102 protein-coding genes, 1 tRNA gene, 2 rRNA genes and 1 pseudogene (2 of these 106 only partly in view) are annotated in these 115,343 nt (G+C 59.8%); 36 read left to right on the top strand and 70 right to left on the bottom strand.

Going from position 1 to position 115,343, the window contains the following annotated elements; genetic code table 11:
• The 6 genes and pseudogenes from AAA989_RS10100 to AAA989_RS10075 all read right to left on the bottom strand — a co-directional run.
• Positions 1-686: the 5' portion of a hypothetical protein gene (locus tag AAA989_RS10100; RefSeq protein WP_338243184.1), read on the bottom strand. The gene continues 193 nt to the left of window position 1, outside the view; 686 of the gene's 879 nt are visible here — the first part of the coding sequence; the start codon lies at positions 684-686; its stop codon lies off the left edge, out of view.
• A gap of 163 nt (positions 687-849) precedes the next feature.
• On the bottom strand, positions 850-1,113 hold the full coding sequence (locus tag AAA989_RS10095; RefSeq protein ID WP_338243183.1) for a conjugal transfer protein TraD: 264 nt from the start codon (positions 1,111-1,113) through the stop codon (positions 850-852).
• Positions 1,091-1,396: pseudogene (locus AAA989_RS10090) on the bottom strand (conjugal transfer protein TraD). Before AAA989_RS10090 ends, AAA989_RS10095 begins: the two are co-directional and overlap by 23 nt.
• A gap of 296 nt (positions 1,397-1,692) precedes the next feature.
• Positions 1,693-2,808 (bottom strand): tyrosine-type recombinase/integrase, encoded by a 1,116-nt coding sequence (locus AAA989_RS10085; RefSeq protein ID WP_338243182.1) that lies wholly within the window; start codon positions 2,806-2,808, stop codon positions 1,693-1,695.
• Between the two features lie 190 nt (positions 2,809-2,998).
• On the bottom strand, positions 2,999-4,117 hold the full coding sequence (locus AAA989_RS10080) for a hypothetical protein (protein WP_338243180.1): 1,119 nt from the start codon (positions 4,115-4,117) through the stop codon (positions 2,999-3,001).
• On the bottom strand, positions 4,114-4,782 hold the full coding sequence (locus tag AAA989_RS10075; protein ID WP_338243178.1) for a tyrosine-type recombinase/integrase: 669 nt from the start codon (positions 4,780-4,782) through the stop codon (positions 4,114-4,116). Before AAA989_RS10075 ends, AAA989_RS10080 begins: the two co-directional genes overlap by 4 nt.
• Positions 4,783-5,566: 784 nt before the next feature.
• Between AAA989_RS10075 and AAA989_RS10070 the strand changes: the two genes are divergently transcribed.
• Positions 5,567-6,055 carry a hypothetical protein gene (locus tag AAA989_RS10070; protein ID WP_338243176.1) on the top strand — a complete coding sequence of 163 codons (489 nt, stop codon included), beginning with the start codon at positions 5,567-5,569 and terminating at the stop codon, positions 6,053-6,055.
• A gap of 1,231 nt (positions 6,056-7,286) precedes the next feature.
• Here AAA989_RS10070 and AAA989_RS10065 read toward each other — a convergent pair.
• The 7 genes from AAA989_RS10065 to AAA989_RS10035 form a co-directional block, all read right to left on the bottom strand.
• Entirely contained in the window at positions 7,287-7,778 is a 492-nt protein-coding gene (locus AAA989_RS10065; RefSeq protein ID WP_338243174.1) for a hypothetical protein, read from the bottom strand.
• 62 nt (positions 7,779-7,840) lie between these two features.
• Positions 7,841-8,335, bottom strand: coding sequence for a JAB domain-containing protein (locus tag AAA989_RS10060; protein ID WP_338243171.1), 495 nt, complete (start codon positions 8,333-8,335; stop codon positions 7,841-7,843).
• 62 nt (positions 8,336-8,397) lie between these two features.
• The gene (locus tag AAA989_RS10055) at positions 8,398-8,880 is read right to left on the bottom strand and encodes a hypothetical protein (protein ID WP_338243169.1); all 483 of its coding nucleotides are present in this window, start codon (positions 8,878-8,880) and stop codon (positions 8,398-8,400) included.
• A 42-nt stretch (positions 8,881-8,922) separates the two neighbouring features.
• Positions 8,923-9,249: a hypothetical protein gene (locus tag AAA989_RS10050; protein WP_338243168.1), complete on the bottom strand. Its 327-nt coding sequence runs from the start codon at positions 9,247-9,249 to the stop codon at positions 8,923-8,925.
• A 64-nt stretch (positions 9,250-9,313) separates the two neighbouring features.
• The gene (locus AAA989_RS10045) at positions 9,314-9,829 is read right to left on the bottom strand and encodes a helix-turn-helix transcriptional regulator (RefSeq protein WP_338243167.1); all 516 of its coding nucleotides are present in this window, start codon (positions 9,827-9,829) and stop codon (positions 9,314-9,316) included.
• Between the two features lie 409 nt (positions 9,830-10,238).
• Positions 10,239-11,138 (bottom strand): IS1595 family transposase, encoded by a 900-nt coding sequence (locus AAA989_RS10040; RefSeq protein WP_338243165.1) that lies wholly within the window; start codon positions 11,136-11,138, stop codon positions 10,239-10,241.
• Complete coding sequence (locus AAA989_RS10035) at positions 11,135-12,121, bottom strand: transposase (RefSeq protein ID WP_338243164.1); 987 nt, start codon at positions 12,119-12,121, stop codon at positions 11,135-11,137. The genes AAA989_RS10040 and AAA989_RS10035 overlap by 4 nt, the downstream gene beginning before the upstream one ends.
• 662 nt (positions 12,122-12,783) lie before the next feature.
• Between AAA989_RS10035 and AAA989_RS10030 the strand changes: the two genes are divergently transcribed.
• The 3 genes from AAA989_RS10030 to rfbB all read left to right on the top strand — a co-directional run bounded on the left by AAA989_RS10030 (position 12,784) and on the right by rfbB (position 15,811).
• Positions 12,784-13,602, top strand: a complete 819-nt coding sequence (locus tag AAA989_RS10030) for a class I mannose-6-phosphate isomerase (RefSeq protein ID WP_338243162.1) — start codon at positions 12,784-12,786, stop codon at positions 13,600-13,602.
• Positions 13,599-14,627, top strand: coding sequence for a mannose-1-phosphate guanylyltransferase (locus tag AAA989_RS10025; protein WP_338243160.1), 1,029 nt, complete (start codon positions 13,599-13,601; stop codon positions 14,625-14,627). Before AAA989_RS10030 ends, AAA989_RS10025 begins: the two co-directional genes overlap by 4 nt.
• Before the next feature lie 125 nt (positions 14,628-14,752).
• Positions 14,753-15,811 (top strand): dTDP-glucose 4,6-dehydratase, encoded by a 1,059-nt coding sequence (gene rfbB, locus AAA989_RS10020; protein WP_338245495.1) that lies wholly within the window; start codon positions 14,753-14,755, stop codon positions 15,809-15,811.
• A gap of 36 nt (positions 15,812-15,847) precedes the next feature.
• On the opposite strand, the gene AAA989_RS10015 is transcribed toward rfbB, so the two are convergent.
• Positions 15,848-16,279, bottom strand: coding sequence for a Ros/MucR family transcriptional regulator (locus tag AAA989_RS10015; protein ID WP_338243159.1), 432 nt, complete (start codon positions 16,277-16,279; stop codon positions 15,848-15,850).
• Positions 16,280-16,712: 433 nt separating this feature from the next.
• The gene (locus tag AAA989_RS16445) at positions 16,713-16,901 is read right to left on the bottom strand and encodes a DUF6961 family protein (RefSeq protein WP_434781453.1); all 189 of its coding nucleotides are present in this window, start codon (positions 16,899-16,901) and stop codon (positions 16,713-16,715) included.
• Between AAA989_RS16445 and AAA989_RS10010 the strand changes: the two genes are divergently transcribed.
• A complete protein-coding gene (locus AAA989_RS10010) occupies positions 16,821-17,132 on the top strand; it encodes a hypothetical protein (protein ID WP_338243157.1) in 312 nt (103 codons plus the stop codon). The genes AAA989_RS16445 and AAA989_RS10010 overlap by 81 nt on opposite strands.
• 280 nt (positions 17,133-17,412) lie before the next feature.
• On the opposite strand, the gene AAA989_RS10005 is transcribed toward AAA989_RS10010, so the two are convergent.
• Positions 17,413-17,802, bottom strand: coding sequence for a hypothetical protein (locus AAA989_RS10005; RefSeq protein WP_338243155.1), 390 nt, complete (start codon positions 17,800-17,802; stop codon positions 17,413-17,415).
• Between the two features lie 273 nt (positions 17,803-18,075).
• Between AAA989_RS10005 and AAA989_RS10000 the strand changes: the two genes are divergently transcribed.
• Complete coding sequence (locus tag AAA989_RS10000) at positions 18,076-18,486, top strand: hypothetical protein (protein WP_338243153.1); 411 nt, start codon at positions 18,076-18,078, stop codon at positions 18,484-18,486.
• On the opposite strand, the gene AAA989_RS09995 is transcribed toward AAA989_RS10000, so the two are convergent.
• From AAA989_RS09995 to AAA989_RS09975, 5 genes are all read right to left on the bottom strand, one after another.
• Entirely contained in the window at positions 18,487-19,353 is an 867-nt protein-coding gene (locus AAA989_RS09995) for a hypothetical protein (RefSeq protein WP_338243151.1), read from the bottom strand.
• Between the two features lie 10 nt (positions 19,354-19,363).
• Positions 19,364-21,799, bottom strand: a complete 2,436-nt coding sequence (locus AAA989_RS09990; protein WP_338243149.1) for a fimbria/pilus outer membrane usher protein — start codon at positions 21,797-21,799, stop codon at positions 19,364-19,366.
• A 21-nt stretch (positions 21,800-21,820) separates the two neighbouring features.
• Positions 21,821-22,522: a fimbrial biogenesis chaperone gene (locus AAA989_RS09985; RefSeq protein WP_338243147.1), complete on the bottom strand. Its 702-nt coding sequence runs from the start codon at positions 22,520-22,522 to the stop codon at positions 21,821-21,823.
• A 126-nt stretch (positions 22,523-22,648) separates the two neighbouring features.
• Entirely contained in the window at positions 22,649-23,209 is a 561-nt protein-coding gene (locus AAA989_RS09980) for a hypothetical protein (protein WP_338243145.1), read from the bottom strand.
• Between the two features lie 447 nt (positions 23,210-23,656).
• Positions 23,657-23,908: a hypothetical protein gene (locus tag AAA989_RS09975; RefSeq protein ID WP_338243143.1), complete on the bottom strand. Its 252-nt coding sequence runs from the start codon at positions 23,906-23,908 to the stop codon at positions 23,657-23,659.
• 617 nt (positions 23,909-24,525) lie between these two features.
• On the opposite strand from AAA989_RS09975, the gene AAA989_RS09970 reads away from it, so the two are divergent.
• The 3 genes from AAA989_RS09970 (at position 24,526) to AAA989_RS09960 (ending at position 27,153) form a co-directional block, all read left to right on the top strand.
• Entirely contained in the window at positions 24,526-24,990 is a 465-nt protein-coding gene (locus AAA989_RS09970) for a DUF5681 domain-containing protein (protein WP_338243141.1), read from the top strand.
• A gap of 89 nt (positions 24,991-25,079) precedes the next feature.
• A complete protein-coding gene (locus AAA989_RS09965) occupies positions 25,080-25,478 on the top strand; it encodes a hypothetical protein (RefSeq protein WP_338243139.1) in 399 nt (132 codons plus the stop codon).
• Between the two features lie 370 nt (positions 25,479-25,848).
• A complete protein-coding gene (locus AAA989_RS09960) occupies positions 25,849-27,153 on the top strand; it encodes a UDP-glucose dehydrogenase family protein (protein ID WP_338243137.1) in 1,305 nt (434 codons plus the stop codon).
• Positions 27,154-27,210: 57 nt separating this feature from the next.
• Here the strand turns inward: AAA989_RS09960 and AAA989_RS09955 are convergent, their stop codons facing one another.
• Positions 27,211-28,197, bottom strand: a complete 987-nt coding sequence (locus AAA989_RS09955) for a UDP-glucuronic acid decarboxylase family protein (RefSeq protein WP_338243135.1) — start codon at positions 28,195-28,197, stop codon at positions 27,211-27,213.
• A gap of 811 nt (positions 28,198-29,008) precedes the next feature.
• Between AAA989_RS09955 and AAA989_RS09950 the strand changes: the two genes are divergently transcribed.
• Entirely contained in the window at positions 29,009-29,944 is a 936-nt protein-coding gene (locus tag AAA989_RS09950; protein WP_338243133.1) for a tyrosine-type recombinase/integrase, read from the top strand.
• 11 nt (positions 29,945-29,955) lie between these two features.
• Here the strand turns inward: AAA989_RS09950 and AAA989_RS09945 are convergent, their stop codons facing one another.
• From AAA989_RS09945 to AAA989_RS09855, 19 genes are all read right to left on the bottom strand, one after another.
• Entirely contained in the window at positions 29,956-30,807 is an 852-nt protein-coding gene (locus tag AAA989_RS09945; protein WP_338243132.1) for a glycosyltransferase family 2 protein, read from the bottom strand.
• Positions 30,807-31,364, bottom strand: coding sequence for an LbetaH domain-containing protein (locus AAA989_RS09940; RefSeq protein WP_338243130.1), 558 nt, complete (start codon positions 31,362-31,364; stop codon positions 30,807-30,809). The genes AAA989_RS09945 and AAA989_RS09940 overlap by 1 nt, the downstream gene beginning before the upstream one ends.
• A gap of 13 nt (positions 31,365-31,377) precedes the next feature.
• Positions 31,378-32,511, bottom strand: coding sequence for a glycosyltransferase (locus AAA989_RS09935; RefSeq protein ID WP_338243129.1), 1,134 nt, complete (start codon positions 32,509-32,511; stop codon positions 31,378-31,380).
• Between the two features lie 11 nt (positions 32,512-32,522).
• Positions 32,523-33,458, bottom strand: a complete 936-nt coding sequence (locus AAA989_RS09930) for a hypothetical protein (protein ID WP_338243127.1) — start codon at positions 33,456-33,458, stop codon at positions 32,523-32,525.
• Between the two features lie 533 nt (positions 33,459-33,991).
• Entirely contained in the window at positions 33,992-35,194 is a 1,203-nt protein-coding gene (locus tag AAA989_RS09925; RefSeq protein ID WP_338243125.1) for a glycosyltransferase family 4 protein, read from the bottom strand.
• On the bottom strand, positions 35,191-36,363 hold the full coding sequence (locus AAA989_RS09920) for a glycosyltransferase family 4 protein (protein WP_338243123.1): 1,173 nt from the start codon (positions 36,361-36,363) through the stop codon (positions 35,191-35,193). The genes AAA989_RS09925 and AAA989_RS09920 overlap by 4 nt, the downstream gene beginning before the upstream one ends.
• Positions 36,360-37,673: a glycosyltransferase gene (locus AAA989_RS09915; RefSeq protein WP_338243121.1), complete on the bottom strand. Its 1,314-nt coding sequence runs from the start codon at positions 37,671-37,673 to the stop codon at positions 36,360-36,362. Before AAA989_RS09915 ends, AAA989_RS09920 begins: the two co-directional genes overlap by 4 nt.
• A 75-nt stretch (positions 37,674-37,748) precedes the next feature.
• Positions 37,749-38,492 (bottom strand): FkbM family methyltransferase, encoded by a 744-nt coding sequence (locus AAA989_RS09910; protein WP_338243119.1) that lies wholly within the window; start codon positions 38,490-38,492, stop codon positions 37,749-37,751.
• Entirely contained in the window at positions 38,492-39,742 is a 1,251-nt protein-coding gene (locus AAA989_RS09905; RefSeq protein WP_338243118.1) for a glycosyltransferase, read from the bottom strand. Before AAA989_RS09905 ends, AAA989_RS09910 begins: the two co-directional genes overlap by 1 nt.
• Positions 39,739-40,722, bottom strand: coding sequence for a glycosyltransferase (locus tag AAA989_RS09900; RefSeq protein WP_338245493.1), 984 nt, complete (start codon positions 40,720-40,722; stop codon positions 39,739-39,741). The genes AAA989_RS09905 and AAA989_RS09900 overlap by 4 nt, the downstream gene beginning before the upstream one ends.
• A 75-nt stretch (positions 40,723-40,797) precedes the next feature.
• The gene (locus AAA989_RS09895) at positions 40,798-41,769 is read right to left on the bottom strand and encodes a glycosyltransferase family 2 protein (RefSeq protein WP_338243116.1); all 972 of its coding nucleotides are present in this window, start codon (positions 41,767-41,769) and stop codon (positions 40,798-40,800) included.
• A complete protein-coding gene (locus tag AAA989_RS09890) occupies positions 41,766-42,707 on the bottom strand; it encodes a glycosyltransferase family 2 protein (protein WP_338243114.1) in 942 nt (313 codons plus the stop codon). Before AAA989_RS09890 ends, AAA989_RS09895 begins: the two co-directional genes overlap by 4 nt.
• 16 nt (positions 42,708-42,723) lie before the next feature.
• Entirely contained in the window at positions 42,724-43,467 is a 744-nt protein-coding gene (locus AAA989_RS09885; RefSeq protein ID WP_338243112.1) for an FkbM family methyltransferase, read from the bottom strand.
• Complete coding sequence (locus AAA989_RS09880; RefSeq protein ID WP_338243110.1) at positions 43,464-44,819, bottom strand: glycosyltransferase family 4 protein; 1,356 nt, start codon at positions 44,817-44,819, stop codon at positions 43,464-43,466. The genes AAA989_RS09885 and AAA989_RS09880 overlap by 4 nt, the downstream gene beginning before the upstream one ends.
• A 14-nt stretch (positions 44,820-44,833) precedes the next feature.
• Positions 44,834-46,303, bottom strand: coding sequence for an oligosaccharide flippase family protein (locus AAA989_RS09875; RefSeq protein ID WP_338243108.1), 1,470 nt, complete (start codon positions 46,301-46,303; stop codon positions 44,834-44,836).
• A 178-nt stretch (positions 46,304-46,481) separates the two neighbouring features.
• The gene (locus AAA989_RS09870) at positions 46,482-47,570 is read right to left on the bottom strand and encodes a glycosyltransferase family 4 protein (protein WP_338243106.1); all 1,089 of its coding nucleotides are present in this window, start codon (positions 47,568-47,570) and stop codon (positions 46,482-46,484) included.
• Between the two features lie 84 nt (positions 47,571-47,654).
• Complete coding sequence (locus AAA989_RS09865) at positions 47,655-47,879, bottom strand: hypothetical protein (RefSeq protein ID WP_338243104.1); 225 nt, start codon at positions 47,877-47,879, stop codon at positions 47,655-47,657.
• Between the two features lie 89 nt (positions 47,880-47,968).
• On the bottom strand, positions 47,969-48,583 hold the full coding sequence (locus tag AAA989_RS09860; RefSeq protein ID WP_338243102.1) for a class I SAM-dependent methyltransferase: 615 nt from the start codon (positions 48,581-48,583) through the stop codon (positions 47,969-47,971).
• Positions 48,584-48,762: 179 nt separating this feature from the next.
• The gene (locus tag AAA989_RS09855) at positions 48,763-49,650 is read right to left on the bottom strand and encodes an SGNH/GDSL hydrolase family protein (protein ID WP_338243100.1); all 888 of its coding nucleotides are present in this window, start codon (positions 49,648-49,650) and stop codon (positions 48,763-48,765) included.
• A gap of 1,249 nt (positions 49,651-50,899) precedes the next feature.
• On the opposite strand from AAA989_RS09855, the gene AAA989_RS09850 reads away from it, so the two are divergent.
• The 4 genes from AAA989_RS09850 to AAA989_RS09835 all read left to right on the top strand — a co-directional run bounded on the left by AAA989_RS09850 (position 50,900) and on the right by AAA989_RS09835 (position 55,458).
• Complete coding sequence (locus AAA989_RS09850; RefSeq protein ID WP_338243098.1) at positions 50,900-52,057, top strand: nucleotidyltransferase family protein; 1,158 nt, start codon at positions 50,900-50,902, stop codon at positions 52,055-52,057.
• 61 nt (positions 52,058-52,118) lie between these two features.
• Positions 52,119-53,993 (top strand): asparagine synthase-related protein, encoded by a 1,875-nt coding sequence (locus tag AAA989_RS09845; RefSeq protein WP_338243096.1) that lies wholly within the window; start codon positions 52,119-52,121, stop codon positions 53,991-53,993.
• A 351-nt stretch (positions 53,994-54,344) separates the two neighbouring features.
• Complete coding sequence (locus AAA989_RS09840) at positions 54,345-55,172, top strand: hypothetical protein (protein ID WP_338243094.1); 828 nt, start codon at positions 54,345-54,347, stop codon at positions 55,170-55,172.
• Positions 55,162-55,458 carry a PqqD family protein gene (locus AAA989_RS09835; RefSeq protein ID WP_338243092.1) on the top strand — a complete coding sequence of 99 codons (297 nt, stop codon included), beginning with the start codon at positions 55,162-55,164 and terminating at the stop codon, positions 55,456-55,458. The genes AAA989_RS09840 and AAA989_RS09835 overlap by 11 nt, the downstream gene beginning before the upstream one ends.
• 711 nt (positions 55,459-56,169) lie before the next feature.
• Here AAA989_RS09835 and AAA989_RS09830 read toward each other — a convergent pair.
• Positions 56,170-56,772 carry a response regulator transcription factor gene (locus AAA989_RS09830; RefSeq protein WP_338243090.1) on the bottom strand — a complete coding sequence of 201 codons (603 nt, stop codon included), beginning with the start codon at positions 56,770-56,772 and terminating at the stop codon, positions 56,170-56,172.
• A 324-nt stretch (positions 56,773-57,096) separates the two neighbouring features.
• Here AAA989_RS09830 and AAA989_RS09825 point away from each other — a divergent pair, with 324 nt between their 5' ends.
• The 4 genes from AAA989_RS09825 to AAA989_RS09810 all read left to right on the top strand — a co-directional run bounded on the left by AAA989_RS09825 (position 57,097) and on the right by AAA989_RS09810 (position 62,062).
• The gene (locus tag AAA989_RS09825) at positions 57,097-57,408 is read left to right on the top strand and encodes a hypothetical protein (protein ID WP_338243088.1); all 312 of its coding nucleotides are present in this window, start codon (positions 57,097-57,099) and stop codon (positions 57,406-57,408) included.
• A 392-nt stretch (positions 57,409-57,800) separates the two neighbouring features.
• Positions 57,801-59,054 (top strand): glycosyltransferase family 2 protein, encoded by a 1,254-nt coding sequence (locus tag AAA989_RS09820; protein ID WP_338243085.1) that lies wholly within the window; start codon positions 57,801-57,803, stop codon positions 59,052-59,054.
• The gene (locus AAA989_RS09815) at positions 59,045-59,974 is read left to right on the top strand and encodes a hypothetical protein (protein ID WP_338243083.1); all 930 of its coding nucleotides are present in this window, start codon (positions 59,045-59,047) and stop codon (positions 59,972-59,974) included. Before AAA989_RS09820 ends, AAA989_RS09815 begins: the two co-directional genes overlap by 10 nt.
• Positions 59,975-60,364: 390 nt before the next feature.
• Positions 60,365-62,062 (top strand): ABC transporter ATP-binding protein, encoded by a 1,698-nt coding sequence (locus AAA989_RS09810; RefSeq protein WP_338243081.1) that lies wholly within the window; start codon positions 60,365-60,367, stop codon positions 62,060-62,062.
• Between the two features lie 22 nt (positions 62,063-62,084).
• Here the strand turns inward: AAA989_RS09810 and nusG are convergent, their stop codons facing one another.
• Positions 62,085-62,798, bottom strand: coding sequence for a transcription termination/antitermination protein NusG (gene nusG, locus AAA989_RS09805; protein ID WP_338243079.1), 714 nt, complete (start codon positions 62,796-62,798; stop codon positions 62,085-62,087).
• On the opposite strand from nusG, the gene AAA989_RS09800 reads away from it, so the two are divergent.
• Entirely contained in the window at positions 62,788-64,047 is a 1,260-nt protein-coding gene (locus tag AAA989_RS09800) for a glycosyltransferase family 4 protein (protein WP_338243077.1), read from the top strand. The two genes, nusG and AAA989_RS09800, sit on opposite strands and share 11 nt — an antisense overlap.
• Here AAA989_RS09800 and AAA989_RS09795 read toward each other — a convergent pair whose 3' ends face one another.
• The 11 genes from AAA989_RS09795 to AAA989_RS09750 form a co-directional block, all read right to left on the bottom strand.
• Positions 64,048-65,331, bottom strand: a complete 1,284-nt coding sequence (locus AAA989_RS09795; RefSeq protein WP_338243075.1) for a sugar transferase — start codon at positions 65,329-65,331, stop codon at positions 64,048-64,050.
• Positions 65,328-66,281, bottom strand: coding sequence for a GDP-L-fucose synthase family protein (locus tag AAA989_RS09790; RefSeq protein WP_338243074.1), 954 nt, complete (start codon positions 66,279-66,281; stop codon positions 65,328-65,330). Before AAA989_RS09790 ends, AAA989_RS09795 begins: the two co-directional genes overlap by 4 nt.
• Before the next feature lie 17 nt (positions 66,282-66,298).
• Entirely contained in the window at positions 66,299-67,447 is a 1,149-nt protein-coding gene (gene gmd / locus AAA989_RS09785; RefSeq protein ID WP_338243072.1) for a GDP-mannose 4,6-dehydratase, read from the bottom strand.
• Positions 67,448-67,619: 172 nt separating this feature from the next.
• Positions 67,620-68,084 carry a lasso peptide biosynthesis B2 protein gene (locus AAA989_RS16415; protein WP_353527004.1) on the bottom strand — a complete coding sequence of 155 codons (465 nt, stop codon included), beginning with the start codon at positions 68,082-68,084 and terminating at the stop codon, positions 67,620-67,622.
• A gap of 6 nt (positions 68,085-68,090) precedes the next feature.
• Positions 68,091-69,446, bottom strand: a complete 1,356-nt coding sequence (locus tag AAA989_RS09780; protein WP_338243071.1) for an O-antigen ligase family protein — start codon at positions 69,444-69,446, stop codon at positions 68,091-68,093.
• Positions 69,446-70,015, bottom strand: a complete 570-nt coding sequence (locus AAA989_RS09775) for a hypothetical protein (RefSeq protein WP_338243069.1) — start codon at positions 70,013-70,015, stop codon at positions 69,446-69,448. Before AAA989_RS09775 ends, AAA989_RS09780 begins: the two co-directional genes overlap by 1 nt.
• A 563-nt stretch (positions 70,016-70,578) precedes the next feature.
• Positions 70,579-72,807 (bottom strand): GumC family protein, encoded by a 2,229-nt coding sequence (locus AAA989_RS09770; RefSeq protein WP_338243068.1) that lies wholly within the window; start codon positions 72,805-72,807, stop codon positions 70,579-70,581.
• An 11-nt stretch (positions 72,808-72,818) separates the two neighbouring features.
• Complete coding sequence (locus AAA989_RS09765) at positions 72,819-73,532, bottom strand: polysaccharide biosynthesis/export family protein (RefSeq protein ID WP_338243066.1); 714 nt, start codon at positions 73,530-73,532, stop codon at positions 72,819-72,821.
• Positions 73,533-73,779: 247 nt separating this feature from the next.
• Positions 73,780-74,250, bottom strand: a complete 471-nt coding sequence (locus tag AAA989_RS09760) for a hypothetical protein (protein WP_338243064.1) — start codon at positions 74,248-74,250, stop codon at positions 73,780-73,782.
• Positions 74,251-75,620: 1,370 nt separating this feature from the next.
• Positions 75,621-76,214, bottom strand: a complete 594-nt coding sequence (locus AAA989_RS09755) for a transposase (protein WP_338243062.1) — start codon at positions 76,212-76,214, stop codon at positions 75,621-75,623.
• Positions 76,215-77,909: 1,695 nt separating this feature from the next.
• Entirely contained in the window at positions 77,910-81,230 is a 3,321-nt protein-coding gene (locus AAA989_RS09750; RefSeq protein ID WP_338243060.1) for a sensor domain-containing protein, read from the bottom strand.
• Between the two features lie 512 nt (positions 81,231-81,742).
• Here AAA989_RS09750 and AAA989_RS09745 point away from each other — a divergent pair.
• From AAA989_RS09745 to AAA989_RS09725, 5 genes are all read left to right on the top strand, one after another.
• Complete coding sequence (locus AAA989_RS09745) at positions 81,743-82,630, top strand: class II fructose-bisphosphate aldolase (protein WP_338243058.1); 888 nt, start codon at positions 81,743-81,745, stop codon at positions 82,628-82,630.
• Positions 82,630-83,361, top strand: a complete 732-nt coding sequence (locus AAA989_RS09740; protein ID WP_338243056.1) for an HAD-IA family hydrolase — start codon at positions 82,630-82,632, stop codon at positions 83,359-83,361. The genes AAA989_RS09745 and AAA989_RS09740 overlap by 1 nt, the downstream gene beginning before the upstream one ends.
• A 19-nt stretch (positions 83,362-83,380) precedes the next feature.
• The gene (gene dhaL, locus AAA989_RS09735; RefSeq protein ID WP_338243054.1) at positions 83,381-84,061 is read left to right on the top strand and encodes a dihydroxyacetone kinase subunit DhaL; all 681 of its coding nucleotides are present in this window, start codon (positions 83,381-83,383) and stop codon (positions 84,059-84,061) included.
• Positions 84,062-84,095: 34 nt separating this feature from the next.
• Positions 84,096-85,091: a dihydroxyacetone kinase subunit DhaK gene (gene dhaK / locus AAA989_RS09730; RefSeq protein WP_338243053.1), complete on the top strand. Its 996-nt coding sequence runs from the start codon at positions 84,096-84,098 to the stop codon at positions 85,089-85,091.
• Between the two features lie 124 nt (positions 85,092-85,215).
• The gene (locus AAA989_RS09725) at positions 85,216-85,794 is read left to right on the top strand and encodes a septal ring lytic transglycosylase RlpA family protein (RefSeq protein ID WP_338243051.1); all 579 of its coding nucleotides are present in this window, start codon (positions 85,216-85,218) and stop codon (positions 85,792-85,794) included.
• Positions 85,795-85,815: 21 nt separating this feature from the next.
• Here AAA989_RS09725 and AAA989_RS09720 read toward each other — a convergent pair whose 3' ends face one another.
• From AAA989_RS09720 to AAA989_RS09710, 3 genes are all read right to left on the bottom strand, one after another.
• Positions 85,816-88,860, bottom strand: a complete 3,045-nt coding sequence (locus AAA989_RS09720; protein ID WP_338243049.1) for a DUF3857 domain-containing protein — start codon at positions 88,858-88,860, stop codon at positions 85,816-85,818.
• 86 nt (positions 88,861-88,946) lie between these two features.
• Positions 88,947-89,906 (bottom strand): TauD/TfdA dioxygenase family protein, encoded by a 960-nt coding sequence (locus tag AAA989_RS09715; RefSeq protein ID WP_338243047.1) that lies wholly within the window; start codon positions 89,904-89,906, stop codon positions 88,947-88,949.
• 21 nt (positions 89,907-89,927) lie between these two features.
• Complete coding sequence (locus AAA989_RS09710) at positions 89,928-90,404, bottom strand: MaoC family dehydratase (protein WP_338243045.1); 477 nt, start codon at positions 90,402-90,404, stop codon at positions 89,928-89,930.
• Between the two features lie 41 nt (positions 90,405-90,445).
• Between AAA989_RS09710 and AAA989_RS09705 the strand changes: the two genes are divergently transcribed.
• From AAA989_RS09705 to AAA989_RS09685, 5 genes are all read left to right on the top strand, one after another.
• The gene (locus tag AAA989_RS09705) at positions 90,446-90,757 is read left to right on the top strand and encodes an I78 family peptidase inhibitor (RefSeq protein ID WP_338243043.1); all 312 of its coding nucleotides are present in this window, start codon (positions 90,446-90,448) and stop codon (positions 90,755-90,757) included.
• Positions 90,750-91,154, top strand: a complete 405-nt coding sequence (locus AAA989_RS09700; RefSeq protein ID WP_338243041.1) for a Rid family hydrolase — start codon at positions 90,750-90,752, stop codon at positions 91,152-91,154. The genes AAA989_RS09705 and AAA989_RS09700 overlap by 8 nt, the downstream gene beginning before the upstream one ends.
• The gene (locus AAA989_RS09695) at positions 91,151-91,492 is read left to right on the top strand and encodes a hypothetical protein (RefSeq protein WP_338243039.1); all 342 of its coding nucleotides are present in this window, start codon (positions 91,151-91,153) and stop codon (positions 91,490-91,492) included. The genes AAA989_RS09700 and AAA989_RS09695 overlap by 4 nt, the downstream gene beginning before the upstream one ends.
• A 128-nt stretch (positions 91,493-91,620) precedes the next feature.
• Positions 91,621-92,766, top strand: coding sequence for an acyl-CoA dehydrogenase family protein (locus tag AAA989_RS09690; RefSeq protein ID WP_338243037.1), 1,146 nt, complete (start codon positions 91,621-91,623; stop codon positions 92,764-92,766).
• Between the two features lie 7 nt (positions 92,767-92,773).
• On the top strand, positions 92,774-93,832 hold the full coding sequence (locus AAA989_RS09685; protein ID WP_338243035.1) for an enoyl-CoA hydratase/isomerase family protein: 1,059 nt from the start codon (positions 92,774-92,776) through the stop codon (positions 93,830-93,832).
• Positions 93,833-93,836: 4 nt separating this feature from the next.
• Here AAA989_RS09685 and AAA989_RS09680 read toward each other — a convergent pair whose 3' ends face one another.
• The 9 genes from AAA989_RS09680 to AAA989_RS09640 form a co-directional block, all read right to left on the bottom strand.
• A complete protein-coding gene (locus tag AAA989_RS09680) occupies positions 93,837-94,631 on the bottom strand; it encodes a fructosamine kinase family protein (RefSeq protein WP_338243033.1) in 795 nt (264 codons plus the stop codon).
• Positions 94,628-95,092 (bottom strand): low molecular weight protein-tyrosine-phosphatase, encoded by a 465-nt coding sequence (locus AAA989_RS09675; protein ID WP_338243031.1) that lies wholly within the window; start codon positions 95,090-95,092, stop codon positions 94,628-94,630. Before AAA989_RS09675 ends, AAA989_RS09680 begins: the two co-directional genes overlap by 4 nt.
• Positions 95,089-96,420 carry an alkaline phosphatase PhoX gene (locus tag AAA989_RS09670; protein ID WP_338243029.1) on the bottom strand — a complete coding sequence of 444 codons (1,332 nt, stop codon included), beginning with the start codon at positions 96,418-96,420 and terminating at the stop codon, positions 95,089-95,091. Before AAA989_RS09670 ends, AAA989_RS09675 begins: the two co-directional genes overlap by 4 nt.
• A 145-nt stretch (positions 96,421-96,565) precedes the next feature.
• Positions 96,566-96,925, bottom strand: a complete 360-nt coding sequence (locus AAA989_RS09665) for a c-type cytochrome (protein ID WP_338243027.1) — start codon at positions 96,923-96,925, stop codon at positions 96,566-96,568.
• Positions 96,922-98,544, bottom strand: a complete 1,623-nt coding sequence (locus tag AAA989_RS09660) for an FAD-binding oxidoreductase (RefSeq protein WP_338243025.1) — start codon at positions 98,542-98,544, stop codon at positions 96,922-96,924. The genes AAA989_RS09665 and AAA989_RS09660 overlap by 4 nt, the downstream gene beginning before the upstream one ends.
• Positions 98,541-98,942 carry a hypothetical protein gene (locus tag AAA989_RS09655; RefSeq protein WP_338243023.1) on the bottom strand — a complete coding sequence of 134 codons (402 nt, stop codon included), beginning with the start codon at positions 98,940-98,942 and terminating at the stop codon, positions 98,541-98,543. The genes AAA989_RS09660 and AAA989_RS09655 overlap by 4 nt, the downstream gene beginning before the upstream one ends.
• A 78-nt stretch (positions 98,943-99,020) precedes the next feature.
• On the bottom strand, positions 99,021-100,025 hold the full coding sequence (locus tag AAA989_RS09650; RefSeq protein ID WP_338243021.1) for a phytase: 1,005 nt from the start codon (positions 100,023-100,025) through the stop codon (positions 99,021-99,023).
• Positions 100,025-102,922, bottom strand: a complete 2,898-nt coding sequence (locus AAA989_RS09645; protein WP_338243019.1) for a TonB-dependent receptor — start codon at positions 102,920-102,922, stop codon at positions 100,025-100,027. The genes AAA989_RS09650 and AAA989_RS09645 overlap by 1 nt, the downstream gene beginning before the upstream one ends.
• 142 nt (positions 102,923-103,064) lie before the next feature.
• Positions 103,065-103,994 carry a LysR family transcriptional regulator gene (locus AAA989_RS09640; RefSeq protein ID WP_338243017.1) on the bottom strand — a complete coding sequence of 310 codons (930 nt, stop codon included), beginning with the start codon at positions 103,992-103,994 and terminating at the stop codon, positions 103,065-103,067.
• 96 nt (positions 103,995-104,090) lie between these two features.
• Here AAA989_RS09640 and AAA989_RS09635 point away from each other — a divergent pair, with 96 nt between their 5' ends.
• From AAA989_RS09635 to AAA989_RS09610, 6 genes are all read left to right on the top strand, one after another.
• The gene (locus AAA989_RS09635; RefSeq protein WP_338243015.1) at positions 104,091-104,795 is read left to right on the top strand and encodes a pirin family protein; all 705 of its coding nucleotides are present in this window, start codon (positions 104,091-104,093) and stop codon (positions 104,793-104,795) included.
• 18 nt (positions 104,796-104,813) lie between these two features.
• Positions 104,814-105,407 (top strand): FMN-dependent NADH-azoreductase, encoded by a 594-nt coding sequence (locus AAA989_RS09630; RefSeq protein WP_338243013.1) that lies wholly within the window; start codon positions 104,814-104,816, stop codon positions 105,405-105,407.
• A 443-nt stretch (positions 105,408-105,850) separates the two neighbouring features.
• A complete protein-coding gene (locus AAA989_RS09625; protein ID WP_338243011.1) occupies positions 105,851-108,682 on the top strand; it encodes a TonB-dependent receptor plug domain-containing protein in 2,832 nt (943 codons plus the stop codon).
• Between the two features lie 79 nt (positions 108,683-108,761).
• Positions 108,762-110,234 (top strand): putative basic amino acid antiporter YfcC, encoded by a 1,473-nt coding sequence (gene yfcC / locus AAA989_RS09620; RefSeq protein WP_338243009.1) that lies wholly within the window; start codon positions 108,762-108,764, stop codon positions 110,232-110,234.
• The gene (locus AAA989_RS09615) at positions 110,234-111,472 is read left to right on the top strand and encodes a cyanophycinase (RefSeq protein ID WP_338243007.1); all 1,239 of its coding nucleotides are present in this window, start codon (positions 110,234-110,236) and stop codon (positions 111,470-111,472) included. The genes yfcC and AAA989_RS09615 overlap by 1 nt, the downstream gene beginning before the upstream one ends.
• Complete coding sequence (locus tag AAA989_RS09610) at positions 111,472-112,356, top strand: isoaspartyl peptidase/L-asparaginase family protein (protein ID WP_338243005.1); 885 nt, start codon at positions 111,472-111,474, stop codon at positions 112,354-112,356. The genes AAA989_RS09615 and AAA989_RS09610 overlap by 1 nt, the downstream gene beginning before the upstream one ends.
• Positions 112,357-112,429: 73 nt before the next feature.
• Here AAA989_RS09610 and AAA989_RS09605 read toward each other — a convergent pair whose 3' ends face one another.
• The gene (locus AAA989_RS09605) at positions 112,430-113,263 is read right to left on the bottom strand and encodes a LytR/AlgR family response regulator transcription factor (protein ID WP_338243004.1); all 834 of its coding nucleotides are present in this window, start codon (positions 113,261-113,263) and stop codon (positions 112,430-112,432) included.
• 112 nt (positions 113,264-113,375) lie between these two features.
• Between AAA989_RS09605 and AAA989_RS09600 the strand changes: the two genes are divergently transcribed.
• Positions 113,376-114,566: an acyltransferase family protein gene (locus AAA989_RS09600; protein WP_338243001.1), complete on the top strand. Its 1,191-nt coding sequence runs from the start codon at positions 113,376-113,378 to the stop codon at positions 114,564-114,566.
• 155 nt (positions 114,567-114,721) lie between these two features.
• Here the strand turns inward: AAA989_RS09600 and AAA989_RS09595 are convergent.
• The 3 genes from AAA989_RS09595 to AAA989_RS09585 all read right to left on the bottom strand — a co-directional run.
• A tRNA-Met gene (locus AAA989_RS09595) sits at positions 114,722-114,798 on the bottom strand.
• A 105-nt stretch (positions 114,799-114,903) separates the two neighbouring features.
• Positions 114,904-115,018 (bottom strand): 5S ribosomal RNA (gene rrf, locus AAA989_RS09590).
• Positions 115,019-115,155: 137 nt separating this feature from the next.
• Positions 115,156-115,343, bottom strand: a 23S ribosomal RNA gene (locus AAA989_RS09585); it runs 2,601 nt beyond the window's last position.

Here is a 115,343-nt window from a genome sequence, read left to right as displayed (position 1 = left end):
AGCTTCTGCATCGCGGCGAGAGAAACGCTGCGAAAATCAACCTCGGCGCCCTTCTTGTTCCAAGCGAAGAATGTTTCGTCATACGGGATGGTGAGTGACAGATCGCCTGGAATGACGTTGTGTGTTTCGAATACACAAACTCTCGGACTGATAACGTCAATCGCTTCCCAGATGTAGTAGTCGTTTCCGTCCATGTCCAAGGACAGAAGATCGATCTCGCCCGTCGCGCCCGCATTTGCCAATAGTTGGTTGATATTGTCACGCGTAATCCAGGCTTGGCAAATCTCGGGTGTCATGAAACGACACTCTTTTTGCTTGCGGTAGAAGCTGCGAGCCTTGGCAACATTTGCCTTTGCCCCGTCGAACAGATAGCCTTTGAAACCGTGATTGATGATGAGATTTGCGGCCATACATTCGGACCCGTTGCCGCAACACAGTTCAACGACCGTTCGGGTTTTGAAGCCTACCGCTGCTAGAAGATAGAGAATTATTCCATCTTCCTCATACTCTGAATAGCAGCGAAATCCTGCATCGGTCAGTCTCTCGATTGGCGGTTGTCCCTGGAGAAAGGCCGCACGATAACTTTGCAGAATATTGGCCTGCATTTGCTGATTCAAAGCCGACATTCGGTCCCGCGAAATGCGCAATGCCATCTCGTCGAACTTGTGAACCAGTCTCCCCAGCATATCGCCCCTCCTCGGTACATCGCGCGAACGAATTCTCACACCTAATTGGAGACTGCAACTAAGCTTCGGTTGGCACCTGGCGCAACATGTCCGAAGATTGGATCACCAGAGCATTTTTGGAACCGAACAATCGATATGTGCTCCAGGTCTAAGTAGGCTAGAGTCACTCCGCCTCGAACGCCCGCTTCCCCTTGCGCCGGAACAGCAATAATGCTTGTGCGCCATCCGGCCCGCGCAACTTGGCGGCAACCGTGAGGAATGCACCGTATAGCACGGCGCGATCATCGTCGGTCAGCTCGACCAGATCGGCCTTGGCAACCAGGCCACCCAGCTCGATCAATTGCCGGGTCCGTTCGCGGCGTTTGACCTGCCATTCGCGGATGTCGGTTCTCGCCTTTACCGCCTCAAGTCGATGCCGCGCCGCCATCGGGCGGTAAAGTGCCTTCCGGCTGACTGCCAGGTCCGCCCGCAGTGTCGCGTTGTTTGCCCTGAAAGAAGGCCGCGCCGCGATTGCGCCAGCCCTCCCCGGTTGCCTTGTCGGTGTTGGCAGCCGCATTGAGTAGCGCTCCCGCCAACACATCAGCATCGAGCGCATCCGCTCCGGTTGCGGTTACCAGCGTACCGAGGTCGCGCACGCGGCGCTCCTTCTATTGCTTCGCCTTGTCGGCAAGGGCCTTGAGTTCCGAATCGAAGTCGCGGGGTTTGCGCATGTGTGTCTCCATCGTTGGTTTGATGGAGGCATGATAATCGTGCTTGCAATCCAATTCAGTAAGGTCGCCGGGACAGTGTGATACCGCCTGGGCTCGATCAGGATTTTATCATGAGAGGGCGCGCTTATACGGCGTGCCGACGTAAGTATGGTGTTCGTAACAATCAAGCGCGGGAAGGCTGCGCTGGCTGAAACACGAAGGGGTCAGACCAGTCCAGCCAAAGAAATGGCCGACCGCTTTCGGAACTACGCGATCAGCGCGGGAATGGCCGAGATTAGGGCGGAAAAAGCAATCGATCAGCCTCGACTAGCCATTCGGCTCGCGAGTGAGTGAATTAGGGCGCTGTCATCGACGTAGACACGGCGGATCGAGGACACTTTCGCCACAGACCATCCCATGACGCCTGCCGCCTCGTCATCGGTCAGTCCGTGTTCGGTGAGCAGCTTGGTACAAAAGGTCCCTCGGACATCATGCAGATGCTTAGCTCGCTCTTCACCCGTATCCAGATCGGAATGGACGATTTTGGCGTGATCGCGAACGCGATTGAAAGAGCCGCCAAATCCGTCGGCCGACCATGACTCCCCAAAGCTATTCACCAGCACTGTCTTTACGCCTTGCTGCCGCGTACGCGTTCGGAGTTCAGCAAGGAGATCCTTGAGTTCCGGGACCAGGGGCACGGTGATATACTGACGTTTCTTTCGGCTCGACTTGAGCGCCCGCTTCTTGATCGCGGTTTCTCCGACATGATCCCATTCGAGAGAGACCAAGTCAGCCCGGCGTAGGCCAGTCAGAGCTGCAAGGCGGAGTCCATCGACGATATGCGGCCGGCCAAGCTCTTCCGCTGATGCGGAGAAGCGGAGCATGTCCTCTTCAGTCCAGATGATCTCGGAGCGCTGGCCGTTTTTGTACAGGGCCGGAATTCCGTTTGCCACATTGATGCTCACCCGGCCGCGAAGCCTTCCGAATTCGAGCAGGGCGCGCAAGGTGGAGACGCCAATATCGGCTGCACGGGCCGTAGATGCCCGGCTGTCTCGCCAAGCGACAACCTTGGCGACCATCCTGGGATCGTTCCAGACGGCCAAGGGAACGTCGCCCCACTTCTCGTCGATTCTGTCGAGTGCCGAACCCCAAGTCTTCTTCGTGCTGGCAGCCAAGGCCTCCCATTCGGGGCTCGACGGGCGCTCGGGATCCTGCGATCTCCATTCGCGGATGAGCGACCTCAAGATCGTCGGATCGACGCTCGTTTGGCTGTCTAGCGCCGCCTTGAGCAAGTCGACGTCGTCCCGAGTGAGCCGCGGTTTATTGCGACCTTCCACGCGCTTGATCTGCGGGCCACCCCGCCAGGCATAGACATACCAGACAGTTGACCGGCTAGGTTTGCGAACCGCTACGTAGTGAACACCCTTGATCATAAGCGACCTGCGGCATCCCAATTGTCAAACTCTGACGAAGCGTGATCAGGGTCTGGCGACTGTTCGGGGAGAAGGCGAGTTACCCCGTCCGGCCGACACTCCAGACCCTTTATCGGAAGTCCGCTTTCCCTCGCCGCCCTCACTGCGCGGATAATATCCACCTTACGCGGGTAATTCCTCCTGGCGGGCGTCATGACAGATCCTCTTCGGCGTCTTCTTCCGCCCGCGCGAGCGAATATGCTGCCGTCTTGATTGCCTCGGCCTGACCCTTGCGCCACACGCTGCCCATGTCGTTCTCAAACGCGTCGGGCAATGCGCGATCATATTTTCGGACAAAGCCGTGAATCAAGCCAAGCGGGTAAAGCTTCGTTTCCACCCCCTCGATCAGCTGCAGGGCTCCCTCGATCTTGTAGGCCAGCGCATGCAGCCGATACTGTCCGATGAACGGCCCCGAGCGCAGCCCGATCTGCGTCAACTTCCAGTCTCGAAGCAGATCAATCAAATCTGACTGCAGCTGGCGCAAGGAGGAGGCCTCACGACAATCGAACTCGAAATGGCCGGTGTGTGCAGGGTCGATGACGATCCTGCCGTCGTCTCCTCGCGTAACCGTCACGATATGCAAGAATGGCCTCGTGTAACTGATAGCCGTCGCAGAACGCCTTTCGCCGTCTTGCGGTGGTGAAAACGCGTCAGCCTCGAGGATATCGCCTTCGTCTTCGGCGGACTCGGATTCTTCCAACGCTCTTGATTGCGGGCGAGAACCACCGGTCCTAGGCACAATGAAATGGCGCGGCCTGGCCGGGAACCGATGTTCGGCGTACAGAGCTGCCTCTGCAGCCGCCATGAGGATTGGCCGTGACCATTCGCATTCCTGAGGTATGTCCGGCGAAGCGATACGAGGCTTCGTCACCGTCACCCAGTCCGAGATTGCGTCGGTATCGACGATCTCGACGGCTTCGCCGTAGGTGGCGACCAGCTGATTCTCGATCCGCTTTTTGTTGAGCGACCTATCAGTGCTGCCCTGGCGCAAAAGAAGCTTACCAACGCCAGGCGGCTGCAGGACGCTTGGCGACAGGTCGATGAGGCGGGCGATGTGCTCCCAGTCATCCTCGATCGGTCCGATGACGATGTTGGCGTAGCTGCGGAGGTTGTTCGAAAGCAACTGGCCTTCGGGCAGCGCGACGAGGGCAAGGCCCTGCGCTGATGCACTCGCACCTACCGTTACCGTCCCGTGGTCATTCGGATCCAGGCTCGAGAACTGGCCATGTCCAAGATACTCGCGGAAGTCGAAATCGCAGCGGGCGCTCATTTCAGCATCTCCACCAGCCCCGCGAGGTTCTCGCTTTGCTCGATATACCGCTGCGTTGTCTCGAGACGGGCATGGCCAGCGAGCAGTTGGACGTCACGCAAGGTGTAGCCCTTCCCCACCTTCCTCGCGAGATTCGTGATGAACGTCCTGCGGCCGGAATGGCTGGAATGGGTGGGAAGCCCTGCGTCCTTGTAAAGATGATAGAAATAGCTGGCTAGGACGGAGGGTGATTGCCGGCTGGGGGTATACCACTGCTGCGAGAACGCTACGTAATCCATATTAGGGTGGACTTCCCGGAACTTTGCAACCGCTTCGGTAAGCTTGGGGTGCATCGGGATCGAGCGTTCCTTTCGGCCTTTCCCGACTTCCCTCCGGACGCGGACCACCTTGGATATCGTTCCGTCAGGCTCAACGATATCGGCGATCGACAGCAGTGCGACTTCCCTGCATCGCAGGCCGGCATAAAGAGTGAGCCTGAATTTCAGTAGATCGGCATAAGGGGCGCCCTTGTGCTCGAGGATGAACTTCTCGACTTGCTTGATATCGCGTCCTGTGAGCAGCGGCGCCTGCTTGCCCGGGATCCGCTTGCGGATTCCCGGCTGCCCGACACCTGCAGCCATCGCATGCTGCATGGCGCGGTAGAACCTTTGGGATGAATTTTTCATTTCGCCTCCTTTGATAGTTGATGAGAACCCAAGAGTGTTCGTCACAACTGTCGAAGGCAAGTACCCAGAGATATATTCGTATTTTCAATGCCACGTTAACGTTAATTTTTTGTGTTTTACTTATTTTCTATACTTTTATTACTTCTCCTTAATAAGTAAATGCACTGCACGCCAATTTGATTTTTTCGATAGATAGTCAGAACTGCGGCGAGTCCGTAGAGGCATCAGAAGTGTACCAGAACGGAACGGTATTTCGCGCCCGTAAAGGCCCGGTCATCGTCCTTGGAGCGAGAATTGAGGGTCGCCTTTTACGAATCACGCTGGGTCGTTCGCGTCCCGACAGGCGCGGGATTCGAAAATTCCCTACCCCAGGTCCGCGCCAAGCCAGTTTGAGACATATCGCGGAATGAAGCGAGAATACCCTTATTCTCTCGCATCACTGCAACTTTTTGCCCAATAAATTCAGCCTCTTAGACCAGCCCTTCTTTTCTCGCATAATTTCGCCCGTATTCTCACATCTCGCCAAGCCTGCAGAGAACCCCAGTTGCCCCCTCCTTTTCGCGACCCCAAAAGCCCGGACCCGGTTTCGCGCGCCGGCCGGACTGCCCGCCACCCTTAAGGCGGAAATTCTGGAGTCCAATCAGGTATTTACTTGACAATTCCGGGAATTTCGCCTATACTCCGAGCGCTTTCAAGATGAAGGCTCAGCCCCCCCTCCCATTTCGCCGCCTCGACCTCCCGGTGGGACGTCCGTGGCTGCGTCCAGCATCCCCAAGGAAACCCCATGAACGCGAATTTCGCGGCCAAGATCGCACGCATCCAGGCCATCCACTTTGCCATCCAGGAACTCGCCGAGCAACGCGGTGTGAGCATCCCGCGCGCCCAAGGCACCTCCCGCGCAGAGGTCCGCATCGACCTTCCTCCGCTCCTCGTCACCAGTTCCCCCGACAGGTTCCGCTGCATGGCGCGGCGATCAGAAACAAAGATTGCCGAATGCATCCTGCCGCGGCCCGGGTGGACGCTCGTCGATGTCATCCTTCGGGGCGAGAAGCGGCTCTCGTTCAACATCGCCGATGACGGCACGATCGATATCTATCTCTTCAGGCCCGGAGGCTGGATGCACGAATTCTTCGACGTAGACCCCGCCGGCGACCATACTCCGATCCTCCCCTGCCTCGTCGAAGACGACCGGGATCCCGAGTGGACGGCATTCAAGGCCAGCGGCCTGTATGAATGGCCGCCACGCTTTGCCGAACCCTCGAGCGTTGACTGATACGGCCCCTTTCGAAGACTTCTTCGATCATCGCTCTCCGCTTTGTCCGCTCGTCGCCAGCGCTCCGCAACCGCTCGGCCGGGCCGTGGGCCGGGTCACGCAGGCCTCGAGGTTCTGGCGAGGCCACACTCCCATCAGAGTGTTCGCATGTGCAGCATTTCTTGTCTTCCCCTGGCGAGAACGTGTGATAAATTGAACCCTTACATGCGGTGAAGGTCACGCACCCTTCGGATCACAGTGCCGAGGGAGCAAAGACCTCGGGTGATTCGAGATTCGTATTGTTGGTTCAGTCACACGGAGGGCATAGGATGAGTTCGCGGGGTCCGATCTACCGACTGCGTCGATGCTTCTGGCTTTATCGAGGTTATCGCCGCGCAAGGAGGGGTATCCATCCTTCGGGCTACATTCTCGTTCACGCAGACCGGGAAATGGTCGACCACTACCTGGAAGGTCACCGTCTTGGTGAGCTCTCGCTCGGCGCGTGATGTCTCGCTTCCGCTCGCCCACCCGCCCGGGGGAAGCACCATACTGGCCCGGTCACGGATTGTGACCCGGCCCCCACCGGCTGCGCTTGCTGGACTTGGACGAATGCGAGCCTTCCTGGCCAGATCGTCCATTATCGTCCACTGACCGCTCACCGATGCTTGTCTGATCCGATACGCTACCCATCGCTGGGGGGCTTCCTCGGCACCTGAGTTCGGTGATCGTAGGCATTTGACATGACAGCTGGACGGATCGATACCTCGGGAATGGATGTACTTCCTCCCTTCGGTTCCTGACCTGTTGTCAGGCCCACTCGACACCGACGCCTGGCGCGACTGCCTCGTATCGTGGCTGAGACTGTGTGCTGCAGCCCAAGGTGTACGAGAGGAAGTCGACTGTCTGCGGAAGTTAGCCATCCTCATGCAGTCGGCTCCGCGTGAGGTCAGCACGCTGCTGGGATATGAACACGATAGTTCAGATCTCGAGCTATTGCTCGAGGCCGGTGCCGTGGAAACGGCCGCTGCCAAGTTCGTTGCCGGAGCGCCCTTCGGCTTTCTTATCTCGCAGGCGTATTGCGGCCCTGCAATATGCACGGCATCGCCGTGCGGCTCCGACGTGGAAGTTCACTACAGCTGCAATTCCTTAGCCCTGGTCAAGCTCGGCGCGGTGATGAAAACGATCGGGGTCAGTCTCACCCAAGAGGATCTGGCGTCACTCCCCTGCGCCAGACCCAGCAATTGATTCTACGTCAGCTGGCCGCCGCTCGGGACAGACTTGATAGCGGCTCCTTGCCTTTGGTCGGGAGAGCATCGGCAAGGGCGTCCAGATCGTAACGCTCTTTTCGCAGCGAGCGAGCAATGCAGGCCGATATCTTCAGCAGCCCGCCCGGGGTGAGCGACACGAGCTGGGCGCGATTGTCGCGCTGGGTCTTTTCCACCTGCACCAGCCCCTCCTTTTCCAGCAAGCTCAGATAGCGCAGTGCAGTGCTGTGGGAGACGCCAGAGGCGTTGGTCACCGCGGTCTTGAGCACACGCTTTTGCTCTCCAGCCTTGAGGAAAAGGAAAAGGAGCATGTCCCAGGCTGGCTCTGCGAAGAGACCGGTCCCGAAAATCGCTTCGCGGCTTCCGCGAACCTGCACCCACTTGGCAGCCTGGGCCATGAGCGCGCTTCGCGTCGCCGTCTCCGTTATGGTGAGTTTCGACGCGCGGATGCGATAACCGCCCTCGAGTTCGTCCGCCAAGGCAAGCATTTCGTGAGCGGCTGCTCGCAGCCGGCCTGCCTGGTGCCGTTCCGTCTCTTGTGTCACAGTTGTTTGCCTTTCTCGAGACTGAAAACCCCGTTGCTGCTCACGATAAGGTGATCGACGAGTGCAAGATCGATGGCAGCAAGGATGGAAGCAAGCCGACGCGTCTCGGTAATATCCCGCGGGCTTGGGTTGCAGTCACCTGAAGGATGATTGTGGGCGAGCAGGATGGCCGATGCCTCGGTGTCGAGCGCACGGTGAACAATGCTGCGAACGCTGACCTGGAGACGATTTGCATCCCCGATGGAAGCGATTTCGCCGCCGAGGTAGCGCCCGCCCCTATCCATGAAAATCGCGAACAGACACTCCTGACTTGGATGCAGGAGCTTGGCACGCAAATAGGCATGGAGCCGCGGATCGCCGCGATCGACGGGCGCCCCGATCAGTTGTTCCTGGAAACCCAGATGAACAAGGGCCTTGGCAGCAGCAATGGCGTCAATAGCAGGATGGTCAGGACCCAGCGTTGTTGCAAGGGCTTCACGCGATGCCGCCATCACCCTTCCGATGGAGCCGAAGCGTGCGATCAGGACCTCAGCGGCCGCCCTCCCACCATTTCCTAGGATCGCTTCGAGTTGACGCGCCAGGGTCTCACCACCATCCCGCGCCGAGTTCGGCGATGGTGCGCCGCGATTCCTGCGAGCAGCACGAACATCTGCAAATACGACGGTACGCGCGTCAGTGCCCAATAGGCGAAGGGGTGAATCTCCGGAACGAAGGCACGGTGGAGGTGCATCGCCGTGGATATGAGCTGAGCTGCCAGCAACCATAGCGGATAAATCCTGTTTGCGCGTAGACCCAGGTACGCGAGCGCAACAAGCATGAGGCAATCGAGAACGAGATGGCCGATGTTGATGCTGTCGTAGGTGCTGCCGTCTGGAAATGCGGCGTGATAGACGTTATCAAGTAGGACAGCACCCACGAAAACCGACGCAGCCAGCTTTTCGGGCATGTCCCCCCGCAACAGAGCGTAGGCTGCCAGCGCAACGAAGACGCCCGATTGCACGTAAGAGCGGTATTCGACGAAAAGGGCTTCCCACATGGACTTCTCTCCACCGGGGAAAGCCCCAATCGTCAAGCACCGTCAGGCAGCGTCCCGGGCGCCGGTCGTGAACGGCTCGGCCGGACAACGGTCACGATCGTCAGGAACCATAGTGATGCGGGTAAAGTCGGAGCGCAGACCTTTGTGGGCCTTGAGCAGGTCGCTCTGCAGGGCGACCGCCTTTGACTGCGCCTCCTGGACGCGGATGACCGAGGCCTGCCCTTCATATGGAGCGATATCGGTATCGAGGCGCAGGTTCATCATGCTGAGCTGCAACCGGGCAATCGCCCGTTGCAATTCGTTGGCCAGGATCTCTGCCTGTTCGAGATCGGCGGCGATCCGCTGCGAAGCGGCTTCAAAGGTAAGCATCTTAGTTCTCCTCCGCCCGGCGCTCTCGAACCAGGCAGTGCGATCCTGTGGGAGGCGGAGAGAACTAGATCAGTTCGCTTACCGAATGAGACACCGCAAGGAGCACGAGCAGCAAGCAAGCGATCCCCAGCGCGGCAGCCACCGCATACAGCCAGCGAAAAGTCGAGGCGTTCTCACCGTCGAGCACCTCGGGGACGATCCGCGGTTCCGACGTGTCTTGCCATGGAGGTTGAGCCTCAAAGTAGGCTGAGTCCATGAACTCGACATGCGTCACCGCCGTGTCCTTGCCGGTTGTTTCGGGATGGATGGCACCAGGCGGAAGCTGAAAACTTTTGCCTGTAAAAGCCTTACAGATGTCCTGATCATCCTCCGGGGCGTGTTCACGCCAGATCCGTCCCAGTTCGTGCCGGGTTGCCCCGTCGAACTTAGCCCGGACTTTCTCGATACGCTGGATAACGGCCGATTCCGATATCCCCAGCGCGCCGGCAATCTCCTTGCCGGTGCGCCCCTCGCCCAGGAACGCCATTACTTCGCGTTGTTTCTCGGTCAGAGAGATAAGGGTCATGCGGGTTTGTGACATGCCCTGAGCTATAGCCGAGCACGCACATGCTTGCCAGCTTCGGATCCTGCGCCCTTGCGAGCTAGTCGTCCATCTCGAGTGCGTCGAGCGCGCTGGAAAGACGTGCGGCAGCAAGGCCCTCCTGTGCGAGTTCAAGGTCCGCGAGAAGCTCTTGCATCCGCGTTTTGAGTGCGGCTTTTTCCGGTAGCGACAAGCAATGTCGCACGCATTCCTGCTGTCTCATGAATTGTCCCGTCAATTCCCGGGCTGCAGATATACTTGCCAGGTTCCTTTTAATCCAGTTCCTTGAAGCCGCCCTTTCTTTCCGAATTGCGAACCAACCGGCATAGCCCCGGCCTGTGGGGCGACACGCATCGCTCAAATTCGCCAAGACCATGGCGAGGCTCGATCACGTAGCGCCGCCTCCAAATCACCAATGGAAGCAATCTTTGCGCTGCAGCAGCTCTTCTGGACCGTGGCCGGGGAAGGAGCCGACGAGTTCGAGGAACGGCGACTTGACGGCCCGTCGACGGTTATAGCGAAACTGTATCTCGGCGAGGTAGAGCCATAGGTTGTCGGGCGAAAACCTTCCATAGAGCCGCAAAGTCCGCTTGAGCACGCTCCAGTCAACCTCGATCGGATTGTTAGTCATCCCGGCGAAGTTGTGGAAGGCGCGGGCGTGATTGATCGAGATATGTTCCCAGCCTTCCCGAGCGAGTGAACTGTAAGCGAGATGGCAGTCGGTCACCAGCGTCGAGCCCGGTCGCACAAATTTGGCAATTGCTGCGGTTACGGTTCGCATGGTGCGGTCCTGTAACATGCCGCAGATAACCTCGCCCTCGCACTCGATTCCCATCACGATATGTGGCGACTGGCGGCATCCATTGGCAACATGGCTGACGAGCGCTTCATCGATATGGACAAGCTTGCCTTCTCCGCCAAGGCGCCGCGCCGGCTCGAAGGCTGCCATGTGGGTCCTGACAATATTGCACATGCGGTGTGCGCTCTTGACACCGATACCGAGCTGACGTCGCAGGAAGCTGGAGCGCATGCCTGTCGAGGAATTACAAAATAAGAGAAGAGCGTAGAACCAGGCCATCAGAGAAAGATTGGAGCGGTAGAAAGGCGTATCCTCGAGAATGGAGATATGTCGCCTGCATCGGTGGAAGTACTTTTTCGTCCCCCCGATGAGCGCCCATCCGCCGGTCCCGCCGCAGCGCGGGCAGGGCGAATGGTCTCCGAACCGTGTTTCAAAGATATGGGCAAGGCACGCCTGCTCGTCGGGAAACCGATCGAAGAATTCTGTGATAGTGGTTCCCGTATAGGTCACGCTTGTGTTCGCCGGGTAGGCGCAGCCCGCGATGACCATGCTTCAAGCAGTGCGCTTCGCCCGGGTGATATGTCCGGGAAACGGGCGACGAGATCATCGAAAATCTCGTGCGAACGTGTGCGCCGATTGAAGCTGAATTCGAACTCCTTGAGGTACTTCCAGAGATTGGCATAGTCGACCCGGCGATAGGTCTCGTGCATGGGTCGCTTCAGGTAGATCAGGAAACTGCGGATCGGATTGGTCCCCGCGCCTGTCTTGATGGGGTCACGAACGAACCCGGCGCCCGGGGTTCTCGTCCCGAACTCGCCAAGTACACTGTGGGTGTAGGCGCAGCTCGTGACCGGGATGACACCTGGCGTGCACTTGTCGCGGATAATTTGCGACAGCACGTGACGGCGGGCCCGACCGATCAAGGTGGCCTGGACGCTGTGGGCATCGCCTAGAATGACCGCCTTTGCACTTCCGCGCACCGGATATCCCGCGGTGCGAATGCCGGCCAGATATTCGATGCGAACCTCGACGGGGTTGCCTGCACTTCCCACGCGGCGCTCGAAATCAAGTGCGGCCATGTGGGTGCGAATGCGATCGACCATCCGAAAAGCCGCCTTGGTGCTAAGGCCAATGTGACGTCCCAGAAACGTGCTGGGTACGCCGTAGGTGGAATTGGCGAAGTGCAGCAAGGCGTAGAACCAGAGCTGCAGCGGGATATTTGATCGCTCGAACAGGGTTCCTGTAAGCGGCCAGATGCCTTGCCCACACGGGTGCTGGAAACGTTTGGTTCCTGCAATGCGATACCAGCGACCGGCGCGGCCGCATTTCGGGCAAGTGGGGGAGAGCCCATAGCGGACTTTGAAGACATGGGCGATACACGCCTCTTCATCGGGAAACCGGGCATGAAAGGTTTGCAAGCTGGTGCCGCGGTAGCTGGGCCGGTGCGATTTGTATTCGCTCGCCGGATATCCAAGGTCGAACAAGGCAGCCACACGAGGGAAAGGACACCGTCACGGTTTGCGGGTCAAGCGGTTTGCGCCCCGCAACACGATGCAGGCTGCGAGCCCGCGCGCTGCCGACGATCGACAAGCACCCATTGGTCGATTGCGAGCGATCGCAAGTCTCCGGCGAAGTCGACACTGCCGCGGGCCAGCTTATCCAATCGCGGGACCGAACGAGAAACGGCAGGGCGACAACCGGTGTTATCGGAAAGCCGTGATACCTAGGCTGCGGGCCGCGGGGGAACACCTGCCCGCTCGCAGCCGCTCAGACCCACGCACCGGCAGGCGGTTCCTGTGCCTTCCCCCTTCCCCTCCTAGGGCGAGAAGCATTTCGGGAACCCGGGCGTCCCGGCGCGAGGCATTCATGCTTGCAACCGCAGACGGCACGGGAGCGACCGCGCCGCGCGGGCAGCACCTCACCAGCACCCGCAGATGAGGTGGCAGGTCGAGCCCTTCCCTTCATCATTCGCTGACACTCAGGCACTGTGCCTTTCCTCATGTTCTTGGTTGCAACCTCTCGGCCGCGCTGCAATGCGGTGCCATTGTTCAGCTGCAAGGTCAGGGACGTAATGTGATACGTTATGCGGTGATAGGCGCCGGACCTGGCGACAGGCACCATTCCCTTTTTGTCCGTGCTGCGCGAGACTAGAGTCATGCGGCTGAAACCCGTCCTCGTCGACAAGGTCTGGGGCCTCGATAGTCTTCCGCCACCGTTTGCATCCGTTCCCGGAAAGCGTATCGGCGAGATCTGGTTCGACCCGCAAGATGCGCTGCCCGACCTCCTGGTGAAGTACATCTTCACGAGCGAAAAGCTTTCGGTCCAGTGTCACCCCGATGACGCGCAGGCAAACGCCGCAGGGCACGGGACAAACGGCAAGGACGAGTGCTGGCTCGTCATCGATGCGGATGAAGGCGCGCAGCTGGGGATCGGGTTTAAGAAGGACATCGATAAAGATACGATGCGCCGCGCTGCGCTCGACGGCACGATTGAAGAGCTGCTGGCGTGGCATGAGGTGGCCCCGGGCGACTTTTTCTACCTTCCGGCGAACACCGTACACGCGATCGGAGCGGGCCTGTCGATCGTCGAAATCCAGCAGAACTCGAACGTGACCTACCGGCTTTACGACTACGGCAGACCGCGCGAATTGCATCTCGACGAGGGCTTGCGCGTGGCGTCGGGCAAAAGGTTCGACCCCGCTTTGCGCCGGCGGGTACCGACCGAGGTGAGCATGACGCTTGTCGAGGGTCCCCATTTTCGGCTCGACCAGCTCGCCGGCTCGCCGCACGAGGACCTGCACCCGGCCTACCGCGACGCCGTGCTCGTTATCCCGCGCGCCGGAACCGTCGAGGTTTCCGGCGAGGACGTGGTCCCGGGCGAATGCGCCATGGCCGGGGCCCTCGACGAGGTTGGCATTCCCGATGGCGCGGTCTGTCTGGTCGCTGCGCCCCACCGCATAGAGGACGAAATGTGAAATCGATCGTACCCGTTATCATGTGCGGCGGGAGCGGCACGCGTCTCTGGCCCCGCAGCCGCAAGACGAAGCCCAAGCCTTTTCTACCCCTGGTGGGGGAGCAGACCTTGTTCGATGCAACGCTCGCGAGATGCGAAGACCCGGAGATGTTTGCGCCGCCAATTGTCGTTGCTGGCAAGCCTCATATCGCTCACATCCGCGAAAGCCTGCCGGCTGGCGGGCAGATCATCGTTGAACCCGAAGCTCGGAACACCGCGCCCGCGATTGCCCTTGCGGCCGCCCGGCTGCCCGCCGATACGGTCATGCTGGTCTGCCCCAGCGATCATCATATTCGCGACACGTCCGCATTTACGAGTGCCGTGGCGGACGCCGCGGCTCTCGCACAATCTCGGCATCTCGTCGCTCTGGGAATTTCGCCGACCACGCCCGAGACAGGGTTTGGCTATATCGAGCGCGGCGACAAGCTCTCCTGCGGCTACGCTATCCGCCGGTTCGTCGAAAAGCCGGACCTCGAGCGCGCTCGGTTGTTCCTCGCTGAAGGGACGTTCTACTGGAACGGCGGCATCTTCGTTTTCCGGGCCGGTACTTATCTCGAGGAACTCGAGACCTGGAGGCCTGATATCGCTGAGGGCGTGAGGCGGGCAGTCGCCGAGGGACGCGAGGAAGACGCTCTGTTCCATCCCGCCGCCGCCGCCTTCTGCAGTATTGACGGTGAGTCAATCGACTACGCGGTGATGGAAAAGACCCGGCGGGCCGCGACTGTAGTCGCCGACATGGGCTGGTCCGATATCGGCAACTGGAAGGCGCTGTTCGACGAATGTCCCCGGGACGCGGCGGGCAACGCCGCGCGCGGCCGCGCTGAGCTTGTCGACTGCGCCAATGTCTATGTCGACAGTGATGGGCCGCGGGTCTCGATCATAGGCCTTGAGGATGTGGTCGTGGTGGTCGACGGCGATGAGATTGTCGTCACCAGCATCGAGGGCGCGCAAAAGGTCGGAAAGCTTGCTGGTGCGCTGGACCAGTGAATTGATCCATCTAACGGGCCATTTTTCGTGAGGCGCGACCCGATCGACCAGGTAGTCTCTCTCATGGCACTCGGTGCTCAGCCAACGCCTGGGTCTTCAAGACAAGCTACCGAAGGAGATTAGCTATCACTAATCTGCTCGTAACCGGCGGTGCCGGCTTTATCGGCGGCAACTTCGTGCATTTCTGGGCTAAGCGGCATCCAGGGGATGCGATTACCGTCCTCGACTGCCTCACATACGCGGGGAACGCATCGACGATCTCCAGTGTGGAGCAAGCCGAACTCGTGGTTGGCGATATCAGGGACACCAAGCTCGTCGAGAACTTGTTGCGCGAACGTGACATCACAACGATCGTCCATTTTGCTGCGGAAAGCCATGTCGATCGGTCGATCAGTGGTCCGGATCTCTTCATCGATACCAATATACTTGGAACCAACTGTCTCCTGAAAGCCGCGCGTTCCGTTTGGCTCGAAGAGGGCAGCGGCAAGCCGCACCGCTTTCATCACATCTCGACCGACGAAGTCTACGGTTCGCTCGGTCCTGATGAGCCGGCCTTCGGCGAGACAAACCCTTACCGGCCGAATTCGCCATATGCGGCATCGAAGGCTAGTTCGGATCATCTGGTGCGCGCCTATCACCGGACATTCGGGCTCGAGGTGACCACCAGCAATTGCTCGAACAACTACGGCCCATATCAGTACCCTGAAAAGCTAATCCCACTATTCCTGCTAAACGCCTTACACGGCCACGACATGCCAATTTACGGTGACGGCATGAACGTGCGCGAATGGCTGCACGTTGAAGATCACTGCCGCGGGATCGAAGCCTGCCTTGAGAGAGGCCAGCCCGGCGAGATCTACAATATCGGAGGTGGCAAAGAATTACCGAACCTGGCGGTAATTGACCGCATCTGCGCAGAAGTAGACCGTGCATTTGCGGAAATTGATGGCCTCGCCGAAAAATATCCCGGCGCTCCTGCCGCGAAGGGCCGACCAACGCGGGAATTGCAGACGTTCGTAGCCGACCGGAAGGGGCATGATCGACGCTACGCTATAGACGAGACCAAGGCGCGCAAAGATCTTGGCTACAGGCCCGCCCATCTGTTTGAAGATGGTCTAGCCTATACGGTGCGCTGGTATCTTTCGAACCGGGCATGGTGGAAGGAGATCTTGGAACGCGGATAATCGAATCCAAAATGTCCAGACCGCAGCGCTCAGCCTCTATTTGGTAGCCTTCTTGGAACTACGAGCCTTGTTCGATTTTCGGCCCAGACCGATTTTCTTCGCCAGATCGCGACGTTTGTCGGCATAATCTGGTGCGACCATGGGATAGTCCGCGGGCAGGTTCCAGCGTTCGCGATACTCTTCCGGCGTCATGCCGTGGTCAGTCATCAGGTGGCGCCTGAGCATCTTCATCTTCTTGCCGTCCTCGAGGCAGACGATGTGCTCTTTCTTGACCGAAGCGCGAATTGAAACTGCCGGCTCCGGCGCCATATCTTGGTGCGCTTCGGCGCCTAGACCTGCAAGCGCGGCATAGACATTCTGGATCAGTGATGGGAGCGCTTCGGCCTCGACTTCACTATTGCTGACCTGCGCAATGACAATGTCGCTGGTAAGTGAAATCAACAATTCGGCATGACCGTCTTCGGGCATGATCGAGGTCCTTCTTTTTTGTGTCCTTCTCTGACACCGCTCGCTCTTGGGCATTGCGCACGCAAGGTCAACCTCTTGTCGTTAAGCAGGCCCGAGCTATCCAACCCTTTGAATCTCTGTTCGCAGGTCGTATTCTCAGCGTGCAGTCCCCCGGGGCGATCGCAAGGGCGGATGCCTGCTATCGGTCGTATCGAATGCAAGGCCACCCCAACCCGATTTTCCCGCTAACCGCGGGGGAGGAGATGGCGAACGCACGCATGCACCATTTCGCCTGTGTGGAAGGGCGAGCCGGTCTGCCGGCTGGTAGCTTTGCGCGCCTTCGCCACCCGAATTGCAGGATCATGCTGGCGAATGCTTTAGGGTGTGCCGTCCATGGCGACCTAAACGCTGGTTCAGGCAATGCCCGTCGCTAACCCCCAAGTCACAAAACCGCTCAATGGGGCCATGTCTCTGGTTGCCCATAGATCGAGATGGGCCCGGCCCTTAGCTTTTCGAAGCGATCCTTCACCTCTTGCCAGAGATTGACACCCATATCGTCACCATGAGCCTCAAGATCAGCGATCCGGCCGGCAATAAATTCATGCCCGCCTTCGCCAAGTCTTTTTTCGACCCACAAGGCCATTCCCCATATTTCCTTGTCGCGTGTCATCACCCGGCTTCTGTCCACCCGATGAAAGCGCCCGCCAGTATGAATAAGGCGAGCAGCGCTCCCAAGACCATGCGACCCTGGGACGTCAGGGCCCTAAGCGCTTTCCAGCTTTTGCCTGTAGCGCGTGATCGCTTCCTCGGCGTCGAGAGTGGCATGAAGCAATTCCTCTCCGATCGTACCGCGTTCCAGGTGTTGAATCCATAAGCGAACAATCCGCACAGCGTCTTCCTCGGTCATTGTCTTGGCACCATAGCTTACCTCCGCTCCCGGCCCTAGTGAGCCCTCCCCCACCAGCGGACTGGCCACCGACCCCCGGCTGCTTGCGCCAACCGCCAACCGCCAACCTTAGGTCGTATCGATTTTCACCAAGGCGCCGGATCCAAAATTGCCGGGCATTGAATAGCTCGACAAGTCGATTGGGCAAGCTTGTCATCAAAAGGAGAAAGCGAACGCTCGCCTCGGCCAGGTGTCGCTCCAAGACAGATCACGGTAGCAGTCGTTTCTTGCTGCGAACTGGCGCCTCCGGTTCGAGAACTTTATGTAGCCGAGCGACCTCCCAGCTCTCGTTTGACTGGCCATCGCCCGAAATGGCCTCTCCTATCGACGCTGGATCGAAATCCTCTCGCAGCGCAATGCCCAGTCTACTCGACTTGATCCACTTGATCGTGCCTTTGGCCTCATGGCCGGAAGCGAGACAGACGATCACGAGGTCGCCGCGAAGAAGATCGTGGTCTTCGCGGATTTCGCCGCCCATTCCCCGTCCGGAGATGTTTCGGATCAGGAACCGTTTCTCGTTGCCCCCAGGGGTGACAAGCTTGGCGATGAGCAGATGTGCGCGCCGCTGCGGCCGGTTTTCCTGTGCGCTGTCATTCATAGATTTTGCGACCCAATATTTTGGAGTTCGCCTTGCGCTACCTACGACAGACATGGGCTGCAACCCCATATACAATAAAGAAAATTACGTTCGAAGAGGACAAGGACCCTTGGATCGCGGGGAGATTCTCTGCCTGTGAGAACCGGTCTGGGAATATCCGCGTGCGAACTTCCATCATCAAGCCCATCAGCTTCGCGCCCCGGTCGCAAGTAGCAAGATTCGACAGGAAATTGCCTCAACTGTTTCTTCACCGCTCGGGCTTACGTAACTCCTATGAAAATTCGCGCTCTCTTGCTCGCTACGCTCGGGTCTGTTGCACTTTCGCCGGGTCTTGCTCTGGCCGGACAAGCCGGTTCGTTTCGCCTCAGCACCAGTGTCGATACCGTTTGCGAGTTCGACGCCAGGCTAGATCCGCTCGCTCCTGGGAGCCAAGGGTCGGTCGGGACCGTATCGGAATATTGCAATGCCGGCGATGCCTACCAGCTCGTTGCCGAGCATCGGCCTCTCGTTTCCGATGAGAACGCCCGTATGCGTTTCGGCAATACGCGACTTTCGCTCAACCCCTCGGGCGAGACCGTCCTTGCAAGCCGCAGCGGGCCGGTGCGGCGCAAGAGCGAACTCCGCGTGGATGCGAACGATTTATTGCGGCCGGTCGTACTGACCGTGACTCTGTCATATATCTGATCAATAGGTCGTCACGGTCACTGTAAGGCGATCGGAATAACGGCCAGCAGGTGTCGTGTGCTCAGGCCTTACCCGCACGAGCACACCGTACACATCGCCAGTTTCCGCGGACTTGCCTAGTCCAGCAATGACTTGGCTGCCAGAGGCGAGATTAATTTCCTGGCCGCTCACGCTCATCGCGTAGGGCAGCAGGGCGTCCCCGCCTTCCTGTCGCAAGTTACCGGCATTCTCCGAATCCATCTCCATGTTGTAAGTCGATGTCGAGTAAACACGAATACCGAATGGCGGCGAAACATTTTCGCGATCAAACTCGAGTTGGCCCAGGTCGATGCGATCGACATTACCGACGAAATCAATCCTACTCGAGAGGGGCACCGTGACACCAAGCTCGACCTGCGCGTCATCCAGCCGGCTACCATCAGCAGCATCGAACAAGGCGACATCGATCCGCCGGTCATACGATCCTGCCTGCATTTCCCAGGTAACATTGGCGGCGACAGCATATTCAAGCGTCGTTTCTACGCCCGCATTGAGCGTGATCGGCATGCGCAATGGGGCCGGAGCTGATACCCCGCTCCCCGTTTGCGCGCTAAATTCGATAACTCCGCCCGGACCCACAATGCTGTATGTGGGGAATGGTCCGGCAAAAGCCGGGTCCAGCGCCAGTTCCAATTCGAGCACGCATGTCGTCGTTCCCTCATTCGCGACGCGAATGCGGATCTGCTCGCGGCTCGATGCTTCTGAAAAGGACGGCGAGGGGCGTATGTCGATGGCAGGATCGAGCATTTCCAGCTTGGCATCACACGCGGCGGCGGGAAGCGCGGGAAAGGCGGCAGCCAGGCTACAGACGATAAGGCGGGGTCTCATGCTTTTGTCCTCAATCCGGTGGCCTAGAAAGCTGTGCACGTTCGATGCGCAGCAAGTTCGCATCATCCGGCACGGTGAATTGGTACTCCAAGCCCTCTGACGATACCAAGCGGTAGGTCTTGCCGGGACGGAGTCCCAATACGGCAAACCGGCCCGCGGAGTTGGTGAAGAATTCGGTCTCTTCGAAGTCCGCGTCGTCGACGGCGACGACGCGCCCACGCACGAGCGCGGCTCTGTCCTCGCCAAGATAAGCGGTTCCCGTCGCACTCGCGCTGCCGCCCGCCCCCACTTCCAGCAGATAGCCGCTGCGGTAGGACGGTTCGACGGTCGCGATGCCGGTGCCGATGTCGGCAAAGGCGGCCTCGCCCTCAAGGTCGTAGCTTATGTCCTGTTTCGAGAAAGAAGTGAGGCGCGGTTGCACACCCGGTCCAAGCGCGCCGCTACGGGCATCGTACTCGTTCTCGCGAATGTTGCGTCCGACGATCACCTCGGCGCCACTGAGATCGGCCGCAGTGTCGGCGATCAGGAAGCTGTCGAAAATTGGCCGACCGATGGCGACGTCACCTCCGGCCATTGCAATTGAGGTGCCCAGGTTCAGCCGCAGCGCCGTATCGCTCCCGAAATCATCGAAGCCGTCGCCCCCTGCAATGAGGAGGCCGCGCGCTTCGAAGCGGTTGGCTATATAGGTCCCGCTGGCATCGACCTCCTGCCGCCCCGCCTCGTTGCGCACCGACAAGTCGTACCCGTATCCGCCCACCCGGTCTTCCGCCGAGCGGGTGAAGGAAGCAGAATATACGTCGCGTACCGAGGAGAATCGAGCGGAAGCGCGCTTGCGGCCACCCAGGCGCGCAGTAATGCTCAGCCGAATGCCGAAGCTGGCATCCTCCCCGCCGTAAGTCCCGTATTCAAATCCGCCGCGGATAAAGATCCTGTCGTTCAGGCGGTGAAGAGCCTCGATCGAGGAAAGATAGAAAGCATCGCCAAGCGCACGGGAATTGTACGAGACGGCAGCGAGAATGGACGTGCGATCAGTGACCCTCTTGGAATAGTTCGCGCTGAGTGATGCAAATTCCGTCGTCAGCCCGGACAGCCGCTGCGCGAGGTTCACAAAGTCCTTCGACTGATAGCTGGCCGAGAGGGAAAGGTCGCCGAACGCGTCAGCGTAGCTATCAAGGAGCAGATAGCGGACTTCTCCTGCAAAACCGACCCTTTCCTCTCGGATACTCACCGCGGTGGACAAGGAAACCCTGCCCGGCACAATTTGCGGATTGATCGTGGCCTCAGCTGAGACGGCGGCAAATTCTTGTGTGGCCTGCAGGCCGCCGCCGAAGATGAGCCGGTTCGATACACCGTGTCGATACAGGCCCGAAAATGCCGGGTCGTTGGCGTATTGAGGGTTGAAGTTGAGGCTGGACGCAGGAAAGCCGAGGGCAAAGCTGTATTCGTCTTCTCCAGCCTGCAGATCGGCAGGATCGTAAAAGAGGTCAGCATCCAGCGTCTGTCGCGTTCCGGCGGGATCGACGATCACCAGCCGCGCGTCGGTCAGGCCGTAGCGTGCAGGGATCGTGCCGATGTCGTAGGCGCCTGTCTCCAGGTCGACCGTGTCGACCAAGGTATCGCCCGAATAGACCTCAAGAGTGCTGCGCTGGTCGATCAGGACCTGCTGTGGTCCGAGGGTCTGAAACGGGAGAAACGGATTGAAGATCCTGCGTCCCTTTTCGATTGCGGCGCCGGCAAGAAACGCCGTCCCGAGCAGGCTCTGGTTCTCCACTCGCAGATCGCCGGCGCTCAATCGCAAGAACCTGTCCGGAACATCATACAGCAGGCGCGCCTGACGCCGGTACAGGCCGGGACCGAACGTCGTCGCATCGTATCCCCCGTCGACTTCGAGGACGAAGCCGTCATGCCGAGCGGCGAAGAAGAGATCGGTAGTAACTTCGAGCTCATCGAATTCGTCGAGCCGAAACTCCGGCAAGACATTGAGATAGGCACTGGTCCGTTCGGGTGTCATTGTGACCGGAGTTTCGCGATACGCGGTAGCACCAAGGGACGATACCGTGGCGAACTCGGGTTTGATCCGCTCGATGATGAACTCAAGTCGGCCTTGATCGTAAGAAACCAGGATGCCCGAGTCTGCAAGAAGCGCAGCGGATACGAATTCGCGGGCTTCAAGCACCTGGGCGATATCATATTGCGCTTGTGGGTTCAGGAGTGGCGCGAGCGCAGACTGAAGCGAGCCAGTCTCGAGCATGACGCTTGCCGGCTCGCGCGGATCGAGACGAGCTCGCACCTCCCCCAGCACTTGGCCGCGATAGAGTATCGGCAACGAAAGGATGACCGGATCGCGCGCCTCGCGACTGAATTGCGGTAACGGTTCCTGCTGCAGGTCGACTGCCGCTATCGTAACAGCTGAAGCCGATGTGGCTAGAAGCGCACTCCAGATCACGACTTGCCCCCGGGAAGCAAACTAGCTTCCGATCTCCACCCGGAGAGTTTCCGCTTCGAGCAGTTCGGGCGTCGGAATGAAGAAGCGCCTTGCACCGCCCGCCGGGACGACGCCATAGCCGATGACACTGCCGATCTCCGCGGACCTGTATTGCCTTTCGTAGGTATTGCCCGTTCCGGTCCGGCCCTCGATCGACCAGTTCAGGCGCCCGGCGGCGATGAAGCGCGAGCCCGTGTTGGCAACACGAACGATAATGCCGGGCTGGCCCTCGCGGTCCTCCACGCCCAGCACGGTATGGCTAGGCTCCGGCTCCGCACCTTCTGGCACGACATTGATCAGCACGTTGAAGGTGGAGACGATCTGCAGGTTAACCCCTGTGCGCTCCCGCGCGACGGGAACCTCGCGAATAGAGGCATAGAAGATCTCGGACGTCTCAAGGGGATCCTCGCCGATATACTGGATGCGGAAGATCTGCTGCCTGAGCGGTTCGATGACGACCTGGGGCGGAAAGACGAGAAAATCCTCGTCCGCAGGTTCGAGCGAGAGTTCGCCCTCCTCGGTAATCTCGCCGCGGAACATCAGAACCTCGAACGGTACCGGCTCGTCTCCCGTATTGGCGACCTCGATGCGCCCGGTCGCGCCGCGTCCGGTCTCATCCAGGACCAAGACCATCGGAGTAACGCGTGCAGCCTGCGCTACGGCTGGTGCGAGCAGCAGTCCCATAACGGCAAGCAGATTGGCAAGAATTCTCATTGACCGCAGTCTTCGCCCAAATTTATGAAAAATCATAAAACAAGAGGGGGCGCGACATTGCGAGCCCCCTCCAGTCTTGTCGTGCTGCTTTTAGTATTAGAGGGTGGTGATCTCGACGGTCGCCACGTCCTCGTAATCGCCGGCGAGCAGCAGCAGCGGATTGTCGTCACGCAGCACGGTGATGCTGGCGCGAACTTCGCGGTGGATTTCCGAACCAGGGAAGCTGGCGGAGGCATCGCGGTCGGTGCGCAAAACTGGCTGCCTGGCACGATCGCCATCAATGAAGTTCAGCAGACGAAGATTGTAGAAGATCTTGTTGGTGAACTGTTCGGCGTCATCGCCAGTGGGTGCACCGCGGCTGGTGTTGCGCATGCCCTGGTTTTCGCTCGACAGGGTCAGCGTGGTCGCGTCGTTGCAGCTGATCCAGAAGTCGTTGGTCGCACCGGCGGCATTGCTGAGCAGCGAAAGCGCTTCGGAACCCGAACTGGCATTGATGTCGAGTTCGCCCAGATCGACGTCATCGATATCGGCCATCGCGCAGACCTGCGGCACTTCGGCCGAAACGGTGAAGCTTTCCGAAGAGGATTCGCTCTGGGCGAAAGCCGGTGCGGCCACGGCAAAAGACGAGACGGCGAGTGCGAGGGTAAGCTTTTTCATGGAATTCCTCTACTATCGGTCCGAGTGTTTCAGTTTGGCGCCCCTCCCCAACCGCTGGGCGGGAGAGAGAGAACCGCATAGCCCCCTGTTTTCGGACCGGTTGTGGGCTCACGGTTAACGACTTGTTAGGTAATATTTTCGCCAAACTCAACAGCGTCCCGAGGGCCTTGTTCAATCGTCTCGCGATGACACACGCCTGCACGTCGCTGAAGCCACCGGGACACCATCGTAGAGGTGCGCAAAGCTGCACTCTTCGCCCATCTGACTGTGATTATCGACGTTGTGGAACTTACCACGCGCAAAGATCGTTCGTCATGGGAGGCGCGTCTTTCCTCTCTACCTGTTTGGGCGCGCCTCGCCCAAACCCCCTGAAACGATCATTTTCCACGAGCGAGCTCGGCCAAGCCATGATGCCTGCGGCGAGACCTGGGATCGCAACGAGGAGGGCTAAAAGCGCCCGTTCAGTCGTCCGTAGAGGTAACCACCCCCGCACAATGCCAGGGCAAGCGCGGTCAGGAGCGCGGCCGCTCCCAGCGCCCTGCGAGCACCGTGGCCGTTCGCGCTGATAAGCCGCCCACTCGATACGCCGACCTTCACCCAGTAAGGCACGGCCAGCAAAGCCGCCACAGCGCCGAAACCAAGCAAAGCGCTGGCAGGATCGCCGAAAAGCTGGCTGGCCTCAAAGTCGGGAATAGCCACACAGGAATGGTACTAATCGATCGCCAATTTGGCAACTGCCGGGCCCGCTGACTTGCTATTTGTTGATCCGTTTCGGCTTGCGACGGCCACTCGTTTTGGAAGCCGCGCTAAAAGCACGCCTCTCTGCCATCGGCTCCTGAACCAGCGCACCGCGCTAGCATGTGCGCTGCCCGATCGGCTGGCCTCCTCCTTGCAGTTCCTGGCAGCCCTACCGGTTGGCCTTTGATCAGCTTTGCTTCCGCTGCTTGAGGGTCATTTGTGCCCTACCGCTGCGCTGCTTGAGGGCAGGTGCGTCAAGCCGCGTTATCGCGCGAGGGGGGCCCTGCCCGCCCCCGCGAAAACCGGTCGTCGCTCTCCCCATCCCCCTGAAATACCATCATATCCTCGCCGCCCCGCCGCGGTTGTGGCACGGCCCGCGCGCGCCGCGCCGCGGGCCCGACACCCACGAAAGGCAGGATGAAAGCAGGGGCTGGAACAGGCGTGCAACAGGCCCGAAACAGGCTTGCAGCAGGCACGCTGCAGGTGCAGTGTCAGGCGCGAGACGGAGCTGTTCCTGCTCTTTTGTCCGACAGCCGGGTCAACCGACACCGACATGGCTGGATGAAAGGAGGCCCATCATGGGCATGCAGGATAGCGGGCGCGATGCGCGCGGACGGTTCACCAAAGGCACGAGCGGCAATCCGGGCGGGCGACCGCGCAAAGAGGTGCATCCGCCGGGCGATCTCGACTTCAGACTGGCAAAGGAGCTGGCCCGTCAGACCAGATGGACCGACGCGGACGGCACCCAGCGCAAGGGTACGCGCTTCGAGGCCATCGCGGCGCGCATCATAGACGAGGCGGAACAGGCGAAGCCGAAAGAGGCGCTGGCCCTGCTCGAACGGCTCAAGGCGCTGGGGGCAATCGATATCGCGCAGCTGCTCGTGTTCAGGGACGCCGATGACTTCTTGCGCTTCAGGCGGCAACAGGACGAGAGCCGCAAACTGAAGCGGGCGATCGAAGAGATCGACAGTGGCGGTCCGTTGTCGGTCGAAGCGATCGAGTTCCTGAGGCAGTTATTGCTACCCGACGACCTCCGAGCCTAAGTGCAATATTTTCGAATTTGAGAGGCTGCCCGCCGGGCGACGCCGGACTGCCGATTGCGGTTGCAAAGGCAAGTTCGACAATGTGAAAGATGGATGGCCGATTGCTCTGGCGTCGGGGGGACCTGCACGGCATAGGCATGACGACCTGGAGAAATGTCGCAAAAGCCATGACAGTAATGGGATACCTTGAAAGCGCGGCCGCCTACTCCGGCGAGGCCAAGCGCGCGATCGAGGCATGGACAGGCGCCAGCCAGGAACTGCTGCATGTGCATGCCGGCCTGATCATTTTCGTCGCGGCGTCGCTGGTGCTGCGCAGGAAGTTCCGTTCGCCAATCCCGCTCGCCCTGGTTGCCGCCTTCGCGGTTCTCAACGAATTGGTAGACTGGATAAACGGCCCTTCCCCAGACCCCCTTGAGCCATTCTGGGATATTGCAAACACGGTGTTCTGGCCGTGCATCCTGTTCCTGCTGGCACGCCGCTGGCGTTAGCGATCGGTCGATGCAATCCGGAGGCAGGGAGGCTGCCATCTACTTACAGGATTTTCAAAACTGGCGGGGTGCATGCGGGGGCAGGACCGGGGGCCGCCTGCCGGTCGCGAAAGCCAGGTTTGACATTTTCTAGTTGGCCGCGCCTTCCGGCCGAGTCGAATAGCAGCCGAAAATGCAAAAAGACGGCTATTTCGACATTCTGAAAAATGGCTTGGCTGAAGGATCAAGGCGGTCTCCCCGCCGGCGAGAGCTACGAACCACTATCCTTCTGGCTAGCTCCTGAATTGCCGACACTTTCCGGTTGCGCGGGAGGGCCCGTGCTGCAATGCAGCGTCGCTCTTTCCGAGCGGGCTCAAGGAGAACATTTTTCATGCGTATCGTGATGATCGGCACGGGCTACGTCGGCCTTGTCTCCGGCGCCTGTTTTGCCGACTTCGGACATGAGGTAATCTGTGTCGACAAGGACCAGTCGAAGATCGACGCCCTGTTGCGCGGCGAAATCCCGATATTCGAGCCGGGCCTTGACGAACTGGTGGCCAAGAACGTGGAAGCGGGACGACTGTCGTTCACGCTGGACCTGAAGGAGGCCCTGCCGAAGACCGATGCCGTGTTCATCGCCGTGGGCACGCCCAGCCGTCGCGGCGATGGCCATGCCGATCTCTCGTATGTCTTCGCCGCCGCGCGCGAGATGGCGCCGCTGCTTTCCAATGGCGTGGTGATCGTCGACAAGTCGACGGTGCCCGTGGGTACGGGCGACGAGGTGGAGCGCATCATCCGGGAGGAAGCGCCGAACCTGGAATTTTCGGTTGCATCCAATCCGGAATTCCTGCGCGAGGGCGCGGCCATCGACGATTTCAAGCGGCCCGATCGCGTCGTGATCGGCGTGAACGACAGGCATGCTGAGGAAGTCCTAGGCGAGGTCTATCGCCCGCTTACCCGCAACGAGAGCCCGATGCTGGTGATGTCCCGCCGTGCCGCGGAACTCACCAAGTATGCCGGCAACGCCTTCCTCGCCACCAAGATCGGTTTCATAAACGAGATCGCCGACCTGTGCGAGAAAGTGGGCGCCGACGTGCGCGACGTGGCCAAGGGCATCGGAATGGACAGCCGCATCGGCAACCGATTCCTCCAGCCCGGCCCCGGATATGGCGGCAGCTGCTTTCCCAAGGATACGCTGGCGCTGCTGAAAACCGGGCAGGACTACGAAAGCCCGCTGCGGATCGTCGAAAGCGTGGTTGCCAGCAACGACCAGCGCAAGCGCGGCATGGGCCGCAAGGTCATCAACGCGCTGGGTGGCGGCGAACAGCACGGCAAGACGGTTGGCGTGCTGGGGCTCACCTTTAAGGCCAACACCGACGATATGCGCGACAGCCCGGCGATCAGCATCGTCCAGGCTCTGCAGGATGCCGGAATCAAGGTGAAGGCCTACGACCCCGAAGGCATGGACCAGGCGAAAAAGGTGATCGACAACGTCACCTATTGCGACGGCCCATACGAAGCCGTGGAGGGTGCCGATGCCGCCGTGATCGTGACCGAGTGGGACACGTTCCGGGCTCTTGACCTCGACCGGTTGAAGCGGCTGATGAAGGACCTCGTCTTCGTCGACCTGCGCAACCTTTACACCCGTGATGACGTCGAGGGTCACGGGTTTAAATATGTCGCCGTGGGAAGATAGGGCCACGCCCACCCCGGCGTAGGCCGGGAAGGTGCGAGCGCGCCTTGATCTGCCCGGTTACACCAGCTCTTCGCTTTCTACTGCGCGCTCGCGAAGCATCTCGTCGAAATAGGCGATGGTCCTGGTGAGACCTTCGCGGAGCTGCGTCTGGGGTTCCCAGTCGAGCTTCTCGCGGGCCAGAGAGATGTCGGGCTGGCGTTGCCGCGGATCGTCCTGCGGTAGCGGCTTCTGCACCAGCTTCGATTTCGAACCGGTCAGGTCGATCACTGCCTCTGCCAGTTCGCGGATGGTGAACTCGTTGGGATTGCCGAGATTGATCGGGCCGGGAAAATCAGACCCTGTATCCATCATCCGCAGGAAGCCCTCGACGAGGTCATCGACGTAGCAGAAGCTGCGCGACTGCTCGCCGTCGCCGTAGATCGTGATCGGCTCGCCCTGTAGCGCCTGGATAATGAAATTCGAGACGACGCGGCCATCGTTGGGATGCATCCGGGGGCCATAGGTATTGAAGATGCGCACGACCTTGATGTCGAGATTGTGCTGGCGATAATAGTCGAAAAACAGCGTCTCGGCGCAGCGCTTGCCTTCATCGTAGCAGGCGCGCGGGCCAATCGTGTTGACGTTACCCCAGTAGCTCTCCGGCTGCGGATGGACGGTGGGATCGCCATAGATCTCGGATGTCGAGGCCTGCAGGATGCGAGCCTTCACGCGCTTGGCGAGGCCCAGCATATTGATAGAACCCGAGACGCTGGTCTTGGTCGTCTGTACCGGATCGAACTGGTAGTGGATCGGGCTTGCCGGGCAGGCGAGATTGTAGATCTGGTCGACCTCGACATAGAGCGGGAAGCAGATGTCGTGCCGCATGAACTCGAAACGCGGGTGATTGGCAAGATGATCGACGTTGCTCTTGTCGCCGGTGAACAGGTTGTCGACGCACAGCACCTCGTCACCGCGTTCAAGCAGCCGGTCAATCAGGTGCGAGCCGACGAAGCCGGCACCACCTGTAACGAGTATGCGCTGGCGACGGTAATTTCTGTGCTGCATGGAAAAACCTTTGCGCTTGCAATGATGCTGAGAGAGTGTGTGAGCGAAAACACGTTCCGCGTTCGCTTCGAGTTGTTTTAGCTAGCGTTGTTGAGCGTGTGAGCCAAGCTTTCTCACGCCTTGCCAACAGGAATATTGGTACGAAACTATGGCTGAGCGGAAGGCGCTACAGCCCCTTATGCGGCAGGCGCGCGAGACACTACGGGAACGGAACTAGCGCCGAACTGGCCCCCGGACGGCCGCGACGATGGAAACATGGCTGCAATGCCGCAGACGTCGAAAGCAAAGTCAGGCGACGACGGGGTGCGGTTAACCCCAGAGACGATGGCATACCGAGGCGAGCGGCCAGGCCAGGCGGCAAGCAGCGTGATTGCGGCGCAGGCTGCGAAATGCAGGTAAGCGCCATAGTCATGGTAGACCTAGCCATCGCGCTTGAGACGGCCGAGGGCGACGAAATAACACATGATCAGGATATCACCGACTATAAGACTGCGGCGCAAGGTGTCGCCCCGCAACTCGCTCGTGTCAGCAGGGACCTTCCATGGCATTCAGGCGCACACCAGGGGAAGTAATGGGGTCGCCGATAAATTCGATCCCCTGGGCCTCGAGAGCAGACTGAACGCGTTCGAGCGTGCCGGCGCGCGATGGGGGGATGCCGTCGGCTGACTCAAAACGTTGTATCGTCTTCCACGTAACACCCGCTATCTCGGCAAGGTCGCTCGCGGAGATCTTCAAAAGCGCACGTGCACTACGAATTTGAGGCGCTGATATCATTGACACGCTCGAGCGTTTAAGTCATAAAATATGACTTATGAAAAGTTCCCAAGCAACCTTAGCCTCCATCTTTTCGAGATGCCAAGGGGCGTATTTTGAAACGACGCTCAGCGGCTATCGTAGCGATCTGCAGAGCTTTACGGTTTGGTGTGACAGGGAGGGCTTGGACTGGGCGCCTGCCGCACCAGCAACGGTGGCTTGCTTTATCGATGAACAGATCCGAACGCTGTCGATTGCGACGGTCAAGCGGCGCCTTGAGGCGATCAAGTTTGCGCATCGAATGCTCGACCTGCGTTCGCCGGCCTCGTCGAGCGAGGTTCGGCTGGCCCTGCGGCGCGCGGCGCGCTCAAGGCCTGCGCGCCCGAAGCAATCACTGGGCCTGACTTCAGACCTGTTATGGAAAATGCTTGCCGCCTGTACCGACACACTGGCCGGCAAGCGTGACGCGGCCCTGATTAGCCTTGGCTATGATACGCTGTGCCGGAGCGTCGAGATTGCCGCGATGCGGGTGGAGCACATCGCGCCAGATGGTGGGACGATCCTCATCCCCAGGGCCAAGTCTGACCCTCTTGGCGAGGGGCGGATCGCCTATCTTTCGCGAGGCACGCAGAAGCGTGTTACTACATGGCTGGCTGCAAGCGGCCTGACGAGTGGGCCGCTCTTTCAGGGGCTGCACACCCGTAAGCTGTCGGGCGTTCACCTCAACACGGCCTCGATCAGGCGCATTGTGAAGCGCGTAGCTGAGCTTGCAGAATTAGGCGAGAATGCCGCCAGCCTCTCGGGCCATTCGATGCGCATCGGTGCGGCGCAGGACATGATGGTGGCCGGTATCGATCAGGTTGCCATCATGCAGGCTGGCGGCTGGAAGACGATCAACGTGCTGGGTCGCTATGTCGAGAATGCGAGCACTCAAGCAATTCATGAGCGACGTTGGGAAGCTTTGCGATCAACGGCTAGAAGCCACCTCGGTTAGGGGGCGACCAATCAGTTGGGCTCAGAAAGTCCCCTCACCACCGCAATTCGTTCCTTAATCAACAGCCGGATGGTCGCAAAGTACCACAGCTTGTAAGCGGCATAGGCGAACCCCGCTCCACCATCGAGAAAGCCTCGTTTTGCGACGTAGCTCATGGCAAAATAGGCCCAGGCAAACCACCACTTGTCGATATTGGAATACTTCTTCCGTTGTCGCTCTGTGAGTTTCTCCCACGCGTCCCTACCCGTGTCGCGCAGTTGCAAAGTCCGACTTGCCTCCCACAAGGCATAATCCTTGTGGCGGGCAATGAACTTGGCGACGCCGCGATCATCGCGATGATCAATCCTCGCAGCGATCTCTCCCACCTCGCCTTCGATCAGTGGGTGCTCATGCACTTCCATATCAAGGCCAGACCAGGCTGCCTCATCAATCTTCTCGTATAGGCCCTTCCCCACTCTGAAGAGCGCAAGCTTGCGCTGCGGATCACCATGCCGCAGCGGGGTCCCTAGAAAGTGGTTTGTGTAGTTCAGCCAATAGCCATCAAAACGTTCAGTTTGGATTGCGCGTCGGACCTCGCTGCAAAATGAGGGCGTTATGAATTCGTCGGCATCAAGGAACAGCACCCAATCATTTTCCAAGTTTTGATTGAGCAGCGTCCAGTTGCGTTTTTTCGGGTAACGTCCATTCCATGCGAACTGCACAACCGAAGCTCCATACTCGGTGGCGATCTCGCAGGTCCGATCTGTGCTACCGGAGTCAACCACCACTACCTCAGCGAATTCGCCAAGACGCTTAAGGCAGGCGGCAAGGTTGGCCTCCTCGTCGCGGACCGGAATGACCACCGAAATCGGAATACTACCCATCAGCCGAACGGTGGCCTTTGCTTGATAAAGAGGGCCGGATTGCCTCCCACTATCACATTCTCGGGAACATTGCTGACCACTACTCCCCGTGCAGCGACGATCGCGCGGTCACCAATCGTCACACCGGGTCCAACAAAGGTGTCCGCGCAGATCCACACATCATCGCCGATGTCGATGTGCATTTTTATGAGCGGCATTGCCGGATCGGTGTAATCGTGACTGCCGGCGCAAAGATGCGCGTTCTGCGATATTGTCGCGCTTTCCCCCACCGTGATTGGACCAAGCGCATAAAGAATCGCGCCGTCGCCAACTGCTGAGTTATCTCCAATCGACAAGTTCCAAGGGAGCGTGATCTTTGCGCTGGGGTATACATGAACCGCACGGCCGATACGTGCTCCGAAAATCCTAAGAATGAATCGCCGCCAGGCCCAAAGCTGCCGGGGTGTCCAAGCAAAAAGCGGACGGGAGAGAAAACCCCAAAGAACGCGACGAAACAATTCGGACTTGGTCCATTTCTGCGCGCGCCGATTGGCAGCGATGTCATTAAGGGATGTCATGATTTCGAAGACGCTACGCCGGGTACATGCAGGATGGAAAGTCCCCATTACCTGCAACCCACCGATAGGTGGCATCCATCTCCCGGCCGATTGCATCCCATCCAAAGTCTTGCAGCACCCAGGCGCGTCCTCTGGCCCCCATTTGCTTGCGAACTTCCGAGGGTAAGGCGGTGGCCTCGAGCAGCGTGGCCTTTAAGGGTTCTGTTCCATGGTCAATCCACCAGCCGCAGTTCTGTTCTCTTAGGCCGGACCAAGGTGCACCCTTGGTGACGATCGCCGGTACTCCAGCCGCTAAAGCCTCGGCTACCGCAATGCCGAAGTTTTCACTTTTCGTTGGCAGAACAAAGAGGTCTGCCGAAGTCAACAGTCTCGCTTTCTCCGATCCATAAATGGGGCCGGCGAACCGGATCGAGGTCGCGCCGCTCTCTTCGATCTGCTGAGTGAGTTTTGCACGATGACCTCCTTCGTCCGGTCCGGCAATTACAAGTTCCCATGAAGGCCTCTGGAGCGCAATTTCCGCCCATGCTGCGATGAGGCCAGGAAGTCCTTTTTTCGGATGAAGGCGAGAAAGGAAGAGGGCAGTCCGCTTCTGGCGTCTAGGATCATGCTTCGCCGTAGCCGTAGTCACATCTACCCCGTTGGGTATAATGGCAATAGGCGCTTCTATACCAAAAGCACGGATGTCGTCAGCTTCTTCCTGACTAGTTGCATGCCATGCCACAACCTGTTTGAATGCAGGCTTTTGCAATAGAGCCCAAAACAACTTTTTCTTCCATGCTGAGAAACGCAAGGCTTCTGGGGCAAGCATTCCACGAGGTGAAACAATAAGTGGTTTCATGCTCTTGGCCGCTACCCGTCCGATCGCGACGTTTGGCATCAGCCAAAGGCCATGATTATGGAGGATATCGACATCGGCCGCCCTCATCTCGAGGCCGGCCGACAATGAGCGAGACGCTCGCAAGCCAGAAAGTACCGGCATAGATCCCCAATCTTGCGGAAAAGTGAAGACATTGGGTTCGGGCGGTTCGTGCGAGCAATCCACAACCGTGTAAATGTCAGCCCAACTGCCCAAGTCTGATAGCGCCTTTGCAAGCCTAGGCACCGAATAGGACGGACCACCGTTGTGCGCCCCTAGACCAGCAATCACATGTATTGACTTCAACGTGTCCCATTCCGTGAAATGCGTCGCGATCCGCGGCGAAGGGCGAATGGCGCAAGGAATTTGATGACTACCGCGCAAGAAAGCAGCGTCAAAAACAGTGCAGGCACCATTTTCAGAATGGAAGTCTCAGCTAGGTGCGCCGGCATTAAGGCGAACGGGGCGAGCGCAGCCCCAATTACAACCATCGACCCACGTCTTCTCAAGAGCCAGCGATAAAATAGACCGATGCCGGCGCCTAACATCGCAATCGGGAGGAACATGAAAATTGGGCCAAAATCAATGTAAGCTTCTGCCATGTAGCCAAGGCTTATTGAGGTCCCCTGCTCAGCAGTCGCGACGCTCACGGCATACTGGTTTGTCAAATCGGAATCATCGATAGCCCGCTTATTTGGAAATAGCACCCGCGGCATGAAAGGACGGATGATCGCCTCGCCCCATATGTCACCGCCAGTGTGCGGCATAATAGAAGGAACGCGGCTGGCTACTACTCCAAAAAATTTGTGGTACTCTACACGGCGAATAAGCTCGTCAGATGCTTTCGAAAGCGATGGCCCGTCCAATTTTCGTACCAACCTCCCGAGTTCGGCGACTTGTTCGCCAAAGCTGACCATGACGACTTGTTGACCCGTGCCTAGGTTTGCGAACTCGCGATAATCTTCTTTAACGGCCGTCCAGACGACGGCGAGCGCTAACATAACTGCCGCAATCGCCGTGCCCCAGATATGTATACGCGGCCCGAAGCGCACGTTGGCAGCAGCCAAGCCGAAGAGAGCAAACAGGAATACGTCTTTAAAGTCTGAGAAGTATCCCCCCAACGATAGAATGAATTCAAAACAGAAGATAAGCACCCACGTACGCCGAGCGGAAGGAGCCGCTCCCATAAAGGCGGCAAATGTGAGCAGAACAAAGCCAGCCCATTTAATTTCAGCCATCGTGAGGATTGGAATTCGCAAGCCCCCCGCCGAAGGGGCAATTATGCCGCATAATGTCGCGAAAAGCCAAGTGGCTGCGTATAAGCGCAGCCAGAAACGAAATGGTCGAGCATTTACATACGCCTTCAATCGAACATGGAGATCGCGAAGAGGATGACCTGCGACAGCCCGCATGGCGAATGCTAAGACAAGAACTCCAGTCAACATCAAACCCGATGCAAATTCGTACGCTCCGACTTCAAACCTCGGATCAGGTTCCAAACGAGCTAAGGAGACACCCAGGAAATTCGCACGGAGCAGTCCGGCAGAAGACTGTATCCATTGGTAAAGGAAGATGAACAAAAGGATTGGCGGCTCACCCGGACGCCATAGTAGGCGGATACCAACGACAAGTACCGCTACAGAATAGAGCCCCAAGAAGAGGTTGGGTCCGCTGATTGCAAGCGTTAGCAGAACGGCCAGGGGTAGCCAGCCCCACGTTGGCGGCGAAAAGTTACTGCGTTTAGGGCGTCGAGCTGTCAAGGAGATATGGGTCAACGAAGTTCCTTGCGCTCCCATCGTCTCCCGATAGATGAACCTGGGGTCAACATTGTCGCATCGTAAATGGCGCGCCATCGCTGCGCAAATTGATCGGCTCCGAGGCGACTGATCGATGCCAAGGCATTCTGCCCATGCTCTTGCACCCGATCCGGGTCCGAAAGATAGTACCGTAGCCCATCGGCCAAAGCCTCTACGCTCGTATCACGGCAGATATAACCATCCTCGCCGTGGATGATTTGCTCAGGCAGTCCGCCACGAGGAAATACGACGCTAGGCCTTGCTGCGACCTTTGCCTCCCCCACAACCAAGCCAAAGGCTTCATCAATGATCGAGGGCACCACTAAGAAGGCTGCCGACGCGAGGAAGGAATAGATGTCTTCCTGTTCTCCCACAAAGGATACATGGGGCCCGATCACAGGGTCCGAGAGTGTGGCGTCACGCAACCGTCGCGCCCAATCGTCTCCCAACCATTCGGAAACCCTTCCCACAACAACTAGACTTGCATTTCGATGTTCTTTCAAAATAATTTTAAATGCCTCTATTAATATATCGACACCCTTATTTTTTGAAATTTGCCCTATGAATAAAATATTTGCTGAACTTTCCGCATAATTATCCGGCGTAGGCGGATTTAATCGGACTGCCGGAGGAGTAAATATTACGGTAATTCGGGTTTCGCAAACTCCGAAATGTTCCTGGAGATTTTTCGATATAAAATCCGAGTCAGCGACGAAATGCGTTACGCGCTGTGCGATCCGCCGCCAGATCCAGCGCCAAAGAGCGTTATGCGCGGAAGGCTTGTCGCCCAGCCTGTATATTATCGGAACATTGGATGGCGCTATTGCATCCGCCATTATGAAGGCAACTGGGCTTGGGACATGAATATGCGTGGGTCGCCAATCGCGTAATATCCCACGAAGTTTCTTGAATAGTTGCAGGAAACGAACGGGGTTGCCGAAAAGGAAATCGAACAGATAGCCCTCAACGCGGCGTCCAATCATCGGCACCTTGAGGTAGGATATACCGCGTCTTTCCATCTCTTGGGGCATGCTTCTGAATGATGGGTGATCCTCAACCACAGCGAGAATTTCGCACCCTTGCGTCTGCAGCGTCTCAATCACCGAAAGGTTTGCTCGCTCCTGACCGTAAAGCACACGGCTGCCAATCACGGCTAGTATTCGAGGTGCTTGAGTCATTTTCCGACGCACTTGCTATTTTTACTTTGAAGCTTGGCAGCAGCGACTATGCGATCCGCTACAGCGCCAAGATCGAAACGGTTGGCTGCGCCAATAATTTCCTGGTCAGATGGAGGGGCTTCGAAAACATTTTTCAGCTTAGCTGCGAGGTCGTCGATATCGCCGAGTTGGAAGACCGCGCGAGGTCCTAGCGCCTCGAGAAGGTCCGGTGCGCATCCGACAACATCGGAGACAAGAGCGGGCGTTCCGCTGGCAAGGGCTTCGTTGACCACGAGGCCCCATGTTTCACTTTCTGAACACATCACCAATACGTCAGCCGCAGCATAAGCGGCCGGCATTTGAGTTTGATTGCAGAACCCAAGCAGGTGCAGAGGCACGCCAAGCTCCGAACATCGAGCCCTTACGTGCTCCTCCAAAGGGCCAGAGCCCGCAACGAGGACGTGAGCATTGACTCCGTCTTGACGGCTTTTTGCGACAGCCTCCACGAGATCGACTGGACGCTTCAGTGGGATGAGCTTTCCGGCCATCATCGCCAATTTTGCATCCGCAGGAACTCCAAGGTCGCGCCTTAGCATCATCCGAGCATCCTGTGTTGCGAGATCGGCAAAAAATGCGTTGTCGATGCAATGCGGCGCATCAAACATCCGGTTTTGTGGGTAGCCGTAGTATTCCCAATAAGCTCGGTTGCGCTTTCCGACCACAAGCGCAGCGTCGAACTGACCGAGAAAGCGGGGATAAAGCACTCGTTTGGCCATGAGCTTCAGTGCGTTTCGCGGCGTATCGAGATGGCTGTCTCCGCGGACCATCACCGGGATGCCCGAGAGCTTGGCCGAGACAAGCCCTTGGATGAAGCTCTTGAGATACCAACCCATTACCAGAAGCGCGTCAAACCGCCCCTCGCTCAGCCTCTGGCCTATTTCTGGCGTGTCCACTCCCGAAAACCGCCCTAGTCCCGGTTTGCGCGAAACGTTGCCCAAAAACACGTGGTCGTAGCCGGACAGTAAGTCCACGTCCCAAGTGAAGCCTACACCAAAACCTGCTCGAGCCTGATCCTGCGCGGTAGCATTGTGTGCGTAGAACACAGTAAGGTCTATCCTTCGCGCAAGCTCGCGGAAGAGTGGCGCGTAGTATTGTATAGGGTGCGAGGCGAGGATGGCGAGGCGTGTCATTTGGTAGAAGTGAGCAAGTTGGAACTATGCCGGTAATTTCGAAGTTGATCGAAGATCGTGGCGAACCGCCCAGAGACGGCATGAGCAGTGTAGTTTGCGTAGGCGGCTTGGTTCACTTTCCCAAGGCTGTCTGGCTTAGTGACGAGCGTGACAATCGCTTCTGCGATCTTTGGCGGAAGCCCCTCAAGTTCGTCTGGCGTCTCAAACCCAAGGACGATGCCCCCCCCCGCGTTCGACAAGATCGAGTGGGCACTGCTTGCGCGATGAAATAGTGCGAGAAAAGGGCGACCTGACATCATCCCAGGGTAGATTTTGGATGCCGTGTAATGGGGTTCATCAGAGCCGATCATGAGCACAGCGCTTGTGTTGGCAAGAATGCCCAATGCATCAAGGAACGGAACCCGCGCTGGCTCTTCGATGACAGCTTCCGACACACCCTCATCGCTTGCAATCGGTAAGATGCGAAAGGTCGCGGAATCGTTTGGCTGATTGCTGGTGCCGACGCAGCGAATAATTGGCTTGGTGGCTGGAGCTAGGATCGCAGTCCGCGCCAAGGCGAGCCCCTTGAGCAATGCTCGAAACAAGGGAGCCGAACGCGGAAGCGCGGTCCCCACATACGAAAGAACCGGAAAAGATTGAGCCCCAAGCAGCTTTTGCTTCGATATGTCGCGCAAGGCGTCAAAGTCTGCCGGGTCGCCGCCGATTGGAATCCCAGCCATACGCGCGGGGTCGACACATCGATGCCTCTCTGCAAGCTCCTGGTTTTGCCGATCGGAAACAGAGGTGATGAAGGCGGCAGATCGAATAGCGACGGGTTCCAATGCAACAGCAATCCGATGAGAAAGCCATGCTTTGGTGCCGACTTTAGCCGCCGCTCCAACGGGCGTGACCCACGGATCCTGAAAATCCAAGACAACCGGAACTCCCCACCTCTTTTCGATCCAGCCTGCAAGCAGCATCGGATAATAAGGGGATCCGGTTATCATAACGACGTCCGGTCGGCTTGCCTCCATCTCCTGCTTTATAGCGGCACCAATGTGGGCCAAGCCTCTTAGACCGATGTCACCCGCGATGCCGAACCGGCGCGTTATGGACACCGGGAGCGCCCCAGTCTTGATAATTGCCGCATCTGCCGGAACAAGGCTTTCAAGTTCAGGATCCAACTTTTCAACGTGGTGTGTGGGATCGACGCAGATCACTTTCGTATGCCATCCGTGTGTCGGCAGATGCTTCAACAGATGGCGTGCACGATGCACTCCTGCCAAAGTCGATGGCGGGAAGTGCGGCGATACGATCAGTACGGATTTCAAATCCGAGCCCTGCATGGATCGCTCAAGCACTTAATAACCCTTGACAATTCCCACGAATCCGCGAGCGTATTGTCATCAGTTCCATGAGTTATCCACCATTAACGGGCTGCTTCCGCGAACAAAGATGAAGTCCCCTTGGCGTGGTCGATCGTCTCGCGGCCGCGCATAGATGCTGGCAACATCGTAAAGCTTAAAGCCAGCTTCCGCCATAAAGGAAACAAGATCCAAAATCGGAGGCTCGTAGTCCTGAGAATAAAAAGAGAACTCTGTCAGGACGACCTCGCACCTTCCTAGAGTCAACGCCCCGCCCCGCAATGCTTCTAATTCGTACCCCTGGAGGTCAAGTTTGAGGAGCGCGCCTTCGCAGGCCGCAAGGGCGCCTTGTAGCAGCCGGTCCAAAGTGATGCAGCGCACCTCGATAGTTTTGCCCGCTCCAGCGGTCGAGACGATATGCGCACCGGTCGAAGTGGATGCAGCATCAGCCGCAAGGTTCACAATTGAGCCGTTTTGCTCGGGAGCGCCCAGAGCTGCCTGATAGATCGCTAGACGACCACCGGATTTCGAACGTAGAGCTTCAAGCGATTCTTGGCAGCCGGGCTGCGGCTCAATTGAATGGACCATCGCCTTCGGGAAAAGTTGCAACGCGAAAGAAGCAAAAGAGCCAACATTTGCACCTGCGTCAAATACATGATCTGGCTCAAACCCTCGCTTGCTGAGGCTTTTGAGCGCACCTTCAATCGCAGCGAAGCGATTTGCCCGCCCCTGACGGGTTATCTTGAACGGCGTTCTCGACATGACGGATTTAACAAATGTTTTCATCAACAGACTTTCCTGCGAGCAAGAGCGCTTTTCACCGTCTTGAGAAAGCCGATTTGTTCTACCTCCCAGTTGAATCGATCCTGTCCAAGGCGCCACGCATGCTCTCGAGCTGACGCCAGCCGCGCCGGATTGAGTAAGAAATCATCCAAAGCCTTTGCCAGCCCCTCGGGATCATTGGTGCTGAAAATGCTCATCGCAGGACCAAACTCGTCAATGATTCCCTGATGGGCGGGCGTATCTGAGGCAAGGATCGGAAGCCCGCCTAGAACATAGCTGAAGAGTTTGTTTGCAAGAGCTTTTTGGTTGTTTTCCGAAAAGCCAGTCTCTCCAGAAAATGCCAAATCGTAAGCAGCCCCCAATCGCTCGAGTGTCTCAGGCGCAGCAGGAGCCAAAAAATGGAGACGATCGGCAACACCCGCTCTCAAGGCAATATTGTGTAACGCATCGCGGTACGATGCGCTTCCTGCCCCACGAAGATAGAGGTGCGGTTTGCTAAAAGAGCGAGAGATCGCATTAATTGCGACTTCAAGGCCTCGGCCTGGTCCGATTGTCTGCGAGAACCAGTAAAGGCTGGGCGCAGGTTCAGCGGTGCCTCTCGGCGAAGGTGCCGCCACTCCATTTGTTCTCGGAAAAACGTTCAGGACAGTTGTAGGCAATTCGATTCCGTATGTAACTGCATAGGCCTCAGCAATCATCGGGGAGGCAGCGGTAACATATGCAGCCCGCGGCAAATAGCGACCTTCGATAGCCCGGATAATTTTCTTCTCCAAGTCATGCTCAGGAAGATCGGGAAGATCGCCAAGGTGATAATCCTCAGCATCAAAGGCAAAGACGGCTCCATGCCGATGCGCGGCACGCGCAGCTGCGGACAGCGCGGCGACGTAATGGGCGATATAAAGATCGGCCCGCTCAGCCAAGGCGGCGGTCGCCAAGTCTCTGGCGATAGGATGATGAGCACTTTCGACAGCCCGGGATGTGATCAAATTTGCTTTTAAGAAAGCTTTAGCGCAGTGACGTTCGAAATTCTGACGAAAATAAGATCCCGGGGATGTCTCAACAGGACCAAACGGAACCGCTGAGGTTTTGCCGATTTGGCGAGCAATTGGCACGTCATGTTCAGTGCCCCACTTCTGATAGCGTCCATGGATTACGGACACCTCAAAGCCAGCCTCCTTCAATGCCACCGCCTCTTTAACAAGACGAGGGTTCGTCGACAGATGTCCAGGAGAGATCAGGCAAATTCGATTCACTTATGAAGCTCTGCCTTCCTCGGTTCAGCAAGGCGTTCAAAGTAGAGCTTCTCATAGGCATCTACCACCGCGTTATCGCTGTAAAGCTGCTCGACGCGATCCCGGCATGCTTTTCGATCGATGGTCGACAGCTTCGCCACTGCGGAGACAAGCTCATCGATCTTCTCGCAAACAAAACCCGTTACCCCGTTCTCTACCACTTCGGGGACGGCACCGCGGTTAAGCCCCAAAACTGGCGTTCCACATGCCATGGCCTCAGCCATAACGATGCCGAAAGGTTCCTCCCAGAGGATCGGCATAAGCAACGCACCCGCTTCGCCAAGCAAGGCGTTCTTTTGCTCGTCGTCGACAGGACCAACGTAGCGGACGCGATTGCCATCCACCTTGGAAAGGACGTGCGCTTCGACCCAAGCTCGCTTCTCGTCGGGAATATTTCCCGAAATGATCAGGCGCCGACCTGTTCTCCGAGCGATCTCAATGGCAAGATGAGGTCCTTTAATTTCTTCGACCCTCCCGAGAAAGATGAGTGGTGCGTCAGAGGCTACGCTCGGCCGAAACGTGAAGCGCGCAACCGGGACCCCATTGGGAATCAATGCCCAGCGCCCAATATGCTCGACCGGAGCCATCATCCAGCGGCTGATGGCCGTGAGGCTTAGGGTGTCACGAGACAGAGCGTGGCCCAAACGTACCGTCTTTGGGCTAATATCTCGCTGATAACTCATGATCTTCGGGACCGCCAATGGCAGGATCGGCGCGAGGTAAGCAATGCGCGAAAAGGAATGGATGACATCAAAGCGCCCTTGTCCGACCGTGCGCGCCAACGTTGCAGCATTACGGAGCGTGTCGCTGACCGGCTGGCTAGACCGGCCAGGCCAAGGCATGAAACCGCCAGGGCTTTTGCTATCGGGATGGGCGAACAATGTCACTTCATGACCACGCTCGGCGAGGCCATGGGCAAGCATGTCCACAATTCTCTCGATCCCGCCATAATGGAGAGGGGGGACGGGGATTTCAGGATCGGCAGTGAGGGCAATACGGATGAGGCTTCTCCAACTTTAGCAGCGCCCTGAGGCATTGATGCCAATTCGCTCTGCGGCCCGCTGAGCGCGGCGTGCGGCTTTCCATCCAACCCAAGGCCGCAGTTTTTGAAAGCCGGGAGGGCCGCTCGGCTCGATGTCGGCGCCGCCCAGCTCAGCAACTCGCGCACAAATCTTAGCTCTCAAGTCCGGATGATGTGGGTAATGTTCGTAGTCGAAGGCTTTTAGGATGTTGGCGCAAGCTCGCCGGGTGCGGGGATTGTCCTCGCACTTGAGTAGATGCCCAACACCGAGCGTCAATGAAAGGAACTGAGATTCGACGGCCTTACGACTTTTTTGCCCAGACAAACTCCCTTCAATGCCCGAACGATAATACAGTCTAGCATCCCGCGCATAAACGATTTCCTGAGCCTTCAAGAGTAGCCGCGTAAAGAACTCAAAGTCATTTATCAGTGAAAGCCGCTCATCCCACCCATCTGCCTGCTCAATCAGATTTCGTGGGATCAGCCAAAGAGCACATTGCATCATCGGCTCTCCATGCGACCACTCGGCGGTCAGCCATTCCGAAGGCTCAGCATTCCGGTACATCGGAAGCGGCTGAAACTCAGCCTCGCTAGGTTCCGAATAGAACCTTGCCCATTCTCCCATTGCAATAGCGTCGTGGCGTCCTGACAGGCTTGCAACCTGCAGCTCAATCATATCTGGCGCTAGAATGTCATCAGCGTCAAAGAACTTTATCAACTCCCCTTTCGCTTGCGCGAATGCATTGTTGGCTGCCGAACATTGCCCTTTGTTTTGTTGGTGCAGTACGTGCACACCGAGAGCTCGATAGGATTCAAGAATTTCTCCAGTCCGATCGGTAGAACCATCGTTTACGGCAATGATCTCAATTTGAGACCAAGTTTGAGCAAGCACGCTATCCAGGGCAGTCGCGACGTGAGCCTCTGCGTTAAAGCACGGCATGCATACAGAAATCAGAGGAGAAGTCATTTTGCCCGAAGCGCCGGCTTGGCCATGCGTATCCATCTCTCCCGCAGGCGAAGAGCCAAGCGAGGGTGGAGCCGCGCTACGGCGCGGAATACCCCGCTACCTGACGACGTTGGAGGCGGAGCGATCTGGGCAGCCAAGTCTACTGCGTAAAGCGCATTGTCAGAATCGCCATACGCAGCGAGTGCACCGGCTACATGCCACAGCTTCATGGCAACATCCTGCAGATACGGTCCCACATCTTCATGCGCCAAGGTTCGGCGCATTACTGCAAAATGAGACTGCAGACATTTTAGTTGGTTCGCCGCCGACATTGATCCGCCCCGGCGGTAATTAATTATCGAGACTTCGTTCTCGGCACCGAAGGAGAGGCCGGCAAAGGCCAGCCGTATGTGACACGCAACATCTTCATTATAGAGCATTTCCGGCGGATCAATGTAGCCGCCGGCTTCAAGGAATGCCGAGCGGCGATAGAGACCGCAAAAGGGGTTAATTTGCTCACGGATGGCATAAGAACGCGGGTCACATTCAAGCTCGTCAGCATCGAAATTCCGGATTGATAGCAACTCGTCAGTTTCATCGTCGCGATACTCGTAGTCGAAAAGAATGACATCCGGACATTTCCCACTAATCCACTTCCGTGCCAAAGAAACGAAGTTGGGGAGCAATTCATCATCGGCATCATGGAAATGCAGCCAGTCTGCTTCTACATAGCGCGCGAGGGCGTCCTTTCCGGCACTGCATCCCCGATTGATGTTACCACGCATTACGCGTGCACCCATTTGTTCAGCTACTGCCGTTGTATTGTCCGTCGAGCAATCGTCATAGACCCAGATCATGTCAAACGGCTCTGACTGCGCCTGCGCGGATCGCAGGAGGCGGGGTAAGAAACTAGCTGCGTTATAGGCAGGTATCAAAAGCGCGATGGTTTGATGAGACATGGCACAGCCTGATGAGTTACTTGCTTACCGATTTTGCAAACCGACGCAACGACGGGAAAACCTTCAATATCTTCATCTTATGATAGCCGTTCAACTCAGGGTTTTTCAACAGTCGGAGATTGTAGAACAAGCTACGCAAGCGAGGAAAGAAGCCCGGTAATGCGGCTCCGGACAAGATGAGATAATTTCGAACAGCACCATAATTTGTGACCATGCCATACTGGCACTCGGGCGGCGTCCAATAGGTGATCTGCCGGTCCGCCAAAGCCGATTCAATTTCCGTGCGGGTTCGCTGGCCTCGCTCAATCTTATCGATGTCGAAATCGATCAACGCGCCGCATAATATTTGCTCGCAAAGCTCGATTTTGCCAGACCCTAAGATATCGCGAATGATAAGCGCCTCAGCTCCTTCGCAATTGAATTTTGTCCGGACAAATGCGTCGCTCGGCAATAGCGCTGAAAGGAATGACGAGGCACGAAGCGTCACAATTTCAATTGGATCTGTCTCTCCACCATAACTCGGCGCTTCGGCGAAGAGAGAGCCTGCAAGTGTTCCAGCATGATGCAGTATTGCACGCCCTTCTCTGTCTGATAGAGCCGCTTCGACCACCAAAAGCTTCTTATTTCCGATGGCCCTGATCTGCTTCGCAAGATGCGGCACTGGCTCAAAGCAGAGCACTCGATCGAAATTGAAAATCGGGTCCAAAGCAGCCAGCGCGCTGTGTCCTAAATACCCCCCGATATCGACAAAGACTCTCATGCTCGTCTGAGTCCTAGACGGGATCGCACCTTTTGAAGGAGGCGATCGCTGACATGCCGGCCGATACTCTTTAAAGGCAAAGCACCAAGCAACTCATCAATTCCTATCGTCTGGGAAATTCTTGGATCGAAAATATCACTGAGAGCGGAGCTTGGTCGCCTTGGCGGGTGTAAAGAGAACGAATTCACCGCTTCCTGGTAAGCAGCCAGCCTTTCTTCGGAAACTCGTCGGGGATCTAGTGCAGTACGCACCGTCTCGCGCCCGGCCATGCCAACTTCACGCAGCCGGTGGCGAGACATGGAGAGGACACGATCCATCGCTGTGGCAAGGCTGTCAGGATCCTCGTTGGCAAAAGTAAAGCCGTTCTCTCCATCAACTATCAATTCACTCGCTCCGGCACCTGTTGAGATCATTAAGGGCCTAGCAGACGACATGGCTTCAACGGCAGTGAAGTTAAATACATCCCAAGTCGACGGAACTATAATAAATCTTGCCTGAGCCTGTATCTTTGAGACCTCAGTCCGAGAGATTGCAGGGTGATGGATGAATTTTTCCCCCCAAATCTCAGGGAAAACGCTGCGCAGATATTGAGCCGCCGTAATGCCTCTAGTTCCCCAAGGCTTCACGCTGCCGTACCAATTCACTTCAAGCGCGTCGGGGCCCAATAACCGCAGGGCTTCACAAAGAGTATGCGGACCCTTCCAGCGCTGCAGCCGCCCAAACACGGCCGGACTGCCTGGGGCTCTTTGTTCAGACTTAGGCACTTCAGAAAGAGGAAAGGCAGGACGGATCACATTTATCTCACGTCGAGTTTCGGTGAGCCAATAATGTGCGTTCGCTTCACTGTAAGTTTGAACCCGGTGAGCAACGGCGAGGAGCTGGGGTTCCAGGAGTTGCGCCAAAAGATCTGAAGCCGCATGCCCCTGCTGCGGGTCATGTCGAGCGATTTGCCCGGCACTTCCGTGACACTGGACCAGATAGGGGACAGATTGTTCAAGGACAGCTGGAACAAACGAGAATGGCCAATCACAAACCTCGACAATGTCCGGCTCTAGCGCTTGCACTACATCCCAGGCGCGATATGCGACTGCGACAGCATTCGCTATATCAGGCGCTAACGATAGCACACCCCGACCGATTTCACTTCGAAGGGGCGCTGCTGCCTCGGCGGGAATGAAGTGACAGGTAGCACCTGGAATCGAGGGGGCAGACGAGGTATGATATGGGCTAGCAAATACTGCATGCACATCTGCATGAAGGGCGAGTTCTGGCAGAAGTTTGTTGTAGAACTGAAAGAGTCCACCCTCTCCACAGTCAGGTACAACAACAACAATGCGATTTAAGTTTCTCATGAGCCTTTCATAATTCAGATGAGGGGCTGTCCCAGCGAAATCACGCGGATTAGGCGTGGCCCGCCTGGTAAAATCGCAAGTAAATCAAACAATGATCTTCTGAAAAATGCCAACAAAAAACAGGAGAATACTGAGCTAAAGCAAACTGCCGTGACTATTAGATCAAAAATTGGCCAAAGTCCTTGAAATTTCGACTTTATTAAGAAAATGGAAATTGCAGCTAATGATGTGGCAAGAGTTGGCGGTATTGTCGCCAACGCTAAGCCAGCCAAACCGACTGCTTGGTCTCGTATTAGGAAAAATGCTCCGAACAAGAATCCTATCAGGCCGACAATGGCTAGCGCCCAGAGGTAGACTAATGGCCCTTGCGGAAGTAACCAAAAGGCAAGAGCGATACTTACGATGCCTGAGCTAACATCAATCGCCAATGACGCATTTCTAGACTCGTTTGCGAGCAATACTCGGCTAACTGTGAAATGCAGCGCTCCCGCGGCGCCGACCGCTGCTGCCGCCGGCAGCAATTGCGCAACGCTCGTCCAGCCGTCGCCGTAGAGCAACGCGACGATAGGATCTGCCTCGATCGCCAAATAAGTCGCTGCTGGAATGGCTATCCATGCAATGCCTTGAAGCACAAGCGCCGCTTTACGTCGAAATTGGCTAGAGCCGCGTTCAGCACGAGTCAGGATAGGGTAGAGCGCGCCAACGGAAATCATCCCAAGTCGGCCCACCAAGAGATTGGCTAACCCTAAGCTACGGCCGTACACACCGTTCACGGCTAATGAAAAAGTTGCAGCCATCAATGCCTGTTCAATGAAGCCACGTGCGGCACCAAGTGCCCCGCCGGTGAAGCGATTGAGACCAAAGCTGATGACATCGCGGTAGTATTTTCTATCGAATTGCCAGGTTGGTCTGAAGCCTGACCAAAATAGGTCAATTGCAGCAGGCAGTACAAATAAGGCGGGCTGCACGGCAAGGGCAGCGACCCCAAAACCAGCAAGAGCCAAGCCAATGCCAACACCTAGCGCTAGGAAGGTGCCCAAGAGAGACAATAGTCGAACGCGAGCCCAATTATGATTGGCATTCAACATGGCATTCCGAACTTCAGCCGGCGCCCCAATGAAAAGAACGAGGGAGAGTAGCGCAAGAGCTTGGCCGACGTCAGCACCCCAAACCGGCGCTGCGAGAAACTCGGCGGCGGAAAGGACGATTAGTCCAATCGCTGCACTCCAGACAGTTGCTGCAGTAAAATGCGACTGCCAGTCAATCGTGCTCGGGTCGCGGACTTGAAGTGCATGACCAACAAATGTACCCGCAGCAATCAACGTCACAATGCCCAGAATTGCCTGTGAAAGCGCCATCGCACCATACTGTTCGGGCGACAGCAGCCGAACGAGAACTAGCATAGCCCCGAATTGGGCTACATCTCGAATGACCTGGACACCGCCAGCCCACGCGAGTGCGCTACGAGCGTTTGCAGAACTCAATTGCTCACGCCGCGCATCCGCTGGCCCTGGTTGGGGAAGCGCAACGCTGGATTGCAGCCAATGATTGCAGCAAGTTTCTAAGGAATTCTGCTATCGAGTGCACCGTGGCTCTTGGACTAATGATGAACGGGACTCCGCCAGCACCTGTCGAAGTCCCAACCGGAGTTCCGGAAGATGGTCAATTCTGCCTCTCAGCCAACAGTTGAGAAAAAACCGTGGCAAGGCGTGCTTCATAATGTGGCCTGCCGAAAATCTCTCTCGTGCGTTTTGCTAGGGAGCCACGGTCCGGCCAGCCTCGAGTTAGAGCGTCGGAAAGGGCGTTTGGAAATTCCGCTTCCGCAACCGCCCTACCTAGCTCCCCATGCCTTAATGCGCACTCCGCTCCACCGGCATTGAGGCCAATTGCCGCAGTGCCGCAAGCCATGGCCTCAACGAAAGCTATGCCGAAGCCTTCTCCATGTGATGGCATCACATACAAGTCAGCGGCGCGATACAGATCGGGCAGATCGTTGTCGTCAACATAGCCGAGGAACCTGACGAGATCTTCCACCCCCTGCTCCCGGGCAAGGCCTTCGAGTCTCTCTCGATCATCACCTGTCCCCGCGATCAGATAACGAATAGCGGGAACCTTTTCCCGCAACTCACTCAGCAAGGAAATAACCCGGTCATGGCCCTTATGACGCTGACGGGAATCAAGGCGACTCACGGTAGCGAGGACAACTTCGTCCTCCAGCACACCAAGGTTCTTCCTAGCCGCATCACGGTCCGCCGGCACAAATCGTTCGTCCACAGTGTTCAATATCACAGCGCATCGAGGCGGCTCGATACCAGTCGCCGCAATCACCCTCTGAGCGGTGTCTTTGCTTACACAGAGGACGAGATCACTCGCCGCGAGAGATCGCCGGATTGCCCAACCTAATGGCCGCCATACTTCCAAGCCATGCACATGACTCACAACAGATGCGTCGCACATTCGAGCAATGACCGCAGCGAGAGGAGCCATGAAGGCATGACCGCAATAGACCAGATCGGGCCCCATTCGCAGAGAAGCAATGATTGCCTGTAGTGAATATGTGATTCGCCCGCTTTGCGGTTTGTGTTGATAAATACCTGGGGGCGTCTCAATCGAATTGCCGGCCAGGCGCGGGAAAACCTCAATCTGTCGGATTTCCGGCATCGAAATGAGACCTTGCAGGCAGTCACGGGTCGACTGTGCTATGCCCCCGGTTCCTCCCCAGGCCTCAGCCGCAAGGGCAAAAACCTTCAAAGACGCGGTTCCACTTGCGTGGTCGCCTCGACCGTTTGACGAAATCCCTTGCACGCTAAAGTAGTTAGACTCTTGCTGGAGAACTCACAGGTACGCCTTAACGTCGAATTCGATGAGGGCGGGTTCTTCGCCTTCAAGAATTTCTTCAAGGCGAGGCAGCGGGACCGTCTCAGAAGTCGACTCACCCGGTCTGAACATATATTCGACCTTCGGATTGAGGTTGATGACTGTCGGTTCGCCAAGTCCGAGCGCCGGATGCGCGAAGATTTCGGCAGCCACGTGGCCAAGCACGGCGAGGCTGAGAGACATGGTCACCGCCTTTTTGAGCCGCGACGTCCTCACCGGTTGCCCACGCGCGATAAGTCCAAATGAACACTCGCTGCCGATCTTGCAGACATCTATTTCGAGAACACTAGAATCATGGATTTCGCCAAAGAAGGGACTCGCCCAACTCGATAGAACGCAGTCCGCTTGAAGCCCGCGTTTTCAAAAAGTGAAGTGAGCGTATTAGGGCTCCAGAACTTGATGTGGCCGCCCTCCCAAAGAGCTGTGAAATGGTCATCCATTTTGCCAGTTACAGCAAGTGTCAAATTTTTCAGGTAGCTGTGATAAGGGGTACTGATGATCGCACATCCCCCTGGCTTCAAAAGAGACCTGACAACTTCGACATACCGCTTTGGGGAATAAACGTGCTCGATGACTTCGAGACTAAGGACTACGTCGAATTGTCCATACCGCTCGCCCAAGTCGTCATCTGTAGATCCGAGCTCTAGCCGGCACTCCGGGAAGTTTGCCTGGGCAATCGCGATGCCACTTTCGGATGGGTCGACACCTACGATAGAGAAGCCCTTGGATGTCAAATACGCAGCATTCGAGCCGTTGCCACAACCAAGTTCAAAGATTGTTTTGCCCTGTCCGATCAACTCAAGAACTCTCTCGACAACCGGCATTAAATAGCCATGCGTATGGGCAGCGCCGGACCGGTGATAATTGTAGTCAGGCGTAACGGTCATCTGACATGCTCCGAGTGCGGGTTAGGGCGAGCCATTATAAACCCTCGTTTTGAAGAAGCGCGTCCCAGCCCTTTAAGGCCGGTCCGCGATACAATAACCGTGCCTTCGCGCGATAGCGTCGATTTCCAGACGCCTTTTATAGTTCAGCAAGTTTTCCCCTCGCGCGATAACACCGACTTTCAATGTCGGCTAAGCAGCGCTCGTCCAAATGCCCGCGCATATGCTCGTTGGCCTTTTGCGTTGATGTGAATAGAATCCCTGAAATTGGCGGAATCCAGAGCCATCTCGGTGTAATCCGCGCCGCTAGAAGATAGCAGGTCCTTGAGATACTGACCTTCTGCGCTGCGTCCATTCTGGATCTCGTCGGAAGTGGGGTGAAGAAAAAAATGAACTTCTGGCCCGCTCGATTTTAAAATTTCAACTAGCTCGAGGAGTTCATCTTTTCCGTCGCTTTTTTCCGCAATCATATCCGTCGGCTCTGACGGAGCACTATTTTTGAGCCAATTAGGTAAATATCGAGGCAAATACCGATACGCTCCTTCGTACAGGGCTGAGACTGGTGCTGTTTCTGGTAAATCATCACCCAGATCTTCGGCATATGTCGGTACATCGTTTAGATCATGGCTGCTAAGGACAACGAAGATGTAATCCGCATCGAATGTGCCGTGGCGCTGGAGATAGGCAGACATATTTGCAGGCCCCCAAGACCCCGCGGATACGTTTCCAACCCACGAGCCCTCCGGCAAGGAGTTCCTGAGTAACTCAGTAGCCAACTCGTCCTGATCGGTTAAAGCGCCGCCATTGATGACGCTGTCGCCGAGGACGAGTACTTTCAGATTGGCATCCGGCTGATAGGGCGGTGAGCGCATCGAGTGTTGATTGAAATAAGCTCTGTTTCCGAAACGCTCGTAAGTGCCGGGCTTGAACATGTACTCGATTTCAGGGTCGCGGATCGTCAGGGGAGGGTCTCCCAGCCCAAGAATTGAGCGGGCGAAAAGTTCGCCTGCCCCTACAAGTCCGACGACTGCCACCAGACCAAGGCCAAAGGCTTTTTTGCTCCTAATCATGAAGTTTGCGTATCATCGTCTGACACACCGCCAGCCGTATGTCCTTTTTTATAGCTCCGCATGTCTCTTCGCCCTCACCCCACCCTCGCGCGATAACGTCGATTGAAAGATATGATTTCTGCACGCCGCCCGGCGTGCAATATCCTCGCTCCCGGCCAGCCAAGCTGGCCTTCGCTGCGGGCGCCCGTTCGGGCTTGCGCCCCGCGATGCGGGCCGTTGCTTACCCGCACCACGTCCACTGTACGGGCTCCTCGCTAGGCGCGCAGCAATCTGCGCCTGCTGCGGGTATCCGCCGGTTGGTCCAGCGCCCTGCGCGGCAGGCCGGGCCCCCAAGTGCGCCGATATCGTTCTCGAGTGGGAAATTGCCGAATATCATGGTCTTCAACGGCTACCGCACTGCGTAGGAATCGAGCCCTCGCAGTGCCAAACCTCGCGCCTGTTCAGCGCTTTGTTGCCGTGCAGCATTGACCAGATTATGTCAGAAGGGGCAAGCGCTGCATGGTCGATTATCCGCCGGCCGTCTGCTTTTTCAGTCACCCGGTCGCCCGCGGGAACGGCAATCGGGTTGGGGGACCTGGACCATGGCCGAGAACAACGCGAGGTCGCAAGCGAACGAGGGAGGAGCCGCGACGATTGCGCCGCCCGATCCCGTCGTCTTCGTGGAGGACCACTTCCTCCCCCCTGCCCTCGCCCGCGACCTGCTGCATGCCGCGCGCGCGAAGGCGGGTGCCGCCGAGGCGAGCACAATTGTCGGGGACCGGCCAGAGCCCGGCATTCACCTTTCGCACCCTTGCCACGGCCAGCGAGGCGATCCCGTGACGGCCTCTCCACCTGCGCCAGGGACAATCGTCCAGCGGATCTTCGGACGCATGTGCATGCCGCGTTTCGCTTCTGCCTCCTACGGGGGCAAGCTCGCCGCGCCCGGCCATGGCCATCGCCCGCATACCGAAGGGTTCGCCCGCCAGCAGCGATCCTCGGCGTGGTGTGACAAGGCGATCGGTTGCATTTGCCATATCGACGAGCCGCACGTGCGGTTCAGCGACGGCGAACTCGCGCCGCGCAGTTTCACACCTGCGAGCTCGTCTGCACGCTCGAGCCAGGGACCAGCCGGCGCGTGGTCTTCCCCTCGTTGGTCCGGCTCGCGGTTCGCCCGGCCGAGAGCACGAGCGGGAACCTTGCAGGCTGGCGCACCGCCGCCCGTTGCCGGCTGCATCGCCCGATCGGCCTTGGCTACGGGAGTGCCGGCCGGTTGAGCGCAGCACCGTCCATCGATGGATTCCTCGCGTCGCATCTTCGCGGCGAGGCCCCGCCATGGCCGCCGGCCTGGACGGATCGGGAGTTCGAAGAGCAGTTCGCCCGGCGGGTGTTCTTTCACGGGATTGCTGGCTTGCTCGTCGACCAGGCCGGCGCCCTGGCGGGCTGGCCCAGCTCGGTAACGACGCCCATCCGCGCAGAGGCGCTGGCGCAGGCCATGTGGGAGCTGAAGCACCTCCAGGTTCTGCGCGAGTTACTCGATGCCCTGCAATCGGCCGGCATCCCGAGCGTCGTTACCAAAGGGAGCGCCATGGCCTACGCGCTCTACCCGCAGCCAAACCTGCGCCGCCGAGGCGATACCGACCTTCTCGTGAGGGACACCGACCTTGCTGGCGCAAGAGACGTGTTTACACAGCTGGGGTTCACGCGCCTCCACAATACCCATGGGCCATTCGGTGACATCCACTTCCAGGAGGTCTGGCAGCACCGGGCTCTGGACGGTACGAGCCACGATATCGACCTGCATTGGCGCGTCACCAACTCGAATGCGCTTGACCGGGTATTGCCGGTCGAGGAATGCTTTGAGCGATCCATCGCCCTGCCTCGTCTGCACCCTGTTGCCCGGGCCAGCGACCCTGTCACCCGGCTCGTGAACGGGTGCCTCAGCCGCGCCTCGCACGCCGCCCGCGGATACGTGTCGGTGGATTGCAATCACTACGACGGCGACCGACTTGTGTGGGCCATGGACTATCACCTGCTCGCCCGGGAATACGGCGAGGCGGACTGGGCCGAACTTGTCCGTCTGACCTGCGAGCGCGAGGTCGCCGCGATCTGCCTCGATGGATTGCGCTTCGCCAGGAAAACCCTGGGAACATCCATCCCCGAATGCGTCGAGCGCGAGCTGGCGGCTGCCTCGCCTGATAGCTGGGTGCTCAGCTTCATCGACGAGCCCAGCGACCTGCGACGCCTGGCGACCGAACTGAGGGCCATCGGCAGCACGAAGCGGCGACTCCAAATGGTGCTCGCTCACGCCCTTCCGTCCGCCGCTTTCATGCGCAGCAAGTATCCGCAACAGGAGAGATGGCCCCTCGCGGCGCTATACGGTCGCCGCTTGCTGGCGAAAATGGTCCGGCTGGGGCGGCGCGGGCAGTGAACCGCGAGGACTCGCAATCCAGCCCAGCGCGCTGCCATCATTCGGCCACTGGAGGTGCGGGATGAGCGGAATCTGCGGCGTTCTCACCCTCGACGGACGACCGGTCGACAAGGCCGAGATGGCACGCCTCATCGCACCGCTAAAGGTGCGCGGACCCGAGGGGCAGGCGAGCTGGACCAGCGGCTCCGTGGGCCTGGGACACACGCTGCTGGCGACGACACCCGAAGCCGAAAACGAGCGCCTGCCTCTGGTCCATGGCCCGACCGGCTGCGCGATTACCGCCGATTGCCGGCTCGACAATCGCAAAGAGCTCTTCGCGCTTCTCGGGCTCGGCGCCGATGCAGCCAGCATGGGCGATGGCGAGCTTGTCCTGCGCCTTTATTGCGAACTTGGCCTCGTCTTTCTCGAGCACCTTGTCGGCGACTTTGCCTTCGCGCTGTGGGATCCGCGGCAGCGGCGCCTGGTCTGCGCGAGAGATCCCATGGGCATGCGGCAGCTCCTCTATACGCACCGCGAGAGCAAGGCCTTCGTCTTCGCGAGCGAGGCGCGGGCGGTGCTCGCACACGGCCTTGCAGATCGCACGATCGACATGGGCCGGGTCGCCGATTATCTCGAAGATCTCGAGGCCTATGACCTCACCTCCACCTTCTTCCACGAGGTCAAGCGCCTTGCACCGGGGCAGGTCCTCCTGGTCGACGATCGCGGACTCGTCTCTAGGCCCTATTGGCAGCTTCCCGACGTCCCGCTCCTGCACTGTTCGAGCGATGCGGAATACGCCGAGGCCTTCTTGGAAGTCTTTACAAAGGCTGTCGGCGCGCGCCTCCGGCACTCGGGAAAGCTCGGGTCAATGCTCTCGGGCGGCGTCGATTCAGGCTCGGTCTCGGCGGTTGCGAGCCAGCTGCTCCTGGCCACCGGCGGGGATCCCCTGCCCACGTTTTCGGCGGTGAGTGCGAAAGCCTCGCCGTGCGCCGAGACCCGCGCGATCAGGGCCGCCAGCACCATGCCCGGCATCGTGCCTTCCTATGTGGCTTACGAGATGCTCGGGCAGTTCCAGCGGGATCTGGAGCGGCTGACCGACGCGAGCCAGGAGCCGTTCGATGGCAACATGACGCTCGTGCGCGCCGTCTACTGCCTCGCCAAGGCCAAGGGAGCGAAGATCGTCCTCGATGGTGTGGCGGGCGACACGACCCTTCCATTTCACGACCCCCTCCCCCACTATTTCGCCCGGCTCCAGCTCTCCAGCGCGTGGCGCGAGGCCAAGGGCCGCGAGGCCTTCTGGGGCGGCGCGTATCCCGCCTTGGAGACCTTCATGCGTAGCGCATACCGGGCATATGTGCCGGAACCCCTACGCCGGATCAGGCATGCTATCGCGAATGATACGATGCCGCCAAACGGCAGGTCCAGCTGCGTCGCGATCGAACTGGCCGAAAGGGTAAATCTGGCGGACCGGCGCGCACAGTTTCGCCGCACCATCGACCCCAAGACCTGGGATCTCACGCAGCGCCAGTTCGCATTGGTTCACCCCTACGCGGTTGTCGCGCGGGAACGGTACGACCGCGTCGCCTCGGCCCTCGGAATCGAACCGCGCGATCCCTTCCGCGATCTCCGCCTCGTCAGGTTCTGCCTCTCGCTTCCGCCCGGGCAGATCGAGGCAGGAGGTTGGCCCAAGATCATTCTTCGCCGGGCGATGAAAGGGCTTTTGCCAGACCGCGTGGCTTGGCGCCGCGGCAAGGAACACCTGGGCTCCGCGTTCACCCAGGCGCTTTTTTCGCACCGGAAGCTGCCGTGGGGAAGCGACCCGAACTGGGGCTTACGACTAGATGGTTTGGTCCGGTCCCAGTGCCTCGGACCGACCGAGGGCGATCTCCCGAAGGCAGAAGACATTGATGGAGTAATCCGCGCGCATCACCTTGCATCGTGGCTGGCGCTGCACTAAGCGTTAATACGTATCGAGGGGTGAAAATACTTGACTGTTCCGCCTGCCAATTCTGCTGGCAAGCGCGCCTACGCGCCCCCCCGTTTGCACGTCTACGGATCGGTAACCAAACTGACCGCAGGCGGAAGCGGAACGGCAGCCGAAAACTCTTCCGCCCCTCTTGCCAGAAGGCGTGGCTGACCCGTGCTTGGCAGGGTTTGGCAGGATTGCGATAGCCGTGCAATCGGTCATGACGATCTCAGCCTGCCGCGCGTGGCACACCTCGACGGATGGGAGTTGACCTCTCCCTGGGTAGCCCCAAGGCAAGTGAAACACCTTGCGAGAGGGACGTGGGATGACGGTTACTGCGCCGTGTCGCAGACCTGCACCCCCTGCCACGAGATCGTGGTCCGCTTTCCGGGAGGCGTACAGTTCATGGTATCCACTGTCGGGAAGAAGATAGCGCTGCTCCATCGCCCCCCGGCCACGCCGGCCAGCAATATCCAGCACCTGCTTGTCGACCAGCTCTTACCCCGGCTTGCCGCGCAACTCGGGCACCTGGTCCTGCATGCGTCGGGCGTCGAGCATAATGGGCATGCATACCTGTTCCTTGGCGCGACCGGCTTTGGCAAGTCCACCCTCGCTGCAAGTTTCCTGCACGATGGCTACACTCTCATGACCGACGACGCGATCTGCCTCGAGCGCGAGGGCGAGGAACTGCTCGCTCGGCCGCTCGTCAAAGACCTGCGGCTCAACCCCGATTCCATCGCGCACCTTTTCGCCTATCCCCCTTGGACGAGCACCGTCGCCAGTTATTCCGCAAAGATGCATGTGCATTGCCGCGGCCTGAGAAATGGGCTGGCGCCAGCAAGTCTCGGCGGCCTATTCGTCCTCGATCCGCGCCCAGACCCAAGCGAAGCCCGTATTGCGCCAATGCTCGCCGCCGAAGCCTGCATGGCGCTGGTCGAGAACAGCTTTTCTCTCGATATCCACGATCTCGAGCGCGCGAGCACGAAACTCGAAGCCTGCGCCCTTATCGCCTCGAAAGCCCGGGCATTCAGGATGACTTATTCTCACGATTACCAGACCTTGCCTCGGCTCAGAGCGGCGATCCGTGCCGCAGTGGCCGGCCATGGGAACCAGCGCGATGACCAACGCGATAGGGTCAACGAGGAGAAGAAACGAGGTCATGAATCATGAGAAGATCGGCGAGAACGCTCGCTGGGTGGTCAGTCGCGATATTGTGGAGACGCAGGTATCCGGCGAGACCGTGATCCTGCACCTAGAGACAGGCACCTATATCGGCCTTGATGCGGTTGGCACGCAAATCTGGGGAGACGTCAAGAGGGGGCAGAGCTTGCACGACATCTGCGCATCCATTTGCCTGGAATACGACATCGATGCCGCTCGTGCGAAAGACGATGTCATTTGCTTGCTCAAAGACATGGTTGGCCAGCGCCTGATCACCCCGCAACCAGCCAAATAGCGACGCATTATAACTTGGCTAAAAGTACCCTGTCGAACCTTGGGGCACGAACAGTTTCGAATTGGCACGGAGACTGGAACATTCTGTCCGTAAGTACCACAGAACCTTGTTGACACTCGGGTTAATGGCCTAAAGTCTGTGTTCAGTAATCGAGGGGTCGAAGCTAGGCGCTGGGCAACACAATCGGACCGAGCTTTATCTGTGCTGCGCTCAGAAGTTGACGAGGCAGGTGGTCCTCCAGCGTGTTCATCGTGCGGGCAATGCGGGGCTAGGGTATGACGCCGGGAAGTGGAAACGAACATCGAGCTATCGGCTCCCTCGCTCCCGACCTATGGTTTGGCAGGCTTAGAACTCTGGCCGCGCGACTTCCAGCGGAGGAGATCGGGCTGGAAGAGGCTTTGCGCCACGTGTTTCACCTAATCCAGATCGCGCCCGGCCCCTTCCGCGAGCTAGTTGCATGCGAACTCCCGGAAGAATTGTTCGAAGCCTATCTTGAGGGAGGCACGTTCGATAAGGCCGCAAACGCGCTGACCTCTTCTGCGATACTCGAGATATCCGTCGAATTGTCTGACGGCCAGTACCTTGTCGCAGTGCGCTCCGGGCTGTTCGATGTCCATGCCCGTACAGCAGGATCCCACCGGGAGGTGGCACTACTTTGCGGATGGATCGAGACCCTTCTGGCTATCGAAGATGCTGCCCGCAGGGAAGGCTTCAGTCCTCCATATCGAGACCCGCGTAGACACCAGTCCGCACCGCATCGGCGGTCGATCCAGCATTGATCTTTTTGAACGCGCTTGCCCGGTGGATTTCTACGGTGCGCGGGCTGATGCCCAGGTCTTTCGCGATGCTGTTATTCGAGTGCCCCCGCGTGACCAAGGTGAGAACTTCCCTTTCCCTTGGCGAGAGGCTGTTGACAAGTTGGCCCGCCTCGAACCTCACAAGCTCCTCTCGCCGACGGACCTCCGCTCTGGTGGAAATATTTTGGACAAACCGATCCACCTGCTGAGCAGAAATCGGCCATTGCAGATAGTCGATCGCGCCAGCAACGATCGCCTTTATGACGTGCTCCAAATCGAGCCTATCTGAATACAGAACGACAGGAAGGTGTCCGCGTTTGCCCTTCCAGCACTCCATCTTCTCTATGGCGCTCCTTGGTCCAGGTCGATCATATGCGAGGACAAAACCTTCATCCGCTCCAAAGATGGCAAACTCCTCTGCGGACTCGAAGATCTCGGCATGCCATCCTTGATCAAGGAAAGTTCGGGAGACCGCGGCACGCCGGCCCGGATCGGTATCAACAATGTAAGCTCGCATGCTAAACCCTTGTATTGTATTATTCCTTAAGGGCATATACGCATGGCGCCTATGGGCCAATAGGTATCTGCCCGTAGGGCGCGAGATGATTGCCGGGTTAACGCAACGAACATGCGCGAGCGGGTTATCCGAGTAATCGGCCACTTGTCGACTGGCGACCTGCAAGACCATTTGGATAACGCTCAATCTCTCCGCCAGAGGCCCGGAAATTACCCGTTGCAACAACATCTTGGTATTGTAGTGGGGCGCGTTTCCGAATTTGGCTCGGACTCACACCGGGCTCTTTGCGAAAAATTCAGACTGTCAGCGGTACTTTCATATCCCATGGACAAGATATCAGATTGGAGCACGCCCGAGACTGGCGTGCTCGACGATTGCGCGGACAACCTGGTGATGCCGGAATTGGCAGCAAGGAAAGAGATCGTTGTAGCGTTTTCGCCCGCACCTGAAGCACCCAGTGACCACCGCTTCAAGGCAGATAACCAGCTTACTGTCGTCGCCATGAGCGTGCTTGCGGCCGCAGCGGCGGTCTCCTTACTAAGCGGTGCCGAGCACCTTCTCTGGTGGGCAATTGATTTCGGGATACTGCCCCCGCCTCCTGGGCCCGAAACCTACGCTTTATCGTTTTCGAACTGATTCGAACTGGGTCAGACGAAAATGAAGGCGATAGCGGCTTTGCCGGCAAAAAGGCTGAGCAGCAGTGAAAAATCCACAGCACGGCTGACGATCGCTTGCCCCATCTACCCATCCTCCTTCGTTAGAAAGAGGTTTCTCAAGCGCGAGGCTTTCAGAATGCCTCACCAATTAGGTTTAACGCTGGATTTACCACTGGCGTGTAGTCCTGGATGCCAGCACCCTCGAGATTTCCGATGAATACCAGGCTCACTTCACCTGCGGTCCAGCAGAATTATTACGGTCAGCCAGAGCGCAGGGCCTTTGGCTTGCGGCAGGATCGGGACTACTGGGCTCGCCGAACGCGGCGGCGATACCTGGTCTTCATGGCAAGTCTCGGGTTCGCACTCGCTTGGATGATCTTCTCACTTTGGCTGTCTCTCCCCTGGCTTGCCGATCTTGGCCAGCTCAGCCATCCGCTACTCGCGATCCTTGTTCTCACCTTCATCGCCTATGTCCCCGGCTTCATGAACGCCTTCCTCCTGTCATCGCTCGTGCTTCGTCCGACCTCACTCCGCGCCGATCCTCCGACATGGCCGGGAATTTCTGTCCTCATCGCCGCATATCAGGAAGAGGACATGATTTCGCAGACCCTCCGCTCTTTGAGCACGAGCCCCTATCCAGGACCCATTGAGGTGATTGTGGTCGATGACGGTTCGCAGGACAGGACCTTCGACGTTGCTTCGGGCTGTCGGAGCCTTTTCGCGGCGCGCGACGACTTTTCCCTCGTGATCTTGCGAATGCAAAGGAACAGCGGAAAGGCTGCTGCGCTCAACCATGGCCTTGAGCAGGCCTTTCACGACCTTGTGATCACGATTGATGCCGATACCCGGCTCGAGCCGGGCGCAATATCATCGATCGTCGCGCATCTATATGCGGCCCCTCCCCAGACCGCCGCAATCGCCGGGACGGTACTCGTGGCTAATCCGAAAGCAAGCCTTGTCGCCGCAGCTCAGCAGTGGGATTATTTCCACGGGATTGCAGCCGTCAAACGCATGCAAGGGATGTTTAATTCGACCCTCGTCGCACAGGGTGCTTTCTCCCTTTACCGTAAGGCTGCACTGATCGAGGCCGGCGGCTGGCCCGATACAGTGGGCGAAGACATCGTCCTGACCTGGTCGCTCCTGCGCCGTGGCTACCGCGTGCGCCATGCAGAGGACGCGGTTGCTTGGACGCACGCGCCGGAAGACTTTCCCGCGCTCGCCCGTCAGCGAAAGCGCTGGGCGCGCGGGATGATCGAGGCGCTCAACCTGCACAAGAGCCTGCTGCTCAAGCCAAGGCTGGGCACGATGTTCATCTACTGGAACCTCCTGTTCATCGCCATAGACCTGGCCTTCACCTTCGCATTCCTGCCGGGCATCGCGCTCGCGCTATTCGGGATCTTCTGGCTCGCGGGTCCCGTCACCTTGCTGGTGCTGCCGCTGGCGGCCCTGTGGAACGTCATCATTTACCGCATTCAGACTCGCATGATGAAGCGCGAAGGCATCGCCATGGAGAAAAGCGCCCTGGGCTTCATCGCATTCGCCTTCTTCTACCCGCTCGTGATGCAGCCGGTCTCGGTGTGGGGCTACGCGTCGGAATTTATCGGAAGGACCAAGCAATGGGGCTGAGGCCGCTAACCAGTATGGGAATGTTCGCCGCGACGCTCGCGCTTGCCGCCCCCGCATTGTCGCAGGAGGCCGGAGACAGCGTACCTGCATTGGGGACCGAAATTTTTGCATCTGGCGACAGTGATAACACGACAATCCTTCGTGCTGCGCTTGATTTCGACTTGCGCAATGACGGAGACGCAGATCGCATCGGGATCCGGCTCGAGAATGCATGGTACGAGCCTCTCGGTGGACCGGTCCGGGAGCGCCAGCGCGTCTTCCTTCAAGCCGGTGACCGGTCTGATGAATGGACTTGGGCTGCGCGGCTCGGCACCGATGGCAACGACGTCATTGGCAGTGCCTCGATCCATGATGAGTCACGGTTTCGCAAAGAGTTTTTCATCGAACGCGACATCATCGAAACTCCCCTCGGTCTCGAACGCGACCTCTACACCACTTTTGCAGGCGGGGTGATTGACCTGCCGGTTGATGATCGAAACATATTCACGGTTCTCACCGGTCTGCAGGAATTTTCCGGAGACAATGAACGAATTCATCTGCGCGCCAACTTTATTCACGTTTTGAAACCCGATGCTGGATTGAGTGTGCAACTCCGGACGCGCTACTTCCACAGCACCGAACCAGGTGAGTTCGACTATTTTTCACCGCGAGACTTCGGACAGGTTCTTCCCACCGTACAGCTGCGCCGCTTCGTCGGGGGCTGGCAGTTCCTCGCCGTCGGCGGACTTGGAGCGCAGCGGTTCACAGGAGGAGACTGGCGGCAGGCGAATTATGCGGAAGGGAGAGTGCAGAGTCCTTCCGTCGGCCCCTGGAACATTACAGTTGAAGTGATCTATGCGAACACGCCGGGCAATAATGCCGTGCAAGCTGGCGGATATGACTATGTGCAGGGGCGCTTTGCAATAAGACGCCGCTTCTAATTTCGGCCGACCAGGATCCTACACGCTTGTCTCGGTGCTTCCGATCGTCGAACTTACAGCAACTGCGCGGACACTTAACGCAACAATCAACATGCGCGGCAAGCTCCTTGGCGAGCTAGTGGCAAACAAGGTCAAGGCGTCCCGCCCATGTCCAAAATGGTGACATGCGCGCTGCCGGGATTGATCGCTTCCGGTCGATCTGCTTGAATTAGGGAATGCGACCGTCATCAAAGCCGGTCCTACCTTGCTGCAGGGCGCGGAAGGGGGCGTTGTCCCAATGCTTAAGAGCTTGTCGACACACGACCTCGCTCCCCCGTCTGCAGGGGAGCGAGCGCCGCGGGGCCTATCCCCTGTAACCTGCCACTTCATTCCCTCCAACCGGACCTGGTAATGGGCTTCAAGTCGCTGCTCGACCACGCAAAGGCCTATACCCCGGCATTGGCGCTGGTGGTCCTGCTATCCCTGCTCAGCTCGGGCGCGTTATTGGCCGTTCCGTGGGTTTCTGCGCGCCTGGTCGGCGACATTCTTGCCGCCGGGGAGACCGATATCGCTGGCGTTGCAATACTCCTGGTAGTGATCCTTCTTGTCTTCACCATGTTCAAGATCGCGGGCGCGCTATTGGCAGCCTCTGTAGGCAGCCGCATTGAAGCGGATTTCCGGCGCGACATCTATGCGCACGTCCAGCGCCTGCCCATGGGCTTCTTCGACCACAGTCGCCGCGGTGACCTGCTCGCCCTTTTGACTTCGGAAGTCTCGCGCCTCAGCGCATTCATCTCTGGCACCCTTACCGCCATCCCGGCAGCGTTGATCACGGGAGTCGGCGCCTTGTTGATCCTGTTTGTATTGAACCCGCTCCTCGCCCTGATCTTCTCCATCCTGCTGCCAGCCTATTACATCTCTCTTAGGGTCATCGGACGGCGGCTGCGCCTGCTCGCGAACCAGCTCCAGCAGGCCGAGGCCCGTGTCTTTGCTGCTGCCGAAGAAGACCTCGAAATGCTGCCCGCCATCAAGGCCTTCGCCCGCGAGGACGTTCGCCTAAATGCCTATCACGCTGTCGTGGGCAGGGCGCGCCTGCTCAAGGTCCAGCGAGAGAAGATCTATGCCGTCTTCTCCCCTTCGCTCACCCTGGTTACGGCCCTTGGCGCTGTCCTCCTGCTCGTGCTTGCCAGTCAGAGCGTGGCGGACGAGCGCATGGGGGCCACCGAGTTCTTTCGATTCCTTCTCTATGCTGCCTTGCTCACAGTCCCGGTCGGCTCGCTCGCCAATCTTATTGGCCAGCTTAATACGGCTCGCGGCACGCTAGAACGATTGCACTATGTCCTGCAGGAGGCTCGTGAACCTGGGTACGCAAAGCTCGAGACTCCCTCCGATGCAAGGGGCTGGATCGCTTTCGAGGATGTCTGGTTTGCCTACCGGAACCGCAGCGACACGCTTCGCGGCGTCGATTGCGATGTACAGCCAGGCGAAATCGTTGCGCTTGTGGGCGAGAACGGAGCCGGTAAGAGCACTATCGTGAAGCTGCTGCTGGGATTCTACCTTCCGTACAAGGGTCGCATCACGCTCGATGGTCGCGAGATTTCCAGCCTGAATATCCAGGAGCTGCGTCGCAGGATTGGCTACGTTCCCCAGCGACCGCTGCTGCAAAACGGAACAATCAAGGATAACCTGATCCTCAATGATGAGACCATCTCCGACGCCGAGATCGAACAGGCGTGCCTGCTGGCGCAGGCTCATGACTTTATTCTGGATCTGCCGAACGCCTACTACACGCAGATCGGTGACCATGGTTTCAGGCTTTCAGGAGGGCAGCGCCAGCGCCTCGCCCTCGCCCGGGCACTCATTTCAGACCCTCCGATCCTCGTTCTCGATGAAGCGACCTCGATGTTCGATCTCGATGGCGAGGCAACCTTTGTCGAGACTTCGCGCACTGCTCTTCTGGGTCGGACCGTGTTGATCATTACCAACAGGCCGGCGAGCCTCGCGTTGGCGGATCGTATCCTGCGGATTCAGAACGGCAGATTGACCGAGGTTACGCTGGAAGACCTGGAAGGCGAATCCTTCCCCCGGCGCTCGATCGCCGGCATCTAGGCCGAGCGCTCCAATCTCCTGGTCAAGCGGGTACCAGGTGGCTTCGCGACAAGCTAACCTTTCGCGGCCCCGACAAGAGATCCAAAAGGACGATCACGCGGTCCTGTGGTCTTGCGGTAAGCAATGTGCCTGTCATGTCGTCGAACGCGCTTCCTACGATCCGTACGTTATCTCCGCTTGTAAGCTCGCGTTCGAACTCGCTGAAACCGTTCGAGCTGAGGCGACGTCTAAGCGAATCGACAAACCCGGCCGGCATGGGAGCAGGATCTTCCGCAAAGCTGATCAGCCTTATCACTCCATGCGTCCCGTTTATCGATCGCCAGCGATCACGCAATGGATCAAACGAGACGAAGGTATAGCCGGGGAACAGGGCTTCGCGGCTGACTGTTAGCTTCCCCGAAGCCCGTCGCGGCCTCTCGATCACCGGCAGGTAGCATTCGAAGTTCTGGCGCTCGAGGTGCACCACCGCAAACTGCTCGCGTCGCGCCTGTGTCTGCGCCACGAACCACCGTTTGCCACTGCTCGCTCGCGGAGCGCCCCTTACTGGAATTGCATTCTCCATGGCCTGATAATAGCCGCGCGCGGCACTCAGGTCGAGGTTGACGTCGGATGCGAGGTACAACCGATTGCGAGAATTCATATTTTTCGTTCCGCATTGCAGCATGTAGCTTGCAATGACCTGAGCGGTGCGCGAAAAGCACGCGCTTCGACGCTGGGGAACGAGTTTGAAGTACATCTTTATCAACCGCTTCTTTTTTCCTGATCAATCGGCAACAGCGGTGATGATCAGCGACCTGTTGAGCGGTCTCGATACGTCGGAGCGCGAGTGCGTGGTCATTACCAGCGCAAGCGTGCACACCGAAGGTGATGATCTCGAGCAGCGGAATTTCGAAAACGTCAGAACAATCCGCATCCCGGGCCTGGCGCGCGGCAATGGTTCGCTGCTTCAACGGCTCTTCAATTTCTTCCTCTTCTACCTTGGCGTCATTATCGTGGGTCTCCGGACGATAAAGCGCGATGACGCAGTTATCTGCCTCACCGACCCGCCGCTCGTAAGTGTTTTCGTGCAACCAATCGCTCGCCTCAAGCGCGCGCGGATGATCAACTGGCTCCAGGACATTTATCCTGAGACGGCCACGGTGCTGGGGTTTGGCTCAGATACCAGTCTAGTTGTCAGGATGTCGCGATTTCTTCGCGACCGGTCGTGGAAGCTGGCGAACGTGAACGTTTGCATCGGGTCGCGAATGGCACAAAGGGTCGCTGCTATCGGCGTCGATGAGGCAAAAATCCGTGTGATTCCGAATTGGGCTGACGAAGACGAGCTGGCCCCCCTGCCCATCGCCAACAATCCGCTCCGCAGCGAATGGAATTTGTCCGAGAGCAGCGTGATCGTCGGTTATTCCGGTAACTTGGGGCGAGCACACGATGTGGACACTATGCTCGACGCCGGGCGCCGACTGATCGCCATGGGCGAAACGCACTTGCAGTTCCTGTTCGTCGGCGGAGGGGTCAAACATGCAAGGTTGCCGGTTGTGGCAAATGAGCCTCTCATTGCGCCTCATTTTCAAGTGCGAGGATACCGCCCACGCGGCGAACTTCGCCTGAGCCTTGCAGTCGCCGACATCCACTGGCTCTCGCTCGAACCTGAACTTGAAGGCCTGATCGTTCCGAGCAAGTTCTATGGCGCCATTGCCGCAGGTCGCCCCATCATCTTCATAGGGGATACCGACGGGGAAATTGCCCGCCTGATCAATGCAGCCGAATGCGGCAAGAGCTTCGGCAAGGGACGCGTCCAAGAAGTTGTCGACTATTTGCAATTGTTGTCGAACGATGCCGGTTTGCGCCGACGCTTGGGCGAGAACGGGCGGCGCTACTGCGAAGATAATCTTCGCAGGCTGTCGCGGATTGGCGAATGGGATGATTTGCTATCTCAAGTTTCCGTGAAGAAGCCGGATGCCTCGTTGGGCGAGCGGCCTACCGGCTAGCTAGCGTGCTCCAAACCCCGAGATCATTACCCGCACTGTCCCGAGCGCGATGATCATGTCGATCCAGAACGAGATATTCTTCACGTAATAGAAGTCGTATCGCAGCTTGTCTTGAATGTCTTCGACGGTGATTACGTGACCCTGGTGCACCTGGGCCCAACCGGTAATACCAGGCCTGACGAGATGGCGGTAACGGTAATTCGGCACCTTGCTCGCGTAGTCGCGTGAAAGGCTCACCGCTTCAGGGCGGGGCCCGATCCAGCTCATCTCTCCGCGAAGAATGTTGAACACCTGAGGCAACTCGTCGAGCCGAGTTCGTCGAAGAAACCGTCCCAACCGGGTGATACGCTCGTCGTTCTCGACAGTATGACTCGCTTCGCCATCTTCGCCATCCTCGGTGACGGTCATCGTGCGGAACTTCACCATCCAAAATGGCTGACCGCAATATCCCATCCGTCGCTGCAGGAAGAAAGCCGGACCTGACGAATCGAGTTTTACCAGAAGCCCAATCACCATCATCATGGGAATAAGAAGAGGCAGAAGCGCGAGTGATGCCGCGAGATCGATCAGGCGCTTCACTTTCTTATAGGCAATTGCGGGAATGAGTGCGCCAAAACTGTTCTCGGAAAGGTGATCGAATTGCACCTTCCCGGTAAGCGCCTCGCGCAACTGGACAACGTGGTAGATTGGGTGCCCCTGCAACGCGACTTCGGTAAGAAATCGCTCCCAATCAGGGCCGAGATCAGCATGGAGATCCGCCACGACGATCGCATTTTCGTCGCCCGGGAGCACCTGGTGCTCAAGCGTGATCATGTCAAGCTTGCCGTGGTCCTCGAGCTCAGTGGCGCGGCCCACAGGAATGACGTAACAGATCGCCCGTTTTCCTCGAGCCATGAGCACGACAAGGACATAAAGAGCTATGATTGCGAATACGAAATTGATCGCAAGAAGGACGCTGCTGTAAGGGAGGCGGAGGAATATTACCACGCCGCCGAGGATCGCGGCAAAGGTACCATAAGTGGGCAGTATCCATCGTGACAGTACCAAGCCGAAGAAGCCGCCTACCTGACGTAGCGTAAATAAGGTCAGCAGTGCGGCCATGACGGCCAGCGTTTGGGCATTGATCGTTGAGTTAAAGGCGAAGACATGCGTTCCCCGCACGATGCCGAAAACGAGTAGCGGGGCGGCGAGGCTGGTGGCCAGAACATAGACGATCTGGACCCTAAGCGAATGGAAGAGGCTCCGGTGGACGTGACGGTCGTCGAGGCGGAACTGATACATCATCCGGCCGCTTGCCGATTGATCCGATCGCCAGGGAGGCCCTCTTCGTCCAAGCGATCGAGATAGTGGCTGTAGGCATCACGAATGCCGTCCTCGAGGCCGATCTTTGCGCTCCAGCCAAGTTCGTAGAGCATCGAACTGTCGAGCAATTTTCGCGGCGTACCATCGGGCTTCTCGGTATCGAATACCAGCGCTTCGGAACATCCGACAATTGTCGCGACCATCTCGGCGATCGCACGGATACTTATCTCCTGCCCCGAACCAATGTTTATCGGCATTTCGCCGCTGTAGTTCTTAAGGAGATGGATACAGGCATCTGCCAGGTCATCAACATGGAGAAATTCGCGAAGTGGACTGCCGCTGCCCCATACAGTCATGGGCTCGCCACTGGCCTTCGCTTCGTGGGCCTTGCGAATAAGGGCGGGGAGAACATGGCTTGTCGCCAGGTCGAAATTGTCACCGGGTCCATAGAGGTTCGTCGGCATCGCGCTGATGTAATCACAGCCATATTGCCTGCGGTAAGACTGACACAGCTTAATCCCTGCGATCTTGGCAATGGCATACCATTCGTTCGTGGGCTCAAGCGGACCTGTCAGGAGGGCGTCCTCGCGTATCGGCTGTGCCGCGTCTCGCGGATAGATACACGAGGAGCCGAGGAAAAGAAGTTTCTCAACGTCGAAGCGGCGAGATGCCTCAATGACATTCGCCTCGATCGCGAGGTTATCGTACAAGAACTCTGCGGGACAATTGTCATTGGCCCAGATACCGCCGACTTTGGCCGCGGCTAAAATGACGCCATGGGGACGATTTAATGAGAACCAGTTCCTCACTGCTTCCTGCTCGCGCAGATCAACATCCCGGGGAGCCGTGACGATCTCGCAATTTTCACTCTCTAGTCGGCGAACAATCGCTGAGCCGACCATCCCGCGGTGACCGGCTACATAGACCTTCATCCCACTGAGACCGAACGTCATTTGCTGCCTGCGAGCTGGTTCTCGCTACGGGTGAGCACGCCCACCCCATAGCTGTTTCGAGTATGCCCATCCCCGATCTCGTCTGTTGCATGACGTGCATGGGGAGTCTGCTTCATCAGGCTGAGGTCGGCTGCAACCATTTCGCGGGCGAGTTCGCGCGCCGATGTATCGTGTTTCCAGCCTAGTTTTTCCCGCGCCTTGGCAGGGTCACCAAGCAGCAAGTCGACTTCGGTCGGGCGGAAATAGGCCGGGTCAATCTCGACTAGGGTCCTCCCCGACACCGGGTCGACGCCAATTTCGTCCACTCCAGAGCCCCTGAACTCGAGATCGATACCAACCTCGGTAAAGCACCACCTAACGAACTCGCGGACGGTAGTCGTTTCCCCAGTAGCGAGCACATAGTCGTCGGGCTCATCCTGCTGAACCATGAGCCACATGCCGCGAACGTATTCACGAGCATGGCCCCAGTCGCGCTGTGCGTCGAGGTTACCAAGATAGAGCCTGTCCTGCATCCCGAGCGAGATCGCCGCGGCTGCACGCGTTATCTTGCGCGTGACGAAAGTCTCACCTCGGAGCGGGCTCTCGTGATTAAAAAGGATGCCGTTCGATGCATGAATACCGTAGGCTTCCCGGTAGTTCACCGTGATCCAGTAGGCGTACAGCTTCGCAGCAGCATACGGGGAGCGCGGATAGAAGGGCGTTGTCTCGCTCTGCGGCACTTCCTGAACAAGACCATAAAGCTCGCTCGTCGAGGCCTGATAAAACCGCGTCTGCTTTTCGAGATCGAGAATGCGGATGGCCTCAAGCAAGCGCAGAGTACCGATAGCGTCGGCGTTGGCGGTGTATTCCGGCGTCTCGAAGCTGACGGCAACATGGCTCTGGGCGGCTAGGTTGTAGACTTCATCGGGTCGGATTTCGCTCAGCAGGCGCACGAGATTGGTGGAATCGGTGAGATCCCCGTAGTGCAGGAAGAGGCGCTGGTGGGGGGTATGGGGATCTTCGTAGATGCTATCGATCCTCCCCGTGTTGAAGGACGAAGATCTGCGCTTCACACCATGGACTTCATAGCCTTTGGCGAGCAGCAATTCGGTGAGATAAGCGCCGTCCTGACCTGTCACGCCGGTGATGAGGGCTTTTTTTGTCATGCTGTCGAGAGCTCCTGATGTGCGCCGAGATTGGATCACAAAGGAACCGGGGGCGAACACAATTTTCAATTCTTTATGCGGATACTGGAAGGATGCTGCAAGTGCGAATGATTGAAAGAGTTCGCACTTCGGGACGGTTCTTCGCTGACGCCACGTGCAATGCAATCATGCTTCACTCCGGCTCGGGAGTATAGAGATCTCTCAAAGGCAACTCACCAGCCCCGAGCACGACGGTGTGGCCGTACCGAAGGATAGCGTGTGCGACAAATTCGCCTTCCTGATCTCGTCCAACCTGAAGCGTGATCGCGGTCTTAATTCCCGCCCTGGCACTCCATCTTTGAAGCGCAATAGCCTGGACGAGGCAGTCGGAACGCCATGGGACCAGAAGTGACGCCCGGCGAATAGCCAAGGCCTGTCCCCGAAGATATTCCAAGGCTGCAGCGTTCTCGACCGCCTGTCCGGATGCTCCCCTGAACGGGTCGTTCAGGTTCGATATTGCAGTCGGGGTCAACCTCAAGTGGCGAAGGCGCGCCTTAGCTAACTCCCAGATCCCGCGAACGATGGCGCGCGCTTCGCCTCGTCTGATGCTTCCGATACGACGAGAAACTTGTGCGAGATCGATGACCGTCCGTGGCATGAACTCTCACCCACCTGATGTTTTAGATCGTCTGTCGCTACTTTTCGCGGGGTTCTTTTCAATGGTCCGCAACTGGAGTTGCCCCATCAGGACACAACAGAACGCGAAAAGCGTGCTCAAAGTCGCCGTGCGGAGCGGATAGTCCCAGCCAGAATGTACAAGAATCGTTCCGCTGGCGATCGCGGCGGCGTGAACGAAAGGATCGGTCGCCCTGCCCACCCAGATGGCCCGCAGTCGGCTTAACCACCAAGCGAGAAAAGCAACAATGCCCGCCACACCGGCCAGCCCCATTTCGAGAGCGACTTCAAGGTAATCGCTGTGGGCATGATTGACATAGACGTTGCTGACCGAGTTGCGGTCTTCGTAATTGTCGTAGATGTCCCGAAACGTCCCGAGACCTGTCCCAACCGGCCAGAATTCCTCGTTAGCTTCGAGCGTCACGGAGAAGATCTGTTGTCGGCCACGCTCTGACAATGCTGCATCCTCGGAAAAAACGTTGCCCCCTTCATCCGTAAGGGAAACCAGCCCAATACCAATTGCGAAGGCACCCAACAACGCCGTGAGAAGCTTCTTGCGACTTCCTGGAAGCAGCATCATGCCGCATAAGACCAAGACCGGGAGGAGAAGCGCGTAGCCGGTCAGCGATCCAACCAAGCCGATGGCGAGAACAATGAAACCGACGAGCACCGCCCAGAGAAGCAGAAGTTCCCTTCTTGCGCTCTCCCGCACTACGATCTGTGAACGCACGACTGCGGTAAGAAAGGGGAGCGTGGCAAGAAGCAAAGTTGCCATGTGGTTTGCGTTTGCAAAGACACCGACCATCAATCCGCGATTGGTGATTTCGTAGAGATAGGCGAAAGAGTCTACGCCTCCGAAGAACTGCACGAGACCCAAGGCGATCGCGATTAGGGTCCCTCCGATAAGCGCAAGAGCGATTTGCAGAGCGGGAACCTCTAGCTGAAACCACATGGCGGCCAGGAAACAGGCTGCCGGCAGCATCCATGCGAGCGACGCAAGACTGTCATGTATGCTGAGCGACACGAATGTGGCAGAGGGGGTGACGCCAAGAAGCGCCAGTTCCGCGGCGATGGCCTCGCGCCCTGGGAGACTGGTCCAGACCGAAAGTGGAAGCGGAACAAATTGAAGGCCAACAATTACACCCGAGAAAAGAACTAAGCTCCGGAACCTCGGATCGAGATGGAACCCGGGTTTTCGCGGCAAGGTCGCCACGGCTATCAAGACAATAGCCAGCCCCGAAATCTGCAAAGCAAAGTTGGCCACAAATCCGCCATTGCTTGCGCCTCCCAGGAGCAGACACGCGAGGAAATAGGCAGGGAGCAAGAGGCCCATTGCGTTCGTCATCAGCCAGCGCTGCGCTCGAGCGACACTTGCCTTATTCGAAATGGCGAAGGAGTCGGGGGATCTGTCGGCCTGCCGTAGAGGCCTATCTCGACAAGAGCACATTGCTGGGGAACGCGAAATTCCACAACATGAATGCGCTCGGACAGGGTTTCCTCTGCAATATTGCCCAGGTTCGGACAGGCTACCTCGATCTGCAAGCCTCGACCAATGACCTCGCTCTGTATCCTCAGACGATAGTCTCCCTGCTCGAGGATGGTGTATTGGCGGGTTAGCAAGGATCTGCGACGACCGTAGCCTTCGCCCTCTAGGCCAAAATCACCCAACTCCGCATAACCGTTGCGGTCCCGCCGGACTTCCCAGCCAAAGGGCGGAGGATACTCGCCCGTGAAGTCGGGATCACGGAGCAACGGAGCGGTGGCAAAGGCTTCGGGATGAAACACGCTCCAGAGGCGCCGGGCGCCCTGCCAGTCGCCTGCGTTGACCAAGGGTTGCGTGATCGAGGACTGAAAATCTGTCGGGGAATTGCCAACATCGAACTGGCCGAAAGCATCCAGCGTCTCGATCAGCATGGAAGCGCTCGCGCCCGAGCGCGCGAGTCCTTGGATAACCTCTCTCTTATGGGCATCGTCCGAAATCGCTTCGATTGTCTCTTGCCGAGTGGCGGGGAGACTTGCAAGGTATACCAAAGTATCGCGTAGGACTTGTCGTTGACTGGGCACTAGACGATATAGAACTTCCGCCTGTTCTACAGTTTCACCAACATTCCCCTGTCGAGCGAGAAGTTCAAGTAGCTGAGCGCGGGCTACCCGCGAACGTGGATTACGTCTGACGGCAATGCGAAGCAGATCCTCTGCCTTGGCGATATCGCCCGCCGCCAAGCGCTCAGCCGCCAGGAGACTGAACGGTTCATCCTCCAGTGGCGCGAGAGATGAAGCCGATCTTACCTTTGCGAGATCGACATTTCCCAGCTGAGCCCCGCTTCTTCGAAAAGAGAGTGTGGCGTCATCGAGAACTAGCTGTGGATGAAAACTGATAGTCCCCGGTATTGCCCAGGATGGCACACGATGCTCGATGTTCCACAGAAGCGAAAGTACGCTAACGTAGGCCAGTACCACAACACCGAGGGCGCTGACTACAAATCGGCCTTTTGCCATTTACCGCCAGTTTCGTCATTCTCGGACAAGGAGTCGATTAGGCCTCGACGCCCGCTATTCTCCGTTACAGCCTGTCGATAGTATCGATAGCTGTAGCTGTAATCCTCTGCCGAGAGAGGCGCCTTGGTCAAGACCGCACCGAGTAGACGGACACCCGACATCTGCAGTTGATTCAAAGCCGTAAGAGCAGCGCGCGTCCGTGTCGTTCCGCTTTCGACAGTAAACAACGTCCCATGGCACACGGAACCAAGAAGGAGGGCGTCGGCAAACCCAAGCGTAGGCGGCGCATCGACGACGATAGCATCGAAATGAACCTCAAGCTCCTCAAAGATCTGCCTGAGCCGGCCGGGTCGGATGATGTTCGCGGGGTTGGGCGGTATTGGCCCGCTCGGCATAAGGTACATGGTTTCCTGCGATGTCCGCAGCAGGTGGTCGCGAGCTGAACCGCCTGAAGTAAGCAACGAGGCGAGGCCGAGTTCGGAATGCTGATCTACCGAGAAGGTTGGCTTGCGCATATCGGCATCAATGAGAAGTACCCGCTTACCCATGGTCGCCAGTTGCAGCGACAAACTGTAGGCCGTGGTGGACTTTCCTTCCTCGGGATTCGAGCTTGTAACCAGAAGCGTCCGCGGGAATCCACCAGCAGTCGAAAGCTGCAATGTCGTCCGAAGGTTGGCGTAGGATTCGTAGATATCCGAATGCTGATCCGCTAGCTCGTCGCTCAGGTCGGCATTCTTTTCCTTTTTCGGAATCGCCCCAAGCGCAGGAAGATTTAGCTTGTTCTTGACGTCGTCCTTGGTCTTGATCGTATTCGTAAAACGATCCCATAGGATTGCCAATCCCGCCCCCATTGCCAGGCCCAGCAGCAATCCCAAAACAGAATTGCGAAGCGTGTTCGGAGAGAACGGCGCTGAGGGAACCTGAGCACTATCAACGACAGCAGCCTGCGCGGAGCCGATACCTGACGCAACGCTGACCTCGTTGTAGCGAGAGAGAAGTGCATCATACAACGCGCGGTTGGTATCGAGTTCCCTCTGCAAAATGTTGTACTGAATCGAATCTTCCTGCTCGTTCAGAGCCGCTGAACTGAGCTGGGAAACGCGCGACCTGAGCGAGTTTTCCTCAGCAAGGGCGGCCTGGTATTCAGCGCGAAGGGCAGCGACAGAACGAGAGGTTTCTGAAGAGATCTGACGGTTGAGTTCTTCAATTCTGGTGCGCAAACGCACCATGTCGGGGAAACTCTCCTGGAGATACGTTGATTTTTCTTCGTATTCCGCCTGGAGGCTTGCGAGTTCCTGACGCAATTGCGCTGTGCTCGCATTCACCTCGCCGATGGAACCAGCTTGACGGTACCGTTGTTCTGCCGTGATGCGCTTCTGCTGAGCGGCCGCCAGAGCCGAGTTGAGGGACGTAAGAGAGTTACTTGTAAGGCTGCCCCCACCCCCTTCGCCGTCCTCGCCTTGCCCGCCTAGCAACACGATACCGTTAGCCTGCGCATAGTCGACAAGCTCGCGCTCAGCTCGATTGACCTCGTCGCGCACGGTAGCGATCCGCTCTTCGAGAAAGTCGCGAGCAGCGATTGTGGCTTCGTATTTTCGGTCAAGCGTCAATTGAATGTACGACGTTGCGAAAGCATTCGCGAGTCGAGCAGCTTCTGTGGGCTCGGGGCTGACATAGGATAAAGCAATGAGCCGGCTATTGGCTTCGGGCTGAACAGTCAGACTCGTCGCAATGGCTCCAGCTGCAGAAGAAACACTTGACCCCTCTCTTCCGGTGCTCTCACTCTCGGAAATCAACCCGAGTTCTCGCACGACCCGCTCCGCAAGGGCGCGGCTGCGCAAGATACCAATCTGAGTTTCGCGAAACTCCCAATCCGTCGCAGGGACCACCATCTCTTCTGCCGACGCCGCGCCACCTGAAAGGATTGGTACGGTCGGGGGATTGAGCTCGATTGTCGCGGTAGACCTGTAGAGAGGCGTCTGGCTAAGGGAATATGCGAGCGCGGCAAGCAACCCCAGCAGACCCGCTGCGATCAGCCAGAGCTTCCTTGCCCATAAGATGGACGCGATCTCGCCAATCGAGATTGCCGGCAGCTCATCATCTAATTCTTCGTGCGGGTAGTACTCGGGTTCACGAACTTCGTGGAGGCGACGGTGGGCCGGGGCATGGCCGTCCCGTCCATTGTCGAGGGCTTGGGGATGGTTCAAGATTTACGTCCTCAGATCGGCCGGAACAGGCTGAGAATCGGCACCGATTGGATAATGGTACGCCAGTTCTCGCGTGTCCTCGAACCATCTACGACAATAATGTCGCCGCGGTAGATTTGGGGATCGGGCTCTTCCCCACGTCGTATCGACGTCAGGTCGAAGCCCGCGGCCATTCGCTGGCCATCGATTTGGCGGAATACGACGACCGTGCGTGGATTTGCATTATCGTCGAGACCGCCGCCCATTGCCACCGCCTGGATAAGCGTCACATCGCCGAACGTCGGATAAATGCCCGGATTATTGATCGAACCTTCGATCGTGATGGAGCTGCCTGTAGCCTCTAGGATACCGACGGTCACATCGGGATTTCGCAGGTAGTCCTCCGAGAGAACCGAAGAGAGATGGCGCTGGAGCTCAGCAGTCGTCATATCGGCAGCCGCAACATTGCCAACCAGTGGCATGGCAATGTTACCCGTCAGGTCGACCTGGTACTCCCCTGACAACTGCTCCACCTGAAACACGTTGATCGTCAGCTTATCGAGCGGCGCAATACGGTAATCTGTAGCCACTCGGGAGACGGACGGAGCGTCGGGTGCTCCGAACCCCGTACGGTCATAAGACACGTAATCGCTTCTGCTGCCGGCACATCCGCCCAAGAGGACCGGCCCCGCCAAAGCAAGCCAGAGGACCGGATTTACCAACTTTCCCAGGGCGCTCTGAATCATTGCAACTTCTCCGTAGACCTCGTTGCGGCTTTGCCCACAATGCCGCGTACCGCAACCCCGATTGTGCTCATAAGTGACAACAAAACAGCAGTCTAAGTGTTAACACGGAGCAGCATGCGACAGACCCTGCCACATGCCACACCAGAGAGCTTCAATAACTGATTCAAACTATTGCGTGCACGGCATCAACTTAGCTTTGCTGCCGCCCACGACCACCGTGACTTACGTCATGGCTAGGATCAACTGATCAGGGACTCACACCCACGTCGCCATCATCGTCACCATCGTCGTTTTCGATACCAATAATGATACCTGCTCCCGCACCCGCGAACAGGACAATCGGAACCAGAGGGTTGGCGACTCTGAAATTGCTTGCACCGGCAACTGGACCCGGGCCCGGCCCTTGAACGGACATGGGTCGTGCGGCAGGACAACGCTGAGTTCTGACTACATTGGCGACCTGAGCCTCGACATTGTCACGCTGCGTCTGAGGACCGGTGTAGATAAAGCAGTTGCAAGACCCGTCTTCAAATTCTTGGCGCGTAACATCAAAAACCCCGCTGGGCTGATCTCGCTCGACCGTGACAGTGCAAACCGGTCCCTGCGCGTTATCACGCCCCTGCCCCTGCCCTTGTGACTGTGCTGACGCCATACCGGCAACACCGATGAGGCCAGCTGCAGTGAGGCAGGCGAAGGAAATTTGTCTCAGCGCTTTCATCGATTCAACTCCGATGACCCGTTCAGAAAACTATGTGCCACCCGTGCAAAGAACCCAACGGCAATAGGTTCCAAACCGAAGCATGGGCAGACTTTTTCGAAATCGCTCAGTTGCATGGCTGGCCCGGTATTGCAACTGCACAATATGTGAATGGCGCCTCGGGCGCGATTAATGGATTCAGCCGAACGAGGTTTCGTATGCTCGCCAGGGCCGAATTCGCGTGGACAAAAGGGATCCCAATCGTCTCGATGAAACAGGCGATCGATTAGAACACCGAGCCAAGGCCGTCGCCGCCCGGGGAATAGCAAAAAGCCTATCCGAATAGGCGCGTAATCCACGAGCGGTCACTTCTTGAAGCAGCAGTCTGCCCCGAAATTTGTATCAAATGATTGCCGAGGATCGCTGCTTGCTGAGGAGTCATCAGCAACCGATATGTATTTGGGTCGCCATGATGTTTACCCAACGAGTCGAAACACTCGAGGGTTAGTCCGATGCTATTTTCCAGATCGCGGCTCGTCCAGCCTACCAAAGTCCCGAGATTTGCCATGAACCCCCTATCCTCCCTCAAGTCACATCATATGAAATGGCATCATATGAAATGGCCATATCGCTGGCAGTCACTGTTGCACAACAGACGCGCAAATGCGAACACGTCGAAAGGGGAAAGCCCGCGCAAACGTTAGAGATGCGGCCGAGTGCTTATGCCGCCTCTCTTTCGGCGTGAATGATTGCCCGCAATTATCCTAGCAGGCGCATCTCTACGAAAAGTGACAAAGAGTACTGAAAAGGGATTTTGCTGGCGAGGTCCGCCAGCCCTTAGATATGCAAGTTCGTGCCTCGCTTGTATCGCGAGGTTCGACATGACATCCAACAAATCGCTAATTTGCCGACTGTTCTTACCGCACGCTATCAGCGAGACAATTTCTAGTTCACATGCAGAACGCTGCGCCCAGTGGCCGTGCGCGTCAATTCGTGTCTCCTCTGAGACATTGTGCTCGATTAGAGGAGATACACCGTTGATCAGTCGAAACCCGGAAATGGAAAGGTAGAGAGTTAGCTCCGGCCATCTCGAGCGGAGGTCCGGAGAGAATTTTGGAATAGCGCTCGGGCTCGAATGGCAAGCCCGAAAGAGGAACTTACACACAAGGCCGCCGGGAAAGTTGCACTAGGATCAGAGGGGTAGGCCCCTTGGGCTTTCGAGCGGATGGCTTAGCTACTCCTACCCTGAGTTTGTCGCCCATGCGACAGTTTCGAAAAGCGGGCCTGGATGCACGCCTGGGCTATTAACATAGCCGCTAAAGCCGATATGGGCGGAAGCCCATCTACTTTTCGCATTTCGACTGCAGGTCGACGAAAGTAGGTCAACCTCCTTACAGTTCGACCGGAGGCGAGGCCTTCTTGTTCTTATCCTCCACGTACTTAAGCTTTGTGGCGTAAGGATCAGGAATAGCCAACAGCCCGATCAAGGCGTCCTTCAGGCTCAGTCCATGGAATGAAACCCGTCGATAATCCGTTTCAGCGAGACTGTCACGTCGGGAGAGTATCGAGGCAAGGGGTTCTTGGAGCATCGCCTGGCGCAGACGATGAAGCATGAACCAGGCCGATTTGTATCTCACGTGCAATTCCCGAGCGAGCTGTGCCGAATTCAGGCCTTTTTTGTCGACGCACATAATATTGATCGCGTGGAACCACTTGCCGATTGAAATTCGCGATTTATCGAAAATCGTCCTACTTGTTACCGAAAATTTTTTGCAACAGGCGGCGCATTTCCACTGTCGGCGAAACGTTTTTTTACCCGAGGGCAGACTCTCGTAGCATGTCTCCCAGACCTTCTTCTTCTCACCACCATCGCAAAACGGGCACGCAACCTGGCCATTCGGCCACCGGAGTTCCGCAAGCGCATTCTGGGCAGCTTCTTCATCGGCAAGAAATCGGGCGACATCTGAGGGGCCATGGAGTTCCATTGACTATCAGATAGCATAACATGCCAGTCCAAACACGTGCGATAACGCCACTTCTGCAAGAGAGATGCGCACTCGTCGCAACATTTCGTCGAGAGAGTGACATTACTTGAATAACGCGTGTGCACTAGGAGGAGATTTTGGGTAAAATCGAGTTGTTTAGATGGGGAAGGGTAAAAGCGCGCCCACCATTTTCCATGGCTCGTCATAAGACGCTATAAGAAGCAGCCTGTAAAACACAGGCAGGCAGCCTCGCCCATTCCCTGCGCACTCCGCTGGCGGTGATTACCGATGAGGCCCAGCGGCTTAGCGAGGGCGACACCTGTGCTTCAAGCGGGCAGGTGCTCCACCAGGCGGAGGCGTTGCGCCAGCAGATAGATATTCGGCAGGAGAGGCCGCAGACTATGCAAGCGAAGCCGATAATTATCTCGACGACGCAGATTCAGCCTTGAACTACTAAATCCTACGAAATGTTACCCTGTCATGGACGGAGCAAAATGTGAACATACAGCCGCCTCACAACGAATTTGAGGTGGCTATCTTCGTTCTCAATCCTGCCGCAATCCCGGCTTTGGCAGCTTTGGTGACATTCTTTCTGCCCTCGTCTGGTCCGTGAGGTGCAAACCATGAGCAAGGATCTGGCGTACCGTGTGCGGTCGCGTTTTATCGCTGCAAAACGTTTCCGGAGGCCCGCGTTGAAAGCGACTATTTCAGGTACGCGGCGATGCCTATCTTGCGCTGATCGAGCTGCGGAATTTAGCGCCGGAGATTGTGTTGGTGTTAGCTGAAACTGACATATCGGAGAGCTGAAGAGGCGCACCTCTCTTTGCGAATGCGACTTTCACAAAGCCGAGCGCCTTACATCACTGCGGCATCAGAAAGCCCACTACCCATTCGCCGAACTCTTGCGGCGCACCAATTAGGAACGCCACAACCATTGCGCCGAAGGACGCTATAACGACGAGGGCTGTTCCCAGCCCTCCACCAGATGGTTGCCGGCGCCGCCCTGCCATTTAGATCTCCAATCATGACTGGATCGGTATATTCAGTATGACACTGTGAGGAAGTGGCTTTCGCGTAACTGATCGTATCTATTGCAAAGGTGTTATCATGAGAAGTGCACCCAATGCGCTGGACTCTCATATCTGGGCGAAATTCGAAGCGGAATGGCCGACCCCATCGTCGAGGAAGTCGACGAATTCATTGCTGGGTACAAAACGCTCGACAGCTACTTGCCGGATTGGGAGCAGCATTATGGTGGGGATTGAAGCACACGCTGGGGCATCCTCGATGTTCACGGACGGCAGAAGGCTGAATTAGTCTTCATATTTTCGCGGCCCTTACCCATCCTTCGATATATGCGGTCCTTCGCACGAAACTTATTTACTGGGTTGATATTGCACCTATGGATGAGACCAAGTCAAACGACTGTGGGGCGTCGGCTGCCTGGTTGCCACCGTATGTCGCGGGACCGCACACGCAGCCTTAGCCAGAGCATCAGGCGTATGTCCGTCAGAATGGGTTTGGCGATTTTCCTTTCCGTAAGATGGTCGATATTGGCAAAGTGCAATGGAGGGAGTGTGAGCCGCAGTCGCAGACGGTTCTTCTTGCGGACAGGCATGGGTTACGAACTGCGCGGACATTGGTTCTCTGCTGGCTCGGACTCCGAATTGTTCGGAAGTTGCTAAACCCAAGAGATCATTCGCTGATGAGATCAATGACTGCCCACCAAGGGGGCTTCGATAACGAATTGCCGACGAGATCAGAAACGTCGTTGGCTCCAATTGCGCGGCCGAAGTAATAGCCTTGGCCAAGCAAACACCCTTCCTCCACGAGCGCTGCGAACTGGGCACCGTCTTCGACGCCTTCGGCGACAACGTCTATTTTCAGGCTTCTCGCGAGGTCGATAACCGCCGATACAATGGCTCTCATTTCTGTGTCTTGCGTCATGTTGGCGACGAAAGAACGATCAATCTTGACCACATCAACGGGAAAGTCCCGTAGATGCGAGAGGGACGAATAGCCGGTCCCGAAATCGTCGAGCGCAATTCTGACGCCAGCTTGATTGAGTTCACCTAGAGCGCGGGCGACGTACTGTGATGCACCCTCGAAGAAGACGTGCTCGGTGACTTCGATCTCGATCATCGATGCTGGAACACGGGCTTCGTGAATCTTTGCTAACAGCCGTTCCGCAAAATCGTCTCTGAGAAACTCCGCTGGCGCGGCATTGATTGCAACGAATCCGACAGGGAGATTTCGATCCAACCAGCCGCGAAGGTCGGTTAGCACCTGGCGCTGCACAAGGTCACCTATCCGGGTGGCTAGTTCATAATCCTTGAATGCTTCGCCCACCGTATCGGGAAGCTGGAGACCCCTAGTTACATGACGCCATCTCAATAGTGCTTCGAAACCGGCAATCCGTCCCGTAGCGAGTTCGACTTTCTGCTGATAATGCGGCTCCACCGATTCCTGCGAAATTGCTGAACGTGCGAGCGTCAGCTGCGAAGAAACTATTTGAGCTCGATCTCGCATGTCTTGATGAAAAATCATCGTGCCGCCACGCCCCGTAGCTTTTAGGGCATACAGCGCTATGTCAGCGTTCTTGAGAAGTTCGTTCGCGTTTCGCGCGTCGGCCGGGAAACATGCGCCTCCGATGCTGCCGCCAGCGGTCACCATTCGCTTCTCGATGCGAACCGGTTGACGCAGACTTTGCAAGATTGTCTCGCCTCTCTCCTTGAGATCCAGACTAGGCCCCTCTCCTTCGAGGATCACCGCAAACTCGTCGCCCCCTAATCGGGCTGCGAAATCGCGGGAACGGATCGACTTCTTTAGCCGCTCACTTAAAATGGTGAGCAACTGATCACCTGCTGCGTGGCCCATGGTGTCGTTCACATGTTTGAAGTGATCGAGGTCGAGAAGAAGAACTCCAACGCAGCCTCCCGACTCCATGGCCCGAATGGTCGCAGCGCGCAGCCGAGCTTCGAAGGCTCGTCGATTGGGGAGCTGCGTGAGTGCGTCGTGCTCGCTTGCCCACTTGAGTTCGTCTGCAGTTCTGCGTTGCTCAGTCACATCTCGCGATATAGCGAGAATACGACCGACCTTCCCGCCCTCGGTTGTCATTGGCGTGACCGATACATCCCACCATTTCGCTTCCCCCCTTAGGGTCGGGCAGTTACCGGAAAACCGAACCCGCTCGCGCCCAACGGCAGCCTCAAGCGCTGCATCAATCGTATCGCTGTAGGTTTTGGGCCAAAGGTCCTGCCACCTTTGTCCAAGCACTGAATCTGCGTCCTCGATTTCCATCGCGCATAGCCCCGGATCGTTCATGAACTGGACTGTGCCATCCAAATCAACGATCTTGATGCAATCGGTGCTCGCTTGCACGACGCTGCGATAAAGCATCTCGCTTTCGCTCAGAGCAGCTTCATTGCGCTTTCTTGCAGTAATGTCCTCTGCGACAACGATCGACTTTTCGACCTCTCCGATCTCGGACAGAATGAAAGACACACTTACATTGCACCAGACAACCTCACCGTCGGGCCGGACGTATCTCTTCTCGACGCGAAAAGGCAATCCGGTCGCCAATCTCTCGTCCAAGAGAGGGCGGTTCCACTGAAGATCATCAGGGTGAGTATAGTCTTCTAGCTTGCAGCTTTGTAGTTCCTCGGCGCTTCGACCAAGTATCTCGCAAAAGCGCGGGTTGACTAGCTCTACCGCCCCCCCTGGCCCTGCCTCCATGATGCCAACGATAGCCTGGTCGAAGATTTTCTGCAGACGCGCTTCCTTCTCTGCCAACGCCCGGCTTGCAGTCATGCTCTCGGTCTGGTCATGCATGGCCCCGACGAGCCGCTTTGGACGATCGTTTTCGTCCCTGATCAGGAACGCCCTATCAAGAATTTCGGCGTAGTTGCCGTTGGCCATCCGAAACCGATACTCTACGGTCATTCGACCTTGAACGCCGGCAGTGACCTCGGCGAGCTTTGCCTCCACTCGTTCTCGATCGCTTGGGTGGACGCGGTCTATCCACCAATCGAGATCAGCACTCATTTCGCCGGGCAGAAAACCAAGTGCCTCGCCAGCTTCGACGTCCCATTGCACGACATTAGTAGCGAGATCACGGTCCCAGATAATGTCCTTCGTAGCCTTGGCGGCCAGACGAAAACGTTCCTCGGCCTCCCTAATACCTCGCTCCGCTTCGGCCTGCTCGTGCACATCTCCGATATAGCCTTCAAGAAACAGCGGCTCACCTGTGTCTGAATAAACGGCACCCCCGCGCTCATGCACCCAGCGCAACTCGCCAGAACAATGGCGAATTCGGTAACGCAGTTCGAACTTTTCGCGGCGCGTGAGTGCCTCGGCTACCCGCTCTGCGATGGCGTCCCGTTCGGCCGGTTCGATGATCGAGTCCCAGGTGAGTTCGCCGTCTACAAACTCGTCGGGGGTATAGCCAGTAAGGTCCATCACCGCGTCACTGATGAAGGTCATGCGCCATGGAGACCGAGTTTCGCACCGGTATGCCGCCCCCGGGAGATTCCCGACTATCGAGGCAAACTGCCGTTCGCTTTCCTCGAGAGATTTTGTCGCGAGCACATTCTCGGTTACATCGGAAATTACGCCGGCGACAAAGCGCGGATCACCCTCGCCGGAAGGAAACGCACTCCCGCGTCCGCGTAACCAGACGATCGTTCCATCCCCCTTTATTCCGCGGAATATTTCTTCATAGGCCTCTCCTGTGGCCAAGGTTCGATTCAGGGCAGACCAGATCCTCTCATAATCGCCTGGGTGCACCGGGAGGGGGACGCCGGGCCCGACTTCGATATCGTCGAGACCAAGAAGGGTGCAGGTGATTTTATCCCACGTCGCCAAGCCGGTCTTCATATCAACTTGCCACGTCCCCACTCCGGCACCGGCTAACGCTGAAAGAAGAAAATCGGCGGTCCAGACCGGTTGATCCACGCTCGGGATCGTTGGCTCCGCGTTGCCCTTCCAAAACGCTTGAGCTTCAAGTGGTGCTGACATGTTCATGGTTTGCTCGACCCTCCGGTTTTCGCGATAGGCCGGAGAGGTAAAAAAAGCCCAGTTTTGAACTAGGTAAGTCCCGCACGCCCGAAAGGGGCTGGATCTTGAGGCGCGTGGAGCCTTCCGTTCGCCAATTCAGTCCAGCAAATTTTACAGCGATTCAGCAAGTCTTTGAATTCATTAGGACGAGACTCGTGCACTTTTACAGCAAAAGCCGCGCAATTCTCCGCTATCCAACAGCTTGGGAAGCTGCTGCTCTACCATTGAGCTACACCCGCGCTCGCGCGTGGCGAGGTTCTCTGAAGTGTCGCGGCAAATCGGTCAACGGGTTTTGCAGCCCGGGCCTCGCGCCGCACGCCCGCCCATTTTCGGACATTTTCAATCTCGCAGCCGCGGAATGGGTCAAGACGGGTGGTTTGCCGCCGCGCCAGCGGCTATGGACCCGATTCGAAAGCGTCGGACACAATCACCGGCCCATTCGTTTTCTAGGGGCTAATCGTAGGGAGCACGAAATGCCACTTGTACACATGAAACCGCTGCTGCGGCACGCGATGGACAACGGCTATGCCGTCGCCGCGTTCAACCTTGTCGACTACAGCACCACCAAGGGAATGGTGAAGGCTGCCGAGGCGCTTGACGCTCCGGTCATCTGCCAGACCTCGTCGAAGACCATCGACTATTACAGCCACGAGGAAATCGTCAGCTGGGTTCGCACGGTGGCAGCGGATTCCCCGGTGCCGGTCGTGCTGCATCTGGATCACTGCAAGGACCTGGAGATGATCGAGAAGTGCGCCGCGACGGGCTGGACCTCGATCATGATCGATGCCTCCGAGTTCCCGTTCGACGAGAACCTGGAGATGTCCAAGCGCGTGCGCGAGATCGCCGAGAAGTACGGCGTCGGCATGGAAGCCGAACTCGGCCAGATCATGGGCGTGGAAGACGACATGGTGGTGGCCGAGGAAGACAGCGTGCTGACCGATCCGGCCGACGCCAAGAAGTTCTGCGACGCGCTGGACCTGTCCGCCTTCGCCTGCGCGGTCGGCACGGCGCACGGGTTCTACAAAGGTGAACCCAAGGTAGACTTCGATCGCATTGCCGCCATCAACGAGGCGACGAACACCCCCATGGCCCTGCACGGTGGCACCGGTCTTTCGGACGAGACGTTTAAGAAGGCCATCGCCCGCGGCAGCGCCAAGGTGAACATCTCCACCAATCTCAAGCACGTCTTCGTCGAGAGCTTCGAGGCCTATCGCAAGGCCAACCCCGACGATTACGAGCCGCTGCGCGTGATCGATGCGCAGTACCAGGCCTGCAAGGAGCTGTTCGGAAGCTTCATCGAGAAGTTCGGCGGCAAGGGCCAGGGCAGCGCCTTCATGGCCGCGCAGAAAGAAACCGCCTGATGCTGAAGGCGCTGATTTTCGATTGCGACGGCGTGCTGGTGGATACCGAGCGCGACGCGCACCGGGTCGGTTTCAATCGTGCTTTCGCCGAATTCGGGATCGACGCCGAATGGAGCGTGGAACGCTATGCCGAGCTGCTGAAGGTTGCAGGCGGCAAGGAGCGGATGACGGCGTATTTCGATCAGGATGGCTGGCCGGAGGACAAGGTGGCCGAGTACGGCGGCAAGGATGCCCTCATCAAGGCGCTGCACAAGTACAAGACCGACCAGGTCAGCCAGATCGTCACCGACCTGCCGCTGCGCCCCGGCGTGCTGCGCATCATCGATGAGGCCATCGCCAGCGATGTGCGTCTGGGCGTGTGCACCACGTCGAACGCCAAGTTCATCGACGCCGTGCTCGACCTGATGGGGCCGGAGCGAAAGGCGAAGTTCGAATTCGTCCATGCCGGCGACGTGGTCAGCAAGAAGAAGCCCGATCCGGAAATCTACCAGCTGGCACAGCAGTCGCTGGACCTGCCGCAATCAGAATGCGTAGTGATCGAGGACAGCCGCAACGGCCTGCTCGCCGCCGTCGGCGCGGGCTATCCGGTGCTCATCACCACCAGCACCTATACGGTGGACGAGGATTTCGACGAAGCAGCGCGGGTCGTGCCGGAACTGGGCGACGCGCCGGACCCGGAGGTGACGCTGGCGGACCTGTCCGCCCTGACCGACCAGGGTTCGAATAACTAGAACGGGAGAGAACACGACAATGGCGACCATTTCGCTAGCCACCATTCAGCAGGGAATCGATACCACCGCCGACACGGTGATCCGCAACGAAAGCTATTTCTCCGACCTCGACGGGCTTGCCGGCGACGGCGATTTCGGCACTTCGCTGGCCACCGGGTTCAAGGTGATCAAGCGGGACCTGCCCGATATCGAAAAGCCCGATATCGGCACCATGCTGTTGAAAATCTCGATGCTGGTGTCGAAGCACGTGGGCGGATCGTCCGGGCCGATCTGGGGCACGGGCTTCATGAAGGCGGCCATGCCCACGAAGGGCAAGACCGAACTGACCCTGGGCGAATTCGCCGAGGCCATCGGCAATTCGGTGGACGGCATCATGGCTCGCGGCGGCGCGCAGCTGGGCGACAAGACCCTGCTCGACGCGCTGATCCCGGTGGCCGAAAAGCTGAAGGAACACGCCGACAAGGGCACCGACGACCTGAGCGAAGTGCTGAAGGATTGCGCGACCATCGCCGATGGCGCCGTGGAAAGCACGCGCAGCCTGGTTGCCCACCGCGGCCGCGCCAGCCAGGTGGGAGAGCGCAGCGCCAACACCCCCGATCCCGGCATCGTCGCCATCGCCACGATCCTTGTCGACTGGTGCAAGGCCAACGGCGTGGATTACACGCCCGCCGCGCCGGAAGTTGACAAGGCCTGCGCCTGATCCAAGCAGTTCATTTCATACGGAGAGGAAACACATGAAGAAGTTCGTCAACAAAGCCGAAGATTTCGTTCCTGAGTTCATGCAGGGCGTGCTGGCTGCCAACCCCGATCTGCTGGAAGGCAACCTGGAATTCCAGATGATCAAGCGGAAGGATCGCCCGGTCGATGACAAGGTCTCGATCGTGCAGGGTTCGGGCTCCGGCCACGAACCGGCGCACGTGATGGCCGTCGGTCCCGGCATGCTCGACGGCGCCTGCCAGGGCCCGGTCTTCGCCGCCCCGCCGGTTGATGCATGCTACGAGACCATCAAGGCTCTCGCCACGCCCGCCGGCGTCCTGGTGCTGGTGAACAACTACCAGGGCGACCGCATGGCATGGGATACCGCGGTGGAACTGGCCCAGGCCGAAGACATCAAGGTCGACCAGTTCTGGATCAACGACGACGTGGCCGTGAAGGATTCGCTCTACACCGTGGGTCGCCGCGGCGTGGCCGGCAACTTCTTCGTCATGAAGGCCTGCGGTGCCGCTGCCGAGGAAGGCAAGAGCCTGGAAGAGGTGAAGGCCGTCGCCGAGAAGGTGAACAACAACGTGCGCACCATGGGTGTGGCGCTCACCAGCTGTATCCCGCCTGCCAAGGGCACGCCGATCTTCGAGATCGCCGACGACGAGATGGAAGTGGGCGTCGGCATCCACGGCGAGCCGGGCCGCGAGCGCACCAAGATCACCAGCGCCGACGAGATCACCAAGACGCTGTTCGACGCGGTGGCCGACGATCTGCCGTTCGAAAAGGGCGACCGCGTTGCGCTGATGGTGAACGGACTTGGCGGCACGCCGCCGGCCGAACTCTATGTGCTCTACAACAAGGCCGCGCAGCTTTGCGAAGAGCGGGGCCTGACGGTCGTGCGCAACTATGTCGGCGAATACTGCACTTCGCTGGAAATGGCCGGTGCCAGCATCACCATGCTGAAGCTGGACAGCCAGCTGGAGAAGTATCTCGACGCGCCTGCGCAGGTCGCCAGCCGCATCTTCTGATCCCGTCCAGCGGAAACGAATGCGAAGCGCCCGGTTCCCGATGGGGAGCCGGGCGCTTCCACGTTATGAGGGAACTATCGGGGGTTTCTCGGAACATTGCCCCCGTCTCATCCCTTCCTTTGGTATGAGGGATAACAATCACACAGCCACGCACGCCCATACCCTGCCCAGCCGCCGGGAGCGCCTGCGCGCTTTCATGCGACTGAAATCGCAGCGGCAACTGGCGCTGGTTGGAACCGGCGTATTCGGTGCGCTTGCCCTCGCCCTTGGCACGGCCCTGGTGCAGGATCGCACCTCGCCCGAAGTCGTGAAGCTCGGCAAGGGAACGGCCAGCGTCGAGACGATGCCGGTCGCCCAGATCGAGCCGATAGAGCCGCAGCCCGCGGTCACCCCGTCCCCCAGCGAGAGCGCGATCGGTGGCGGCGAAGCGAGCTTCTACGGTAACGAACTCGCCGGAAACCGCACCGCCAGCGGCGAGACCTTCGATCCCAACCAGCTGACAGCCGCCCACCGCACGCTGCCGCTTGGCAGCCGGCTGCGCGTGACCAATCCGCGAAACGGGGAAAGCGTGGTGGTTCGCGTGAACGACCGCGGCCCCTATCACGGCAACCGCGTGATCGACCTCAGCTATGCCGCCGCACGCGAGATCGGCCTGATCCGCAGCGGCACCGGCCGGGTCAACCTGGCATTGCTGGTGACCTGATCGTCACCTGCGGAAATGGCGCTACTGCGCCAGCCGCGCGCTTTCGGGCATGTTGATCGACCGGAAGAAGTCTTCATCGGGCAGGATCTCGCGCGCCCTTGCCATCGTGGCATCCGACTTTTCGTACTGCCGCAACTCTCGATAGAAGCCTGCGGCGGAGCGCAGCATCATCGGATCGCCCGGAAAGCGTTCGACAAGCTCGTCGACCATGGCGATGGCTTCCGTCTCGCGTTCCATATCGAGCAGGATGATGATCTTCATGTCGTAGCCGCCCTCGAATGAGGGCTGCAGTTCGATCACCCGCTCGGCATCCACCAGCGCCCGTTCCAGTTCATAGTCGTCCCACAGGACGCGCGCCCGCGCCATGAGGGCCGGAATGAAATCGGGGTCGATCGCCAGCGCCTCGTCAAGATCGGCCAGCTTCATGTCGTTGGCATCGTCCGGACGTTGGCCGGCGCGGGTAACCAGTGCAATCGGCGATCCGCCGTCGACTACCGCCCGTTCCAGCAAGACAGCTGCGCTTTCTTCCAGGCCTGCGTCTGCCAGCATCTGGCTAGCCGCCGATGCGATTGACGGATCGGCGGGAAAGGCCTTTTCCATGCGCGTGACGTGAGCCTCCAGCTCGTCCGTGCGCCTTGCGCGCGCCAGCAGGAAGCCCTTCGAAATATAGCCCCAGGCGTTCTCCGGCTGGATGTCCAGAAGCCTGTCCGCATCGGCGATGGCGGAGTCGAAATCTTCCTTGCTGGCGTAGGCTTCGGCGCGCTGGCCATAGGCGAAGTAGTTGTCCTCGTTCATCTCGATGGCCGCGGTATAGGCCGCGATGGCCGCGTCCCAGTCCCTGGCGATGCTAGCAATTAGCCCCTCGGCGTGGCTGGCCACATAGTTCTGCGGGTCGCGGCTGCGCGCTTCGACGATATCGGCGCGCGCAGCCTCTGTATCGCCGAGCCGGGCGAGTATCACCGCCCGGTTGGCATAGCCCCAGGAATTCTCCGGCTCGATCGACACGACGCGATCCATGACGGCCCTGGCAGCGCGCCACTCGCCTGCATCCATCAGTGCCAGGCCCTGGTTCATCAGGTCATCGGCATCGGTGCCTTCGGCGCGGGCCATGCTGTCGATCTCCGCCCGGCTGAGGCGGTAGTTCTCGGGTATGCGCAGGAACACCCGCTTCTCGCGAAGCAGGCGCAGCGCGTCCTCGGCGGCGCGAGCCTCGCTCGCGGAGATTTCCGGTACGAGGCTGCGTGCGCTGCGCGTGGCGATGAAGCGATCGTTCGCCACTTCCAGCTGGCGACGGTATTCCACGCCGGCAACGGTTTCCTCGACATTCGCGCCGTCGAGGTTCTCCGCCGAAAAGCCCGGCGGCAGGATGACCTCGTAGGAAACGCGCTCGTACTGGGGATAGGCGATCGCGTAGGGCGCATCCTGGTCCGCGGACGCGGGCCGGTCGAAATCGGGGGTGTAGCCCACGCGCATCCCAGTGGGCTCGAACGAGTTGTAATCCCAGTCGAGTTCGGATGTGCCGGTAGCGGAAATCCGCAGTTCACCCGCCTCTTCGTCGAACTCCATCGCAACCTCTTCGGGGTTGAAGAAGCTGTACCGGTTGCTCCAGAAATCCTCGATGCTCTGGTCGCGGGCCTGGCCATAGAGCTGCTGCATCAGGCCATTCACGGCGATGGCCGTCTCGCCGCGGTAGGTGACCTCCGCCTGCGTCGGGGCCTGCGTGCGGATACCCTCGGAAAGGTCGATCCGGATGGAAATATCGTCGCTCGGCGTCGCCAGCACGGCAGGGACCATGCGAATGAGCTCTGCCCCTTGCGGCATCACCGGCAGACCCCAGCTGAAACTGGGCACCGGATGGCGCTCGAGCGAAGTATCCCCCGTACGGGTCCCATCGAGGAAGTATTCGCGCCCATCGATGTGGGCGCGCACGATGACATGGTCGAAGGCTGAAACCAGCGGCAGGCGCTGCGGCAGGGCATCGCCGATCAGCGAATTGACGAGCACCGGCTCGGCATCGATCCCCAGTTCCTCCAGCAGTCCGATCAGCAGCGCGGTCTTTGCCTTGCAATCGCCGTAGCGGCGGCGCCACGTCGTTTCCGAATCTGCGGGAACAAGGCCCGCGGCCCCCATCGCCAGCGCGACGTACCGCACCTGGTCCTGCACGAGAGCCAGGGCCTGTTCGGCCCGTTCGACCGGATCCGCAGAGGAAGCGCGTATGGCCTCCAGCCGATCGCGCAGCGGACCCTCGGCCGGAATGACCTTCGCTTCCTCGTAGAGAGGGGCGAAATGCGCCGAAAGCTCTGCCCAGTCGGCAAAGGTCGACGCTTCCACCATGCGCACCATGGCAAAGCGCGAAGGCGCGCCTTCCGGAAGAACGACGGGCGACGTCTTCGGGAAGGAAAGCGCGGCGTATTCGTAGCCGTCTTCCCGGCCCTGTTCGATTGCCGGAAGATCGTCCGTGACGGAAACCGTCAGATCGAGATCGCGTGGCCAGCTGAGGCGCACGTGGGACTTGTCGATAATGCCGTTGAGGGGACCAAGGATCGTCTCGGTATGCTCGCCCATTACCGGATTGGCCTGATCCAGGCTGTAGGCGAACCGCAGGGTGTCCCCCACTTCCAGTCCGGCGGGGAACATGTTGGCCGTCAGCACGCCGGTCAGCGTGGCGATTTCCAGGTTCTCCTCGCGGCGCAGGATAGTGAATTCCTGCCCGTCGGCAAGAACGTCGATGGTCTCGCCATCGCGCTCGATCAGCACGTGATGAATGGTAATGTCGTCGAACTCGGGGCGCCAGGATACCGAGATGTTGCCGGCTTGCAGGCCCTGGGGTGCGATGAATTCGAACGCCATTTCGATGAAATGGACGACGCGGCCCGGCTCCAGCCGGGTCTGGAAATCGCTTTCCAGGGCGCGCACGGGCAAGTCCGCCTCCACGTCCTCGCCGGGCCCGACTTCGTATGGCACCACCCAGTCCGGTATCGGACCGAAGCGCAGGTCTTCCCCCGCCTGGGCAGGAACGGCCACGACAATGATGGCCGGAACGAAAAATAGCGATGCGGTGCGCATGATACCCCCCTACTGCGTTTCACCGTAGGATCAGGGTATGACCCAATCGTTGCAGAAAGGCAAAGCGCACAAGCGCTTATGCCTTGCTACCTCCCGGCATCGCGCGCGGAATTGATGTCGACGCTCTTGGGGCTCTTGGCAAACAGCGCCGTGTAGGGGTCGTCCCCGGTCTCCATCGTGTGCGGCTCGGTTCCTTCGCGCACCGTCGTGCGGCGCATGTCGCGCTTGTAGGCGGTGTAATCGTATTCGCCGCCGCGGTGCATGGAACACAGGTTGTCCCAGATCACCATGTCGCCGGGCTGCCACTGCCACTTGAAGGTGTACTTGTCCTGCGTGGTGTGGGCAATCAGGTCTTCGATCAGCTTGCGCCCCTCTTCCTTGTCCGTACCTTCCACGTCCATGGTGTGAGCGGCGATGAACAGGCTCTTGCGACCCGAACCGCGGTGCGTGTGGACCAGCGGGTGCTTGGCCACCGGGCGCTCGTAGATCTCCTCTTCCGTCACCTCGGCACCGGCCTTCTTGCGGCTCCACCACAGCGAGTTAACACCGACCTTGTCCTCGATCAGGTCCTTGGTTTCCTGCGGCAGGTCCTCATAGGCCGTGCGCGCATCGGCGAACCAGGTTTCACCGCCCGCCTCGGCTGGCGGCGTGATGTGGGCGAGCAGGATCGAATAGCTCGTGCGCTTTTCCAGGAAGGCGCTGTCGGTGTGCCACAGCCTGTCGCCCTTGCGGTATTCCACCGCCGCGGGATCGGTGGTGATCTCACCTTCCAGGTTCAGGTTCGAAGCATCGAACAGCTCGCGATAGGGAAGCCGCATCTTCTGCCCCTCGCCGCGCTTGGGCACGCGCTCCAGGTAGCCGAAATTGCGGCTGAACCTGACGTGATCCTCGTCGCTCATGCCGGTATTGCGCCACACCGTGACGCCGTACGTGTCCATCGCGTCGGTGATCTGCTTGACTTCGTCCGCGTCGAGATCCTTCGTCAGGTCAAGGCCCGAACAGACCGCGCCGAACTTCGGCAGGATGGGTTCGCACTTCAGGGCCATGACTCTCTCTCCGTATCGCTTTTATTCGTTCGGTCGTTTCCGTTGCAGGCTGGCGCGCTTGCAGCTGGCGACCAGCACATCGTCCTGGTTATAGGCGCGATGGACGAAATTGACTATGCCCTGATTTGGGCGCGACTTGCTCTCGCGCAAGCCCTCCACCTCGGTTTCGATCCGCAGGGTATCGCCGATGAACACGGGTGCGGGAAACCGCACCTCGTCCCAACCCAGGTTGGCAACGGCCGTGCCCTGCGTGGTGTCGTTGACGCTGATCCCCACCATCAGGCTGAGTGTGAAGCACGAATTGACCAGGATTCGCCCGAATTCGCTGTCCTTCATGAACTCCGCATCGAGGTGCAGCGGCGTGGGATTGTGGGTGAGCGTGGAGATGAGCAGATTGTCCGTCTCCGTAACCGTGCGTCGCAGGGGATGGTCGAAAACCTGCCCCACCTCGAAATCCTCGAACCACAAGCCTGCCATGCGTAATCCTCCTTTGCGCAAGGCTCCTAGCGCGCACGCGGCGATCGCGCTAGAACGCCGGCATGATCAAAGCTCTCACGCCGCTTGCATGCATCACGCTGGCCGCCTGTGCCGCCACGACCCCACCACCCTTCGACGACGATGGCGATCCCAATGCGCGCGATCCCGCGGGCGAATGCGACGCTGGGCCGGCCATGGGCCTGGTGGGCACCGTGGCGAGCGAGGAAGTGGGCGCGGAACTGCTGGCCCTTTCCGGCGCGCGCACGCTGCGCTGGGTTCCGCCGCGCACCGCGGTGACGATGGATTTCCGGCCCGACCGGCTGACAGTGCATTACGACGACGACATGGTGATCGAAAGGATCACCTGTGGCTGAGCCGAATGACGGACGGCAGCGGATCCCCCCGCTCGGCCCGTTCGAAGAGCAGGCCGGCTTCACCCGCGCAATCCGCGTGGGCGACAGGATCATCGTTTCCGGCAACGTGGGCGTGGAAGAAGACGGCAGCGTCAGCCCCGATGCCGGGCGGCAGGCGGATCGCTGTTTCGAGCAGATCCTCGACTACATCGGCCAGCTGGGCGGCCATTCGGGCGACGTGGTGCGCGTGCGCATGTTCGTGACCGATATCGCCGATGCCGATGCCGTGACCGCCGCCTTCACCCGCGCGGTGGGCCATGCGCGCCCAACCGGCACGCTGGTCGCCATATCCGCGCTCTACAGCCCGGAATGGAAGTGCGAGATAGAAGCCGAGGCCGTGATCGGGAGCTTGCAATGATCGTTCGATTGATACCCGTGGCGGCAGCGGCTGTCATGCTGACAGGCTGCGGTGACGACCTCGAAAGCCGCCAGTCCGCGGTCCAGGGGGAAATGCCGGAAGCCGGCAGTGTCACGATGGGCGAGCAAGGCAGCCCCGCTGCAGGCACCTCCCCCGCGCAGACCGCCCAGGACGTCGACGATGCGGGCGACGCCGGGTCGGAGGACGAGCCCGCCGTGGCCGATGCCGGGGTAGAGGAGTTCGTGGACGATGCGGAGGGCTTCTCCACGGACCCTATCGACGACACATCCGGGTTCGATCCCACCCCGTCCGACGACGGCGGATTTGCCTCGGAATAGAAGGCGACGGAAAGTTTCGGGGACTGAGCCGGCAGCCAGCAGCCGGAAAGTTTCTCCAGACACTGGTTGTGTCGCAACGCGCCTTTTGACATTGCGCGCGGATGCATGATGCCATGCAGGAGAGACGCATGACCGGACAGTTCCAGCTTACCGACGACCAGCTCGCCATCCAGGAGATGGCGCGGCGATTCACAGCCGACAATATCACCCCCAACGCCGGCAAGTGGGACGAGGAGCATCACTTCCCCAGGGACGTGATCAAGCAGACCGGCGAGCTGGGTTTCGGCGCGATCTACGTATCGGAAGAATCCGGCGGCATCGCGCTGGGCCGTCTGGAAGCCGCGCTGATCATGGAAGCCATGGCCTATGGCTGCCCCACCACCAGTGCCTTCATCTCCATCCACAACATGGCCGCCTGGATGATCGACACCTTCGGCGGGCAGGACCTGAAGGACCGCTACCTCCCCGATCTCGTCTCGATGGACAAGCTGGCCAGCTATGCGCTGACGGAGCCGTCCTCCGGTTCCGACGCGGCGGCGCTGAAGACCTCGGCGAAGCTCGATGGCGACCATTACGTTCTCAACGGCACAAAGCAGTTCATCTCGGGCGGCGGAGTGAACGATGTCTACGTGGTGATGGTACGCACCGGCGAGCACAAGACGCGCGGGATCTCCTGCGTGGTGGTGGACAAGGACACCCCTGGCGTCAGCTTCGGCGCGCCGGAGAAGAAGCTGGGCTGGAACGCCAGCCCCACCGCGCAGCTGATTTTCGAGGATGCGCGCGTGCCCGTCGCCAACCGGGTCGGCGAGGAAGGCGACGGCTTCCGCTTCGCCATGGCCGGGCTCGACGGCGGGCGGCTCAACATCGGCGCCTGTTCGCTGGGCGGGGCGCAGCGCTGCCTGGACGAGGCGGTGGCATATACCAAGGATCGCCAGCAGTTCGGCCAGCCGGTGGCCGATTTCCAGAACACGCAGTTCATGCTGGCCGACATGGCCACCGATCTGGAAGCAGCGCGCGCGCTGCTCTACCTCGCCGCCGCAAAGGTGACCGACAACGCGCCCGACAAGACGCGCTTTTCCGCCATGGCAAAGCGTCTCGCCACCGACAGCGGCTCCAACGTGGTGAACAACGCGCTGCAGCTGTTCGGCGGCTACGGCTATCTGAAAGATTACCCGATCGAACGCTTCTGGCGTGACTTGCGGGTGCATTCCATCCTGGAGGGCACCAACCAGGTGATGCGCATGATCGTCGGCCGCGACCTTCTCAAAGACTAAGGATCTTATGACCGAACAAGTGAACCTCCACGTGCACGGCCGTGTCGCGCACGTCTCCCTCAACCGTCCAAAGGCGATCCACGCACTGACGCTGGAGATGTGCGAGGCCATGAGCGAAGCCCTGCTGGGCTGGCGCGATGACGAGAGTGTGGAGGCGGTCATACTCGATCACGCGGAGGGACGCGGCTTCTGTGCCGGCGGAGACGTGGCATTGCTGCGCAATTCGGCGATGGAGGATGGCGGCGCGCGCGGGCGGGAGTTCTTCCACGCCGAGTATCGCCTCAACCACCTGCTGTTCACCTATCCCAAGCCCGTCGTCGCCTTCATGGACGGCGTGACGATGGGCGGCGGCGTGGGCATCAGCCAGCCGGCCAAGTACCGGGTGGCGACCGAGAATACCAAGTTCGCCATGCCCGAAGGCGCGATCGGGCTGTTCCCCGACGTGGGCGCCGGACATTACCTGCCGCGCCTGCGCGGGCAGACGGGCAAGTTCCTCGCCCTCACCGGCGCGCGGCTGGACGGGGCGGAATGCCTGTGGGCCGGTATCGCCACGCACTACATCGAAAGCGAGAAGCTGGCCGAGGCGAAGGCCCGGATCATTGCCGGTCCCGATGCCATCTCCGCGATCCTGGACGAATTCGCCGGTCAGCCGCCCAAGGCGCGCCTGGCCGACAACCGGCGCAAGATCGACGCGCTGTTCGCGCCCGAGACCCTGGAAGGCATCATCGCCGCGCTGGAGAACGACGATAGCGACTGGGCGGCGAAGGAGCTGGCGGCGGTCCGGTCCAAGTGTCCGACGACGAGCAAGGTGGCGCTGTGCCAGTTCGCCGAGAATGCCGAATGCCGCGATTTCGCCGCGAACATGGCGATGGAATACCGCATTGCCAGCCGCATGATCATGCGACCCGACTTCGCCGAGGGCGTGCGCGCGGTGCTGGTGGACAAGGACAACGCCCCGACCTGGCAGCCCGCCGAACCCGAAGGCGTGACGGACGATATGATCGACACCATCTTCGCCCCGCTGCCCGACGACGAGGAATGGACGCCCTTCCCGCAGGCGGGCTGATCACTCACGCTCCGCAGGCGGCGAGCAGGCTTTCCACCCGCGCACGGTAGCCCGCGCCGAACAGGCGCAGGTGCACCAGCATCGGCCATAGCTGGTAGACGGGCACCCGCTCGCGCCAACCGGGAGCCAGCTCGTTCGCCGCGAAGAATGCCTCCGGCGGGCTGCCGAACACCTGCAGCATGGCAAGATCGACCTCGCGGTCGCCTACGTAGCAGGCAGGGTCGATCAGCGCGGCGAGCCGTCCCTGGTGGAAGAGCACGTTGCCGGTCCAGAGGTCGCCGTGCAGCAGGGCGGGCGGCGGGTCTTGCGGGACGATGTCTCCCAGCCGCGCTGCCAGCACCTCGATCCTGCGCGCCAGCGGGCCGGGCACCTCGGCGCAGAACGGCAGCAGTCGCCGGTCTCGCCAGAACTCTGTCCAGTTGCCGCAAGGCGCGTTGGCGATGGCGACCTTGCCGAAGGCATAGTCGGCCTCCCAGCCGTACTGTCCCTCCCGCTCGGCATGAAGCAAGCGCAGGGCCTCGGCGCAATCCGTCCAGCCTGCGCGTCCATCGTTCTCGATGAAGGCCATCACCAGCAGCCCTGCCTCGCTATGCAGCACCTCCGGCACGGGAGCGCCCGTGGCGGCCATGGCGCGCAGCATGGCGCCTTCGCGCTCGACCAGTTCGCCGGTCTTGGCGACAACCTCGCGATTGTCCTCCAGCACCGCCAGTGCTGCGCCGCCCAGGTCGCCGCCGGGCAGCTGGCGCACTTCGCGCACGTCCTTGCCCAGAGCCGCCGCTATGCGCGCGGACAGGTTCACGAGAACCGGGCGACCAGCGCCTTCGCAGCGGCCGAGACGTCGTGCCAGGTCTGCTCGAAACCGTCCCGTCCGCCGTAATAGGGGTCCGCCACGGCCTGTCCCTCGCGGCCCGGTACCAGGTCCAGCAGCAGCGCGATCCTCGCCGTCGTCTCTCCGGGAGCGAGAGCGTGGAGGTTGCGCAGGTTGTCCGCATCGAGTGCAAAAATGTGCGTGAAGCTGGTGAAATCCTCGCGCGCGACCTGCCTTGCCCGCAGCGCCGAAATGTCGATGCCGTTGTCCCGCGCGGTTTCCATGGCGCGCGGATCGGGCGGGTTGCCGACATGCCAGTCCCCGGTCCCCGCGCTGTCGATGTGCAGATCCAGCCCTGCCTCGCGGGCCGCGGCGCGCATCGCGCCTTCGGCCATGGGAGAGCGGCAGATGTTGCCGAGACAGACGAAGAGGATCGACGGACTATCGCTCATGCAGGCCAGGGCCCGGTGATGGCGATGGTCATGGTCGGGCTGTAGGCGTTGACGAACAGCGTGCGGCCATCGGGCGAGAAGCAGGCCCCGGCCAGCTCGGTCTGCATCTTGAGCAGCGCCAGCGGATAGGCCGCGCCTTCGGGCGTGATCCCGCGCAGGTGGTTTTGCACCACGTCGTCGTAGGAATCCTCGCACACCACCAGGTGGCCGTATGGCGCCACGGTGATGTTGTCGCCGTAGCTGTATTCGCTTTCCTCGGGGCTCTCGTAGAAGAGTTCGAGAATGTCGGCCTGGTGCACTTCGGGACGCAGGCGGAAGATCTGCCCTTCGTGCGCCGCGCCGCCGCTGGTGCAGGTGAAGAATATCTCGCCCTCGCCCATCCAGATGCCCTCGCCGCGCGCGAACAGTGCCGCGCCCTGCGCCGCGCCGCGCTGGCGCAGGTCGTCTTCGGGGGCTTCCACGTTGTCGAGCGTGATCCAGGTGCCGCGCATCGCGTCGCCCACGGCCATCGTCCGCTCGCTCCAGTTGCGCGTGTCGCTGACGCCTTCCAGCACCAGCGCCTGCAAGGTGCCGCCCTGCGCCAGCTGGCCGGGCCGCAGCGGCAGGAAGCGGTAGAGCAGCGAATTCTCGCGGTCCTCCGTCAGGTAGACGATGCCGGTCGCCGGATCGATGCAGGCCGCCTCGTGGTTGAAGCGTCCCATCGCCGTCAGCGGCACGGGGTCGACCAGTCCCGGCGCATCGGCGGGCACTTCGAACACCCAGCCGTGATCCTTGTTGATGCGGCCATCGGCACGGTCGGTGTTCTCCTCGCAGGTCAGCCAGCTGCCCCACGGGGTGATGCCGCCCGCGCAATTCCGGATCGTGCCCGCCAGGCTGCGATATTCGCGCTCCACCTCCAGCGTGGCCGCGTCCAGGACAAGCGTGGTGGTGCCGCCCGGCAGCGGGCGCAGCGACCGCGCCACGGTATCGTAGGCCGGGCCGGGCGGGATCGACCCGCCATCGTGCTGCGGTTGCAGTTCATGGTTGCGCACCAGCGCCAGCTTGCCGTTGCCGAGGTCGAAACAACCCATGCCGTCGGCCCGGTCCGGCACGCTTCCGCCGTCGCTCATCGGCGTGTCGTGGCGCGAGATCACGCGGTAGGAGAAGCCCGGCGGCAGGTCGAGCACACCGGCGGGATCGGGCTGCAATGCGCCTACCGGGCTGGCACTGCCGGACAGCGCGGGGCTGGACGAGGCGCGCGGCCCCATCGTCGTGCAGCTGTTGAGATAGAGGCCAGCAAAGGCAGAGCCCGTCAGGGCAAGAAACTGGCGGCGGCTTGGAACTGTCATGCGGTTTGCGAACCCTTCGTGATCGAATCGTAATTCAGGCAGTTCCGCATACTAGCGGGAAATGCGGCAGCAGTGTTGCAATCGGCTCCGTCATCGCTCGTTCGAATGCCGGGTTTCGACAACCAAGCGGATGGAGCCCAGGCGACTAGTCCGTATCGGCGGCGATGTAGGCTGCAATTGCGGCGATGTCGGTGTCGGAAAGCTCGGACGGGCGGAAAGGCGGCATCGCCCCTGCCCCGCGCCGCACGAACAGTTGCAGCACCGGCGCGGGCAGGTCGTCGCGCAGGTGCAGCGCGGCGGGGCGAGCGCCCTCGTACTTTTCCGCTAGGGCGGCCGTGCCCGGAAGCATTTCCGATCGGTCGTCACCCGGCCCGGCCCCGTGACACGGTGCGCACTGGCGCTCGAACACCTGCCGTCCGTGCGCGACCTGCCGGTCTTCCGGCTGCGCGGCGACCGAAAGCGATGCGGCGGCGAGAAGCGAGATGGAGGCGAGAATCAGTCTCATGCCCTGCCCCCGTTCCTGAACCGTCGGGGCCACACGCCGCCCCGCCCCGGCGCGATGATGCCGTCTGGATCGACCGCGTCCTTCATCGCTTCCAGGAATGTGCGCAGCCGTCCGCCGTTGAAGCTGTAGGTGGCGGCCACGTCGTCCTGGTAGATCGGCGCGGCGCGATAGTCGCCCCAGCTGTGCTCGGCGGCGACGGCCACCATGTGCTTCATCGCGCGGTGGACCATCGCGTTGTGCTCCGGATCGTCGCGCCTGATGCTGGGGGCGAACACCATCTGGAAGGTGTTCGAATGCCAGAACAGCGGCGCGGTGACGGCGCTGAAATAAGGCGGCAGCGGATATTGCCGCTGCGCGTCGCCCAGCACGCGCTGCATTTCGAACACCGCCTCTCCATCGCGCGGCAGCACGGGGAAGAAGCCGACGTGCCCGTCGCCGCGCACGATCTCCCAGATGCCGAGTGAGGGAATGCCGAGCGCGCCCTTGCGGCGGATGGCGGTGGGATAGGGCTGGGTGGCGTTTTCAAGCCGCTGCTCGGTCGCGGGGAGAGCGAAGTGATCGCCTTCCAGCGCCTCCGCACCGGGGATATCGGAAAGGATGCGATCCCTGGCGTAGTCCCACTGCGCGGCGGTGGCCGCCTGGGGGCCAAGGAACTGCAGATCGATCGCCCAGCTGTGCAGCCCGGCGGCGGAGGCGGCCGCGTCCATCTCCGCATCGGACGGACCGCCCATCTTGGTTGCCAGCGCGGCGAACTGCGGATCGCCAAGCAGCGCCGAAAGCGGGCTGGCGAAGCGCACCTCGCTCACCATGCCGCTGTCGGACAGGTAGTTCACGTGCTCGATCAGCTTGATGAGGTCGCGCCGCCTGGGCACCCGCACCAGCCCGGTGCGGTAGTATTCGGGCTGCGGCATCAGGCGGAAGCCCATCTTCGTGACGACGCCGAAATTGCCCTGCGCGAACAGGCCCGACGGGTCCGGTCCGAAGCCGTATGGGTATTCCTGCCAGCTGTCCGCGCCGGGAAGCGCGCCCATGCCGGTGCGCATCAGTTCGCCATCGGGCAGCACCACTTCCATCCCGCAGTGCGCCCCGAAGTGGTCGCGGAATTGCGGCATCGTGTAGCCCACGCCCCGGTCCAGCGCGTTGCCGACCGGCGATCCCCAGCCGGGATCGGGGCAGTCGATCATCACCTTCAGGCCGCGCTCCTGGATGTGGCGGTAGAGATCGAAATAGGAAACGCCCGGTTCAACCAGCGCATAGTTGCGCGCCTCATTCACCTCGATCACGCGGTCCAGCCGCTTCAGGTCCAGCACCGCGCTGCCGGCCACGTTGGGCGAGGCACCGCCGTAGCCGAAGTTCTTGCCGGTGGAGATCGGGTGCAGCGGCACCCGGTGGCGGCGGGCAATGCGCACCACTTCCTGCACCTGCGCCACGTCTGCCGGGGCGACGGCGCTGGAGGCCTGTATCTCTTCCGGCGTGTTCCACACCGGCGAGAAGGCGTCGCGATAGGGGAACATGTCGGCGTCGGAAGACCAGACCCAGTCCTCCCCCACCGCGCCGCGAAGATCGGCCAGGAACGCGGCGAAGCCTGCGTCGTCGAGGTCGGGCGGCAGGACTGTCATCCGGCGACACTGGGATGGTGCGGTGCGATGATCCAGCGAACGGCCTGCACGCGGTTCGCGCGCGGCAGGTCCAGCGTGGTGCGTGATACCACGCGGCGACCCTGGTGGGTGGCCAAGGTCTCCAGCACGAACAGCGCGTCCGCGCCGGTTATGCCGCCCAGCACGAAACCGGGCCTGCGCCAGCGCTCGTCAAGCTCGTCGTACCAGACGCGGGTGACGTCACCGGCAAACCGCAGCACGGGCATGGACGCATCGGCGACGTCCAGCGCGCCGGGAAAGCGGGTGTCGATCAGCAGCGCGTCGAGCCCGCCCGGCGCGGCGGCGAATGCGCCATGCCAGCCGGTGCCGAGCGCCGGCAACAGGGTGCCCCACTTGAGGTCTTCGCGGCGTGTCGTCATTGTGATCCTCGTCCCGTTGCAGCCGATCCTAGCGGCTGCAACGGGAGAGGCAATTGACTTTGTCCGCCCGGGCGAAGGTTAGTCCAGCCCCAGTGCGGCGCGGATGGCGGCCCAGCTCGCGAGCTTGAAGTTCTGCGCCTGCGGAGGATTGATGCCGTCCTGCGCGATGAACAGGCCCTGCGGGTAGTCCGGCCCGAAGCTGCGCGTATCGAGAGCGATGCCGTCGGTCTCTTCGGCGGAACCATACGTGCCTGCCGCGATGGCGAAGCGACCCACCGGCGTCATGCCCGGCAGTGCGTAGACCGCGTAGGCATTGTCCCCCTGGCTGGAGGCGACCAGGTAGCCACCGTTCTCGCCCTCGGGTGCGATGGCGAGGCCTTCCACGTCGGCGACCAGGTACCGGTTGTCGATCGGGGCGACCAGCTCTCCGGTCGTCGCGCCATCGGCAAAGCGCCAGATGCCGCCGACTTCCTCGCCCACGTAGAGCGTCCCGTCGCGCTCGTCGTAGACGCAGCCCTCGGGCTGGCTCGGCACGGACATCTCGCGCACCAGCGTGGCCTGCGGAGCGGGGCCGGGCGTCATCTCGTATTCGCGAAGCTGTCCGTCCTTGATGACCGCCAGCGCCTTGAGCCCGCCGTGCTGGCTCATGCAGAAACCGTATCCCTCGCCCGGCCCGCTCGGCACGCGGCCCAGCGGGCTCAGTTCGCCGCTCTGCGTATCCAGCGTGAAGGTGGCGATGTGCGAATTGGCAAGGTCGATGCGGTCGCTGGCGGCGACGAAAACCGTGCCGTCCTCCAGCGTCACCAGGTCGACGTTGTTCACCGCGCCCGCGTCGATGAAGCTGCGAACCTCTCCGTCCAGGCCATAGACATAGAGACCCGCCTTCTTGTCGGTGGCGACGATCAGGCTTTGCGAGGGGTCTGCGTCGTTGCGCCAGATGGCGGGATCGTCGGCAGCGTCCTCGTTGGCCGTGCCCACCGGTTCGGTCTCGCCAATGGCGACGACCGAGACCGGGGGAAGACCGGTGGGGGTGGTGGCGCAGCCTGCCAGAAGCAGCGCGGCGGCTATCGTGACGGCCCGCATCAGAACGTCACCCGCACGCCGCCCTTGAAGGTGCGGCCGTAGATTTCATACTGGTAGTTGTTCTGCCGCCCGCCCACGGTGTTGTAGGCGAAGTACTCGGCGTCGGTCAGGTTGATCGCTTCCACGAACAGCTGCACCCCTTCCATCACGGTAAGCCGGGCACTGGCGTCGAGCTGGAAATGGCTGTCCACGAAACGGTATTCCTCCGGATCGCCGCCCAGTTCATCAAGGTAGTCGTCGCGATAGGTGCCCGCCAGGCGAAGGCTGATCGGCCCCTTCTCGTAACCGATAACCCCGTTCAGCGTATGCTCGCTGGAAGCGGGCAGCGGAATGGTGCTGATGCCGTTGCCGAAACCCTGGCCGAACAGGTCGAGCGAGCCGTCGGAAATCGTGGCCGTCGCATCGGTGTAGGTGTAGTTGGCCTGCGTAAGCAGCCCGTCGAAAGGCGCGGGCAGCATGTCCCACTGCATGGCGAAGCCCAGTTCGATCCCCCAGACCTCGGCGCTGTCGCCGTTCACCGGAATGGCCGCCTCGTTGAAGGCGATGCCGTTGAAAACGAGCAGTTCGTCGGCCCCGATTTCGTCGTCTCCGTCGAGGTCTTCGGCCTCGTATTCGACGGTGACGATGTAGTTGGCGATGTCCTTGTAGAAGAACCCGGCGCTCAGCGCGCCGTTGCCGCCGAAGTAGTATTCGATGCCGGCATCGAAGTTCCATGCCTCGTAGGGCTCGAGGTTGGAATTGCCGAACTCGCCTTCGACCTCGTCCTCGTCGTTGCGTTCGGTAATGAAGCGCGGGGCGAGCTGGGCGAAGCCGGGACGCACCAGACTGCGATAGCCCGCTGCGCGCAGCACCAGGTCGTCCACCGGCTCGTAGCGGATATTCAGGCTGGGCAGCCAGAAGCCGTAATTGGCGGGTGTCGTCTGCGGGGTGACGATCACCGTGTCATCGTCCGCGATGGTGCCGTCCGGAAGGGATCCGCCTTCCTCCACCAGCAGGGTGAAGTTGCCGATGATGTCGGTCTGAGTGTATTCGGCACGCACGCCGCCGATCACCGTCAGGCTGTCGCTTTCCCAGCGGCCCAGCAGGTAGCCGGCGTAGATGTCTTCTTCGATGGTGTAGTCCTCTGCCGCGCTGTCGAAGGCGCTGTCGATTTCCTGCAATTCGAAATCGGCCCGGTTGGCAAAGAAGAAGTCGCTGGCACCGGTGTAGCTGGCGACGGGTTGGATATCGACGAGGCGATAGGTCTGCTCGCCCAGCACGTCGGCCAGGGTGAGATCGTCGGTTTCGAAGAACTGGATGTCTCCGTTGAAGCTCTTTTCGCGCCAGCGGCCCTTGAAGCCGGTCTGCACGGTGAACACGCCCGCCCCGCTGATGAAATCGCGGCCGATGTCGAGCTTGGCCGCGTATTCGGCATCCCTGGAATCGGAGAGGTCGGTCAGTTCGATCTCGTCCAGTTCATAGGTCGACGCGTCGAAGAAGTCGTCCACGCCCGAAATCGCGTAGGTCGGCACGCGTTCGTCGGAATAGTCGATGGTCGCGGCCAGCCCGTCCGCCTCGAAATCGCGCGCGAACACGGCGGGATCGACACTGTCGTCCTCGGCCTCGCTCGATCGGGCATAGCTGGCCATGTACTCGATGTTCCAGGGCCCGGTTTCGGTCTGGCCGCCGAAGCTGAACGAGTAGATTTCCTGGCGCTCGAAGCGGTCCTTGATGTCGCGCTCCACCGTGATGGCATATTCCTCGTCCGGCTCGGACGGGTCGAAATCGGCGAATACCGCGGAAGTGCCGCTGCCGGTGACGAAGGCATCGCCGAAGTCGAAGATCAGGCGGCGACGATATTCCTGGTCGTCGAACCGGCTCCACAGGCCACGCGCGGAGAGCGTCGTGCTGTCGGAGGCGCGCAGGTCGAAGCCGAGCGAGGCGGAGATGCGCTCCCGCTCCACGTCGTAGTCGCGGTATTCCAGGTCCTCGGCATAGACGAGACCATCGTCGTCTTCCCAGCCGTCCATCTCGACATTGTCGGTCTCGAAGAAGCGGTTGTAGTATGACAGGCCGCCCGACACGCCGAAGTCGTCGGTCAGGCGATAGGCGAAGTTGATACTGCCCTTCGGGTTCAGCTCCTCGGAATACTCGTTGTAGCTGCCTTCGCCCGACACGGTGACGAAGTTGCCCCGGCGGTCGAAAGCCGAAACGGTGTTGATCTCGATGCTGGCGCCGATGGTGTCGGCGTCCATGTCGGGAGTCAGCGACTTTCTCACCTCGATGCTCTCGATGATGTCGCTGGAAATCACGTCCAGCGCCACGGCGCGGATGTCGCCCTCGGGCGCAGGCACGCGCACGCCGTTGACGGATGTCGCGTTGAGGTTGGGATCCAGACCCCGAACGGCCACGAAGCGTCCCTCGCCCTGGTCGTTCAGCACGTTCACCCCGGGCAGGCGTCGCAGGCTTTCCGCCACGTTCTGATCCGGGAACTGGCCGATCGCGTCGCGCGTCAGCACGTCGACCACGGTGTCGCTGGCATATTCGCGCGACAGGGCGTTGGCCTGGTTGGCGCGCTGGCCGTAGACGAGGATGTTGTCCTCTTCCTCGCCGAGCAGGAAGTTCGCCGTAACCACGCCTTCCTCGGGAACCTCGATCACCTGCGTCTCGGTCGGCACGCCGACATAGCGGACCTCGACGGTCCAGCTGCCAGCCGGGAGATCGGCGATGCGGAAGGACCCGTCGCGTTCGGTCGTCACCTGCCGATTGAGCTCGGGAATGCGCACCACGGCGGATTGCAGGGCCACGGTATCGGTCGAATCGATCACCACGCCGGTCACGTCCCCGGCCATGGCGGGCGCGGCGGAAAGGGCGATGGCGGCAATGCTGGCAGAGCCGAGCAAGCGGGAATGTGTCACGGGTGTCCTCCTGTCTGTTGGAGGCGCGGCTAGGCCCGCTACATGATCGATTGAGGACAGCTGGGTTACAGATCAATGACGCAGCGCCATGTGGCGAACGGGCAACAGCCGTTCGCGTCCCGAACGTTGGAATGCCCAGGGCTCAGCCGGCTGATTTTCCCGAAGCGGGTTCGTCGTCGAACTCCATGCCCAGGAACCGTTCGCTCAGCCACGATGTCGCCGGGCCCGGATGCACGTCGGCGCGGTGGATGGCGGAAAAACGATAGAGCCCGCCGGGATCCTCGGGCATGTGCAGTTGCACCAGAGTTCCCGCGATCAGATCGTCGCGGATCATCGGTACGGGCATGTTGCCCCAGCCGATACCCTCGCGCAGCAGGGCGTGCTTTGCGCCCAGATCGGCCAGCCGCCATGTCTGAGGCGAATGGACCGCAAAGTCGCGCCCCTGCGTCAGCGGGGAACGGTCGGTCAGGACAAGCTGGATATGGTCGCGACCGGCGCCGGGCTCCAGCTGCTTCGCCCGGGCCAGGGGATGGTCGGGCGCTGCCACCGGGACGAGGCGGACCGCGCCGCCATCGACGCGGGAAAGCCCCTCTATCCCCGCCGCGACGGGACCGGCAATGCCGAGAACCGCCCTGCCATCCAGCACCAGCGCGGCAACGGCTCCCAGTCCCTCGACATGCAGGCGAAGCGACACGGTAGGATACTGTCGTCGGAACTGGTGAAGGATCGCCGCAAGACACTCGGTTGGCAGCATCACGTCGACGGCAAGGCTGACCTCGGCTTCCAGGCCTTCGAGCAGGCCCTTTGCCCGCGCCTTCAGCCCGTCCACCCGCGAATCCACGCGGCGCGCTTCCTCGAGAATGGCCTTGCCCGCGGCGGTGAGCACCGGGGTGCGCTTACCATCGCGGTCGAACAGGGTCAGTCCCAGCTGGGCCTCGAGATTGGCGATGCCATAGCTGATGACAGAGACCGCGCGATTGAGCTTGCGCCCGGCCGCGGCGAAGCTGCCGGCGTCCACCACCGCGAGGAAAATCCGCAGCTGGTCGAGCGTGGGAGAACCTGGATCTGACATTTCAACTTTCTCGAACCTTTCATCGAATATTATACCACTAATCAAAACGCACAGGCAGTCCTAGATCGTCTCCACAACCCTTTAGGGAGACACGACATGATCGAACTGCGTCCTTTCGAAAGCCTCGGCGGAGCCAACCACGGCTGGCTCGACGCCAAGCATCACTTCTCCTTTGCAGGCTATCACGACCCGGCCCGCGTGCACTGGGGCTCGCTGCGCGTCTGGAACGACGACACCATCCAGCCGAAGACCGGATTTCCGGCCCATCCCCATCGCGACATGGAAATCATCACCTACGTCCGCGAAGGCGCGATCACGCACGAGGACAGCCTCGGAAACAAGGGTCGCACCGAGGCCGGCGACGTCCAGGTGATGAGCGCGGGCACCGGCATCCGCCACTCGGAATACAACCTGGAAGACACGGTCACCCGGATCTTCCAGATCTGGATCATTCCCGATGCCGACAGCGACGGCGAGGCTCCCTCGTGGGGTGCCCGGCTGTTCCCCAAGGCGGATCGTTCGGGTGCCTGGGCGGTGCTCGCTTCGGGCAAGTCCGATGACGGCGATGCATTGCCAATTCGCACCGACGCCCGCGTGCTGGGCGCAACGCTGAAGGCGGGCGAGACGATCAGCTATGCGATCGATCCCTCGCGCCACGCCTACCTCGTGCCCGCCACCGGCACGGTGCGCGTGGGCGACGTGGAAGCGCGCGCCCGCGACGGCGTGGCCATCACCGGGATCGACACCATCACCATCGCGGCCAGCGAGGACAGCGAACTCGTCCTCGTCGATGCCGCCTGACCTGAAGGAGCAACTGACATGAGCAACATTCTCCACATCACCGCCAGCATCCGCGGAGAGGGATCGGTCTCGCGCCGCCTGGGTGGAAGGCTGGTCGAACGGCTGGCCCGCGCCACCGGCGCCGAGGTCGTCGTTCGCGACCTGTCCGCAAACGACCTGCCGCTGATCGATGCCGAACGCTTCGCTGCCAACCTGACGCCGGTGGAAGACCGCAACAGCGAACAGCAGGCGCTGGCATCGGTCGGCGATGAACTGATCGCAGAACTGCAGGCTGCCGGGACGCTGGTGCTCAGCCTGCCGGTCTACAACTTCACCATGCCCGCGACGCTCAAGGCGTGGGCCGACCTGGTGGCACGGGCGGGCACGACCTTCCGCTATACGGAGAACGGTCCCGTCGGACTGCTGACCGGGAAGAAGGCCTACGTCGTCATCGCAACGGGCGGCACGCCGATCGGCAGTGAAATCGACTTCCTGACACCGTGGCTGCGCCATTTCCTGCGATTCATCGGGATCGACGACGTGGAGATGGTCGTCGCCGATGGCATCATGGGCGTGGACGGCGAGGAGAAGATCGAGGCCGCCGCGCAGACCATAGAGCGCATGGCGGCCTGACGCCGGCCGACTGCGAGAGATGACCGCCGGAGTCCCGACAGGCTCCGGCGGTCTTCTCCTTTTTGCACGGCAGTATTGCCATCGAAGGATCGGCGCGGCGCATCGAACTGCCGAAAGAATTCCATCTTTCAGATAGTTGGCGCAACTTTCCGCAACCAGGCGCTCATGCAATGCAGCTATCTTGCGGATTACGAACACCGGTGGCATACTTTTGCGATGGACCGGTGCTTCTTCTGCCCCATCAGCGGCCAGGTTGCCGTTCGCCGATCGGTGGAGTTTCACCTCACCGACTGGTTCAACGAGTGATCCCTTTCCGCGCGGGATAGGCGCGGACTTCGGGCACTTTCTCCAAACGACGAGACTGCCTTCCGACATTCCGGGCCCGTCCCCGACCGTTCGCCACACGACCTTTTGTCGCGAATCAGGGTTCGAGGGATCAGACAATGTCACTACACGCAAAAATTCATTTCGGTGCGACCAGCGCCGCCGCCCTGCTGCTTGCGGGAATTTCGACGCCTGCGCTTGCGCAGTCCAATGCCACTTCCGACGATCCGGATGCGGATACCGCTTCCGCCGAGGAGGCGACCATCGTCGTCACCGGAAGCCGCATCGGTGGCTTGCCCACCGATGGCCCCGTCCAGACGCTCACCGTCTCGCGCCAGGACATCCTGGAATCGGGTGCCGGGACGGTCATCGAGGTCCTGCAGGACCTGCCCGTTGCCGTGGGCGGGGGGGCCACCTTCTCGACCGCGACCGCAGGGCCGCTGTCCTCGGATACGCCCGTGGGCGCATCCGCCGTTTCCCTGCGCGGACTTGGCGCCTCTTCCACGCTGACGCTGATCAACGGGCGACGGGCCCAGATCAGTGCCTTTGCCAGAGGACAGGAAAGCTTCATCGATGCCAGCTCCATCCCCCTCGCGGCAATCGAGAGGGTCGAGGTCCTGCCTTCGGGCGCGTCGGCCATCTACGGGGCCGATGCCGTCGCCGGCGTGGTGAACTACGTGCTGCGCGACGATTTCGAGGGGCTCGAACTCAGTGCCAGCTACGGGAACTCCACCTCCGGCACCGATGAGGGACGCTACAACCTCACCGCCGTCGCGGGCACTAGGATCGGCGATCGCAACTCGGTCATGCTGGTGGTCGATTACTTCAAGCGGAACCCGTTCTTCCTCCGCGACCGCGAGATCAGTCGCAACAGTTTCCGTCCCAGCCAGCAAGGCTTCTACCCCAGCTTCAACGACCTGTTCTTCCAGTTCTTCGACCAGACCGAAGAGCCGGGGGACGGCGGGTGCGCGGAAGAGGACTTCGGCTCGGGCAACCTCGGCGAATTCTGCGAGGTGAACACCAACGCATTCGTTTCGGTGCAGGACCGGCTCGAAACGATAGGCGGGCTCTTCACCCACCAGTTCGAGATTTCGGATTCGATCACCTGGTACAACGATGCGCTTTACAGCCGTGTGGAATCCCGTGGGGTCAGCTCGCCTGCAAACTTCTCCCGCGCACCGATCGACCCCGAAAACCCGTTCTGGCCCGAGGCGCTGAAGGACGACATCGTGAAGGAAGGTTCGTTCGAGGGCGCGAGCGACTTCAGCGATTTCTACGGTTTCCCGATTTATGCCTGGGGCAAGATCCGGGAGCCGCGCGCGGTGGAGGTGGAATCCGACAGCTACCGCATCACCTCGGGCCTGCGCGGTGATCTTGGTGGCGACTGGGCCTTCGACGTAGCGCTCCTGTTTGGAGGCAACGACCGGGTTCAACGGGGCGTGTCGGGCCTCGTTATCGCCCGCAATTTCTACGATCTGAACCTCGGCAACATCTGCACCGACGGTTCGCGCGTGGAACGCTGGGACGTCGATCTCGGACGACCGGATGCCGATTTCGTCGGAGATACCTGCGAGGACGCCGGCAAGACGACCCTGTGGTACAATCCCTTCGGCGGGCAGGTTTCGCAGGAAGACGGCGTCGAGGAACTGCTGGCCACCCAGGCCGAGCGAAGCGGGCGTTCGCGCCTCTATGCCTTCGACGCGAGCGCGAACGGAACGCTGCTGGAAATGCCTGCCGGGCCGCTGAAGGCGGCATTCGGCGGCGAATTCAGGCGGGAGACGCTGCGCGATACGCCGTCCGGCGTAGCGGTCGCCACGCTCGACAATCCCGAACCGATCCTCGGCTTCTCATCGACGAGCGCCGAGGCCGATCGCAACAGCTGGGCGGTCTACGGAGAACTCTACGTTCCCCTGGCGCAGGGGCTGGACGTGCAGCTGGCCGGGCGGTTCGACCACTTCCAGGGATTCGGCAGCGACTTCAATCCGAAGATCGCGGCGCGCTGGGAGCCTGCCGACTGGATGGCCTTCCGGGCCAACTACTCCACCTCGTTCCGCGCCCCTTCGCTTGCCCAGAGCGGAGCCGGCGTCCTGCTGAGTTCGTACCGGGTCGATTGCGAGGCCACGCCGGGCGCCTGCGACGGCGATGCCGGCGCCGATGGCCAGGCCGTGCTTTCGGAAGACGTGGGCAATCCCACGCTGGGCGCGGAAAATGCCCGCAGCTTCGGCGGGGGCGCGGTGCTGTCACCGACGCCGGACATCGAACTGCGGGTGGATTACTGGAACATCCGCCACGAGGACCTCGTCGGCATCGACGAGGACGACTTCATCCGCCGCGCGCTGGCCGGAGAGTTCGCGGTTGTCGGAGCGGGCGACCTGCCGACCGGCACGCCGGGCCTCGAGGTCACGAATGGGTTCGTCAGCGATGCCCATTTCCAGCTGACCAACCTCGGCTTCCAGAAGACCGACGGCATCGACTTCGGTTACACCCATCGCCTGGATGGCGGCGCTGCCGGGGACTTCACGCTCACATTCGATGCGACGAAGATCTTCAATTTCGAACGGCAGGCGTCCGAGGCGAGTCCGCTGGAGGAACTGGCAGGGGATTATCTCTATCCGGACTTCATCGCGACCGGCAAGGTGCGGTGGCGCAGCGATGCGTGGCGTGCCAGCCTTTCGGGCCACTACAAGAGCGGCTACCGCGATGACCCCTCGAACCGCACGCTCGAGGCGCTCGGCCTTCCTCTCGACGCGGAATACGAAGTCGACGACTACCTGACCTTCGATCTGAGCGTGAGCTACGATTTCGCCCCCGACAGTTTCGTCCAGCTGTCGGTCCGGAATCTCTTCGATGCCGATCCGCCTCGTGTTCTGGGGTCGTCCGCCAATGTCGATCTCTTCAACCACGATCTGATCGGGCGCTTTGCGACTGTACGCGTGACGACACGCTTCTGAAGTTGCAAGGTCCGGGCGGGATCGCCGGGGTCCGCTGGCTTGGCTGGCAGATCCCGGCACCGCCAGGGGGGAAAAGCCGATGATAGATGATAGTCAGGATGCCGCAGCCGAGCGGTCGGGCGGAAGTCCGCGCGTCTGGCAGATGCCCGATACCCTGCTGATCATGTTCGCCCTGGCTCTGATCGCGTGGGCGGCAACCTTCGTCTTCACTCCGGGACAGTTCGAGGTTGCCGGTGATCCGGCCCGGATCGTGCCCGGAAGTTACCAGTCGGCCGAGGGAACCATGCCCGCCCCGATCCTGGGAAACGAGGAGCGGGCGGGCTTTCTCGATTTCCTGTTTGCGGGGCTGGTTACGGGGGATCGCTATTCTCCCACGGTCGGGCTGATGGCCTTCATCATCGTGCTGGGCGGTGTTTTCGGGATGATCATGCGCACTCGCGCCATCGATGCCGCGCTGGAGGCTTCGCTGCCGGACGGAAAGGCCCGCAGCGAGACGCTGATCATGCTGCTGTTCTTTGCCTTTTCGCTGGCGGGTGCGATCTTCGGCCTGTCCGAAGAAGCGATTGCCCTGACCCTGATCCTTGCGCCGGCCCTCGCCCGCGCCGGGTATGACGCGATCACGGCCTTGCTCGTGTGCCTCGGCGCCAGCCAGATCGGCTTTGCCACCAGCTGGATGAACCCTTTCAGCGTCGTCATCGCGCAGAGCATCGCGGACCTCGCCCCCATGTCCGGGATGTGGCCGCGGGTCGCGCTCTGGGCCTCTTTCACCTCGGTCGGGGCCGCTTTCACATGGCACTATGCCCGCGCCGTGCGGCTGGGCCGCCGGCCCGCGATCGGCGATCTGCACGACAGCGCGGAGCACCGGCCCGTGGGGGCTTTCCGGGCGGCGCACCTGCTGATCCTGCTGGTTCTGCTTGGCGGAGTGGCGTGGGTGGCCTGGGGCGTCACGGCGCGCGGTTACTACCTGCCCGAGATTGCCGCACAGTTCTTTGCCGTCGGCATTGCCACCGCGGTAATCGCCCGGTTTGGCCAGGTGGAGGGCGGCTCGACCGGAGAGATGATGGAAGCCTTTCGCAACGGCGCGGCGCAACTGCTGCCGGCCGCCCTGATCGTGGGCGCGGCAAAAGGCATAATGCTGATACTTGGCGGCGACGACCCCGCCGGCCCCTCCCTGCTCAACACCCTTCTTGCCGGACTGTCGAACCTGACGGCACTGGTGCCCGACTGGTTGACCGCCTGGGCAATGTATCTCGCGCAGAGCGTTTTCAATCTCGCGGTTTCCTCGGGTTCGGGACAGGCGAGCATAACGATGCCGATCATGGCCCCGCTGGCCGACCTTTCGGGCGTAACCCGGCAGACCGCGGTGCTGGCATTCCAGCTGGGCGACGGCCTGACAAATCTTGTCGTTCCCACGTCCGCCACGCTGATGGGGTGCCTCGCAGCGGCGCGGATGCCCTACGGAACATGGCTGACTTTCTTCTGGAAGCCGATGCTGGCGCTCATGGGACTGGCGAGCATTGCCATGATGCTGGCGCACGCGGGAGGTTTCTGATGTCGTGGACGCGGGTCATCACACTGTCTTTCGTCTTGCCCTTCGTGGCCTGCACCGTGCCGCAGGCCCGCGCCGAACCCGGCACGCTGGTCATCGTGGGCGGAGGACTGGAAGCGGACAACGATGCGGTGTTTTCCACCTTTCTCGATGCACGTGCGCCGGATGCTCCGGCCATCGCCATAATTCCGGCGGCATCGGGCGAACCTTCCAGCTCGGCAGATTCGTTCCGCGATGCCCTGGTCCAGCACGGAGCCGATGCAGCCGACATCACGGTCGTCAGGATCGCCACGCAGGACGATCCGGCGACAACGGACATCGACGAATCCCTGTGGACCGGCAATGTCGACGACCCGGAGGAGATCGCACGCATCGCGCAGGCGGGTGCCATCTGGTTCACGGGGGGAGACCAGTCCCGCATCACGGCCCTGCTGTTGCGGCCCGACGGGCGCGACACGCCGATGCTTGCTGCAATCCGCGCGCGGCTGCGCGATGGCGCAGTCGTCGGCGGCACGTCGGCTGGGGCCGCGATCATGAGCGATCCGATGATTACCCAAGGCGACACACTTGCGGCCCTGTTGCCGGGAGAGGTGGGAGAGCCCATGCAGACCGGACGGGGCCTCGGTTTCGTCGAGGGCCTGCTGTTCGATCAGCACTTCGGGGAAAGGGCCCGCCTCGGCCGCCTGGCAGCGGCTCTGGTATCCGATGGGGTGCCGCATCGGTTCGGCCTTGGGGTGGACGAGAATACCGCGCTGGTCGTTAAACAGGGGAGCACGACCGGGCGCATAATCGGAACCGGTTACGTGACGCTTGTCGATGCAAGCGCGGTGGAACGCGGCGGCGGGGACAGATTCAGCGCGTCGAATCTCAACATCTCGCTCGCCGCGAACGGCGATACAATCGACCTCGCAACGGGCTCCGTCACGCCTGCCGGGTTCAGAAACGAGACCATAGGAAACGAATATTTCGACGACCCTCCCATTTCCGGAGGGGGCATGGCGCTCGGCGCCACGTCGCTGGCGCAAGTCGTTGGGGAGGCCCTTCTCGACAACCCCGCCGCACGGTCCGTCGAGCGACATTCCTTTTCGGGCGGGCACGGCGTGACCTACCGCTTCACCCAGACCGATGCCTCGCGCGGCTGGTGGGGGCGAGATGGCGGCGGAACGGCGCGCTATGCTTTCGAAAAGGTCCGCTTCGACATCGAACCAATCGACGTAATCATAAGAAATGCAGGATATTGATGGCACAAAGACACGTGATCGCCTTGCACGGCGGAGCGGGCGTAAATCCGGACCGGCAATATGCCGAAGTGGAAGAACACCTCGACCACCTCGTTCGTGAGTGCGAGGCGATGCTGAGCCGGGGCGAGGATGCGATCGACACGGTCGAACATGCCGTGGCCAGCATGGAGCAGAGCGGCCTCTACGTGGCAGGGCGCGGCTCTGCACCCAACGACCAGGGCGTCGTCGAATGCGATGCATCGATCATGGATGGCGCACGCCTGCGCGCCGGGGGGATTTGCGCGGCTGCGGGGATCGCAGAACCGATCCGGGCGGCCCGCGCCGTGATGGAGCACTCGCCCTATGTCCTTCTGGCGGGAGAAGGGGCTCGCGCTTTCGCCATCGAACACGGCGTGAAAATGGTGGAAGATCCCGAGAGCCATTACCGGGTTCCGGTGGGTATCGAACGCGAAGAGATGCTGCGGCTCGACAAGGGCCTGTCTCATGGCACGGTCGGCGCGGTCGCGCTGGACAGGAACGGCGCGCTCGCCGCGGCGACGTCGACCGGCGGACTGCTCGGTAAGCGAGCCGGACGTGTCGGAGACACACCGATTTCGGGCATCGGGAACTGGGCCGATCAGGACGTCGCGGTCAGCTGCACCGGAATTGGCGAAGCCTTCATATACGCGGGCGGCGCGCGCGATCTGGCGGCACGGATGGCATACCGCGGAGACAGCCTGGAGCAGGCGGGCAAGGGATTGCTGGATGCCGTCTCACAATATGGCGGCGACGGAGGTTTGATCGCGGTCGACCGGAATGGAACAGTGACCACGCCTTTCAATTCCGCCGGGATGAAACGGGCCCTCGCGGGTTCCGATCTCGACGTCTGCGTCAGCATTCTTTGAATTGGGAGACCGCTGGGGGCGCTCGCCGCGCGAGGTGGTTCTAAAGCCTTCCCGGCGGAATATCTTGCGCAATTCAGGCGAGATTCTGCCGGAACCGACGGCTGCCGCTCACGACCACTCCGGACCGCAGGGTTATGTCGAAATCGCCGCTTTGGCGCGTCTCGATGACTTCGATGGCCGCCCGCCGCACAAGTCGGGATCGATGAATGCGGGCAAAGCCGTATGGCCCGAGTTCCCTTTCCAGATCAGCCATTGTTCGCCGCGCAAGCTCGCAACCGAACGCGCCGTGCAATTCGACATAATTGCCGGCTGCGCTCGCCCAGTCGATCTCATCGGGGCGCAGGTTCACGATCCGGCTGCCATCCCGCACCTCGATCAGTGTCGGCTCCACTGACACCGGCGCAGGCAAGAGCGGCGAAGTGGCAAGCTTGCGGGCCAACAGAAACACGGCAAGGATCGAGACATAGGTGATCACGTCCTTGCGAAACTCGAAAAGCAGTCGATCGTCCCACGGCTCGCCAGGAACATAGTCATGTCCGGCGAGCGCGTAGACGGCGATCCTGAGAGCCGCCATGAGCACCGTGTGCACTAGCGAAACCGCAAGACAGCCGGCTGCATGTCCGAGCGCCGCCAACCACAACGGACGGGACACGAAGAAAATTGCCAGCGCGAGAACCACCGGAAGCAAGGCAAGCCAGGCGACAAAGCTCGTCCCTTCCAGGGCCCATGCCTGCCATGCGGCGATGGGCTGGCCGAGAGCGCGTCGCTGGTCGATCAGGCTGGCCGCGTTGACTGCTGCGTAGAGCAGGCCGAACCCGATAAAGGTCAGCGCCGTGATGGCACGCGGATCCTTCAGCAGGCCCGCGTCAAGCCGTGCACCGCTTGTCCCCCGATCACCGCCGCTCATCACAACCGCCTGCTATCCGCCCCACCCGTTCCACCGTCCGTCACTGCTGCCGCGACAACCTGCGGCGCGCCGGCCCACGTCGGCTGCAGGTTAGATGCGATGGAGACGCAACATGCAAGCCACCACGGCAACGAACGGCCGCCAATATGGACTCGACTGGTTGAGAATTGGCGCCTTCGCCCTGCTGATATTCTATCATGTCGGGATGTTCTTCGTGCCGTGGGGATGGCACGTCAATGCCGCCGAGCCCGTGCAATGGGCGGTGTGGCCGATGATGGCGGTCAACCCGTGGCGGTTGTTACTGCTGTTCGTGATTTCTGGCATCGTGTCGCGTGCACTGATGGCCAAGCTTGCAGCACCAGGTGCCTTTGCAAGGAGTCGTTCAGTTCGGCTGGCAGTGCCGCTGCTGGCTGGAATGGTGCTTTTCGTCGCGCCGCAGCCCTGGTTCGAACTGCGCGACCAGGGCGCATATCAGGCAGGTTTCCTGCACTTCTGGTCGAACGACTATTTCGAGTTCGGCGGCAGTCGCGGAACTCCGCTGCCGACATGGAACCACCTGTGGTTCGTTGCCTATCTGTGGGCCTACTCGCTGGCCTTCGCGGCCCTCGCCATATTGCCCTCTGACCTGCGGTCGCGCTTGCAGGAAGCGTTCGACCAGCTGCTCTCCGGCTGGCGTCTGGCGATTCTTCCGGTCATGTGGCTGGCCATTGCGCGGCTCATCCTGCATCCGGCATTTGGAGAGACACACGCGCTGCTCGACGATCCCTATGCTCACGCGATCTATGCCTTCGCCTTTTTCTTCGGCGTAGGATTGGCGCGATCGAGGATGATCTGGAGCACCATCCTTTCCACCTGGCGGCGTTTCCTTGGCGTTGCCGTTCTTGCCTGCACGGCGCTATTCACGGTTCACGGGGCAGGCGCGGGCATGACGGGCGAAGAGCCCCTGCGCGCAATTGCACGCGCAGTGCTGGCCTGGAGCATGATCCTCGGCCTCCTCGGCTTCGCCCACACACACTTTCACCGGGATGGACCGGTCCGACGCTACCTCACCGAGGCGATCTTTCCTTATTACATCGCACATCAGACCATCATCCTGGCGGCGGGCTTCTGGCTCAAGCAGGCAGGGGCAAGCGCGGGTCTGAGCTTCGCTGTCATACTGCTGGCGACGCTGGTCGGCTGTGCGCTGACCTACGAAGTGGCGCGTCGGATCGGCTGGTTGCGGCCTTTGCTAGGTTTGAAGCCGCTTGTTACTCGGCCATCCTTATTGCGCCGGTTCGCCGAGATACCACCGCACCGGCCCTGAACCTTTCTTGTCCGGGCCTCCGCGATCACTGCAGATCTTCGGTACTCAGATCTCCTGGGTTCTGATCCGTGCCTGCATGACGAGCCGCGACCGCCTGGGGCCCAAAAACACAAACGCCGCCGACCCGAAGGGCGGCGGCGTTTGGGTGATGACGATGGTTGCGGGAGTTGGATTTGAACCAACGACCTTCAGGTTATGAGCCTGACGAGCTACCGGACTGCTCCATCCCGCGGCACCGTTCTTGTGGCGTGCTAGAGACGCCAAAAGGGCCGCCCTTGCGGGTCAGCCCTCTGACTTGTGAATGGGTTGTTTCCTTGCTCTGCCCGCCGGCTACAATGCCTGGCGGCGACCTACTCTTCCAGTGCTTAGGCACTAGTACCATCGGCGCTGCCTGGTTTCACGGCCGAGTTCGAGATGGGATCGGGTGGGTCACAGGCGCTAAGACCACCAAGCAATGAAGCCGGCGTGCGGGACAAGGTTTTAAATCGATGCACCAATCAGGTGTGCTTGTTGAAGGCGTCGTTATCCGGCTGGACAAATCCTCCACAACGTGCGGGCCAATTCAGGCCTGACGTTGATGGTGGGATCCACCAAGCGCGAACAGAACTATTAGGACTGGTTAGCTCCACGCATTACTGCGCTTCCACACCCAGCCTATCAACGTGATGGTCTATCACGGTTCGATGATTGCTAATCTTGAGGGAGGCTTCCCGCTTAGATGCTTTCAGCGGTTATCCCGTCCATACATAGCTACCCTGCTGCACCGCTGGCGCGATG

It is taken from the genome of Aurantiacibacter hainanensis, from assembly GCF_036321025.1.
Classification (GTDB): domain Bacteria; phylum Pseudomonadota; class Alphaproteobacteria; order Sphingomonadales; family Sphingomonadaceae; genus Alteraurantiacibacter; species Alteraurantiacibacter hainanensis.
Note: the sequence above shows the minus strand (reverse complement) of the source record. Positions and strands in the feature narration are given on the sequence as shown.

What these genes read in the sequence shown, in the direction of transcription:
- AAA989_RS09610 (WP_338243005.1), top strand. Translation starts at nt 111,472, where the DNA reads ATGGCACAAAGACACGTGATCGCCTTGCACGGCGGAGCGGGCGTAAAT.
- AAA989_RS10075 (WP_338243178.1), bottom strand. Translation starts at nt 4,782, where the DNA reads ATGAAAAATTCATCCCAAAGGTTCTACCGCGCCATGCAGCATGCGATG.
- AAA989_RS09715 (WP_338243047.1), bottom strand. Translation starts at nt 89,906, where the DNA reads ATGGCCCTGAAGTGCGAACCCATCCTGCCGAAGTTCGGCGCGGTCTGT.
- AAA989_RS10005 (WP_338243155.1), bottom strand. Translation starts at nt 17,802, where the DNA reads ATGAATGACAGCGCACAGGAAAACCGGCCGCAGCGGCGCGCACATCTG.
- AAA989_RS09885 (WP_338243112.1), bottom strand. Translation starts at nt 43,467, where the DNA reads ATGAGAGTCTTTGTCGATATCGGGGGGTATTTAGGACACAGCGCGCTG.
- AAA989_RS09960 (WP_338243137.1), top strand. Translation starts at nt 25,849, where the DNA reads ATGCGTATCGTGATGATCGGCACGGGCTACGTCGGCCTTGTCTCCGGC.
- AAA989_RS09665 (WP_338243027.1), bottom strand. Translation starts at nt 96,925, where the DNA reads ATGAGACTGATTCTCGCCTCCATCTCGCTTCTCGCCGCCGCATCGCTT.
- AAA989_RS09815 (WP_338243083.1), top strand. Translation starts at nt 59,045, where the DNA reads ATGGGGCTGAGGCCGCTAACCAGTATGGGAATGTTCGCCGCGACGCTC.
- AAA989_RS09695 (WP_338243039.1), top strand. Translation starts at nt 91,151, where the DNA reads ATGATCGTTCGATTGATACCCGTGGCGGCAGCGGCTGTCATGCTGACA.
- AAA989_RS09615 (WP_338243007.1), top strand. Translation starts at nt 110,234, where the DNA reads ATGTCGTGGACGCGGGTCATCACACTGTCTTTCGTCTTGCCCTTCGTG.
- AAA989_RS09685 (WP_338243035.1), top strand. Translation starts at nt 92,774, where the DNA reads ATGACCGAACAAGTGAACCTCCACGTGCACGGCCGTGTCGCGCACGTC.
- AAA989_RS09765 (WP_338243066.1), bottom strand. Translation starts at nt 73,532, where the DNA reads ATGATTCAGAGCGCCCTGGGAAAGTTGGTAAATCCGGTCCTCTGGCTT.
- AAA989_RS09755 (WP_338243062.1), bottom strand. Translation starts at nt 76,214, where the DNA reads ATGGAACTCCATGGCCCCTCAGATGTCGCCCGATTTCTTGCCGATGAA.
- nusG (WP_338243079.1), bottom strand. Translation starts at nt 62,798, where the DNA reads ATGTACTTCAAACTCGTTCCCCAGCGTCGAAGCGCGTGCTTTTCGCGC.
- AAA989_RS10085 (WP_338243182.1), bottom strand. Translation starts at nt 2,808, where the DNA reads ATGATCAAGGGTGTTCACTACGTAGCGGTTCGCAAACCTAGCCGGTCA.
- AAA989_RS09940 (WP_338243130.1), bottom strand. Translation starts at nt 31,364, where the DNA reads ATGACATCCCTTAATGACATCGCTGCCAATCGGCGCGCGCAGAAATGG.
- AAA989_RS09980 (WP_338243145.1), bottom strand. Translation starts at nt 23,209, where the DNA reads ATGAAAAAGCTTACCCTCGCACTCGCCGTCTCGTCTTTTGCCGTGGCC.
- AAA989_RS09780 (WP_338243071.1), bottom strand. Translation starts at nt 69,446, where the DNA reads ATGACGAACGCAATGGGCCTCTTGCTCCCTGCCTATTTCCTCGCGTGT.
- AAA989_RS09880 (WP_338243110.1), bottom strand. Translation starts at nt 44,819, where the DNA reads ATGAGAAACTTAAATCGCATTGTTGTTGTTGTACCTGACTGTGGAGAG.
- AAA989_RS09820 (WP_338243085.1), top strand. Translation starts at nt 57,801, where the DNA reads ATGATCTTCTCACTTTGGCTGTCTCTCCCCTGGCTTGCCGATCTTGGC.
- AAA989_RS10015 (WP_338243159.1), bottom strand. Translation starts at nt 16,279, where the DNA reads ATGCCCGAAGACGGTCATGCCGAATTGTTGATTTCACTTACCAGCGAC.
- AAA989_RS09910 (WP_338243119.1), bottom strand. Translation starts at nt 38,492, where the DNA reads ATGAAAACATTTGTTAAATCCGTCATGTCGAGAACGCCGTTCAAGATA.
- AAA989_RS09640 (WP_338243017.1), bottom strand. Translation starts at nt 103,994, where the DNA reads ATGTCAGATCCAGGTTCTCCCACGCTCGACCAGCTGCGGATTTTCCTC.
- AAA989_RS09995 (WP_338243151.1), bottom strand. Translation starts at nt 19,353, where the DNA reads ATGAGACCCCGCCTTATCGTCTGTAGCCTGGCTGCCGCCTTTCCCGCG.
- yfcC (WP_338243009.1), top strand. Translation starts at nt 108,762, where the DNA reads ATGATAGATGATAGTCAGGATGCCGCAGCCGAGCGGTCGGGCGGAAGT.
- AAA989_RS16445 (WP_434781453.1), bottom strand. Translation starts at nt 16,901, where the DNA reads ATGGCCTTGTGGGTCGAAAAAAGACTTGGCGAAGGCGGGCATGAATTT.
- AAA989_RS10070 (WP_338243176.1), top strand. Translation starts at nt 5,567, where the DNA reads ATGAACGCGAATTTCGCGGCCAAGATCGCACGCATCCAGGCCATCCAC.
- AAA989_RS10030 (WP_338243162.1), top strand. Translation starts at nt 12,784, where the DNA reads ATGCGGCTGAAACCCGTCCTCGTCGACAAGGTCTGGGGCCTCGATAGT.
- AAA989_RS09660 (WP_338243025.1), bottom strand. Translation starts at nt 98,544, where the DNA reads ATGACAGTCCTGCCGCCCGACCTCGACGACGCAGGCTTCGCCGCGTTC.
- AAA989_RS10060 (WP_338243171.1), bottom strand. Translation starts at nt 8,335, where the DNA reads ATGGCGGCATCGCGTGAAGCCCTTGCAACAACGCTGGGTCCTGACCAT.
- AAA989_RS10055 (WP_338243169.1), bottom strand. Translation starts at nt 8,880, where the DNA reads ATGTGGGAAGCCCTTTTCGTCGAATACCGCTCTTACGTGCAATCGGGC.
- AAA989_RS09650 (WP_338243021.1), bottom strand. Translation starts at nt 100,025, where the DNA reads ATGCGGGCCGTCACGATAGCCGCCGCGCTGCTTCTGGCAGGCTGCGCC.
- AAA989_RS09745 (WP_338243058.1), top strand. Translation starts at nt 81,743, where the DNA reads ATGCCACTTGTACACATGAAACCGCTGCTGCGGCACGCGATGGACAAC.
- AAA989_RS09955 (WP_338243135.1), bottom strand. Translation starts at nt 28,197, where the DNA reads ATGCAGCACAGAAATTACCGTCGCCAGCGCATACTCGTTACAGGTGGT.
- AAA989_RS09670 (WP_338243029.1), bottom strand. Translation starts at nt 96,420, where the DNA reads ATGACAGTTCCAAGCCGCCGCCAGTTTCTTGCCCTGACGGGCTCTGCC.
- AAA989_RS10095 (WP_338243183.1), bottom strand. Translation starts at nt 1,113, where the DNA reads ATGGCGGCGCGGCATCGACTTGAGGCGGTAAAGGCGAGAACCGACATC.
- AAA989_RS09825 (WP_338243088.1), top strand. Translation starts at nt 57,097, where the DNA reads ATGGACAAGATATCAGATTGGAGCACGCCCGAGACTGGCGTGCTCGAC.
- AAA989_RS09630 (WP_338243013.1), top strand. Translation starts at nt 104,814, where the DNA reads ATGAGCAACATTCTCCACATCACCGCCAGCATCCGCGGAGAGGGATCG.
- AAA989_RS09605 (WP_338243004.1), bottom strand. Translation starts at nt 113,263, where the DNA reads ATGAGCGGCGGTGATCGGGGGACAAGCGGTGCACGGCTTGACGCGGGC.
- AAA989_RS09925 (WP_338243125.1), bottom strand. Translation starts at nt 35,194, where the DNA reads ATGACTCAAGCACCTCGAATACTAGCCGTGATTGGCAGCCGTGTGCTT.
- AAA989_RS10010 (WP_338243157.1), top strand. Translation starts at nt 16,821, where the DNA reads ATGAGCCTCAAGATCAGCGATCCGGCCGGCAATAAATTCATGCCCGCC.
- AAA989_RS09725 (WP_338243051.1), top strand. Translation starts at nt 85,216, where the DNA reads ATGAGGGATAACAATCACACAGCCACGCACGCCCATACCCTGCCCAGC.
- AAA989_RS09625 (WP_338243011.1), top strand. Translation starts at nt 105,851, where the DNA reads ATGTCACTACACGCAAAAATTCATTTCGGTGCGACCAGCGCCGCCGCC.
- AAA989_RS16415 (WP_353527004.1), bottom strand. Translation starts at nt 68,084, where the DNA reads ATGCCACGGACGGTCATCGATCTCGCACAAGTTTCTCGTCGTATCGGA.
- AAA989_RS10000 (WP_338243153.1), top strand. Translation starts at nt 18,076, where the DNA reads ATGAAAATTCGCGCTCTCTTGCTCGCTACGCTCGGGTCTGTTGCACTT.
- AAA989_RS09720 (WP_338243049.1), bottom strand. Translation starts at nt 88,860, where the DNA reads ATGCGCACCGCATCGCTATTTTTCGTTCCGGCCATCATTGTCGTGGCC.
- AAA989_RS09740 (WP_338243056.1), top strand. Translation starts at nt 82,630, where the DNA reads ATGCTGAAGGCGCTGATTTTCGATTGCGACGGCGTGCTGGTGGATACC.
- AAA989_RS09600 (WP_338243001.1), top strand. Translation starts at nt 113,376, where the DNA reads ATGCAAGCCACCACGGCAACGAACGGCCGCCAATATGGACTCGACTGG.
- AAA989_RS09830 (WP_338243090.1), bottom strand. Translation starts at nt 56,772, where the DNA reads ATGCGAGCTTACATTGTTGATACCGATCCGGGCCGGCGTGCCGCGGTC.
- AAA989_RS09950 (WP_338243133.1), top strand. Translation starts at nt 29,009, where the DNA reads ATGAAAAGTTCCCAAGCAACCTTAGCCTCCATCTTTTCGAGATGCCAA.
- AAA989_RS09860 (WP_338243102.1), bottom strand. Translation starts at nt 48,583, where the DNA reads ATGACCGTTACGCCTGACTACAATTATCACCGGTCCGGCGCTGCCCAT.
- AAA989_RS09675 (WP_338243031.1), bottom strand. Translation starts at nt 95,092, where the DNA reads ATGAGCGATAGTCCGTCGATCCTCTTCGTCTGTCTCGGCAACATCTGC.
- AAA989_RS09845 (WP_338243096.1), top strand. Translation starts at nt 52,119, where the DNA reads ATGAGCGGAATCTGCGGCGTTCTCACCCTCGACGGACGACCGGTCGAC.
- AAA989_RS09690 (WP_338243037.1), top strand. Translation starts at nt 91,621, where the DNA reads ATGACCGGACAGTTCCAGCTTACCGACGACCAGCTCGCCATCCAGGAG.
- AAA989_RS09865 (WP_338243104.1), bottom strand. Translation starts at nt 47,879, where the DNA reads ATGTCTCTCAGCCTCGCCGTGCTTGGCCACGTGGCTGCCGAAATCTTC.
- AAA989_RS09760 (WP_338243064.1), bottom strand. Translation starts at nt 74,250, where the DNA reads ATGAAAGCGCTGAGACAAATTTCCTTCGCCTGCCTCACTGCAGCTGGC.
- dhaK (WP_338243053.1), top strand. Translation starts at nt 84,096, where the DNA reads ATGAAGAAGTTCGTCAACAAAGCCGAAGATTTCGTTCCTGAGTTCATG.
- AAA989_RS09750 (WP_338243060.1), bottom strand. Translation starts at nt 81,230, where the DNA reads ATGTCAGCACCACTTGAAGCTCAAGCGTTTTGGAAGGGCAACGCGGAG.
- AAA989_RS10045 (WP_338243167.1), bottom strand. Translation starts at nt 9,829, where the DNA reads ATGTCACAAACCCGCATGACCCTTATCTCTCTGACCGAGAAACAACGC.
- AAA989_RS09705 (WP_338243043.1), top strand. Translation starts at nt 90,446, where the DNA reads ATGATCAAAGCTCTCACGCCGCTTGCATGCATCACGCTGGCCGCCTGT.
- gmd (WP_338243072.1), bottom strand. Translation starts at nt 67,447, where the DNA reads ATGACAAAAAAAGCCCTCATCACCGGCGTGACAGGTCAGGACGGCGCT.
- AAA989_RS10080 (WP_338243180.1), bottom strand. Translation starts at nt 4,117, where the DNA reads ATGAGCGCCCGCTGCGATTTCGACTTCCGCGAGTATCTTGGACATGGC.
- AAA989_RS09890 (WP_338243114.1), bottom strand. Translation starts at nt 42,707, where the DNA reads ATGTCTCATCAAACCATCGCGCTTTTGATACCTGCCTATAACGCAGCT.
- AAA989_RS09970 (WP_338243141.1), top strand. Translation starts at nt 24,526, where the DNA reads ATGGGCATGCAGGATAGCGGGCGCGATGCGCGCGGACGGTTCACCAAA.
- AAA989_RS09655 (WP_338243023.1), bottom strand. Translation starts at nt 98,942, where the DNA reads ATGACGACACGCCGCGAAGACCTCAAGTGGGGCACCCTGTTGCCGGCG.
- AAA989_RS09790 (WP_338243074.1), bottom strand. Translation starts at nt 66,281, where the DNA reads ATGAAGGTCTATGTAGCCGGTCACCGCGGGATGGTCGGCTCAGCGATT.
- AAA989_RS09795 (WP_338243075.1), bottom strand. Translation starts at nt 65,331, where the DNA reads ATGATGTATCAGTTCCGCCTCGACGACCGTCACGTCCACCGGAGCCTC.
- AAA989_RS09965 (WP_338243139.1), top strand. Translation starts at nt 25,080, where the DNA reads ATGGATGGCCGATTGCTCTGGCGTCGGGGGGACCTGCACGGCATAGGC.
- AAA989_RS09635 (WP_338243015.1), top strand. Translation starts at nt 104,091, where the DNA reads ATGATCGAACTGCGTCCTTTCGAAAGCCTCGGCGGAGCCAACCACGGC.
- AAA989_RS09775 (WP_338243069.1), bottom strand. Translation starts at nt 70,015, where the DNA reads ATGCTGATCGAGACGCTGGATGCTTTCGGCCAGTTCGATGTTGGCAAT.
- AAA989_RS09895 (WP_338243116.1), bottom strand. Translation starts at nt 41,769, where the DNA reads ATGACTTCTCCTCTGATTTCTGTATGCATGCCGTGCTTTAACGCAGAG.
- AAA989_RS09930 (WP_338243127.1), bottom strand. Translation starts at nt 33,458, where the DNA reads ATGGCTGAAATTAAATGGGCTGGCTTTGTTCTGCTCACATTTGCCGCC.
- AAA989_RS09855 (WP_338243100.1), bottom strand. Translation starts at nt 49,650, where the DNA reads ATGATTAGGAGCAAAAAAGCCTTTGGCCTTGGTCTGGTGGCAGTCGTC.
- AAA989_RS09810 (WP_338243081.1), top strand. Translation starts at nt 60,365, where the DNA reads ATGGGCTTCAAGTCGCTGCTCGACCACGCAAAGGCCTATACCCCGGCA.
- AAA989_RS09920 (WP_338243123.1), bottom strand. Translation starts at nt 36,363, where the DNA reads ATGACACGCCTCGCCATCCTCGCCTCGCACCCTATACAATACTACGCG.
- AAA989_RS09945 (WP_338243132.1), bottom strand. Translation starts at nt 30,807, where the DNA reads ATGGGTAGTATTCCGATTTCGGTGGTCATTCCGGTCCGCGACGAGGAG.
- dhaL (WP_338243054.1), top strand. Translation starts at nt 83,381, where the DNA reads ATGGCGACCATTTCGCTAGCCACCATTCAGCAGGGAATCGATACCACC.
- AAA989_RS09985 (WP_338243147.1), bottom strand. Translation starts at nt 22,522, where the DNA reads ATGGGACTGCTGCTCGCACCAGCCGTAGCGCAGGCTGCACGCGTTACT.
- AAA989_RS09835 (WP_338243092.1), top strand. Translation starts at nt 55,162, where the DNA reads ATGAATCATGAGAAGATCGGCGAGAACGCTCGCTGGGTGGTCAGTCGC.
- AAA989_RS10050 (WP_338243168.1), bottom strand. Translation starts at nt 9,249, where the DNA reads ATGCTTACCTTTGAAGCCGCTTCGCAGCGGATCGCCGCCGATCTCGAA.